The organism is Sphingopyxis lindanitolerans (assembly GCF_002993885.1).
GTDB classification, from domain to species: domain Bacteria; phylum Pseudomonadota; class Alphaproteobacteria; order Sphingomonadales; family Sphingomonadaceae; genus Sphingopyxis; species Sphingopyxis lindanitolerans.
This window is the reverse complement of the sequence record NZ_CM009578.1, coordinates 2728215-2841863: the sequence shown is the minus strand read 5'-3', so window position 1 is coordinate 2841863 and position 113649 is coordinate 2728215. Positions and strand designations below refer to the sequence as shown.

104 protein-coding genes, 1 tRNA gene and 3 pseudogenes (3 of these 108 only partly in view) are annotated in these 113649 nt (G+C 66.3%); 60 read left to right on the top strand and 48 right to left on the bottom strand.

The features are described 5' to 3' along the window. A protein-coding gene (locus CVO77_RS13680) for a hypothetical protein (protein ID WP_105999506.1) crosses the window boundary here: on the top strand, positions 1-24 show its 3' portion. It extends 2058 nt beyond the left edge of the window; 24 of the gene's 2082 nt are visible here — the last part of the coding sequence; the start codon falls outside the window, past its left edge; it ends in the stop codon at positions 22-24. Then, on the top strand, positions 1-598 hold the 3' portion of the coding sequence (locus CVO77_RS13675) for a hypothetical protein (RefSeq protein ID WP_242445944.1). The gene continues 11 nt to the left of window position 1, outside the view; 598 of the gene's 609 nt are visible here — the last part of the coding sequence; its start codon lies off the left edge, out of view; its stop codon occupies positions 596-598. The genes CVO77_RS13680 and CVO77_RS13675 overlap by 35 nt, the downstream gene beginning before the upstream one ends. Positions 599-697: 99 nt before the next feature. Then, positions 698-2191 (top strand): TadA family conjugal transfer-associated ATPase, encoded by a 1494-nt coding sequence (locus CVO77_RS13670; RefSeq protein WP_105999505.1) that lies wholly within the window; start codon positions 698-700, stop codon positions 2189-2191. Between the two features lie 177 nt (positions 2192-2368). Here CVO77_RS13670 and CVO77_RS13665 read toward each other — a convergent pair whose 3' ends face one another. Further along, positions 2369-2554, bottom strand: a complete 186-nt coding sequence (locus CVO77_RS13665; RefSeq protein ID WP_105999504.1) for a hypothetical protein — start codon at positions 2552-2554, stop codon at positions 2369-2371. Between the two features lie 72 nt (positions 2555-2626). Between CVO77_RS13665 and CVO77_RS13660 the strand changes: the two genes are divergently transcribed. Further along, the gene (locus CVO77_RS13660) at positions 2627-3427 is read left to right on the top strand and encodes a class I SAM-dependent methyltransferase (protein WP_105999503.1); all 801 of its coding nucleotides are present in this window, start codon (positions 2627-2629) and stop codon (positions 3425-3427) included. Continuing rightward, complete coding sequence (gene aat, locus CVO77_RS13655) at positions 3424-4197, top strand: leucyl/phenylalanyl-tRNA--protein transferase (RefSeq protein ID WP_106000837.1); 774 nt, start codon at positions 3424-3426, stop codon at positions 4195-4197. The genes CVO77_RS13660 and aat overlap by 4 nt, the downstream gene beginning before the upstream one ends. Before the next feature lie 44 nt (positions 4198-4241). Here aat and CVO77_RS21695 read toward each other — a convergent pair. The 4 genes and pseudogenes from CVO77_RS21695 to CVO77_RS13635 form a co-directional block, all read right to left on the bottom strand. Continuing rightward, a pseudogene (locus tag CVO77_RS21695) lies at positions 4242-4412 on the bottom strand (DUF2155 domain-containing protein); the annotation flags it as partial. Positions 4413-4648: 236 nt separating this feature from the next. Continuing rightward, on the bottom strand, positions 4649-5035 hold the full coding sequence (locus CVO77_RS13645; RefSeq protein WP_106000836.1) for an NADH:ubiquinone oxidoreductase subunit NDUFA12: 387 nt from the start codon (positions 5033-5035) through the stop codon (positions 4649-4651). Between the two features lie 72 nt (positions 5036-5107). Next, positions 5108-5569, bottom strand: coding sequence for a DUF192 domain-containing protein (locus CVO77_RS13640; RefSeq protein ID WP_105999502.1), 462 nt, complete (start codon positions 5567-5569; stop codon positions 5108-5110). Positions 5570-5605: 36 nt separating this feature from the next. Further along, positions 5606-6178 carry a regulatory protein RecX gene (locus tag CVO77_RS13635; protein ID WP_105999501.1) on the bottom strand — a complete coding sequence of 191 codons (573 nt, stop codon included), beginning with the start codon at positions 6176-6178 and terminating at the stop codon, positions 5606-5608. A gap of 180 nt (positions 6179-6358) precedes the next feature. Here CVO77_RS13635 and CVO77_RS13630 point away from each other — a divergent pair, with 180 nt between their 5' ends. The 3 genes from CVO77_RS13630 (at position 6359) to CVO77_RS13620 (ending at position 11343) form a co-directional block, all read left to right on the top strand. After that, positions 6359-8110: a fatty acyl-AMP ligase gene (locus tag CVO77_RS13630; RefSeq protein ID WP_106000835.1), complete on the top strand. Its 1752-nt coding sequence runs from the start codon at positions 6359-6361 to the stop codon at positions 8108-8110. A 113-nt stretch (positions 8111-8223) separates the two neighbouring features. Beyond that, complete coding sequence (locus CVO77_RS13625) at positions 8224-10578, top strand: putative bifunctional diguanylate cyclase/phosphodiesterase (RefSeq protein WP_105999500.1); 2355 nt, start codon at positions 8224-8226, stop codon at positions 10576-10578. Positions 10579-10782: 204 nt separating this feature from the next. Further along, complete coding sequence (locus tag CVO77_RS13620; protein ID WP_105999499.1) at positions 10783-11343, top strand: CHAP domain-containing protein; 561 nt, start codon at positions 10783-10785, stop codon at positions 11341-11343. A gap of 56 nt (positions 11344-11399) precedes the next feature. Here the strand turns inward: CVO77_RS13620 and CVO77_RS13615 are convergent, their stop codons facing one another. The 3 genes from CVO77_RS13615 to CVO77_RS13605 form a co-directional block, all read right to left on the bottom strand. Continuing rightward, positions 11400-11666, bottom strand: coding sequence for a DUF3297 family protein (locus CVO77_RS13615; RefSeq protein WP_105999498.1), 267 nt, complete (start codon positions 11664-11666; stop codon positions 11400-11402). 99 nt (positions 11667-11765) lie between these two features. After that, positions 11766-12230, bottom strand: a complete 465-nt coding sequence (locus CVO77_RS13610; RefSeq protein WP_105999497.1) for a hemerythrin domain-containing protein — start codon at positions 12228-12230, stop codon at positions 11766-11768. A gap of 209 nt (positions 12231-12439) precedes the next feature. Further along, a complete protein-coding gene (locus CVO77_RS13605) occupies positions 12440-13000 on the bottom strand; it encodes a peroxiredoxin (protein WP_105999496.1) in 561 nt (186 codons plus the stop codon). 218 nt (positions 13001-13218) lie between these two features. Between CVO77_RS13605 and CVO77_RS13600 the strand changes: the two genes are divergently transcribed. Continuing rightward, on the top strand, positions 13219-13557 hold the full coding sequence (locus tag CVO77_RS13600; RefSeq protein WP_106000834.1) for a YciI family protein: 339 nt from the start codon (positions 13219-13221) through the stop codon (positions 13555-13557). 63 nt (positions 13558-13620) lie between these two features. Here CVO77_RS13600 and CVO77_RS13595 read toward each other — a convergent pair whose 3' ends face one another. Together CVO77_RS13595 and typA are read right to left on the bottom strand one after the other, a co-directional pair. Next, positions 13621-14166 carry a pseudouridine synthase gene (locus CVO77_RS13595; protein WP_105999495.1) on the bottom strand — a complete coding sequence of 182 codons (546 nt, stop codon included), beginning with the start codon at positions 14164-14166 and terminating at the stop codon, positions 13621-13623. Positions 14167-14318: 152 nt separating this feature from the next. Then, positions 14319-16163, bottom strand: coding sequence for a translational GTPase TypA (gene typA / locus CVO77_RS13590; RefSeq protein WP_105999494.1), 1845 nt, complete (start codon positions 16161-16163; stop codon positions 14319-14321). A 251-nt stretch (positions 16164-16414) separates the two neighbouring features. On the opposite strand from typA, the gene CVO77_RS13585 reads away from it, so the two are divergent. The 3 genes from CVO77_RS13585 to CVO77_RS13575 all read left to right on the top strand — a co-directional run bounded on the left by CVO77_RS13585 (position 16415) and on the right by CVO77_RS13575 (position 19380). Continuing rightward, entirely contained in the window at positions 16415-17374 is a 960-nt protein-coding gene (locus CVO77_RS13585) for a bile acid:sodium symporter family protein (RefSeq protein WP_105999493.1), read from the top strand. A 62-nt stretch (positions 17375-17436) separates the two neighbouring features. Next, positions 17437-18648 (top strand): toxic anion resistance protein, encoded by a 1212-nt coding sequence (locus CVO77_RS13580; protein WP_105999492.1) that lies wholly within the window; start codon positions 17437-17439, stop codon positions 18646-18648. 9 nt (positions 18649-18657) lie between these two features. Then, positions 18658-19380, top strand: a complete 723-nt coding sequence (locus CVO77_RS13575; RefSeq protein WP_242445942.1) for a hypothetical protein — start codon at positions 18658-18660, stop codon at positions 19378-19380. A 40-nt stretch (positions 19381-19420) separates the two neighbouring features. Here CVO77_RS13575 and CVO77_RS13570 read toward each other — a convergent pair whose 3' ends face one another. Further along, positions 19421-20770, bottom strand: a complete 1350-nt coding sequence (locus CVO77_RS13570) for a sensor histidine kinase (RefSeq protein ID WP_158258070.1) — start codon at positions 20768-20770, stop codon at positions 19421-19423. A 14-nt stretch (positions 20771-20784) separates the two neighbouring features. After that, positions 20785-21462, bottom strand: coding sequence for a response regulator transcription factor (locus tag CVO77_RS13565; protein ID WP_105999489.1), 678 nt, complete (start codon positions 21460-21462; stop codon positions 20785-20787). 124 nt (positions 21463-21586) lie between these two features. On the opposite strand from CVO77_RS13565, the gene CVO77_RS13560 reads away from it, so the two are divergent. Genes CVO77_RS13560 through CVO77_RS13550 form a run of 3 tightly spaced genes read left to right on the top strand, consistent with a single transcriptional unit; the run spans position 21587 to position 24283 of the window. Then, on the top strand, positions 21587-22312 hold the full coding sequence (locus tag CVO77_RS13560) for an HAD family hydrolase (RefSeq protein ID WP_105999488.1): 726 nt from the start codon (positions 21587-21589) through the stop codon (positions 22310-22312). Positions 22313-22316: 4 nt separating this feature from the next. Then, positions 22317-23468 carry a hypothetical protein gene (locus tag CVO77_RS13555; RefSeq protein WP_192878826.1) on the top strand — a complete coding sequence of 384 codons (1152 nt, stop codon included), beginning with the start codon at positions 22317-22319 and terminating at the stop codon, positions 23466-23468. Beyond that, complete coding sequence (locus CVO77_RS13550; RefSeq protein WP_105999486.1) at positions 23465-24283, top strand: FkbM family methyltransferase; 819 nt, start codon at positions 23465-23467, stop codon at positions 24281-24283. The genes CVO77_RS13555 and CVO77_RS13550 overlap by 4 nt, the downstream gene beginning before the upstream one ends. Positions 24284-24310: 27 nt before the next feature. On the opposite strand, the gene CVO77_RS13545 is transcribed toward CVO77_RS13550, so the two are convergent. Continuing rightward, complete coding sequence (locus CVO77_RS13545) at positions 24311-26692, bottom strand: TonB-dependent receptor plug domain-containing protein (protein ID WP_106000833.1); 2382 nt, start codon at positions 26690-26692, stop codon at positions 24311-24313. 360 nt (positions 26693-27052) lie between these two features. Between CVO77_RS13545 and CVO77_RS13540 the strand changes: the two genes are divergently transcribed. After that, positions 27053-28519 carry an amidohydrolase family protein gene (locus CVO77_RS13540; protein WP_105999485.1) on the top strand — a complete coding sequence of 489 codons (1467 nt, stop codon included), beginning with the start codon at positions 27053-27055 and terminating at the stop codon, positions 28517-28519. Positions 28520-28541: 22 nt separating this feature from the next. Here the strand turns inward: CVO77_RS13540 and CVO77_RS13535 are convergent, their stop codons facing one another. Next, positions 28542-29237, bottom strand: a complete 696-nt coding sequence (locus tag CVO77_RS13535) for an anti-sigma factor family protein (RefSeq protein WP_105999484.1) — start codon at positions 29235-29237, stop codon at positions 28542-28544. Further along, entirely contained in the window at positions 29234-29722 is a 489-nt protein-coding gene (locus tag CVO77_RS13530; protein WP_105999483.1) for an RNA polymerase sigma factor, read from the bottom strand. The genes CVO77_RS13535 and CVO77_RS13530 overlap by 4 nt, the downstream gene beginning before the upstream one ends. A gap of 111 nt (positions 29723-29833) precedes the next feature. Between CVO77_RS13530 and CVO77_RS13525 the strand changes: the two genes are divergently transcribed. The 3 genes from CVO77_RS13525 (at position 29834) to CVO77_RS13515 (ending at position 33410) form a co-directional block, all read left to right on the top strand. After that, on the top strand, positions 29834-31102 hold the full coding sequence (locus CVO77_RS13525; protein WP_105999482.1) for a S8 family serine peptidase: 1269 nt from the start codon (positions 29834-29836) through the stop codon (positions 31100-31102). Positions 31103-31194: 92 nt separating this feature from the next. After that, on the top strand, positions 31195-32112 hold the full coding sequence (locus CVO77_RS13520) for a hypothetical protein (RefSeq protein WP_105999481.1): 918 nt from the start codon (positions 31195-31197) through the stop codon (positions 32110-32112). Between the two features lie 314 nt (positions 32113-32426). Further along, entirely contained in the window at positions 32427-33410 is a 984-nt protein-coding gene (locus tag CVO77_RS13515) for an NAD(P)H-dependent flavin oxidoreductase (protein ID WP_105999480.1), read from the top strand. 160 nt (positions 33411-33570) lie between these two features. Here the strand turns inward: CVO77_RS13515 and CVO77_RS13510 are convergent. Beyond that, positions 33571-33644, bottom strand: a tRNA-Gln gene (locus CVO77_RS13510). 185 nt (positions 33645-33829) lie between these two features. On the opposite strand from CVO77_RS13510, the gene CVO77_RS13505 reads away from it, so the two are divergent. Both CVO77_RS13505 and CVO77_RS13500 read left to right on the top strand, forming a co-directional pair. Then, entirely contained in the window at positions 33830-35122 is a 1293-nt protein-coding gene (locus CVO77_RS13505) for an FAD-dependent oxidoreductase (protein ID WP_106000832.1), read from the top strand. Beyond that, positions 35119-35535 carry a DoxX family protein gene (locus tag CVO77_RS13500; protein WP_338061521.1) on the top strand — a complete coding sequence of 139 codons (417 nt, stop codon included), beginning with the start codon at positions 35119-35121 and terminating at the stop codon, positions 35533-35535. Before CVO77_RS13505 ends, CVO77_RS13500 begins: the two co-directional genes overlap by 4 nt. Positions 35536-35541: 6 nt before the next feature. Here CVO77_RS13500 and CVO77_RS13495 read toward each other — a convergent pair whose 3' ends face one another. Next, on the bottom strand, positions 35542-36813 hold the full coding sequence (locus CVO77_RS13495) for a dipeptidase (RefSeq protein ID WP_105999479.1): 1272 nt from the start codon (positions 36811-36813) through the stop codon (positions 35542-35544). Between the two features lie 95 nt (positions 36814-36908). Between CVO77_RS13495 and CVO77_RS13490 the strand changes: the two genes are divergently transcribed. The 4 genes from CVO77_RS13490 to CVO77_RS13475 are packed head-to-tail and all read left to right on the top strand — an operon-like array spanning position 36909 to position 39973. Next, positions 36909-38084, top strand: a complete 1176-nt coding sequence (locus CVO77_RS13490; protein ID WP_105999478.1) for an acyl-CoA dehydrogenase family protein — start codon at positions 36909-36911, stop codon at positions 38082-38084. Next, on the top strand, positions 38081-39286 hold the full coding sequence (locus CVO77_RS13485) for a M20 metallopeptidase family protein (RefSeq protein ID WP_105999477.1): 1206 nt from the start codon (positions 38081-38083) through the stop codon (positions 39284-39286). Before CVO77_RS13490 ends, CVO77_RS13485 begins: the two co-directional genes overlap by 4 nt. Next, positions 39283-39528: a GlsB/YeaQ/YmgE family stress response membrane protein gene (locus tag CVO77_RS13480; protein WP_105999476.1), complete on the top strand. Its 246-nt coding sequence runs from the start codon at positions 39283-39285 to the stop codon at positions 39526-39528. The genes CVO77_RS13485 and CVO77_RS13480 overlap by 4 nt, the downstream gene beginning before the upstream one ends. 52 nt (positions 39529-39580) lie before the next feature. Further along, on the top strand, positions 39581-39973 hold the full coding sequence (locus CVO77_RS13475) for a GxxExxY protein (RefSeq protein WP_105999475.1): 393 nt from the start codon (positions 39581-39583) through the stop codon (positions 39971-39973). A 51-nt stretch (positions 39974-40024) separates the two neighbouring features. On the opposite strand, the gene nadB is transcribed toward CVO77_RS13475, so the two are convergent. Together nadB and CVO77_RS13465 are read right to left on the bottom strand one after the other, a co-directional pair. Next, complete coding sequence (gene nadB / locus CVO77_RS13470; RefSeq protein WP_105999474.1) at positions 40025-41611, bottom strand: L-aspartate oxidase; 1587 nt, start codon at positions 41609-41611, stop codon at positions 40025-40027. A gap of 99 nt (positions 41612-41710) precedes the next feature. Next, positions 41711-42634 carry an ABC transporter ATP-binding protein gene (locus CVO77_RS13465; RefSeq protein WP_106000830.1) on the bottom strand — a complete coding sequence of 308 codons (924 nt, stop codon included), beginning with the start codon at positions 42632-42634 and terminating at the stop codon, positions 41711-41713. 111 nt (positions 42635-42745) lie between these two features. Between CVO77_RS13465 and CVO77_RS13460 the strand changes: the two genes are divergently transcribed. From CVO77_RS13460 to CVO77_RS13410, 11 genes are all read left to right on the top strand, one after another. Then, the gene (locus tag CVO77_RS13460) at positions 42746-43306 is read left to right on the top strand and encodes a DUF4402 domain-containing protein (RefSeq protein WP_105999473.1); all 561 of its coding nucleotides are present in this window, start codon (positions 42746-42748) and stop codon (positions 43304-43306) included. 68 nt (positions 43307-43374) lie between these two features. Further along, positions 43375-43572, top strand: coding sequence for a zinc-finger domain-containing protein (locus tag CVO77_RS13455; protein ID WP_106000829.1), 198 nt, complete (start codon positions 43375-43377; stop codon positions 43570-43572). Between the two features lie 128 nt (positions 43573-43700). Then, a complete protein-coding gene (gene tldD / locus CVO77_RS13450; protein WP_105999472.1) occupies positions 43701-45143 on the top strand; it encodes a metalloprotease TldD in 1443 nt (480 codons plus the stop codon). 155 nt (positions 45144-45298) lie between these two features. Further along, on the top strand, positions 45299-46531 hold the full coding sequence (locus CVO77_RS13445) for a hypothetical protein (RefSeq protein WP_105999471.1): 1233 nt from the start codon (positions 45299-45301) through the stop codon (positions 46529-46531). Positions 46532-46631: 100 nt separating this feature from the next. After that, positions 46632-47048 (top strand): hypothetical protein, encoded by a 417-nt coding sequence (locus tag CVO77_RS13440; RefSeq protein WP_192878825.1) that lies wholly within the window; start codon positions 46632-46634, stop codon positions 47046-47048. A 9-nt stretch (positions 47049-47057) separates the two neighbouring features. Further along, on the top strand, positions 47058-47636 hold the full coding sequence (locus tag CVO77_RS13435) for a DUF924 family protein (protein WP_242445941.1): 579 nt from the start codon (positions 47058-47060) through the stop codon (positions 47634-47636). Positions 47637-47670: 34 nt separating this feature from the next. Continuing rightward, entirely contained in the window at positions 47671-48234 is a 564-nt protein-coding gene (locus CVO77_RS13430; RefSeq protein ID WP_105999470.1) for a pyridoxamine 5'-phosphate oxidase family protein, read from the top strand. Then, positions 48234-48446 (top strand): putative signal transducing protein, encoded by a 213-nt coding sequence (locus CVO77_RS13425; protein WP_105999469.1) that lies wholly within the window; start codon positions 48234-48236, stop codon positions 48444-48446. Before CVO77_RS13430 ends, CVO77_RS13425 begins: the two co-directional genes overlap by 1 nt. 116 nt (positions 48447-48562) lie before the next feature. After that, entirely contained in the window at positions 48563-49261 is a 699-nt protein-coding gene (locus tag CVO77_RS13420) for an endonuclease/exonuclease/phosphatase family protein (protein WP_105999468.1), read from the top strand. 254 nt (positions 49262-49515) lie between these two features. After that, the gene (locus tag CVO77_RS13415) at positions 49516-49854 is read left to right on the top strand and encodes a P-II family nitrogen regulator (protein ID WP_105999467.1); all 339 of its coding nucleotides are present in this window, start codon (positions 49516-49518) and stop codon (positions 49852-49854) included. A 17-nt stretch (positions 49855-49871) separates the two neighbouring features. Beyond that, entirely contained in the window at positions 49872-51230 is a 1359-nt protein-coding gene (locus CVO77_RS13410) for an ammonium transporter (protein ID WP_106000826.1), read from the top strand. Positions 51231-51795: 565 nt separating this feature from the next. Here CVO77_RS13410 and CVO77_RS13405 read toward each other — a convergent pair. The 4 genes from CVO77_RS13405 to CVO77_RS13385 form a co-directional block, all read right to left on the bottom strand. Next, complete coding sequence (locus CVO77_RS13405; RefSeq protein ID WP_105999466.1) at positions 51796-53382, bottom strand: GMC family oxidoreductase; 1587 nt, start codon at positions 53380-53382, stop codon at positions 51796-51798. Between the two features lie 188 nt (positions 53383-53570). Beyond that, positions 53571-54485 carry a sterol desaturase family protein gene (locus CVO77_RS13395; protein ID WP_105999464.1) on the bottom strand — a complete coding sequence of 305 codons (915 nt, stop codon included), beginning with the start codon at positions 54483-54485 and terminating at the stop codon, positions 53571-53573. Further along, positions 54478-54885 (bottom strand): hypothetical protein, encoded by a 408-nt coding sequence (locus CVO77_RS13390; RefSeq protein WP_105999463.1) that lies wholly within the window; start codon positions 54883-54885, stop codon positions 54478-54480. The genes CVO77_RS13395 and CVO77_RS13390 overlap by 8 nt, the downstream gene beginning before the upstream one ends. After that, positions 54882-55316, bottom strand: a complete 435-nt coding sequence (locus tag CVO77_RS13385) for a protein tyrosine phosphatase family protein (protein ID WP_105999462.1) — start codon at positions 55314-55316, stop codon at positions 54882-54884. The genes CVO77_RS13390 and CVO77_RS13385 overlap by 4 nt, the downstream gene beginning before the upstream one ends. A 170-nt stretch (positions 55317-55486) precedes the next feature. On the opposite strand from CVO77_RS13385, the gene CVO77_RS13380 reads away from it, so the two are divergent. Continuing rightward, positions 55487-56107 (top strand): hypothetical protein, encoded by a 621-nt coding sequence (locus tag CVO77_RS13380; RefSeq protein ID WP_146130874.1) that lies wholly within the window; start codon positions 55487-55489, stop codon positions 56105-56107. A 199-nt stretch (positions 56108-56306) separates the two neighbouring features. Here the strand turns inward: CVO77_RS13380 and recQ are convergent, their stop codons facing one another. The 3 genes from recQ to CVO77_RS13365 form a co-directional block, all read right to left on the bottom strand. Continuing rightward, positions 56307-58097, bottom strand: coding sequence for a DNA helicase RecQ (recQ, locus tag CVO77_RS13375; protein WP_106000825.1), 1791 nt, complete (start codon positions 58095-58097; stop codon positions 56307-56309). 95 nt (positions 58098-58192) lie between these two features. Continuing rightward, complete coding sequence (locus tag CVO77_RS13370) at positions 58193-59836, bottom strand: cation:proton antiporter domain-containing protein (protein ID WP_105999460.1); 1644 nt, start codon at positions 59834-59836, stop codon at positions 58193-58195. A 313-nt stretch (positions 59837-60149) separates the two neighbouring features. Beyond that, entirely contained in the window at positions 60150-61964 is a 1815-nt protein-coding gene (locus CVO77_RS13365; RefSeq protein ID WP_105999459.1) for an ABCB family ABC transporter ATP-binding protein/permease, read from the bottom strand. Positions 61965-62260: 296 nt separating this feature from the next. Between CVO77_RS13365 and CVO77_RS13360 the strand changes: the two genes are divergently transcribed. From CVO77_RS13360 to CVO77_RS13340, 5 genes are all read left to right on the top strand, one after another. Further along, a complete protein-coding gene (locus CVO77_RS13360) occupies positions 62261-63664 on the top strand; it encodes a M48 family metalloprotease (protein ID WP_106000824.1) in 1404 nt (467 codons plus the stop codon). A gap of 54 nt (positions 63665-63718) precedes the next feature. Beyond that, positions 63719-65320, top strand: a complete 1602-nt coding sequence (locus CVO77_RS13355; RefSeq protein WP_105999458.1) for a DsbA family protein — start codon at positions 63719-63721, stop codon at positions 65318-65320. A 2-nt stretch (positions 65321-65322) separates the two neighbouring features. Beyond that, complete coding sequence (locus tag CVO77_RS13350) at positions 65323-66918, top strand: tetratricopeptide repeat-containing sulfotransferase family protein (RefSeq protein ID WP_105999457.1); 1596 nt, start codon at positions 65323-65325, stop codon at positions 66916-66918. Between the two features lie 146 nt (positions 66919-67064). Further along, entirely contained in the window at positions 67065-69563 is a 2499-nt protein-coding gene (locus tag CVO77_RS13345) for a TonB-dependent receptor (RefSeq protein WP_105999456.1), read from the top strand. 58 nt (positions 69564-69621) lie between these two features. Beyond that, complete coding sequence (locus CVO77_RS13340; RefSeq protein ID WP_106000823.1) at positions 69622-70878, top strand: amino acid permease; 1257 nt, start codon at positions 69622-69624, stop codon at positions 70876-70878. Here CVO77_RS13340 and CVO77_RS13335 read toward each other — a convergent pair. The 3 genes from CVO77_RS13335 to CVO77_RS13325 form a co-directional block, all read right to left on the bottom strand. Beyond that, positions 70840-72459 (bottom strand): phytoene desaturase family protein, encoded by a 1620-nt coding sequence (locus tag CVO77_RS13335; RefSeq protein WP_105999455.1) that lies wholly within the window; start codon positions 72457-72459, stop codon positions 70840-70842. The genes CVO77_RS13340 and CVO77_RS13335 overlap by 39 nt on opposite strands. Continuing rightward, positions 72456-73673: an FAD-dependent oxidoreductase gene (locus CVO77_RS13330; RefSeq protein WP_105999454.1), complete on the bottom strand. Its 1218-nt coding sequence runs from the start codon at positions 73671-73673 to the stop codon at positions 72456-72458. Before CVO77_RS13330 ends, CVO77_RS13335 begins: the two co-directional genes overlap by 4 nt. 112 nt (positions 73674-73785) lie before the next feature. Further along, positions 73786-74964 (bottom strand): aromatic ring-hydroxylating oxygenase subunit alpha, encoded by a 1179-nt coding sequence (locus CVO77_RS13325; protein WP_106000822.1) that lies wholly within the window; start codon positions 74962-74964, stop codon positions 73786-73788. A gap of 33 nt (positions 74965-74997) precedes the next feature. On the opposite strand from CVO77_RS13325, the gene CVO77_RS13320 reads away from it, so the two are divergent. Then, positions 74998-75591: a TetR/AcrR family transcriptional regulator gene (locus CVO77_RS13320; protein WP_242445940.1), complete on the top strand. Its 594-nt coding sequence runs from the start codon at positions 74998-75000 to the stop codon at positions 75589-75591. Between the two features lie 126 nt (positions 75592-75717). Here CVO77_RS13320 and CVO77_RS13315 read toward each other — a convergent pair whose 3' ends face one another. The 5 genes from CVO77_RS13315 to tadA all read right to left on the bottom strand — a co-directional run bounded on the left by CVO77_RS13315 (position 75718) and on the right by tadA (position 80569). Next, positions 75718-77091, bottom strand: a complete 1374-nt coding sequence (locus CVO77_RS13315) for a M20/M25/M40 family metallo-hydrolase (protein WP_105999452.1) — start codon at positions 77089-77091, stop codon at positions 75718-75720. A 346-nt stretch (positions 77092-77437) separates the two neighbouring features. Next, complete coding sequence (nth, locus tag CVO77_RS13305) at positions 77438-78094, bottom strand: endonuclease III (protein ID WP_105999450.1); 657 nt, start codon at positions 78092-78094, stop codon at positions 77438-77440. Further along, the gene (locus CVO77_RS13300; RefSeq protein WP_105999449.1) at positions 78091-79269 is read right to left on the bottom strand and encodes a M48 family metallopeptidase; all 1179 of its coding nucleotides are present in this window, start codon (positions 79267-79269) and stop codon (positions 78091-78093) included. The genes nth and CVO77_RS13300 overlap by 4 nt, the downstream gene beginning before the upstream one ends. Positions 79270-79297: 28 nt before the next feature. After that, the gene (gene dapB / locus CVO77_RS13295) at positions 79298-80023 is read right to left on the bottom strand and encodes a 4-hydroxy-tetrahydrodipicolinate reductase (protein ID WP_105999448.1); all 726 of its coding nucleotides are present in this window, start codon (positions 80021-80023) and stop codon (positions 79298-79300) included. A 90-nt stretch (positions 80024-80113) separates the two neighbouring features. Beyond that, positions 80114-80569, bottom strand: a complete 456-nt coding sequence (gene tadA, locus CVO77_RS13290; protein ID WP_105999447.1) for a tRNA adenosine(34) deaminase TadA — start codon at positions 80567-80569, stop codon at positions 80114-80116. A 140-nt stretch (positions 80570-80709) separates the two neighbouring features. Between tadA and rpmB the strand changes: the two genes are divergently transcribed. Next, positions 80710-81003: a 50S ribosomal protein L28 gene (gene rpmB / locus CVO77_RS13285; protein ID WP_105999446.1), complete on the top strand. Its 294-nt coding sequence runs from the start codon at positions 80710-80712 to the stop codon at positions 81001-81003. A 37-nt stretch (positions 81004-81040) separates the two neighbouring features. Here rpmB and CVO77_RS13280 read toward each other — a convergent pair whose 3' ends face one another. Continuing rightward, entirely contained in the window at positions 81041-82027 is a 987-nt protein-coding gene (locus CVO77_RS13280) for an esterase-like activity of phytase family protein (RefSeq protein ID WP_105999445.1), read from the bottom strand. Positions 82028-82175: 148 nt separating this feature from the next. Here CVO77_RS13280 and CVO77_RS13275 point away from each other — a divergent pair, with 148 nt between their 5' ends. From CVO77_RS13275 to CVO77_RS13250, 6 genes are all read left to right on the top strand, one after another. Then, positions 82176-82589, top strand: coding sequence for a glycine zipper 2TM domain-containing protein (locus tag CVO77_RS13275; protein ID WP_105999444.1), 414 nt, complete (start codon positions 82176-82178; stop codon positions 82587-82589). 201 nt (positions 82590-82790) lie between these two features. Continuing rightward, positions 82791-83882, top strand: a complete 1092-nt coding sequence (locus CVO77_RS13270; protein ID WP_105999443.1) for a Ppx/GppA phosphatase family protein — start codon at positions 82791-82793, stop codon at positions 83880-83882. After that, a complete protein-coding gene (locus tag CVO77_RS13265; RefSeq protein WP_105999442.1) occupies positions 83879-84589 on the top strand; it encodes an RlmE family RNA methyltransferase in 711 nt (236 codons plus the stop codon). Before CVO77_RS13270 ends, CVO77_RS13265 begins: the two co-directional genes overlap by 4 nt. A 306-nt stretch (positions 84590-84895) precedes the next feature. Further along, entirely contained in the window at positions 84896-86347 is a 1452-nt protein-coding gene (locus CVO77_RS13260; RefSeq protein WP_105999441.1) for a S41 family peptidase, read from the top strand. A 352-nt stretch (positions 86348-86699) separates the two neighbouring features. After that, positions 86700-87311, top strand: coding sequence for a TetR/AcrR family transcriptional regulator (locus CVO77_RS13255; protein WP_105999440.1), 612 nt, complete (start codon positions 86700-86702; stop codon positions 87309-87311). 297 nt (positions 87312-87608) lie between these two features. After that, positions 87609-88010: a hypothetical protein gene (locus CVO77_RS13250; protein ID WP_105999439.1), complete on the top strand. Its 402-nt coding sequence runs from the start codon at positions 87609-87611 to the stop codon at positions 88008-88010. Positions 88011-88027: 17 nt separating this feature from the next. Here the strand turns inward: CVO77_RS13250 and CVO77_RS13245 are convergent, their stop codons facing one another. The 4 genes from CVO77_RS13245 to CVO77_RS13230 all read right to left on the bottom strand — a co-directional run bounded on the left by CVO77_RS13245 (position 88028) and on the right by CVO77_RS13230 (position 93950). Then, positions 88028-90490 (bottom strand): TonB-dependent receptor, encoded by a 2463-nt coding sequence (locus tag CVO77_RS13245; RefSeq protein WP_105999438.1) that lies wholly within the window; start codon positions 90488-90490, stop codon positions 88028-88030. Positions 90491-90720: 230 nt separating this feature from the next. Then, complete coding sequence (locus CVO77_RS13240) at positions 90721-92025, bottom strand: MFS transporter (protein WP_105999437.1); 1305 nt, start codon at positions 92023-92025, stop codon at positions 90721-90723. A gap of 81 nt (positions 92026-92106) precedes the next feature. Continuing rightward, positions 92107-92955 (bottom strand): TauD/TfdA dioxygenase family protein, encoded by an 849-nt coding sequence (locus CVO77_RS13235; RefSeq protein ID WP_105999436.1) that lies wholly within the window; start codon positions 92953-92955, stop codon positions 92107-92109. 17 nt (positions 92956-92972) lie between these two features. After that, the gene (locus CVO77_RS13230) at positions 92973-93950 is read right to left on the bottom strand and encodes a quinone oxidoreductase family protein (protein WP_105999435.1); all 978 of its coding nucleotides are present in this window, start codon (positions 93948-93950) and stop codon (positions 92973-92975) included. Between the two features lie 109 nt (positions 93951-94059). Here CVO77_RS13230 and CVO77_RS13225 point away from each other — a divergent pair, with 109 nt between their 5' ends. The 4 genes from CVO77_RS13225 (at position 94060) to CVO77_RS13210 (ending at position 98417) form a co-directional block, all read left to right on the top strand. Beyond that, positions 94060-95061 (top strand): AraC family transcriptional regulator, encoded by a 1002-nt coding sequence (locus CVO77_RS13225; protein ID WP_105999434.1) that lies wholly within the window; start codon positions 94060-94062, stop codon positions 95059-95061. Positions 95062-95259: 198 nt separating this feature from the next. Further along, positions 95260-96318, top strand: a complete 1059-nt coding sequence (locus CVO77_RS13220) for a beta-keto acid cleavage family enzyme (RefSeq protein ID WP_105999433.1) — start codon at positions 95260-95262, stop codon at positions 96316-96318. A 35-nt stretch (positions 96319-96353) separates the two neighbouring features. After that, positions 96354-97238, top strand: a complete 885-nt coding sequence (locus CVO77_RS13215) for a LysR family transcriptional regulator (protein WP_105999432.1) — start codon at positions 96354-96356, stop codon at positions 97236-97238. 99 nt (positions 97239-97337) lie between these two features. Continuing rightward, positions 97338-98417, top strand: coding sequence for a YeiH family protein (locus CVO77_RS13210; protein WP_192878824.1), 1080 nt, complete (start codon positions 97338-97340; stop codon positions 98415-98417). A gap of 23 nt (positions 98418-98440) precedes the next feature. Here CVO77_RS13210 and CVO77_RS13205 read toward each other — a convergent pair whose 3' ends face one another. Both CVO77_RS13205 and CVO77_RS13200 read right to left on the bottom strand, forming a co-directional pair. Further along, positions 98441-99019 (bottom strand): RBBP9/YdeN family alpha/beta hydrolase, encoded by a 579-nt coding sequence (locus tag CVO77_RS13205; protein WP_105999431.1) that lies wholly within the window; start codon positions 99017-99019, stop codon positions 98441-98443. Between the two features lie 258 nt (positions 99020-99277). Beyond that, entirely contained in the window at positions 99278-100162 is an 885-nt protein-coding gene (locus tag CVO77_RS13200) for a LysR family transcriptional regulator (RefSeq protein WP_158258069.1), read from the bottom strand. A gap of 95 nt (positions 100163-100257) precedes the next feature. Between CVO77_RS13200 and CVO77_RS13195 the strand changes: the two genes are divergently transcribed. From CVO77_RS13195 to CVO77_RS13175, 5 genes and pseudogenes are all read left to right on the top strand, one after another. Then, positions 100258-101442, top strand: coding sequence for an acyl-CoA dehydrogenase (locus CVO77_RS13195; protein ID WP_105999429.1), 1185 nt, complete (start codon positions 100258-100260; stop codon positions 101440-101442). Further along, positions 101442-102566, top strand: coding sequence for a CaiB/BaiF CoA transferase family protein (locus tag CVO77_RS13190; protein WP_105999428.1), 1125 nt, complete (start codon positions 101442-101444; stop codon positions 102564-102566). Before CVO77_RS13195 ends, CVO77_RS13190 begins: the two co-directional genes overlap by 1 nt. Before the next feature lie 332 nt (positions 102567-102898). Further along, positions 102899-104122: a site-specific integrase gene (locus tag CVO77_RS13185; RefSeq protein ID WP_105999427.1), complete on the top strand. Its 1224-nt coding sequence runs from the start codon at positions 102899-102901 to the stop codon at positions 104120-104122. 72 nt (positions 104123-104194) lie between these two features. Further along, positions 104195-104596: pseudogene (locus tag CVO77_RS21855) on the top strand (tyrosine-type recombinase/integrase); the annotation flags it as partial. Next, positions 104587-105180: pseudogene (locus CVO77_RS13175) on the top strand (IS91 family transposase); the annotation flags it as partial. The pseudogenes CVO77_RS21855 and CVO77_RS13175, both read left to right, overlap by 10 nt. A 451-nt stretch (positions 105181-105631) precedes the next feature. Here the strand turns inward: CVO77_RS13175 and CVO77_RS13170 are convergent. The 6 genes from CVO77_RS13170 to CVO77_RS13145 form a co-directional block, all read right to left on the bottom strand. Further along, positions 105632-106735, bottom strand: coding sequence for a saccharopine dehydrogenase family protein (locus CVO77_RS13170; RefSeq protein WP_105999426.1), 1104 nt, complete (start codon positions 106733-106735; stop codon positions 105632-105634). A 139-nt stretch (positions 106736-106874) separates the two neighbouring features. Beyond that, complete coding sequence (locus CVO77_RS13165) at positions 106875-107315, bottom strand: Lrp/AsnC family transcriptional regulator (RefSeq protein ID WP_105999425.1); 441 nt, start codon at positions 107313-107315, stop codon at positions 106875-106877. A 56-nt stretch (positions 107316-107371) separates the two neighbouring features. Further along, positions 107372-108892 carry an L-piperidine-6-carboxylate dehydrogenase gene (gene amaB, locus CVO77_RS13160; protein ID WP_105999424.1) on the bottom strand — a complete coding sequence of 507 codons (1521 nt, stop codon included), beginning with the start codon at positions 108890-108892 and terminating at the stop codon, positions 107372-107374. A gap of 25 nt (positions 108893-108917) precedes the next feature. After that, the gene (locus CVO77_RS13155) at positions 108918-110132 is read right to left on the bottom strand and encodes a pyridoxal phosphate-dependent aminotransferase (protein WP_105999423.1); all 1215 of its coding nucleotides are present in this window, start codon (positions 110130-110132) and stop codon (positions 108918-108920) included. After that, positions 110119-111540, bottom strand: coding sequence for an FAD-binding oxidoreductase (locus CVO77_RS13150; RefSeq protein ID WP_146130873.1), 1422 nt, complete (start codon positions 111538-111540; stop codon positions 110119-110121). Before CVO77_RS13150 ends, CVO77_RS13155 begins: the two co-directional genes overlap by 14 nt. 34 nt (positions 111541-111574) lie before the next feature. Next, the gene (locus tag CVO77_RS13145; RefSeq protein ID WP_242445939.1) at positions 111575-112630 is read right to left on the bottom strand and encodes a 2-oxoadipate dioxygenase/decarboxylase family protein; all 1056 of its coding nucleotides are present in this window, start codon (positions 112628-112630) and stop codon (positions 111575-111577) included. Between the two features lie 77 nt (positions 112631-112707). Between CVO77_RS13145 and CVO77_RS13140 the strand changes: the two genes are divergently transcribed. Then, a complete protein-coding gene (locus CVO77_RS13140; RefSeq protein ID WP_105999420.1) occupies positions 112708-113595 on the top strand; it encodes a LysR substrate-binding domain-containing protein in 888 nt (295 codons plus the stop codon). 32 nt (positions 113596-113627) lie between these two features. On the opposite strand, the gene dgcA is transcribed toward CVO77_RS13140, so the two are convergent. Beyond that, positions 113628-113649, bottom strand: the 3' end of a protein-coding gene (gene dgcA, locus CVO77_RS13135) for an N-acetyl-D-Glu racemase DgcA (RefSeq protein ID WP_105999419.1). Its footprint extends 995 nt past the window's final position; 22 of the gene's 1017 nt are visible here — the last part of the coding sequence; the start codon falls outside the window, past its right edge; it ends in the stop codon at positions 113628-113630.

Genomic DNA, 113649 nt, shown 5'->3' with positions numbered 1-113649 from the left:
ATCGGGAAAGGTGCGTCCGATTAAACAGATATTCTCCCTCCTGTTGACGCTGATGCTGGCGGTTGCGGCCGGTTTCGCTCTCTATGTCGGCCTCACCCGTTCGCCCTTGTTCGCCGGGATTTCGATCCTTTTCTATCGCGGCCTGCTCTTGTGCGCGCTCTCCGCCACGCTCGTGATGGCGGCGATGGCGCTGCGCCGGCGACGGTTCGACGTCGCCACTATCATCGCCGCGGGTTCGCTGTCGCTCAGCTTCAACATCTGCTTTCTGATCGTTCTGCCGGTGACGCTCGATCGCTCGATCAGCGTCTTCATGCTGGCCCAGATCGAGCAGCATCAGGACGAAGCGCTCGATAGCCGACGGATCACCGACATTTTCGTCCGCAAATACGTCGGCGACATGCGGCAGATGGATCGGCGGATCGCCGAGCAGACAGCGTCGGGCAACATCGCGGTGGTCGATGGCAACATTCGCGTGACCGAACAGGGCCATCGCTTCCTGGCACTTTCGCGCACCCTCGCGCGGTTGTTCGGAACCGATCCGCGCTTCGTGGGCCTGCCGTCCGTCCCACCGGCCAATACCTCCGCGCCCTCCCATTAGGACAATATCAAAGTTTCCGCCTTATTCATCGTATCCCACGGGGGGGTCGCCAGCCACGGCGGCGAGGCCCCGACAGGACAGGAAAGCAGGATAAAACGGATGAGTGCATTCGGACGCCGACCCGGCACCGCTGGCCGCCCCGCCTTTGGGGTGGCTAAGCCGATGCAGACGGGCCCTGGCATGGGCGGCTCGCAATTTCCTGCGCTCGACACACCCGCGCCCGAGGGGCCGCCACCGATCGCGTTGAACCTGACCCCCGAACAGGAAGCGATGGAGCGGCTGAACCAGCGCTCGACCGCCGACATGGCCGAGCCCGAAAAGGCGCAAGGATTCGAGGCATCGGTTCACAAGATCAAGGAACAGGTGCTGCCGCGCCTGCTCGAACGCGTCGATCCCGAGGCGGCGGCGACGCTCAGCAAGGACGAGCTGACCGAGGAATTCCGCCCGATCATCCTCGAAGTGCTTGCTGAACTGCGCATCACCCTCAATCGCCGCGAGCAATTCGCGCTCGAAAAAGTGCTCGTCGACGAATTGCTCGGCTTCGGCCCGCTCGAAGAGCTGCTCTCCGACCCCGACATCTCCGACATCATGGTCAACGGGCCGTACCAGACCTATATCGAACGCAAGGGCCAGCTGGTCATCGCGCCGATCCAGTTCCGCGACGAACAGCATCTGTTCCAGATCGCGCAGCGCATCTGCAACATGGTCGGCCGCCGCGTCGACCAGACGACGCCGCTCGCCGACGCCCGCCTCAAAGACGGCAGCCGCGTCAACGTCATCGTGCCGCCGCTGTCCTTGCGCGGCACCGCGATCTCGATCCGTAAATTCTCGGCCAAGCCGATCACGCTCGACATGCTCTGCCAATGGGGCGCGATGAGCCAGAAGATGTGCACCGCGCTCAAGATCGCGGGCGCCAGCCGCTTCAACATCGTCATCTCGGGCGGCACCGGTTCGGGCAAGACCACCATGCTCAATGCCCTGTCGAAGATGATCGACCCCGGCGAGCGCGTGCTGACGATCGAGGATGCCGCCGAGCTTCGCCTGCAACAGCCGCACTGGCTACCGCTCGAAACGCGCCCCGCGAACCTCGAGGGCAATGGCGCGATCCATATGGGCGATCTCGTCAAGAACGCGCTGCGTATGCGCCCCGACCGCATCATCATGGGCGAGGTCCGCGGATCGGAGTGTTTCGACCTGCTCGCCGCGATGAACACCGGTCACGACGGTTCGATGTGCACGCTCCACGCGAACAGCCCGCGCGAATGCCTGGGCCGTATGGAGAATATGGTCTTGATGGGCGACATCAAGATTCCGAAGGAAGCGATCTCGAAGCAGATCGCCGATTCGGTCGATCTGATCGTCCAGATCAAGCGCCTGCGCGACGGTTCACGCCGCGTCACCAACGTCACCGAAGTGATCGGCATGGAAGGCGACGTCATCGTCACCCAGGAATTGTTCAAGTTCGAATATCAGGACGAGGACAAGGACGGCAAGATTCTCGGCGAATATCGCTCGATGGGCCTGCGCCCCTATACGCTGGAAAAGGCCCGCCAGTTCGGGTTCGACCAGCCGTATCTGGAAGCCTGCCTGTAAATCCCCTCTCCCCTGAGGGAGAGGGTTGCGCAGACTTGGCGGCTTCGCTGCCTAGTCGAAGCTGGGTGAGGGTATCAACGGCGACCATGAACGCTGCGCCCGTCACCCTCATCCAACTGCGCCTAGCCGCTTTGCGGCGAGGCTTCGTATCCTTCTCCCCCAAGGGGAGAAGAAATATCAGCCCTTCAACCCGAACGCCGCGGCGAACAGGGCCACCGTCAGGCTGACGAGCGCGATGCCGCGCCACGGCATGAAACCGACCGCATCGACGTCGCGCCGGTGGCGGCGGCGATAGTCGGCATATTCGGCAGCCGCCGCAATCACGGCACTGACCGCGCTCACCGTCAGCATCGACCCTTGCATTGACGCGCATCCCTTCGCAAACAGGGGCCTCCCCCTCTCGTGATCCGCGAGAGAAGAATGAGAGGTGCCCATATGCGTCCGCTGATCCTCGTTGCAAGTGCCGTCATCGCGCTCGCCGCGCCCGCCGTCGCCGAAAGCCCGAACGACGCCCCCGTCGCCGCCGCGGTCGCCGCGCCGACGCGCACGCCCGCCAATGTCGCGCGCGACCGTTATCGCCATCCCGCCGAAACGCTGGCCTTCTTCGGCGTGAAGCCTGGCGATACGATCGTCGAGCTGTGGCCGGGCGGCGGCTGGTACACCGAAATCCTCGCGCCGCTGTCGACGTCCGGCGGCGGCACCCTCTATGCCGCGGCGCCATGGGCGAAGGGCCTGAACCGGATCAAGCAATGGCAGGGCGCGAAGCCCGATGTCTATGGCGCGATCAAGCTCGCCGAATTCCCCGCCACCGGCGCCGGGCCGACAGTGCCCGACGGCAGCGCCGACGTCGTGCTGACCTTTCGCAACATCCATAATTGGCGCTTTGGCGGCAAGGACAATGTCGCAGAGGCTTTCCGGCAGATTTATGCGATGCTGAAACCCGGCGGCGTGCTGGGCATCGAGGAGCATCGCCTGCCCGAGGATATGGATTCGGCGCTCGAGGAAAAGAGCGGTTACATGAAGCGTTCGTCGATCATCGGTTTCGCCGAGGCGGCGGGATTCGAGCTCGCGGGCGAAAGCGACATCAACGCCAATGCGAAGGACACCCACGATTATCCGGGCGGGGTCTGGACGCTGCCGCCATCGCTGGCCGAAGGCGACAAGGACCGCGCCAAATATCTGGCGATCGGCGAATCGGATCGCATGACGCTCAAATTCGTGAAGCCCGCACACTGACCAGGCATCTCGAATCGATCGATCCCGCGCTGCTGCTCAGCGCTTATGCGCAGGGGCTGTTCCCGATGGCCGACGCGGCGGACGACCCGTCGGTGCATTGGGTCGAACCGCGGCTGCGCGCGATCCTGCCGCTGGACGGCTTTCATCTGTCGAAGAGCCTGAAGAAAGTCGTCCTGTCCGACCATTTTCGCGTGACCACCGACACCGCGTTTCGCGCCATGATGGCGCTCTGCGCCGAACCCGCGGACGACCGGCCGACGACCTGGATCAACCCCGTGATCAAGACGAGCTACGAGCGCCTGTTCCAGATCGGCCACGCGCACAGCGTCGAATGCTGGCGCGGGGACGAGCTTGTCGGCGGGCTCTATGGCGTGTCGCTCGGCCGCGCCTTTTTCGGCGAATCGATGGTCAGCCGGGCGCGCGACGCGTCGAAGGTCGCGCTCGCGCATCTCGTCGCGCGGCTGAAAGCGGGCGGTTGGCGGCTGCTCGACTGCCAGTTCATCACCCCGCACCTCGCCAGCCTGGGCGCGATCGAAATCCCCCAGGCCGATTATCTGGCGCGGCTTTATTCGGTCTTGTCGGACGGAGCGGCCTTGGGCGCGGCGGGCGCAGGCGCAGGCGCGGGTGTCGGTGCAGGCGTGCCCGCGCCACCGTTCGTCGTCGTCGATTGGGGCGCGCTCGATGCCTTGGGCGCGGGGACGGGCGATTTCGGCGCCGCGCGCGCGACAGGCTCGCCGCCCGGATATGTCATCGCACAGCTTTTGACATAGACGTCGAAAATCGGGTGCTGGATGACGTTGCGCTCGGGGCGCTCCTTGAATATCCAGCCCGAAAAGACGCGATACCATTTATTGTCGCGCTGATCCTGCACGGTCAACTGGACGAAGGCGCCGGTTTCGGGCGGGTCCTCCCACGGCGCGGTCTGTTCGCAGGCGCGCAGGCGCACGATCGCGCGACCAACGCGCGCGCTCTCGCCCGGCTTCATCTCAAGCTCGCGGACGAGGCCGTTACGCTTGTTGAGCAGCCCGAGCACCGCGACGCGCTGCGCCATCGGAGTCGCACCCTCGATCCCGCCGACTTCCTGCGGCACATGCTCCGACTTGGCGAGCTGCGCCGTGGTTTCACCGGGCCGCTTGTCCTTGCCGCGATCGCACGCGGTCAGCGCGGTCGCGGCGACGAGCGCCAGCAGCGCGATGCGGGAGAAGGGAGCGCTCACGAAGCTCAGTCGGCGCCCGGACGCCACGCTTCGTAATCGCCGGTCGCCGCGGCGCGGCGTCCGCCGCGTTCGAGCGCGCCCGCGGGACGATAGGCGCCAAGGCTGCCGGTCAGGTTCGCGCTCGGTTCCTGTTCCCACGCGCGCGGCGCGGGCAGCGCGTCGCCGGGCAATCCGTCGAGCGTGCCGTGCAGCCAGCCGTGCCATTCGGGAGGAACGCGGCTCGCATCGTTCGAGCCATTATAGAGAACCCAGCGACGGCGGCTCTTCTTCGCGCGATAATAAGTGTTGCCGAGGCTGTCCTCGCCAACCTTCTCGCCCGTGCTCCAGCTGTTCAGCAACGTGCCGACGGTCGCGCCGTCCCACCAGGTGAAAATCTTGCCAAGGATGCTCATGGCGGTGGCGTTTACAGCCAAGGCGGCGCGCTGCGCAAGCGTCAAAGGACAGAAGGCGCGGCTTTCACGCCGCTATTTCGTCTCTTTCCACGTCACCTTTGCGCTCTCGTCGAGGCCGAGCTTCGTCGCGGTCCCCCCCGTCAGTTCGAGCACCGCCGCGACCTCGCCGCCGCTGACCACGGGTTCGAGCGATTCGGGGATCGCATTCTCGGCGATGCGATCGATGCTGCCGTCGGCGCGCACGAAGATCATGTCGAGCGGAATCAGCGTATTCTTCATCCAGAAGCTCGCGATCTTGGGCTTCGCGAACGGAAAGAGCATGCCGCCATCGGCGGGCAGACTGGTGCGGAACATCAGCCCCCGCTCCTGCTCGTCCGCGCTGCGCGCGACCTCGACGTTGAAGGCGTGCGCCTTGCCCGCCATTGCGATCGTCAGCGGAATCGTCACGGCGTTCTGCGCGGCGCCGCCATCGCGGCTGCACGCCGCCATCGGCAGCGCTAGCGACAGAGCCAGAGCGGTCAGAAGAATACGCATCGGCAGATCCTTATCCCGTAACGATGACGAAGGGGCCTAATCCAACCCCGCCGCATCGTCCAGCGCCGCCAGCGCGGCCTCGTCTCCGAGCGGGACGGCGAGGATACGCCGCGCGAGCGCGAGATCATGTCCCGCCCGCGCGAAGGCCGCGACCTGACGTTCGCGCACCTGCGGATCGTCGATGGTTCGCACCGCGAACGGGCCGAACCGACGCCGCCGGGCAAAGCCGATCGCCGCCGCGACCGCCTGCCCCCCTGCCTCCGCGATCGCCTCGCCGCTGTCCGCGTCCGCGATGCCGTCGACGAAAAGCTGCGCCTTCACCCGCCGCAGCCCCAGTCCGCGCCGCGTCATCGCGCCAGCGCGCATCGCGGCATATTGGCGATCATCGAGGAAACGCAGGGCCTCCATCCGGTCGGCGACAGCCTCGCACGCCGCCATCGCGTCGCGCTCGTCGGTCCATTCGGATTCGCGAATTTTTCTGGATAGATAGCGCAGCAATTTCGCCCGGCTTGTCTCGAATCGCGCCACATAGGCCAGCGCCAGCTCGTCGAGCTTCGCTGCGCCCAAAGGCTTTCTGGAACGGTCGGATGGAAAGCGGCGGCGGGGCATATGCCATGTTTATGCCACAGTCGGGCCTGATTGAGAACGACCAGAGCCGCCATATCGGGCATCAAAGCCCGGAAATGGGCCCATTTGTTCCACCTGACCGGGATCGCGCAGCGCAACATGGCTCAAAAAGATGACATGATCATTGCAGCGCGGCTCGATAGCCGGGGTTCGCAAAACTTTATGACCGAAAATTCCGTCCCCGCGGTGGAGGATCTCGTCCCCACCCCGACCCATTGCGCCCAGCCGCGCCGCTTTTCGGACTTCGCCACCGTCGGCGAAGCGCTCGATTATGCCGCCAGCGGCACGCGCGGGCTCAATTTCCACGATCCGCGCGGCAAGCTCGTCCGCCCCTATCCCTATAGCGAACTCAAGGTCGACGCGCTGGCCGCGGCCTATCGTCTCGTCGCGGCGGGCGTACGGCCGGGCGAACGCATCGCGCTGATCGCCGAGACCGGCCCCGAATTCGCCGCGCTCTTCTTCGGCACCATCCTCGCCGGTGCCTGGCCGGTGCCGCTGCCGTTGCCGACCAGCTTTGGCGGGCGCGACTCCTATGTCGGCCAGCTCGTCGTCCAGCTTTCGAGCTGCGACCCCAGGATGCTGTTCTTCCCGCCCGAAATCGCCGCGATGGCGGCCGAGGCGGCCGAACAGCGCGGCGTCGAGCCGATGGACTGGAGCCTGTTCGCGACCCGCGCGGCGCCGGTCGCCAACCTTCCCGAGCAAAAGACCGACGAGACCTGCTACCTTCAATATAGCAGCGGCTCGACGCGCTTCCCGCACGGCGTTGCGGTGACGCATGGCGCGCTGCTCAACAATCTTGCCGCGCATTCGCACGGCATGCACGTGCAGGACAGCGACCGCTGCGTGTCGTGGCTGCCCTGGTATCACGACATGGGCCTGGTCGGCTGCCTGCTCTCGCCGGTCGCCAACCAGGTATCGGTCGATTATCTCAAGACCGAGGATTTCGCCCGCCGCCCGCTCGCCTGGCTCGACCTGATCAGCCGCAACCAGGGCACGACATTGAGCTATTCGCCGACCTTCGGCTACGATATCTGCGCGCGCCGCGTGTCAAGCCAGACGCAGGTCGCCGACCGTTTCGACCTGTCGCGCTGGCGCGTCGCGGGCAATGGCGCCGACATGATCCGCCCCGACGTGATGCAGAGCTTCGTCGATGCCTTTGCCGAGGCGGGTTTCAAGGCGAGCGCTTTCCTGCCGAGCTATGGCCTTGCCGAAGCGACGCTGGCGGTCAGCATCATGCCGCCGGGCGAAGGCATTGTCGTCGAGCTGGTCGAGGAAACCGAATTGTCGGGCGTATCGAGCGACGCCGGCCGGCCAACCCGCTATCGCGCGATCGTCAACTGTGGCCGCGCGGCGCGCGACATGGTCATCGAAGTGCGCGACGAGGCGGGCAACATCCTGCCCGACCAGACCGTCGGCAAAGTATGGTGCACCGGCCCGTCGCTGATGACCGGCTATTTCCGCGACCCCGAAGCGACCGCGGCCTGCATGGCCGACGGCTGGCTCGACACCGGCGATATGGGCTATTTGTCAGACGGTTACATCTATATCGTCGGCCGCGCCAAGGACATGATCATCATCAACGGCAAGAATCACTGGCCGCAGGATATCGAATGGGCGGTCGAACAGCTTCCCGGATTCAAGTCGGGCGACATCGCCGCTTTCGCGATCACCACGCCGGGGGGCGAGGAAACCCCGGCGGTGCTCGTCCAGTGCCGGACCAGCGACGATGCCGAACGCATCGCGCTGCGCGAGACGATCCGCGACCGCGTCCGCGCGATCACCGGCATGAACTGCCTGATCGAGCTGATCCCGCCGCGCACGCTGCCGCGCACCAGCTCGGGCAAGCTCAGCCGGTCGAAGGCGCGCGCGCAATATCTGGCCGGCGAAATCCAGCCGCTGGCGATCGCCGCCTGAGCGGACGCGGGCGACGGCGGAAGGCCGATCCTGTCCCGCCCCGGAACAATATATCGCTGGCGAACAGGCGGATAGTTACGTTCGGGTAACCCCGGGGCGCTAAACGGGCTTTCGTGAAGAGCCTGTTGACCGACCATATGGATGCCGACGATGTTTCGGTGCGAACCCTGCTGGGGCTGGGGTCGCGCCGCCAGGACATCGGAAACCTCCGCCAGCTTCAGCTCGCCCCGCTCCATGGCAAGGGCAAGCTGCGCCTGTGGGCGGGGGTAGCGATGGTGCTGCTCGCCGCCTTCAGCATGGTATCGCACGTCGCCTGGGCGCTCGTCACCGGCTGGCTGACCTGCGCGCTGATCTTCTGCCTCTGGTCCTATCGATCCTTCATCGTCCGCCCGCTGGGCGAGGCGCGCGCGACGAGTCCCGCCGAATTTGCCCTGTGCAACCGCCACGCCTTTTATGCAGCGCTGCTCTGGATCGTGCCGTTCTGGCTGCAAGGGCCGGTGCCCGGCGCCGATCATGCGCTCGCGACCTGGGCGATCACGCTGCTGATGATGCTGACGCTCGCGATGATCGCGCACAGCCTGCCGTCGGTGTGCATCCTGTATATCGCGCCGGTCAGCCTGTCGGCGGCGCTCGCGCTCACGCTCGCCGGGACGCCGCAGCTCGCCGCGGTGGCGATCGCCGCCGGGCTGCTGCTCTCCGGCTTCTGCGTGCGTTTCGCCCAGAATCACGTCCGCTTTCGCCGCGCCGAGGAGACGCTGCACGAAAAGACCGAGACGGTCAGCCTGCTGCTCCGCGAGTTCGAGGAAACTTCGGCCGACTGGCTGTGGCAGACCGACAACGCCCGCCGCCTGGTCCATGTCTCGCCGCGCCTCGCTTTTGCGCTTGGCGGCACCGCCGAGGCGCTCGAGGGTGTGCCGCTGCTCCAGGCGCTGTCGGGCGATGCGTGGGAGACGGGCCAGTTCCCCAAGAATCTGCACACCATGGCCGAGCGGATGAAGCGGCGCGAGAGCTTCTCGAACCTGATCGTCCCGGTGACGATCGGCGGCAAGCCGCGCTGGTGGGAATTGTCGGCCTCGCCGCGCCTCGACGAAACCGGCAAGTTCCTGGGCTTTCGCGGCGTCGGCTCCGACGTGACCGAACAGCATGCGACCGCCGAACAGATCGCCCGGATGGCGCGTTTCGACAATCTGACCGGCCTCCCCAACCGCCTCAGCCTGCACGAGGACCTGGCCCGCGCGCTGACCCAGGCGATCGAGGCGAAGTCGCGCTGCGCGATGCTGATGATCGATCTCGATCGCTTCAAGGCGGTCAATGATACGCTTGGCCATCCGACCGGCGACAAGCTGCTCGCGCAAGTCGCCGCGCGCCTGAAAGGCCTGATGGAACGCGGCATGACCTGCGGCCGCCTGGGCGGCGACGAATTCGCGGTCGTGCTCCACAATGTCCCGGCGGCGAGCGAGGCCGAAGATCTTGCGAAGCGGATCATCGCCGCGATCAGCCGCCCCTATGTCGTCGACAATCACCAGCTCTTCGTCGGCGCCAGCATCGGCTATGCGATCGGCCCGCAGGACGGCTCGACGGTCGAAACGCTGACCCGCAACGCCGACCTTGCGCTCTACAAGTCCAAGGACAAGGGCGGCAATGTCGTCGCCGCCTATGTCGCCTCGCTCCACGCCCAGGCCGAGGAGCGGCGGGTGATGGAGCAGGAGCTGCGCGGCGCGCTCGATCGCGGCGAGTTCGAGCTTTACTATCAGCCGGTGGTCACCGCCGCCGACGGCACGCTCAACGGCTTCGAGGCGCTGATCCGCTGGCACAACAAGACGCTCGGCAACGTTTCGCCCGGCCGCTTCATCCCGCTCGCCGAAGACAGCCGCCTCATCTCGCCGATCGGCGAATGGGTGCTGCGCACCGCGTGCCACGAGGCGATGAAATGGCCGTCGAACCTCAAGGTCGCGGTCAATGTTTCGGCCGAACAGCTCACCGACCCCGCCTTTGCCTCGGTCGTCGTCTCGGCGCTCGCGCAGAGCGGGCTGACGCCGCAACGGCTCGAGATCGAGGTGACCGAAAGCGTGTTCCTGCGCGACGGCGGCGGCGCGGCGCAATTGCTCGACCAGTTGATCGGGCTCGGTATCCGCCTCAGCCTCGACGATTTCGGCACCGGCTATTCGTCGCTCGGCTATCTCAGGAAGACGCAATTTTCGACGATCAAGGTCGACCGCAGCTTCGTCGTCGGCGCGGCGAAGGGCAGCATCGAATCGATCGCGATCATCCGCGCCGTCGTCGCGCTCGCCGACAGCCTCGGCATGTCGACGACCGCGGAAGGGGCGGAAACCGAGATCGAGGTCGATACGCTCCGCTCGCTCGGCTGCAGCAACATCCAGGGCTATTATTACGGCCGCCCGATGCCCGCGAGCGACGTCATGATGCTGTTCCGTCCGCCCGAACCGGCGGCGAGCGCCGCGGCGTGATAGATGACGTCGCCCTCACGAAGGCGAGGGCGACGGGGATTCTCGACGACCCGAAGCCCTCGCGCGACGGATCGAACAGCTTAACAAAAGGTTCCCCCACTCACCGCATCATCGGCGCGATTCACCGCTAGAGAGTTGGTGACACTCCAAGGCTGCGGCAAAGACGCTGCAACGCTTGAAGACAAGCCAAAGGGGTCGCCTTCCATGCTCAACCGCCGCTTTCTGGGTGCGTTCGCCCTGTGCGCCTCGTTGCTCGCCAGTGTCCCGGCCGCCGCGCTCCAGTGCGTCCCCTTCGCCCGCGCCGAATCGGGCGTCGAGATCCGCGGCAATGCCAAGACCTGGTGGGCGCAGGCGGCGGGCGAATATGACCGCGGCCAGGAACCCCGCAAGGGCGCCGTCATGGCGTTCGCCGGCACTCGCGGCATGCCACTCGGCCATGTCGCGGTGGTCAAGAAGATCATCAGCGACCGCGAAATCCTGATCGACCATGCCAATTGGTCGCCGATCAACGGCCGCCGAGGCCAGATCGAGCGCAACGTCCGCGTCGTCGACGTCAGCGACAAGGGCGACTGGAGCCTGGTCCGCGTCTGGTACGCACCGATCGGCGACCTCGGCCTGCGCGCCAACCCGGTGCAGGGCTTCATCTATGCCGGCGACGATCACGGGGCCGGCGGCAGCCACAAGGCGTTCGAAGATCCGGTGTGGGCGCAGAACGACTGGAAGCCGGGCAACGGCCTCGACCTCGTCGCCGCGTCGCTGCGCTGAACCCACCCACGATTGATAAGCTGTTCTCCCCGCCCGCACGCGGGAGGAGAGAAGAATCAGTCTTCCGACGTCTCGCTGTCCTCGGCGCCATCCTCGAACCACGCCTCGACCTCGCCCGACAGCTTGATCGTCATCGGCTGGCCGAAACGGTCCTTCGACTTGCCCGCGGCGACGCGGATCCAGCCTTCCGAGATCGAATATTCCTCGACGTCGGTGCGGTCCTTGCCCTTGAAGCGGATGCCGATGCCGCGCTGCAGCACCTCCATGTCGAAATGGGGCGAGCGCGGGTTGGTCGACAAATGGTCGGGGGGCGTGTCGGTCATCTGCTAATCTCCGGTTCTGGCCGTCGCCGCTAGGCGAGACGCGGCGCCAAATCAAGCGCCGGTGCACCCGGCATCCGCCGACGTGACGGGCGGGCGCGGTCAGGTGGGACTGCGCGCGCGGCGCGGGAGGGTCTGTCCCGCCGCCGCGAGTCGTTCGGCGGCGGGATAAAGATCCTTATCCTCGCGTTCGATCCGCATCGCCAGCGCGCTTAGCATGTCCGCTGTTTCCGCGCGAAAATCGGACCAGCGGGCTTCGACGGCCTCGGCCGTCCAGCGCGCGTCATAGGCCGCGAAATCGGCCGCGATATGCCCCATCTCGCCCACGAACGCATTCGCCAGCCCGATGAGGTCGGGATCGCCCTTTGCCTTCAACCGCGGATAGAGCGCCCAATCCTCGCATTTGAGATGGCAGGTCAGCGTATCGCGCAACAGGCCGCGCACCGCCGCAAGCTCGGTGGCGCGCGGTGGATGCGGCGCGGCGATCATCTTCGTCAGGAAGGAGGCTAGCGTCACGAGCGCGGCATGCTCGGCGCGCAGCCGCGCGATTTCGCTTATCCTGGGCATGGCACCCCCCGAAAACACAAGAGGCCCCTGTCCTCCCCGCCTAGACGAACCGCATGAAAAGAGCGTTAACCACCGCCGTCCGACAGCATTGCCGCCGGCGCAGCGCGGCGCGATCGGATGAGCCGGCTGGCGACTCCGGCCACCCGATTCTGCCTCGGCCGGCGCCGCGATAAACCTCTGCTTTCAAATAGCCGTTCGATACGCCCCGATCAGCGGTGCCTGGCCTTCCACGCGCGAACCGCCGCCAACGTCTTTTCGATGTGCGCCTGCGGGTTGCGATCGGTGTAGCTGAGCAGGATGGTCCCGTCGGGGGCGATGACGAACGACGTCCGGTTGGAGATCATCATCTTGTTCGGCCCTGGCATGGCGGTGTCATATTTCGCCGCGACCTTCGCGCCCGGATCGGCTGCGACGGCGAATTTGTCGCGGCATTCCGACTTGGAAAATTCGGCGACGCGATCGATGTTGCCCGCGGTTACGCCCACCACACGCGCACCCAGCCGGTTGAAGTCGCCGGTTGCCTCGGCGAACAAATGGGCTTCCACCGTGCAGCCGGGAGTAAAGGCGGCGGGGAAGAAATAGAGCACGACCGGCCCTTTCTTCAGCGTCTGCTGCAAGGACAGGGTGAAGGGCTTGCCGCCCTGCGCGGCGTTCAGCGTGAAGTCGGGCGCCTTCGCGCCCTGCCGGAGCGCCGCGATGCCCTGCGCCGGAAGCACGGCCAGCGACAGGCCTAAGCCAAGCGACATTGCGATCTTCACCAGGATTTTCATCTGCGTTCCTCCACCTCGAACAAGGGAGGCGGGGCCCGGCTGGGCACCCTCCACCTCCCTGTTCGCGACACGCGGCAAAATGCGCGGCCGGGGCCTCAAGATGATGGAAAATGATGGCGGCGTCTACGTGCAGCGGACGCGGGGGATAAGGGACCCGGCGGCGCCCGGCCCGCAATCGCTCCCTTGCCGCCTTCGATTCTGCGATGCATCATCAGGACATGACCAAATATCTCATCTCCTTTCCGAACGAAGCCATGGCGCTGACCGACGAGGAACTGCCGATTGTTGACGCCGCCGCGCACGCGGTGATCGAGGACGCCAAGGCCGCCGGCGTCTATGTGTTCGGCGGGGGAATAGACGAACAGGTCGAGCCCGTGCTGGTTTCCGCCGATGGGGCGGTGTCCACGCAAATCTATCGCGGCAGCCGGCTCGATGGCGGCTTCGCGGTGCTGGACTTGCCGACCCGCGAAGAGGCGGTCGAATGGGCGAGGAAGATCGCCGCGGCCTGCCGATGTTCGCAGGAGCTTCGCGCGTTCCTGTACGACCCGGCGAGCTAGGGCCGAAAGCGATCAGATCGAATCGCTGTCGACGGAAAAATAGGGACCGTCCCTATTTCCCCCTCAGCCGAGGTCGCGCCACAACCCAGGCGCCAGATCGCCGAGCGCCCACTCGCCGACCCGCCAGCGCACCAGTCGCAGCGTCGGATGGCCGACCGCGGCGGTCATCCGGCGCACCTGGCGGTTGCGGCCTTCGGTGATCGTCAGTTCGAGCCAGCAGTCGGGGACGCTCTTGCGGTATCGCACCGGCGGGTCGCGCGGCCACAGCGGCGGCGGGTCGATGCGGCGGGCGGCGGCGGGGCGCGTCATGCCGTCGTTCAGCGCGACCCCGGCGCGTAGCCGATCGAGGCTCGCCGCGTCGGGTTCGCCCTCGACCTGCACGAGGTAGGTTTTCGGCACCTTGTGCCTGGGCGACGAAATCCGCGCCTGCAGCGCGCCATCGTCGGTCAGGAGCAGCAGGCCCTCGCTATCGCGGTCGAGCCGCCCGGCCGGATAGACGCCGGGAGCATCGATATAGGCGGACAGCGTGGCGCGCGCCTCCGGCGTGCCGCGATCGGTGAACTGCGACAGGACGCCGTAGGGTTTGTTGAACAGGATCAACCGGGACAATGCTTGGACTCCCGATCAAGCTGTTTGAGCTAAACCTTTGTGTTCCCCAGCGAAGGCGGGGGTCCATCTCCTGCCGGTGCGATTTTGCGCGGTCCGGTGATGGGTCCCCGCCTTCGCGGGGACACACGATTGATTTCGTCGCGAAAGAACGATTACGCCGCTTCCTTCTTGCGCGACGCCTTCTTGCGCTCGTGCGGGTCGAGCAGCGCCTTGCGCAGGCGGATGTTTGCCGGGGTCACCTCGACCATCTCGTCATCGTCGATATAGGCGATCGCCTGTTCGAGCGTCATGCGGCGCGGCGGGGTGAGGCGGATCGCGTCGTCCTTGCCGGTCGAGCGGAAGTTGGTGAGCTGCTTCGACTTCATCGGGTTGACCTCGAGGTCGTCGGGCTTCGCATTTTCGCCGATGATCATCCCTTCATAGAGCGCCTCGCCGGGCGAGACGAACAATATGCCGCGCTCTTCGAGCGGGCCGAGCGCATAGGCGACCGCCTCGCCCGCGCCGTTCGAGATCAGGACGCCGTTCTGGCGACCCGCGATCTGGCCCTTGTACGGGCCATATTTCTCGAACAGTCGGTTCATGATGCCGGTGCCGCGCGTGTCCGACAGGAATTCGCCATGATAGCCGATCAGACCGCGCGACGGGCCGCTGAAAGTGATGCGCGTCTTGCCGCCGCCCGACGGGCGCATGTCGGTCAGCTCGGCCTTGCGGATCTGCATCTTCTCGACGACCGTGCCGCTATGTTCGTCGTCGACGTCGATGACGACGGTTTCATAAGGTTCGGTGCGCTTGCCGGCCTCATCCTCGCCATAGAGGACGCGCGGGCGGCTGATGCCGAGTTCGAAGCCCTCGCGGCGCATCGTCTCGATCAGCACGCCGAGCTGAAGCTCGCCGCGGCCCGCGACTTCGAAACTGTCCTTGTCGGCGCTTTCGGTGATGCGGATCGCGACGTTGGTTTCGGCTTCGCGAAACAGGCGGTCGCGGATCATGCGGCTCGTCACCTTACTGCCTTCGCGGCCCGCCATCGGCGAATCATTGACGGCAAAGCGCATCGACAGCGTCGGCGGATCGATCGGCTGCGCGGCGATCGGTTCGCTGACGCTGATGTCGGCGACGGTGTTGGCGACAGTGGCGTGCGCGAGGCCCGCGATCGCGACGATGTCGCCCGCGCGCGCCTCTTCGACCGGAACCCGGTCGAGCCCGCGGAACGCCAGCAGCTTCGACGCGCGGCCGGTCTCGATCACCTTGCCGTCCATGTCGATCGCGTGGATCGGCTGGTTGACCTTGACCGTCCCCGACTGGACACGGCCGGTCAGCACGCGGCCGATGAAATTGTCACGGTCGAGCAGGGTGGCAAGGAAGGTGAAGGGGCCGTCGACGTCGAGGCCCGGCGCCGGCACATGGCTGACGATCGTTTCGAACACTGGCGTGAAGTCGCCATCGCGCGCTTCGGGGTCGGGCGAGGCAAAGCCCTGGCGGCCCGAGGCATAGAGGATCGGGAAATCAAGCTGTTCGTCGCTTGCTTCGAGGGTCAGGAACAGTTCGAACACTTCGTCGAGCACCTCGGCGGGACGTGCATCGCTGCGGTCGATCTTGTTGACGACGACGATCGGACGCAGGCCCAGCGCGAGCGCCTTGCCGGTCACGAACTTGGTCTGCGGCATCGGCCCCTCGGCGGCATCGACCAGCAGGATGACACCGTCGACCATCGACAAAATGCGCTCGACCTCGCCGCCGAAGTCGGCGTGACCCGGCGTGTCGACGATATTGATCCGCGTCGTGTCCGCGCCCTCATGGCCCTTGGGCGCCCATTCGACCGAGGTGCATTTGGCGAGAATGGTGATCCCGCGCTCCTTTTCGATGTCGCCCGAATCCATCGCGCGTTCCTCGACACGCTGATTCTCGCGGAACGTCCCCGACTGGCGGAAAAGCTGGTCGACGAGAGTGGTCTTGCCATGATCGACGTGCGCGATGATGGCGATATTGCGCAGGGACATCAAAAATACCTTATGGGAGCAGCGCGGCGCCGTGCCGCGATTTGGCCGCGCGCGTAGCGAATTTCCTACTGCGGCGCAACAAAATTGCCGATACCTTCATAACGAAATCCGCGCGACAAGTCGCACGATTTCGGCGGCCGCGATGCGCGCATGGTGCCGCGCGCATCGCTGTCGAACGATGGGATTTTGGAATCTCGGGCGTCGATCGACGGGCTTGCCAAGCGCCCCGCGCCCCGCCATCGCACCGCTCCATGCTTGCCCGTATCTTTCCCGATCGCTTCGTCCCGGTCCTGTTCGCGACGATCCTGCTCGCCAGCCTGCTGCCGGTGCGCGGCACCGCGGTGCCGGTGGCGCAGGGAGTATCGACCGCGGCGATCATCCTGCTCTTTTTCCTCAACGGCGTACGCCTGCCGCGCGACGAAGTGCTGCACGGCATCCGCAACTGGAAACTGCAAGGCGCGGGCCTCGGCTTCTGCTTCGTGGTCATGGCACTGCTCGGCCTGGCGGCGCAGGTGGCGACCGCGGCCTTCCTGCCCGCTGCGCTCGCGCTCGGCTTCCTCTTCCTCGGCATCCTGCCTTCGACCGTCCAGTCGGCGACCGCGGCAAGCAGCATGGCGGGCGGCAATGTCGCGGCGAGCGTCGTCGCGGCGGCGCTGCTCAACCTCATCGGCGTGATCGCCTCGCCGCTGCTATTCGCCGCGCTCGCGGGCAGCGCCGGCGCGATTCACGGCGCGGCGGCGCTGCGCATCGTCGCGATATTGCTGCTGCCCTTCGTCGCCGGCCAGGTCGTGCAGCGCTGGTTGCGCCCCTGGGTGCTCGCGCATCGCGGCGCGGCGACCTTCATGGATCGCACCTCGATCGCGATCGCGGTCTATGTCGCCTTTTCGGCAGCGGTCGTCGGCGGCATCTGGCACCAGCTCGACGCGGGCGAGATCGCCATCACCTTTGCCGCCGTCGCAGCCATGCTGGCCCTGGCCTTTTGCGGCGCCTGGGCGCTCGGCGGGCTGCTCCGCCTGCGCCATGCCGAGCGCATCACCCTGCTCTTTGCCGGCGCGCAAAAGAGCATCGCCGTCGGCGCGCCGCTCGCCGCGACACTCTTTCCCCCCGCGACCGCGGGCGTGGTGCTCGTGCCCATCCTCGTCTATCATATGGCGCAGCTCGTCATCTCCGCCTGGATCGCGCCGGGGCTGGCGCGCCGCGCAGAGGTGTAGTGCTTGAACAATACAGATGCGCATGCCATATAGGCGATCGCACGGGGTTGGAAGGAAGTGGAATGAGCGAAGAGACCGCGACGGCGACCGCAATCGAAGAATTGACGCTGACGCCGCCCGAACCCGTGCCCGCGGTAGCCCCCGAAAAGGCGGCCGGCCTCGTCCCCCTGTCGGGCGAGCAGAAATCGAAGCTCGAGGAGCGCGTCGACGGCTTCATCGACGACCTCGTCGCGCAGGACGAGAATTCACCCGAATTCGGCAAGCGCGTCGACCAGATCACCAATATGGGCCGCAAGGAAATGCTGGAGGCGGCGAGCCACAGCAACCGCTTCCTCGACCGCCCGATCCGCGCGATGGACCGCGACACCGACATCGGGCAGAGCCTGATCGAACTGCGCACCACCATCGAGCGGCTCGACCCGTCGGCGAACGGCAAATTGCTGTCGAAGCGCGGGTTTCTGGACAAGATCTTCGGCAGCAAGATCAACAATTATTTCGCGCAATATCGCAGCGCCCAGACGCACATCGGCGGCATCCTGACCGCCCTGTCGAACGGCAAGGACGAGCTGTTGATGGACAATGCCGCCATCGACGTCGAACGCCGCAAGATGTGGGAATCGATGGGCAAGCTTGAACAGATGATCCATATCGCCGGCACGCTCGACCAGCGGCTCGAGGCGAAAGCCACCGAACTCGACGGCAGCGACCCCGCCAAGGCCAAGATCCTGCGCGAAAATGCGCTCTTCTACGCGCGCCAGCGCACGCAGGACCTGCTCACGCAGATGGCGGTAACGGTGCAGGGCTATCTCGCGCTCGATCTGGTCAAGAAGAATAATGTCGAGCTGGTGAAGGGCGTCGATCGCGCGAGCACCACGACCGTCGGCGCGCTGAAAACCGCGATCACCGTCGCGCAGGCGATGACGAACCAGAAGCTGGTGCTCGAACAGATCACCGCGCTCAACACCACGACCGCGAACATCATCGACGGCACATCGAAGATGCTGAAGGACAATACCGCGCGCATCCACGAACAGGCGGCGTCGAGCACGATCCCGATGGAAACGCTGAGCCGCGCCTTCCAGAACATCTATGACACGATGGACGCGATCGACACCTTCAAGCTGAAGGCGCTCGATACGATGAAGACGACCGTGACCTCGCTCGAAGGCGAGGTCGCCAAGTCGAAGGGCTATATCGCGCGCGCCGAGGGCGCGAGCCAGGCGCAGGCAAGCGTCGGCGGTGCCGACAGCCCGCTTGCCGCGCTCGAAGGCTAGGCGATGACGATGAGCGAAGTCGACAAGGTCCGGCTATCGGCGGCATCGGCGATCGAACGGTCGCGCGAGCGGCGGCGCCCGATCGGAACGAAGAGCGTCGCGCTGCGCCGCCAGCATCTTTATCAAAAGCTCGCGCGCGTGCTGATCGCGGGCGGCATCGTGCTGATCGGGGCGGCGCTGTTCGGCGCGCTGATCAAGCCGCTCGGCTTCACCGGGCTGCTCGCGCTGTTCGTGCTGCTGATCGGCGTCGCGCTATTGTTCGGCAAATGGCCGCCCTTTCCCGAGCCGCGCCAGGCCGACCTGCCCAAGGCCGATCTGAAACAGCTCGCCGGCCGCACCGAAATCTGGCTCGAGGCGCAGCGCCCGGCGCTCCCCGCGCCCGCGCGCCAGCTCGTCGACGGCATCGGGGTGCAGCTCGACCTGCTCGCGCCGCAGCTCCAGACGCTCGACGCGGCGAGCCCCGCCGCCGCGAACATCCGCAAGCTCGTCGGCGAGGATCTGCCCGAACTCGTCGCGGGCTATCAGCGCATCCCCGCGGGACTCCGTAAGGAAGCCTATGCCGGACGCACCCCCGACGACACGCTCGTCGGCGGGCTCACCATGCTCGAGCGCGAAATCGGCGACGCGGCCCGCAGCCTCGCCGCGGGCGACCTCGACAAGCTCGCGACGCGCGAACGCTACCTCCAGCTCAAATATCAGGGGCTGGAGGGCGAGGACGCGCCCTCGGCTTAGGGTCCGGATGCCGAAATAACGGCGCGCGAGGACCAGCAACTCAGCAGCAAATCCGCACCCGCGTTCCGGGTCGGGCGTCCTCGATGTCCAATCGCCATTTGTGCAGCCCGACGATCGCCGACACGAGCGCGAGGCCCAGCCCGGTGCCGGGCAACCCCGCCGTATCGGGTCCGCGAAAGAAGCGCTCGGTCACCCGGTCGCGCCAGGCATCGGCGATGCCGGGGCCATTGTCGACTATCTCGATTTCGGTCCCGCTCTCCGTCCCGCGCGCCGTCACCGCGATGACGGCGCCCTCGCCGCCATATTTGACCGCATTGTCGAGCAGGTTCGAGATCGCCTGGAACAGCAGGTTCGGATCGGCATCCAGCGCCAGTCCCGGCGCGATACGGCTTTCGATCCTTTGCCCATGCGCCTCGGCATCGGGGGTATGAAGCTCGACCGCGTCGGCGAGCAGCGTCGTCAGGTCGATGCGCCGCATCCCGCTCAGATGCCGGCCGCTCTCGATACGCGCGATGCGCAGCAGCGCATCGAAGATCGCCTGCAACCGCCCGGCCTCCGCCAGCGCCTGCCCGGTGAGCCGCTGGCGCTCGTCTTCGCTCTCCGCACCGCGCAGTTCGTCAAGATCGGCATGGAGGCGCGCCAGCGGCGTCCGCAGTTCGTGCGCGACATTGTCGGATACGCGGCGCACCGATTCGACGGCTTCCTCGATCCGCCCGAGCATCAGGTTGAGCGTCGCCGAGAGTTCGTCGAAGTCGTCGCCGGTTCCGCGCAGCGGGATACGCTCGGTCAAATTTCCCGCCATCACGCGCCGCGCGGTCCGCGTCACCGCATCGATCCGCCGACCGACCGCGCGGCTCATCGCGACGCTGCCGCCGAGCGCGAGCAGGGCCGCGAAGAGAATCAGCCACACCGATCCGATCGCATAAAGCTCGTCGCGGTCGTCGATCGACTCGACATCGCGTCCGACGATCAGCCGCGCGCCGTCGCTCAGCCGCCGCTCGACGACAAGCGCTTCATAATCCTGTTCCTGTCCCGCCTGATAGACATCGGCCTCCAGCGTGGCCCAACCGGCGACCGGTGTTTCGGGCCAGCTCGGCAAATTGGCGGTCACCGTCTTTCCATCAGGCGCGATCAGCGCGTGAAAGGGGCGTTTTGGACCCGTCTTCTCCCGCACCAGCAGTGCACGAACCAGCGCATCGCGCCCACCGCCGCGGTCGATCGCCTCCAGCTCGGCCGCCTCGCCGCGCACCCCTGCCGCGGCGTCGAGCAGCGGCTGATAAACCCCGATCCAATAGGCCGCGCCGAACAGCGCCACGGTCGAGGCCAGGAAAAGTCCGACATAGATCAGCCCGAGGCGCAGGGTCAGGCTGTGCCAGAGGCCGCCGCGCATGGTGCCGCGCCCCCTCATCCACCCGCCCGCATCACATAGCCGGTGCCGCGCACCGTGTGGATCAGCGTCCGGCCGAACCCCTTGTCTACCTTTTGCCGCAGGCGGCTGACATGCTGGTCGATGATGTTGGTCTGCGGATCGAAATGATAATCCCACACATGTTCGAGCAGCATCGACCGGGTGACGACCCGGCCTTGATTGCGCGCCAGATAGGTCAGGATGCGGAATTCGCGCGCGGTCAGGTCGATCACCGTCCCTTGCCGCCGCACCTGCTGGCCGAGCAGGTCGATGTCGAGATCGCCGACGCAAAGCCGGGTCTCGGCCGACAGGGCCGGGCCGCGACGGCTCAGCACATCGATGCGCGCGAGCAGCTCGGACATGGCGAAGGGCTTGGTCAGATAATCGTCGCCGCCCGCACGCAGTCCCGCGACGCGCTCGTCGACCTCGCCGAGCGCGCTCAGGAACAGCACCGGCGTCGTGTCGCCGGTCGCCCGGATCGTCTGGACGATCGTCAGCCCATCGACCTGCGGCAGCATACGGTCGACGACGATCAGGTCATAGCTGTCGGACGCCGCGCGGAGCAGGCCGGACCGGCCATCGCCTTCGATCTCGACGAGATGCCCGGCGGCCGCCAGCCCCTTGCCGATATGCTCCGCGACGCGGGCATCATCCTCGATCACCAAGATATGCATATATCCCCCGATACCGGCTCGGCCGCCCGGCCGCCACCCGCCCCGCGAACATGTCGAAAATCAAATCCTGTTGTCATACCGGCGTCAGATAGCGCTGCCATTGCTGCCTGCGAAGGAGCAGGCGATGGCAGAGGCGAGACGCCAGACGGACTATGCGGCGGCGCGCCCAGTGCCGGCGAAGATGATGCTGTCGGTCTTCGACCTCGATCGCACGCTGACCATCCTTCCTACTTACACCCCCTTCCTGCTCTTTGCGATCTGGACCCGCGCGCCGTGGCGTTTCCTGCTCCTCCCGCTGCTGCTTCCGGTCGCGATGCTCTATGCGCTGAAGCTCGTCCCGCGCCGCGCGATGAAGCAGGCGATGCACCGCATCGCGCTCGGGCGGCGGCTGGCCGAGCGCGACGCCGCGCGGCTGGCCGACCGCTTCGCGCGTCGCCTTGTCGCGCGCGGCCTCTACACACAGGGGCTCGCGCTGATCGAAGCCGAGCGCGCGGCCGGCCGCCGGATCGTCATCGCAACCGCCGCGCCGCATCTCTATACCGCTGCCCTCGCACGACGGCTGGGGATCGCCGACGTGATCGCGACCGCCTCGACGTGGCGCGACGGCTGGCTGACCCCGACGATCGGCTCGGCGAACTGCTATGGTGGCGACAAGCGCCATCGGGTCGAGGCCTTTCTCGATGTCGCCGGCATCGCCCGCGACCGCGCGCATATCCGTTTCTATTCGGACCATGTTTCGGACCTGCCGATGCTCGCCTTCGCCGACGAGGCGGTCGCGGTCAATCCGTCGGCCAAGCTGCGCCAGGTCGCCACGGCGCGCGGCTGGCCGATTGTCGACTGGCGGCGGTGAGGCGGTGCGGATTGGGTTCCTCTTCAACCACCACGGTGCGCACCAGGTCGCGCATGCGTTGCCGGTGGCGCTGGCGCTGCTGCGCGGCGGCACCAATGCGCGGGTCAGCATTCTGGTCTCCGAGGGCTGCGAGGGCGAGGTCCGCCGACTGGCCGCGGCGGTCCCCGGCGCCGCGCCCGACATCATCCGGCTGCGCCCGCCGTCGGCGCTCGCCCGCGTCGCCAATCGCGCCAGCGGCCGCGCGCTTCCCGCCGACATCATCTCGACGCTCCGCCGCAATCTCGACCGCTTCCGCACCTTCGACGCGCTCGTCGTCCCCGAAAAGACCTCGCTGCTGCTGAAATCGCTGTTCGGCCTCAAGTCGCTGAAGCTCGTCCACACGCGGCACGGCGCGGGCGACCGCGCGATCGGCTTTGACAAGGCGAGCGGGAAATTCGACCTCGTGCTGCTGTCGGGCGAGAAGATCCGCGACCGGCTGGCGCAGGCCGATCTTCTGAAAGCGGACGGCCACGCGATCGTCGGCTATCCCAAATTCGACATCGCGGCGCCCGCCCATCCGCGCCTCTTCGCCAAGGACCGGCCGACCGTCCTCTACAACCCGCACCCCTCGCCCGCGCTGTCGTCCTGGTATCGCATGGGGCCGGCGATCCTCGACTGGTTCGCCCGGAGCGACCAGTATAATCTCATCTTCGCGCCGCATGTGATGCTGTTCAGAAAGCGGGTCACCGCGTCGCTCTCTCCCTTCGCGCTCGGCTGGAACCTCGGGCCGCGCGCCGACCATTATGAGCATGACCATATGCTGATCGACACCGGCAGCGCCGCGAGCCTCGACATGACCTACACCGACGCCGCCGACATCTATCTCGGCGACGCGAGCAGCCAGGTCTATGAATTCATCCGCCGCCCGCGCCCCTGCTTCTTCCTCAACCCGCGCGGCCTTGCATGGCAGGGCGATCCCGACTTCGCCCACTGGCGCGCCGGCACGGTTCTGGACAGCATGGACGAGTTCGACGCGGCCTTCGCCGAGCCGCCGGGCCTCACGCCCGCGATGCGCGAGCGGCAGGAGGACATCTTCCGCTACAGCTTCGACCTGCAGGAGCGCCCCTCGTCCGAGCGGGCGGCCGAGGCGATCCTCGCCTTCATGGCCCGCCAATGACCGCCGCCGCCGCTTCGCGCGTTGCCGCTTTCCTGGGCTATGGCGTCGGAAAGACGCTGGCGAAGCTGCGGGCGAACCTGCTCGCGCGGCTGCCGCTGCGCCGCGAGACGGGGGCGGTGACGTCGCGCTATGGCGTGCGGATGCGCGCCAATTGGCAAGACCGCACCTTTCGCTATTGCTATTATGCGACCTATGGCCGCGCTTTGTCGGACTATCTCGCCGCGCAGGACCGCGCCTTCGTCTTCGTCGATATCGGCGCCAACCAGGGACTCTACAGCCTGCTCGCCGCGCAGAACCCGCGGTGCGCGGCGGCGATCGCCTTCGAACCCGTCGCCGCGACCTTTGCCCTGCTGCGCGACAATATCGCGCTCAACGGCCTGGAGGCGACGGTCCGGCCGGTCCATGCCGCCGTATCGCTCCAGTCGGGAAACGCGCGTATCGCCACCGACCGCGCGCACAGCGGAACCGCCAGCCTGCGCGGCGCGGCACCCGCCGACGGCGAGGATATCCGCATCCTCGGCATATCCGGAGTCGATACGCTGATCGACGGCACGCTGAACGGCGGTAAAGGGCCGCTGATCGTCAAGATCGACGTCGAAGGCCATGAGGAAGCGGTGATCGAGGCGCTGATGGCGTCGGCGCACCTCGGCCGCATCGCCGCGATCTTCTATGAGATCGACGAACGCTGGACCGATGCGGCGGCGATCGCGCGGCGCCTGGACAGCGCGGGTTTCGATCGCCTTACCCGCTTCGGCATCGGCCGCCATTATGACGTGCTGGCCGAACGTGGCGACTGGGGCCCGGCCCGCGAATAGAACCGGACCCGTCGTTCGCGGACGCGCTTACCAGGTCAGGCCGACCCGCGCGTAGAGATAACGGCCATTGAAGCCGAAAGGCGAATAATAGGGGTAGCCGACGACGCCGGTCGAGTTGAGTGCGGCGGGTGTCGCGTCGGGATAGACGTCGAACAGATTGTTCGCACCGAGCGCGAGCTGCGCGCCCTTGGTGGGCTGATAGCGCAGTTCGAGATCGGTGATCACATGCTTGCCGGTCAATATATCACCCGATCCGTCGGCGGCGGTCCCTGGCTGGTTGACCCCGCCATAATAGGTCGTGCGCAGCGTCGCGCCGAGCAGGTCGCCCGCCCAGTCGATCGCCCCGGTGATCTTCGTGCGCGGCGTGCCCTCCTCCAGCGTCAGGATGCGGTTGCGGCCGAGCAGCGTCGGCGCCGGATCGAGCGTCGAGGTCGAGGTCGGCACCCGCGTCACGTCGATGTCGTTGAAATTCGCCGCCAGCGTGAAGTCGAGCGTGCCGAGACTTTCGGTCCGTGCCTTGTAATTGGCGACGACGTCGATGCCCTTGGTCGTCGAGCGGACGCCATTGATGAAGAAGCGCGCCGCCTGGACTTCGAGCGGATCGAGGATCGCGTTGATCGGATCGCCCACAGCGCCGGTGCCGCGGATATTTTCCGACAGCGCGATCTGGTTGCGGAGCTTGATCTGATAGGCGTCGACGGTCAGGCTGAACGCTCCGCTGTGGACCACCCCGCCGAGCGAGAAGTTGGTCGATTTCTCGGGCTCGAGCGGCAGCCCGCCAAGCGCCACCGCAACGGCGTTGGTCGGCGGATAGTGACCGGTGAGCAGGACGTCGCCGCCGACCACCACCGAGGTGATCGAGGTATAATATTGCTGTTGCAGCGACGGCGCGCGGAAACCGGTCGAGGCGGTGCCGCGCAGCGCGAACCAGTCGGTCGCATCGAAGCGCGCCGACACCTTGCCGTTGGCGGTCGAGCCGAAGTCCGAATAATCCTCGACCCGGCCCGCGACCGCGACGAGGAAGCGCGACGTCAGTTCGGCCTCGATGTCGATATAAGCGCTGATGTTGCGGCGGTGCGCATCGACCGCATTGTCCGGGGAAAAGCCGGGGAAGCCCTGCGCGCCGCTGCCGGTATAGGAATTGAGTTCGCCCGCCGCGATCTTGTAACCCTCGCGCCGCCACTCGGCGCCGAAGGCCAGGTTCAGCGAGTGGAAGATATCGAATTTGCGCGACACGTCGAGGCCGCCGATCCACTGGTCATAGGTGACCGCGCCGTCGTAAAATTCGGTCGGCGAGCTGGCGCCCAGGCTGTAGTTCGCCGAATTGAGCGTGCGAAAGGCGATGCGGTTGCGGCCATAGCTGAGGTTCAGGTCGACATTCCATTCGCCGACATCGCCGCGCAGCCCGACCGCGCTCGTCAGGTTACGCGACTTGGTGTTGATCAGCGGCAGGAAGCCGTCGGGCCAGATGCCGCCGACGCCGTTCGCGGCGGCCGTGGTGGCGAGGCGCGGAAAGGCCGCGCTCTTGCTGTCGCGGTCCTGATAGCCGACCCAGCCATAGAGCTGCAAAGCCTCGGTGACATTGACCCCGGCGTTGGCGAAGACCGTCGCCTGCTCGACTTCGGGGTCGCCGAAGCGGCTGGTGACGCGGCTCGGGGTCACGCGCGGGTCGAAATCGCCGCGGCTCGTCGGCTTGCGGTCGACATATTCGCCCGAGATGGTGAGATAGCCGTCGTTGCCGAAGCCGATACCCTGCCAGCCCGACACGGTAAGGACAGGTTCGCCGGTGACGCTGCGATGGCCGCGCGCGGTGTCGATGTCGGTGGCATAGATGCCATAGGTCGCCGACACGCCGCCGCCTTCGCGGGCTTCGCGCAGCCGCAGGTTGATGACGCCCGCGATCGCGTCCGAACCATATTGCGCCGACGCGCCGTCACGCAGCACCTCGATGCGGTCGAGCGCCACGGTGGGGATGGTGTTGAGGTCGACCGCCGCCGAGCCGCGCCCGACGCTGCCGTTGACGTTGAGCAGCGCCGAGGTGTGGGCGCGGGTGCCGTTGATCAGCACCAGCGTCTGGTCGGGCGAAAGGCCGCGCAGCGTCGCGGGGCGGATCGCATCGGTGCCGTCGACCGCCGACGACCGCTTGAAGTCGATCGACGGCGCGACGGTCGCCAGCGCTTGCCCGACCTCGGTCGACCCCTGGCGGCGCAGCGTCTCGCCGCTCAGCACATCGACCGGCGCCGGCGAGTCGAGCCGCGACCGCCCGGCCGCGCGCGTACCGGTGACGATGATATCGTCGCCATTGCCCGCGGTATCGGCCGCGTCAGGCGCATCCTGCGCCTGCGCGGGAAAGGCGGCGATCGCCGCGAGAGCGATGGCGCTGGTCGCGAGGGTGCGGAAATGGATCATCATGAGTCCTCCTGTTTGCTATATGATCGGCCCCCGGCGACCGATCGGCTCGCCCGGGGTGCGCGCGGCCAAGCGCTTCGTTCCGTCAGTAACAGAGCATCGCGGCCGTACGCGAAGAAGATTTCCTATTGAAACGGAAGAAAATCTTCATTTTCCAACGAATCGCGGGTTTTCGAATGCGCGGCGCGCAGCCGGGCGCCGAAACAATATCGGGGCCGGAAGCGGGGCCGGACCGGGCGGCCGCCAGTTCCATTCTCCACAACGCAGCGACGACCGGACCGCGGCCCTGAACATCTCGTTGAAGAATGATGCGCGATGGCCCTATCCTGCGCGGACCGTTCAACAATCGGGAATCGACGCATGAACAAACTGGTGTCCGTCCTGCTCGCGGCGCTTGCCCTGCTGCCGCTACCCGCCGGTGCGAAGGAGCGGGCCGACCTGCTGATCCGCCACGCGACCATCGTCGATGTCGCGGGCGCGCGGCTGATCCCCGATCAGGCGGTCGCGACCAGGGGCGACGCGATCGTCGCGGTCGGCGGCGATGCCGACATCGCCAAGGCATGGACCGCCGGGCGCACGATCGACGGCGGCCAGCGCTTCCTCATCCCTGGTCTGTGGGACATGCACGTCCATTTCGGCGGCGGCCCGGCGCTGGTCGAGGAGAATAAGGCGCTGCTGCCGCTCTATATCGCGCACGGCATCACGACGGTGCGCGACGCCTCGGGCGATCTGCCGGACGAGGTGCTGGCATGGCGCGGCGAGATTGCGAGCGGCAGACTGTTCGGCCCGACGCTGCTGAGTTCAGGCCCCAAGATCGAAGGCATCAAGCCGGTCTGGAAGGGCACGATCGAAACGGGGTCAAAGGCCGATGTCGATGCGGCGGTGACGAAGCTCAAGGGCCTCGGCGTCGATTTCGTCAAGATCACCGACAGCACGATGAAGCCCGACCTGTTCCTCTATGCGATCGGCAAGGTCCGCGCCGCGGGCCTGCGCGTTTCGGGCCATATCCCGCTCGCGCTCACCGTCGATCAGGCGGTCGATGCCGGGATCAGTTCGATCGAGCATATCGGCTATGCCTATAAGGCGGGGGTGAAGGGCGAAGCGGCGATCGCCGCCGACTTCGCCGCCGGGCGCATCGACCGGGCCGAGGCCTATCGCCGGCTCGACGCGGGTTTCGACCCCGATACCGCGACTGCCGCCTATCGCAAGCTCGCCGCGAAGGGCGTGTACGTCACGCCGACGCTGAACGGCAGCCGCGTCATCGCCTATCTCGACCAGGACGATCACACGTCGGACGATTATCTCGGCCTGATCGGGCCGGGCCTGCGCGCGACCTATGCGTGGCGCGTCGAGCGCGCCGCCAAGGCCGACGCCGCCGCGATCGCCGCGCGCCACGCCGAATATGAGCATGAGGCGTCGGTGCTGCCGATGCTGCAGGCCGCCGGCGTCACGATCATGGCCGGCACCGACGCGGGCTTCCTCAATTCGTTCAACTACCCCGGCATCGCGCTGCACCAGGAACTCGCGATCTTCGTCGACAAGGGGCTGACCCCCGCACAGGCCCTCGCCACGGCAACCCGCGCCGGCCCGGCCTGGTTCGGCAAGCTCGATCATTATGGCGCGGTCGAGGCGGGCAAGACGGCCGACCTCGTGCTGCTCGACCGCAATCCGCTCGCCGACATCGGCGCGACGCGCGCGATCCGCGTGGTGGTGGTGCGCGGGACCGCCTATGACCGCGCGGCGCTCGACACGATGCTCGCCGACACGCGCGCCAAGGTCGCGGCGTGGAACGCCGAGGCATCCCGATCAGCGGGAAAGGTCGAATGACGGACGGACGGACCGAGCGACGTCAGTTGGACCAGCCCCGGTCGCGCGCGGCGCGTTCCGCGGCGGCGTCGAAGGGGTCGCCCGCCAGCATCGCCGCCACGTCGGTCGCCAGCGCGCCCGAGGAGGCCTGTCGATAGTCTCTTTTGACATTCCCGCGCAGCGCGCGTTCGAGCGCCCAGCGATCCCCGTCGCGGCATCCGATGCCGGAAAGCGCGGCCCCCTCGAAGCTGCGGCAATAGCGGCCCCGCTTATCTCGAAAACTCAGGCCGATCCGCACCTCGGCATCGGCGGACTGGTTCGAGGCGAGCTGCGTGTCGAGGGCCCGGGCAAGCGGACCCGAGGCGACCAGCGTGCCGTTCGCACTGGTCACGTCGGCCGCGGGCAGCCACGGCTTCAGGCCGATCGCCAGTCCCAGCGCCAGCGACGCCGCGATCGCGCCCCAATGGATCGGTGCAAAGCGAGCGGATTTCGCGTCGCGGCGGCCAGCAAGGCTGGTATCGACCTTGCTGTCGACGAGCAACATCCGGAGCCTGTCGGGAACCGCTTCTTGCAGGGCCGGCGCGAAATGCGCCGTCAGTTCTGCCTTCAGCGCGCGGTGCCGCGCGATCTCTGCCGCCAGCGCCGGATCGCTCTCGGCCTCGCGCTCGATCCGGCGCGCGGTCAGATCGTCGAGTTCGCCATCGACAAAGGCGGCGATGGTGGCGAGGTCGAAGCTCATGCCGCCTCTCCCAGCAAATGCATCAGCGTCTCCCGGCCGCGCGCCAGACGTGAGGTGACGGTGCCGATCGGCACCTCCAGAATCTCGGCCGCCTCGCGATAGGCATAGCCTTCGACCAGAACGAGCATCACCACCTCGCGCTGCTCGTCGGGAAGCCGGGCCATCGCGCCATCGACATCGCCGCGCAGCGCTCCCGCCTCGACCTCGGCGGCGCCGTCGCCCGCGACCTGCGTCGCGGCCTCGTCGATCGGCGTGTGAATGCCGCGCCGACCGGCCGCGCGGCGCTCGTCGATCCAGAGATTGCGGGTGATGCGGTACATCCAACTGTCCAGTCTCGTTCCATCTTGCCATTGTTCGCGCGATTTCAGGGCGCGTTCGATCGCCGCCTGGCACAGGTCGTCGGCGTCGCTGGCGCCCTGCGCCAGCCCGCGCGCGAAACGGCGCAGACGGGGCAGCAGCTCGACCAGTTCCTCTTCAAAGCGCATTGTCGCCTTTTCGATTGTCCGAGGAAGAAACGACAGCCTTCTATCGTTTCTTCCGCAACATGCTAAATTTTTCCGGGACGGCGCCCGCGGGCGATCCTTGCGAGAGGTGCGATGAGACTCTGGACTGCCCTGCTGACGACGCTTTGCCTCCTGCTCGCCGGGATCGGGCCACGCGCGGACGCGCAGCTTGCCTTGCCGCAAGTCCAGATCCCCGACGCCGCGCGCAGTTTGCCGCAATGGCCCGACCTGAATACCGAACCCTTGATTTCGGCGGTGGACAGACTGCCGCAGATTCGGCTCGACCGGATCACCGCGCTGTTGCGCGGCCATCGCGAAAGCATCGAACTCGACGAACGCGGTGAGCCCGCGGTGCGCGGCATCCTCGTCGCGAGCGGGATCGACGCGGCGATGATCGCGCGCGCGGGCGAGGCAGGCTTTGCCCTGCTCGACCGCGAATATATCGCGGGGCTCGACCTCGATATCGCGCGCTTTCACGTCCCGAAGGGGCGCAGCCTGACGCGCGCGCGCAAGCAACTGGCAAAGCTTCTCCCCGACGCCGGGATCGATGTCGACAATCTCTATTTCGCCAGCGGCCCGGGCGGGGCATTGCCGCAGGCCGCACTCGCGACGGCCACGGGCGGCGGCGCGGCAAAGCTCGGCCTGATCGACGGCGGCGTCGCCGCGCATCCATCGATCGCGGGGCGCGTGGAGCAGCGCGGCTTTGCGACGGGGGCGCCGTCGGCGAGCCGCCACGGGACGGCCATCGCCTCGCTGCTCGTCGGGAACGGACCGGTGCGGGGTGCCGCGCCCGGACGACGCCTGCTCGCCGCCGATGTCTATGGCACCGACCCTGCGGGCGGCAATGCGAGTGCGATCGCCCGCGCGCTGGGCTGGCTGGTGGAGAGCGGCGTCGCGGTGACGACGATCAGCCTCGTCGGCCCCGACAACAGGCTGCTTGCGGCTGCGGTGACGCGAGCGCGACAGCGCGGGATGCTGATCGTCGCGGCGGTCGGCAACGACGGCCCCGCCGCGCCGCCCGCCTATCCGGCATCCTATCCCGGTGTATTCGCGGTGACGGGGGTCGATGCGAAAGGCCGCGCGCTTCCCGAGGCGGGGCGTGCGCTCCACATCGACTTCGCGGCGCCTGGGGACGCGGTGCTGGCGGCAACCGGCGTGAATTCCGCCGACCGGCTGCGCGGCACCTCTTTCGCGGCGCCGCTCGTCGCGGGCCGGCTTGCGCTTCACTATCCCGCGCCCTCGATCGAAGCCATCGGCCCCGCCGTCGCCGCCCTCGTCATGGAGGCGCTCGATCTCGGCAAAAAGGGTCGCGACAAAGTCTATGGTCACGGCCTGATCTGCGGCGCGTGCGGCGGGCGCTGACGCCGGTCGAATTTTTTCGGAAGAAAATCGAACGCCCCGTCGTTCTCTCCCCAGGCCCACCCCCTCGGGGCCGCAACCTCAGGAGCAGGACGATGACACATCGCATTTTCATTTCGGCCCTCGCGCTCGCCGCATCGGCCATGGCCTTTTCGGCGCCCGCCGCGGCGCAGTTGCTCGGTGGCGGCGGCGGTCTTGCCGGCGGTCTCGGCGGCACGTTGGGCGGCACGCTCGGCAACCCGACCGGTCCGATCGGCGGCACCCTCGGCAGCACGGGCGACCTGACCGGCTCGGGCCACGGCGAGGCGAATGTCGATCGCCGCTCGGGCCGGGTGCACGGCAAGGGCAGCGCGAACGGCAAGGGCTCGGCGAATGGCAATGGCGACCTGCTCGGCGACGCCGTCGGCGGAAACGCCAACGGCTCGGGCGGCGCTTCGGGCAACGGCAGCCTCGACGCGCAGGCGGTCGGCACCGACGTCGTCGATCAGACCGCGCGCGGTGCGGTCGGCGCCGTGCAGGGCTCTGCCTCGACCGCCACCGGCACTGCGCGCGGTGCGGTCGGAAATCTCGGCGATCAGGCGGGCAGCGCGGCCTCGGGTCTCTCGGGCACCACGCATGGCGCCGGTTCGGCCACCGGCAGCTTCCAGGGCGCCCTCGGCCAGCTCGCCGCCGCCGGCAGCGGCGCGGCAAGCGGCAGCGGCATGTTCGCGGTCGCACCCGGCATGGCGGTTACCGACGCACGCGGCAAGGTGATCGGCCATGTGCAGAATCTGCGCCAGACCGGCCGCGGCGTCGTCCAAGCCGTCACGGTCGAAGTCGGAAACCGCGTCGCGACGCTTCCCGCCGCCAGCTTCGCGGGGTCGGGCGACGTGCTCGTCACCGGGATGACCAAGGGGCAGCTCAAGGATGCGGCCGCGCAGCAGGATGAGGCAAGCCGGCCGGCAACCGGACCCACATCGCAGACGACGCAGCGAAGCGGCCGCATCGAACGCAACGATAACCGCAACGACTAAGGCCAGGATCCAACCAGCAAGACAATCCAGGGCGGTTTACGACCGCCCTGGATTGCTGCGTCCGACGCGCAGCGACGATTTCAACGAAGCAATCGCCGTTCCAAAAGACGGAGGGCGCGGGCGTGTAGGAGGTCCATCCGACCAAGCGGTTTTTCAACTCGGCTTGGACGAACGGGGTCGGGCAACGGGCTGCCCCGCGATCACCCGTTGCGCGAACAGGCGCGAATCGATGGAGGCGCCCCGAAAAATCCGCGCCGAAATGCCAAGGCTCGCTATAGGGACAGGAGCGTTGCCCGCAATCGAGGAAAAAGACCATGGCTTTCAAGACACGTATCACCGAGATGTTCGATATCGAGACCCCGATCGTCATGGGCGGGATGACCGGCGTGGGCTATGGCGAACTCGTTGCCGCGGTCGCCAATGCGGGCGCGCTGGGTTTCATCACCGCGCACATGTATCCCACCGGCCAGGCGCTGTTCGACGAGATCGAGGCAACGCGAAAGCTTACCGACAAGCCCTTCGGCGTCAATCTGACGCTGCTGCCGTCGATCAATCCCATCCCCTATGACGATTATCGCGAAGCGATCATCGCGAGCGGGATCAAGATCGTCGAGACCGCGGGCCGCGCCCCGACCGACCATCTGCCGCGCTTCAAGGAAGAGGGGGTCAAGGTCATCCACAAATGCACCTCGGTCCGTCACTCGGTGTCGGCGGTGCGAAAGGGCGTCGACGTGATCAGCATCGACGGCTTCGAATGCGCCGGACATCCGGGCGAGGACGATGTCGGGCTCGTCGTGCTGCTGCCCGCGACGGTCGACGCGCTCCCCGACACGCCGATCATCGCCTCGGGCGGGATGGCCGACGGGCGCAGCCTGGTCGCCGCGCTCGCGCTCGGCGCCGACGCGGTCAACATGGGCACGCGCTTTTGCGCGACGGTCGAGGCAAGGATACACGCCAATGTGAAGCAGCGCATCGTCGAGGCGAACGAACTCGACACCGTGCTCGTCGGCCGGTCGCTGCGCAACACCGCGCGCGTCGCGAGGAACGCGGTGTCGGTCGAGGTCGCCGAAATTCAGCGCGATCCGACCAAGACCTTCGACGACGTCAAGCATTTGATGGCGGGCGTGCGCGGGCGCGAGAATGTGCTGGCGGGCGGCGATGTCGATGGCGGCATCTGGACCAGCGGCCAAAGCCAGGCGCTGATCCACGATATTCCGACCTGTACCGACCTTGTCGCCAACATCATGCGCCAGGCGGCATCCGCCCGCGAGCGCCTGGCCGCCTGCGGCCGCGAATAGGATAGCCGCCCCGCTCCGCCCCGGATCGAAGCTGAAGGTCCGTATATTTCCTTCGGAAGCATCCCGAACCCGCGAGCGGGTGCCCTCTGGACCGGGATGCGGCAGCAGGGAGCATGCCACCCACAAAAGGTCGTAAATCCCGAAATTTATTGGAAAGCCATGGATGCCCCGCGAGGATTCGAACCTCGATAGACGGAATCAGAATCCGTAGTCTTACCATTAGACGACGGGGCAGGAGCGGGGGCCAATAAGCGGCGGATTAGCGCGGGTCAAGGGGGTCTGACTGTGACGCTGTGACGACTCGGGGGAAAGGTGCCGAAAAAACAGCCCGCTTGCTCTGGCGCATTTCGCCGCTAGCATCGCGCCATGATAAAAGGGGCCGCGTCCCGGCGCAGGCGCCCGTTCATGGAGGTGGACTGATGCGTCATGTCGCGATCGTCGGGTCGGGTCCGGCGGGATATTATACCGCCGAAGCGCTGCAAAAGGCGGACGATATCGCGATCGACGTTATCGACCGGCTCCCCGTCCCCTATGGCCTGATCCGCACCGGCGTTGCCCCCGACCACCAGTCGATCAAGGCGGTGTCGCGCCGGTACGAGGGCGTCGCACTGACCGACAATGTCCGCTTCGTCGGCCATGTCTCGGTCGGCGGCGACGTCAGCATCGACGAACTCACCGGCCTTTACGACGCGGTCATCCTCGCAACCGGCGCGCCGCACGACCGGCCGCTCACCATCCCCGGCGCCGACCTGCCGGGGGTGATCGGCAGCGCCGCCTTCGTCGGCTGGTACAACGGCCACCCCGATTTCGCGGGCCTCGACCCGCTGCTCGACGCACCGGGCGTGGTGGTGATCGGCAACGGCAATGTCGCGCTCGACGTCGCGCGCATCCTCGCCAAGGCCCCGGCCGAATTCGCGGGCAGCGACATCGTCGCCCATGCCCGCGATGCGCTGGCGGCAAGCGCGGTGCGCGAGGTCCACATCCTCGGTCGCCGCGGCCCGCACCAGATCGCGATGACGCCCAAGGAGCTTGGCGAACTCGGCCATCTCGAGCGCGCCGCTCCCCGCGTCGATCCCGCCGACCTGCCGCCCGAAGGCGACGATGCGATGCTCGAACCCGGCATGCGCAAGTCGGTGACGCACCTCCGCGGTTTCGCGGCCAACCCCGTCGCCAAACCGGTGACGATCGATTTCGATTTCTTCGCCATGCCCGTCGCGATCGAGGGGGATGGCCGCGTCCAGCGGGTCATCGTCGAACGCACGACGCTCGACGCAGACCTGCGCAGCCACGGCACCGGCGAGACCTATGCGATCGAGGCGGGGCTGGTCGTGAGCTGCATCGGCTATCAGACTCCGCCGATCCCCGGCGTGCCTTATGAACATGGCCGCGGCCGCTTCGCGAGCGACGAGGGGCGCATCCTGCCCGGCCTTTATGCCGTCGGCTGGGCGCGGCGCGGGCCGTCGGGGACGATCGGCACCAACAAGCCCGATGGCGCGCGAATCGCCGAAATGGTGCTCGACGACATCGGCCGCGGCGCCGCCAGGATGGGGCGATCGGGACTCGACGCGCTGCTCGCGAGCCGCGGCGTCGCGCCGGTCACCTTTCGCGACTGGCGCCGGATCGAGGCGGCCGAGGTCGCCGCGGCGATCGATGGCAATCCGCGCGAGAAATTCACCAGCATCGAGGCGATGCTCGCCGCGATCGGGCGGTGAAAACGCGCGCCGCCGGGTTTGGGCGCACCGCGCTGCGCTGGCTGCTCACGCTCGCTTATGGCTATGCGGGCTATCGCCACCTCACGACCCCGGCGCCGTTCCTCGCGATCACCCCGTCGTGGGTGCCGCAGCCCGCTTTCGTCGTCGCCGCGACCGGAGTCGCCGAACTGGCGGGCGCGCTCGGGCTGATGATCCCGCGCCTGCGCCAGGCCGCGGGATGGGGCCTCGCGCTCTACGCGCTGTGCGTCTGGCCCGCCAATTTCCACCACGCCTTCGCGCATGTGGCGATCGGCGGCGAAACGCTGGGCTGGTGGTATCACGGCCCGCGCCTCGCCGCGCAGCCGCTGATCATCTGGTGGGCGCTGTGGGCCAGCGGCGCAGTGGATTGGCCGTTTGCGAGAAAACCGGGATAGGGCGGATTACTCCGCCACCGGCGTTTCGACCGGCGGCTGGCCCTTCTGGCTCGCGGCATAGGCCTCGACCGCTTTCAGCACCCGCAGCATGTTGCCGCTGGCGATCTTTTCGAGATCGGCCTGCGAATAGCCGCGTTTCGCCAGTTCGGTGAAGAGCGCGGGATAGCCCGACACATCCTCCATGCCGACGGGCGCCGAATCCATCCCGTCATAATCGCCGCCGAGCCCGACATGATCGACGCCGATCATCGTGCGGATATGGTCGATATGGTCGGCCACCTTCGCGACAGTCGTCGTCGGCACCGGATGGCCCGCGTCCCACGCCTTGAGCCCCGCGTCGGCCGCGGCGGGATCGCCCGGATACATCGCCTTCAGCCGCGCCTGCTCGGCGGTGCGCGCGAGGCCCTGGGCGCGGACGTCGGCGTCGAGGAAGCTCGGCAGCAGCACGACCATGATGATCCCGCCGTTCGCCTTGACGAGCGGCAGCACGCTGTCGGGGACGTTGCGCGGGTGCGGATTGATCGCGCGCACGCCCGAATGGCTGAACATCACCGGCGCCTTCGACGCGGCGAGCGCATCCTTCATCGTCGCCTCGCTCGTATGGCTCAAATCGACGATCATCCCGATCCGGTTCATCTCGCGCACCACCTGAAGCCCGAAATCGGTGAGCCCATCATGCGCCGGCGCGTCGGTCGCGCTGTCGGCCCAGGCGATGTTCCGGCTGTGCGTCAGCGTCATGTAGCGCGCGCCGAGGTCGTACATCTGGCGCAGCACGGCGAGCGATCCGCCGATCGAATGGCCGCCCTCCATACCGATCATCCCGGCGATCTTCCCTGCCTTCATCGCCTTTTCAAGCTCGGCGCTGTTCGTCGCGAGCGCCAGATCGTTCGGATAGCGCGCCACGAGCCGCTTGGTCACATCGATCTGCTCGAGCGTCTGCTGCACCGTCTTTGCCTCGTCGGGATCGGCGGGGACGAAGACCGACCAGAATTGCGCGCCGACATGGCCCTTGCGCAGCCGCTGAATGTCGGTGTGCATCGCGATCGTCGGCGGGGTCGCATCGGGCCGCGCGGTGTCGGTCGTGTCGCGGAAATCGAAATCGTTGATCATGTTATGCACGCGCTCGCGCAGCGCCCACGGCACGTCATTGTGCCCGTCGAACACCGGCGCCTTTTTCAGCGCGGCTGCGGCGACGGCCTCGGGCGATTGCTGCGCGGCAGCAGGGACGGAGATGAGGGCGAAAGCGGCCAGGCCGGCGAGCAGGATCGATTTTGTCATGGCGTGCGACCTTAAGCGACAGAACGCGGAAATCGAGCGCAAATTTCCAGCGTAGTCCGCTTGACGTTCACGTCACCCCGGCCCAGCATCGCGGCATGACCGCTTTCGACGACTGGCGCGCGCGTTCGCCTTATTATGACGACACTCACGAAGCGCTCGCGCAAAGCGTCCGCCGCTTCGTCGCGCGCGAGGTCGCGCCCCACATCGACCGCTGGGAAGCCGAGGGCGAACTGCCGAGGAGCCTGCACAAGAAGGCCGCCGAGGCCGGCATCCTCGGGCTGCGCTATCCCGAGCAATATGGCGGGCACAGCGCCGGCTTCGACAATTTCCACAGCCTCGTCGTGACCGAGGAACTCGCCGCGGTCGGTGCGGGCGGGCTCGGCGCCTCGCTGATGACGCACGGTATCGGCCTGCCGCCGATCCTTGCCCTGGGCTCCGACGAACTCAAACAGCGCGTCGCGCCGCCGGTGCTGGCGGGCGAGAAGATCATCGCGCTCGGCATCACCGAGGCGGGCGGCGGCAGCGACGTCGCCAATCTGAAAACTACCGCCGTGAAGGATGGCGATTCCTACCTCGTCAACGGTGGCAAGATGTTCATCACCAGCGGCATGCGCGCCGACTGGCTGACTTGCGCCGTGCGCACCGGCGAGGCGGGCGCGGCGGGCATCTCGCTGCTGCTGATCGCGATGGACGCGCCGGGCGTCGAGCGCACCCGGCTCGACAAGATGGGCTGGCGATGCAGCGACACCGCCGCAATTCACTTCGGCGACGTCCGCGTCCCCGCCGCAAACCTGATCGGCCCCGAAAACGGCGGCTTCATCGGCATCATGCGCAACTTCAACAGCGAGCGGCTCGGCATGGCGATGGGCTGCTGCGCCTATGCCCGCGTCGCGATGGCCGAAGCGGCCGAATGGGCGCAGAACCGCGAAACCTTCGGCAAGCCGCTTGTCGGCCACCAGTCGATCCGCATCAAGCTCGCCGACATGGAGCGCCAGATCGAGGCGACGCAGGCCTGGGTCGACCTCGCCGCGTGGCAGGTTAAGGAAAACAAGGCACGCCCCGCCGATTTCGCGATGCTCAAGGTCCAGGCGACCCGTATGCTCGAATCCGTGGCCCGCGAAGCGGCGCAAATCCTTGGCGGCGCGTCCTATATCACCGGCAGCAAGGTCGAACGCATCTACCGCGAAGTCCGCGTCAACGCGATCGGCGGGGGCAGCGAGGAAATCATGCTCGACCTGGCGGGGCGGCAATTGTTCGGAGGACGAAAATGAACGAAATCGCACGAAGCTGGCCCGCCGAGGCCGAAACGCTGCTCGACGACCTCGTCGACCTGCGCCGCGCGATCCACCGCGAACCCGAATTGGGCCTGCAAAACCCCAAGACACTCGCGAAGATCAAGGAGGCGCTCGCGGGGCTGCCGCTCGAATTTCGCGAAGGGCCATCGACCACCGGCCTGATCGCGATCCTGCGCGGGCCCGCGAACGGGCGCACCGTGTTGCTGCGCGGTGACATGGACGCGCTGCCGCTGGTCGAGGATACCGGGCTCGCCTTCACCTCCGAAACCAGCGGCGCGATGCACGCCTGCGGCCACGACACCCATGTCGCGATGCTCGTCGGCGCGGCGAAGCTGCTCTGTGCGGCGCGCGACCGGCTGGCGGGGACCGTGCTGTTCATGTTCCAGCCGGGCGAGGAAGGCCACCACGGCGCGCGCTTCATGCTCGACGACGGACTGATCGACCCGCTCCCCGACGCCGCCTTCGCGCTCCACATCATGCCCAATGCGCCGCACGGGGTCTTTGCGGGGCGCGCTGGGCCGCTGCTCGCCTCGTCCGACGTGCTGTCGATCATCGTCAAGGGCGCGGGCGGCCACGCCTCGATGCCGCAGGATTCGATCGACCCGATCCCGGTCGCCTGCGAAATCGTCTCCGCGATCCAGACGATGGTGACGCGCCGCATCTCGGTGTTCGACCCCGCGGTCGTCACCATCGCAAAGATCGCGGCGGGGACGACGAACAATATCATTCCCGAGACCGCCGAAATGCTCGGCACGATCCGCACCCTGTCGCCTGAACGCCGCGCGATGGTCGCGCGCGAGCTCAAGCGCCTCGCCCCCGCGATCGCCGAAGCGCATGGCTGCACCGCCGAGGTGACGGTCGAGGAAGGCTTTCCGGTCACGATCTGCGACGCGCGCGCGGTCGCCTTTGGCCAGACGGTCGTCGAAGCGACCTTCGGCGAGGAAGCGTGGCTGACGATGGGCAACCCCGTGATGGGCGCCGAGGATTTCTCCTACGTCCTCGAAAAAGTCCCCGGCGCGATGTTCTGGCTCGGCGCAAGCGAGCAAGGCAGCGACTGGCGCGCCTGCTGCGGCCTCCACTCGAACCATATGGTGCTCGACGAAAAGGTCATGGCAAGGGGCGCGGCGCTGCACGCGGCGCTGGCCGAAAAATTCCTGGAAGGAGGGTTCGACGCATGATCAACATTCTCAGCGCCATCATCTCGGGCCTGATCATCGGCGCGCTCGCGCGATTCTTCTATCCCGGCGCCGTCGACATGGGATGGATCGCGACGATCCTGCTTGGCGTCGGCGGGTCGTTGCTCGCGGGTCTCGTCACCTCGCGCGGGCAGCGCGAGTTCCACGGTGCGGGCTGCCTCGCCTCGGTGATCGGCGCGATCGTTCTGATTCTGGTCGGCAGGTTGCTGGGTATCGGGGGATAAGGAAGAAAGAAATTATCTCACACAAAGACACAAAGGCACGAAGAAGGATCCGATGCGTTCGGAAACGGAGAAACTGGCGACCATTGCTGTTGACTGCGGCTTCCAACTGCACCGCGATTTGGGGCCAGGGCTGCTCGAATCTGTTTATGAGGCCATCCTGACGGATCAATTGACCCGAAGGGGGCTGTTCGTCGAACGTCAGCGTCCGATTCCAATACATTATGATGGGATTGAGCTCGCCGAAGGGTTCCGCGCGGATTTGCTGTTGAATGGGAAGCTGCTGATCGAGCTCAAATCTGTCGAACGGCTTTCGCCGCTCCATAGTAAACAGGTGCTGACCTATCTTCGCCTACTTGATTTGCCGCTCGGCCTGCTGATGAATTTCGGCGGCGCCACGTTCAAGGAAGGCGTGTGCCGTATCGCCAACGGCAATTTATTACGCTGATCTTCTTCGTGCCTTTGTGTCTTTGTATCTTTGTGTGAGATAATTTCTTCTTTACGGCACCAGCACCGTATCGACCGCTTGCGGCAGTAACCCCGAATAATCGAGCGTATAGTGAAGCCCGCGGCTTTCCTTGCGGTGGAGCGCGCTCTTCACGATCAGGTCGGCGCATTGCAGCAGGTTGCGCAACTCGATCAGGTCGGTGGTCACGCGGAAATGGCCGTAATAATCCTCGACCTCGTGCACCAGCATGTTGATCCGATGCTGCGCGCGCTCCAGCCGCTTGGTGGTGCGGACGATGCCGACATAGTTCCACATGAAGCGGCGAATCTCGGTCCAGTTCTGCTTGATCACCACCTCTTCGTCGGAGTCGGTGACGCGGCTTTCGTCCCACGGGCGGATCGCGGGCGGTGCGCCCAGTTCGTCCCAATGCGCGATGACATGCTTCGCCGCCGCCTCGCCGAAGACAAAACATTCGAGCAGGCTGTTCGACGCGAGGCGGTTCGCGCCGTGCAGCCCGCTTTCGGTCACCTCGCCCGCCGCATAAAGGCCGGGGAGGTCGGTGCGCCCGTCGAGATCAATCAGCACCCCGCCGCAGGTATAATGCTGCGCGGGGACCACCGGGATCGGCCCCTTCGTCATATCGATGCCGAGCGTCAGCAGTTTTTCGTGGATGTTGGGGAAATGCCCGGCGACGAAATCGGGATCCTGGTCGCTGATGTCGAGGTGGACATAGTCGAGCCCCGAACGCTTGATCTGGTCGTCGTTGGCGCGCGCGACGATATCACGCGGCGCCAGCTCGGCGCGCGGGTCGTAATCGGGCATGTAGCGGTGCCCGGTGACCGGATGCTTCAATATGCCTCCCTCGCCGCGCACCGCCTCGGTGATCAGGAAATTCTTGACCTCCAGATTATAGAGGCAGGTCGGGTGGAACTGCATCATCTCCATGTTCGAGACGCGGCAGCCCGCGCGCCACGCCATCGCGATGCCGTCGCCGGTCGCCCCGCGCGGCGCGGTCGAAAATTGATAGACACGCCCCGCCCCGCCGCTCGCGAGGATCGTCGCGCGGCCGACATGCGCGTGGACCTCGCCGCTTCTCTCATCGAGCGCATAGACGCCCCAGACGCGCCCCGAGCCCGAATAGCGCGCTTCATGCCGGCCGGTGATGAGGTCGATGCACGTCTGGCCCGGCAGCAGGGTGATGTTCGGATGCGCCTCGGCGGTCTTGAGCAGCGCCGCCTGCACCGCCCAGCCGGTCGCATCGTCGACATGGACGATGCGGCGGTGCGAATGGCCGCCCTCGCGCGTCAGATGGAGCGCGCCTTTCTCCTTGTTGAAGGACACCCCCATTTCGATCAGCCGCTCGATCGCGTGCGGGGCGTTCTCGATCACGAATTCGACCGTCTCGCGCCGGTTGAGCCCCGCGCCCGCGACCATCGTGTCCTCGATATGATTTTCGAACGTGTCGCCCGCATCGAGCACCGCCGCGATCCCGCCCTGCGCCCACGCAGTCGATCCGCCGGTGAGCTCGCCTTTTGCGAGGACGAGCACGCGGCAATGATCGGCGAGCGCGATGGCGGCGGTGAGGCCGGCGGCGCCAGAGCCGACGATGATGACGTCGTGGGAGAGGTTTTCAGCCATTAGATTTCCGTTCGTGTCGAGCGAAGTCGAGACACCCCGCGACCTTGCACCACGCCGATGGGCATCTCGACTTCGCTCGACACGAACGGAGAAGAGAGGCTATCCATTCGCCGCCCGCGTCAAATTGAGGAACACATCCTCCAGATCGGCCTCGCGGGTCGAGACGTCGACGATGCCGTGCCCCATTGCGTTCACCGCCGCGAGCACTTCGCCCGCGTTCATCCGGTCCTTGTTGTAGCTGATCGCGAGTCCGCGCGTCCCGTCGCGCTCGACCTTCTCGAACGCCGGGTGCGACGGCAGCACGGTGACATCGGCGTCGAGCGTCACGACGACGATCTTCTCGCGCGCCATGTCGACCAGCTCGCGCGTCGGCTTGTTCGCGATCAGCCGGCCATGGTTGATGATCGCGATCCGGTCGCACAATTCCTCGGCCTCTTCGAGATAATGCGTCGTCAGCACCACGGTGACGCCGCGATCGTTGAGCGACTGCACATATTCCCAAAGCTGCTGGCGAAGCTCGATATCGACCCCCGCCGTGGGCTCGTCGAGGACGATGATCGGCGGCGAATGGACCATCGCCTTGGCGACGAGCAGGCGACGCTTCATCCCCCCCGACAACGTGCGCGCATAGGCGTCCCGCTTGTCCGACAGGTGAACCGCCGCGAGCAGCGCGTCGGAGATGCGCCTGTCTTTCGGCACGCCATAGAGACCCGCCTGATTCTCCAGCGTCTCATAGGGGGTGAAGAAAGGATCGAAGACGATTTCCTGCGGCACGATGCCGATCGAATATTTGGCGTTGCGCGGGTCGGCATCGATGTCGAAACCCCAGATGCTCGCCGATCCGCTCGTCTTGTTGACGAGACCCGCGAGGATGTTGATCAGCGTCGACTTGCCCGCGCCATTGGGACCGAGCAGCCCGAAGATCTGCCCGCGCGGCACGTCGAAGCTGACCTTGTCGAGCGCCTGCTTGCCCCCGGCATAAAGCTTGGAAACAGCGTCGATGCGGATGGCGGCTTCACTCATGGCCGCCTCCATAGCCGCGCGCCCGCCCGCGCGAAAGCCCTCTGTCCGCGACGATTTTAGCGGAGCGCCGCGTTAACGCTAAATTGGAAGGTCGCCGCTATCACGGCCGATGTGAGGACCAGTCCTATCTTTCGCGCGCTGCGCGCGCAGCGCGGTTTCGCTGTTGTTGCGCTTTTGATCGCGCCCATCGCCGCATCGCCGGCGCTCGCGCAAGACAGCACAGCGGGCCAGGCCGACGTCATCGTGCTGCGGCCGCTTTCCTTCTTCAAGGTCAGCGACCTCGATTTCGGCAGCATCATCGCGTCGGGAAGCGCGGGGACGGTGCGGATCGGTCCCGACGGAACGCGCAGCCGCACCGGCGGCGCGACGCTGGCCGGCAATGACGGCGAGCCTGCGCGCTTCGCCGGGCTCGGTACACCGAATCGCCAGGTCAACATCTCGCTCGGCGCGAACAGCATCTGGATCACCGGCCCCGGCAAGCGGATGCGCGTGCGCGATTTCGAGATCGGCTCGACCCCGACCGCGACCCTTTCGACCACCCCGATACGCTTCACCATCGCCAGCGCGCTCGGCAATTACAACTTCCCCGTCGGCGCGACGCTCGAGGTCGGCGCGAATCAGGCCCCGGGCGATTATGCCGGCAGTTTCACGATCACGCTCAACTATCTGTAACGCGCTTCGTCGCCGCGGACATCGGAGACCGATTGCGGGCGGGCATCGCGCTTGCTAAAGGCGCGTCGATGACCCAGCCCGCACCCGAAACGATCCGCACACCCAAGACCCGCATCGCCTGCGACGGCACCGGCGACGGCCTCGCCGATGCGGCGCTCGGCCATCCGCGCGTGTGGCTCGAAATCGATCCCGATGAGGGCTTTGCCGACTGCGGCTATTGCGACCGGCGTTTCATCCTCGTCGGCGGGATCGTCGACAAGGGTTAGTCGACAAGGGTTAAGCGCATCATCACCATCGCGGCGACCGGCACGCCGACCGCCCCGCGATGGCGAGCGAAGCGAGGCCATGACGAACTAGCCTTTGCGCGGCGCGGCTGCATGCTTATATCGTGGGCATGACCAGTCCGACCGATCCCCGCCGCTTCCTCTATCGCGCCGACGCGCTCGACCCCGATCTCGCGCAGGCGCTCGCGCGCGAAGCGCTCGCCAAGGCCGACGACGGCGAGCTTTACCTGCAATATCGCGCGACCGAGAGCTTCGGCTTCGACGACGGGCGATTGAAGACGGCCGATTATTCGACCGACGCGGGCTTTGGCCTGCGCGCCGTGTCGGGCGAGATGACGGGCTTTGCCCATGCCAGCGACATCAGCGCGGGCGCGATCCGCCGCGCCGCCGAGACGCTTGCCCTGCTCGACCCCGCGAAGCAGGCGCCCGCCGGCCCACCGCCGCGCACCAATCGTCACCTCTATGACGAAGCAAATCCGCTCGACCTCATCCCCTTCGCGAAGAAGGTCGCGCTGTGCCAGCAGGTCGATGCCGCGGCGCGCGCACGCGATCCGCGCGTCGTCCAGGTATCGGTCGCGCTCGCGGGCAGCTGGTCGGTGGTCGAGATCGTCCGCGCCGACGGCTTCCTCGCCACCGATATCCGCCCGCTCGTCCGTCTCAACGTCTCGATCGTCGTCGAAGAGAATGGACGGCGCGAGAGCGGCTATTTCGGCCTCGGCGGCCGTTACATGTACGACCATCTGTTCGAGGAGGCGCAGTGGAACCGCGCGATCGACGAGGCGCTGAACCAGGCGCTCGTCAATTTGCGCGCGGTCGATGCCCCGGCGGGCGAGTTCACCGTGCTGCTCGGCCCCGGCTGGCCCGGCGTGCTGCTGCACGAGGCGGTCGGCCACGGGCTCGAGGGTGATTTCAACCGCAAGGGCACCAGCGCCTTTTCGGGCCGCATCGGCGAGCGCGTCGCCGCCGCCGGCGTCACCGTGATCGACGATGGCGCACTGGAAAGCCCCGTCGGCGGCGGCCGCCGCGGCTCGCTGTCGATCGACGATGAAGGCACGCCGACGCAGGAAAACATCCTGATCGAGGACGGCATATTGAAAGCCTATATGCAGGACCGCCTCAACGCCCGGCTGATGGGCGTCGAGCCGACCGGCAACGGCCGCCGCGAAAGCTTTGCCCACGCGCCGATGCCGCGGATGACCAACACGTTCATGCGCGGCGGCAACGACGATCCCGCCGAATTGCTGAGCCGCGTCAAGACCGGCATCTTCGCGAAAAGCTTCGGCGGCGGCCAGGTCGATATCGTGTCGGGCAAGTTCGTCTTCAGTTGCACCGAGGCCTACAAGATCGAGAACGGCAAACTCGGCGATTCGATCAAGGGCGCGACCTTGATCGGCGACGGGCCGAGCGTGCTCACCAAGGTGACCGGCATCGGGGACGACATGGCGATCGACGAAGGGATCGGCATCTGCGGCAAGGGCGGCCAGAGCGTCCCCGCCGGGGTCGGCCAGCCGACCCTGCTGGTCAGCGGGCTGACGGTGGGCGGCACGGCGTAAGCACGCCTTCTCCCCTGATGGGAGGAGAAGGTTCGGTGGGTGTGACACCCATCACTTGGCGCGGCGCTGTTCCACGCCTATGGACCATTCAAACAGAATAAGAATTGGGTCGCATTGTCATCCGCGAGGGACGTTCTCGCAACAGGGAGGATAGCATGCGTTCGAGTCTGCGTTTCGTTTCCGTCGCCTCTATTGCCGCGATGCTCGCCGCCGTTCCCGGATCGGCGCAGCAAAAGGCCAGCGGGCCCACCGAACGATATGAGATGGACGTCGCGACCGCGTCGGGATTTGCCGCGCTGGGCGCGGGCGGGCGCGTTGGCGTGGGCAGCGCACTGGGCATGATGTTCGGTGGTGGTCCCGACGGCAAGGTCGCGCGCACGCTCGAGCTGCGAATCGGGTCGAACCAGGGACCGACGGCGCCGCCGGTGCGCGCCGATCATTATTTCGAACCCCAGGCAAAGCTCGGCAAATCGCTGCCACTGCTCGGCCCCGAACCCGGCAAGTCGACGCCGAGCGACAGCAGCGACAGCATGGCCGACGGATCGTTCGAACGGCCCAAGGGGCGGATGCTGCTGTTCTGGGGCTGCGGCGCCAAGGCCGGCCCGGGGCAGCCGGTCGTCATCGACTTTTCGAAACTCGCGGCCGGACAGATGCCGCCGAACCTGTTCACCTCATCCATCCCCCGCATCCGCGAGGTCATGGCCAGCAACAGCCGCTCCTATGCCGCTTGGCCGAACAGCAAATCGTCGAAACAGCCATCGACGGCCTCGTCGCTGATCGGCGCGCACCGCATCGCGGGCAATGTCGGGCCAGAGATCAATTTCACCCTCGCCCAGGACTATATGCCCGCGCTCAACGCCTCGACATCGCAACAGGCCGATGGATCGCTGATGATCCGCTGGAACCAGCTTGCTCCCGCGACCGGCTATGTCGCCTGGGCCTTCGGTGGTATGGATCGCGGCGCGCAAGGCGGCGACGTCGTCTGGTGGACGAGCAGCAACGCGCGCGAATTCGGCGGCGGGCTGTGGGACTGGCTGCCCCCGTCGGTCGTCGCGAACCTCATCACCCGGAAGATCGTCATGCCGCCATCGCAGACGAGTTGCCAGATCCCGGCCGAGGTCAAGAAGGCGTCGGGCGAGATGATGATCGGCAATTTGAACGCCTTTGGACCCGAGGCGAATTTCGCCTATCCGCCCAAGCCCGCGGGCAAGGCGGCGTGGAACATCGACTGGACCGCGAAGGTGCGGTTCCGATCGCACACGATGCTGATGATCGGCGACGGTTTCGGCGGCCAAAGCGGGTCGAGCGGCGGCAACGAAAGCAGCCCGGCGCCCGAGAAAAAGAAGAAATGCAAGGGGCCGTTCGGCATTTCGCTGCCGACCTGCTGACGCGGCAAGCCGTGCCGGGGGCGCGGCGAGTCATCCCCGGTTAACGCACGGCGGCGTAGGGTGGCGACGGGTAGGGTATGTTGAAGACAGGAGTCGAACCATGCGTACGCTGATCCCCGCCATCCTCGCCGCCGCCGCGATGGTCGCCGCGCCCGCGGCCTTCGCCCCCGCCGCCTTTGCCAAGGACAAGCGCACGCCCGAACAGCAGCTCGAAAAGCTGCTCGAAGGCCGCGTTGCCGGCGCACCGCAGGATTGCATCAACCTCGCCGCGACCAACAGCAGCCAGGTGATCGACAAAACCGCGATCGTCTATCGCGTCGGCGATACCCTGTGGGTCAACCGCCCGCGCGGCGGCGCCGACCAGCTCGGCGACGACGATATTCTCGTCACCAAGACGACATCGTCGCGATTGTGCAGCATCGACACCGTCGAACTGCACGACCGCACGAGCCATATGTACAGCGGCTTCGTCTCGCTCGGCGAGTTCGTACCCTATCGCCGCGCCAAGGCCCGGTAATCGCCGCGCGTGCCGTTTGACGACGACAAAGAGCCCGCCGCCCCGCCCCCCGACTGGGCCGCGCGGCTCCTCGCCTTCTGGTTCGACGGCCACGGCATGGACGACTGGTACGGCGGCGGACCCGATTTCGACGCGGCGGTGCGCGCGCTGGCGGGCGATTGGCGCGAAGCGCTGCGCGCGCGGCCGGTCGAGGCCTTCCTGACTGATCCCGACACCGCGCTTGCCGCGGCGATCCTGTTCGACCAGGTCCCGCGCAATATCCATCGCCGCCGGGCCGAGGCCTTCGCGACCGACGCGCTTGCCCGCGCGGTCGCGCGCGGCATCGTCGCGAAAGGCTGGGATCAAGACTGGCCCGACGAACGGCGGCAATTCGCCTATCTGCCCTTCGAGCATAGCGAGGATATCGCCGATCAGCGCGAATCGCTGCGCCTGATGAACCAGCTCACCGACCCGGCCTTTCCCGAATATGCGAAGAAGCATTTCGACATGATCGACCGCTTTGGCCGCTTTCCGCACCGCAATGCGGCGCTGGGGCGCGCCAACCGGCCGGGCGAGGAAGCGGCGATAGAAGAGGGCGGCAATTGGTGATAGGGCGCGGGCCTTCGCTGCGCGGACAGGACATATGGCCGAATTCACCGACACGCTGACCGACAAGCATATCGCCTTCATCGAGCGGCAGCCGCTCTTCTTCACCGCCACTGCGGCGGCGGAAGGCCGCATCAACCTGTCGCCCAAGGGCTATGCCGACAGTTTCCGCATATTGTCGCCCAGCCAGGTCGCCTGGCTCGATCTCGGCGGCTCGGGGAACGAGACACATGCGCACCTCGCCGCCGACGGGCGGATCACACTCATGTTCTGCGCCTTCGACCGCACCGCCTGGATATTGCGCATCTATGGCCGTGGCCGCCCCGTGCTGCCGCGGGATGCCGGGTGGGACGAACTCGCCGCCCATTTCACGCTGCTCCCCGGCACGCGCCAGATTTTCGTGATCGATGTGACAAGCGTCCAGACGAGCTGTGGCTGGGGCGTGCCGCTGATGGAATGGAGTCAGGAGCGCGAGACGCTGCAGAAATATCACCGCCAGGCCGATCCCGAACTGTGGGTCGAAAAATTTCGGACCCGCGCGACAAGCATCGATGGTCTGCCGACGCGCCCTACCGATCGCTATATCGCGGGCGACGTCTGATGGCGCTCGTCGAACTCATCCGCCTGCCGAACGGGGTCGAGGCTGAATTGCTGCGCGGGCGGCTCGAATGCGCGGGCGTCCATGCGGTCTGTTTCGACGCGGGCATGAACATTGCCGAGAGCGTCGGGCTGATGATCCCGGTGCGCGTGATGGTGCTCGACGAGGAGATCGAGGAAGCGCGGGCGTTGATGGTGGAATTCGGCGTAGGGTAAACTCATGGCCGTCATTGCGAGCGGAGCGAAGCAATGACGATGGAGCGGCGGGCAACTCGATCGCTCTCCATTCGTCATGATGATGAACCATGAAAGACAACGGTCCGTCCCCATCCATGATCAAGGTCGCCAGCTATAATATGCGCAAGGGCATCGGGCTCGACCGGCGCCGCGATCCGGGCCGGGTGCTGGCGGTGCTTCGCGAGCTCGACGCCGACGTCATCGCGCTGCAGGAAGCCGACCGCCGGTTCGGCGCCCGCACCAGCGCGATTCCGCCATATATGTTCGAAGAGCATAGCGACTATGTGCCGGTCGATCTGCTCGACGGCCGCCCCTATGCGATCGGCTGGCACGGCAATGCGCTGCTCGTCCGCAAGGGGATCGAGGTCGAGGAGAGCCACGCGCTGCACCTGCCGACGCTCGAACCGCGCGGTGCGGTCGCGGCGACGCTGCGCATCGGCGACGATCGATTACGGGTGGTCGGCATGCATCTCGACATTTCGGGCCTGCGCCGCCGCCAGCAGGCGCGCGCGATCCTCCACCATGTCGGCGCGGGCGAAGCGCTGCCGACGATCCTGATGGGCGACTGCAACGAATGGCGCGCGTCGGGCGGCTGCCTTGCCGATTTCGGCGAGCATCACCGGCTCGTCGATACCGGGCACAGCTTCCACAGCCGCCGCCCGGTCGCCAAGCTCGACCGCATCTTTGCCTCGCCCGACCTCGAAGCGGTCGAGGCCGGGGTCCATCAGAGCGCGCTCGCGGCGCGCGCATCGGACCATCTGCCGATCTGGGCGCGGTTCAGGGCGCTGACTTAATATTCGCCGCCCCCGCGCAGGCGGGGGCCGCTATCGGAATAGCACAGAACTGCCAGCGGCCCCCGCCTGCGCGGGGGCGACGAGCACCTCCTGCCCAAAATTTAGGCAAACCCCTGTCCCACCTGCCTGCCGCGTGAACGATCCGGCGCCTGACTGGTGCCAATATCCTCATAAAATGTCGCCTTATGCCCCGTCCACGTAATTTGGCACGGCTGTTGCACCGCAACATGATGCCACAAGCAGAAGGGGGCATCATGAAGCTGATCCTGGCTATCATCAAACCGTTCAAGCTCGACGAAGTGCGCGAAGCACTGACCGGGCTCGGCATCGCCGGCATGACCGTGACCGAGGTCAAGGGGTTCGGTCGCCAAAAGGGGCAGACCGAAATCTATCGCGGCGCCGAATATGCCACCAACATGGTCCCGAAGGTGAAGATCGAACTCGTCTGCGACGACGCGCTCGCACCCAGGGTCGTCGAAACGCTCCAGCAAAGCGCCGGCACCGGATCGATCGGCGACGGCAAGATTTTCGTCCTCGACGTCGGTCAGGCGGTGCGCATCCGCACCGGCGAGACCGACGAGGCGGCGCTCTGACAATGAAGGGGGAAGCAATGAAATTCGCCAATAAGATTGCGGCTGCCGCCGGGGCCACCGCCCTCGCGCTGTTCGCGGCGCTGCCCGCCTGGGCGCAGGACGCGGCCGCCACGCCCGCACCCGTGGTCGACAAGGGCGACACCGCCTGGATGATGACCTCGACCATACTCGTCCTCGCGATGATCCTGCCGGGCCTCGCGCTTTTCTATGGCGGCCTCACCCGCACCAAGAACATGCTCTCGACGATGACGCAGATCGGCGCGCTGGCCTGCCTCGCGATGATCATCTGGGTCGTCTACGGCTATGGCCTCGCCTTCGGGCCAGAGGGCAATGCCGTCATCGCCTGGGGCAAATTCTTCCTTGCCGGGGTAACGCCCGACAGCCTTGCCGACACCTTTTCGGACGGCTTCAAGCTGCCCGAATATGTGTTCATCAGCTTCCAGATGACCTTCGCCGCGATCACCCTCGCGCTGGTTCTCGGCGCCACGGTCGAGCGGATGAAATTCTCGGCCGCGCTCATCTTCGGCGTGATCTGGCTGACGATCGTCTATTTCCCGATCGCGCATATGGTGTGGGCGGCGGGCGGCTTCCTGTTCGAGGGCGGCATGTTCGGCACCTCGCTGCCGGCGGCGCTCGATTTCGCGGGCGGCACGGTGGTGCATATCAACGCGGGCGTCTCGGCGCTCGTCGCGTCACTGATCCTCGGCAAGCGCATCGGCTATCAAAAGGAAATCATGGCACCGCACTCGCTGACCTTGACGATGGTCGGCACCGGCCTGCTCTGGGTGGGCTGGTTCGGCTTCAACGCCGGTTCGGCGCTCGAGGCCAATGGGTCGGCGGCGCTCGCGATGATCAACACCTTCGTCGCCACCGCCTCGGCCGCGCTGTTCTGGATGCTCGCCGAAACGGTCGCAGGGCACAAGCCGTCGGCGCTCGGCTTTTGTTCGGGCATCATCGCCGGGCTCGTCGCGGTGACTCCGGCGGCGGGCAATTCGGGGCCGTTCGGCGCCATCGTCCTCGGCGCGGTCGCCTCGGTGATCTGCTTCTATGCGGTGACCGTCCTCAAGCCCAAGCTCGGCTATGACGACGCACTCGACGCCTTTGGCATCCACGGCATCGGCGGCATCGTCGGCGCAATCGGCACCGGCATCGTCTATGCGCCCAGCCTCGGCGGCCCCGGCGGCGACGATTTCGCCATCGGCCCGCAGGTCGCGACGCAGATCATCGCGGTGCTGGTCGCGATCGTCTGGGCGACCGTCGGCACCCTCATCGCGACCTCCATCGCCAAGGCGGTCACCGGGCTGCGCGTCAGCGAAGAGGTCGAACGCGAAGGCCTCGACCTCGGCGAACATGGCGAGCGCGCCTATAATATCTGACGAGACAGGATACCCGCCGCCGCACTCTCCTCTTTCAAAAGGGCGGCGGGATCCTACCGAGGTTCCTCCTGCGAACCACTGGCCGGGACGCTCAGGCTCCCGGCCATTTTTGTGCGCAACATCGGCGCGGTTCCGCGCTTCGCCGCGCTTTTCCAAGCCTCCAGAATGACTGCACAAAATTTCAGCTTGGGTGCCGCAAATTTAGTCTTTGCAACATGACATTAATATGGCATTCAGTCTGTCATGAGTTTCAGGAGGGGAGAGCCTGAAAGGCTGGGCCGGGATGCAAATCCCGGCCCTCTTTTTTTGCCCGCAGCGCGCGGCCCCGCAAATTCGTGGCTATTCCGCCAATCAGGCCGGATGAATCACCGATCGCCGCAGTCGAATCCGCAGGCCGTTCCCCAACGATTCGGGAACGAATCCCAGTCGCCTTCCCATCGTCATGCTGAACTTGTTTCAGCATCCATCGCCTGCGCTCGCGTCCAGCGCCGCGCCGACGGAAAGGCCGGGCCAAAGCAGACAGGTTCGCAACAGCATGATCGCCTCCGCAGAGGCGAGCGCCGAATCACCCCAGCGCCGCCTGCACGAAATCGGCGGCGCGTTCGCCGATCATGATGCTCGGCGCATTGGTATTGCCCGACACCAGCCGCGGCATGATGCTCGCGTCGGCGACCCACAAACCCTCGACCCCGTTCAGCCGCAACGTCGGATCGACCACCGCGTCGGCATCGCTGCCCATCCGGCATGTCCCGACGGGGTGATAGACCGTGTCCGCGCGGCTGCGGATCAGCGCGTCGAGCGCCGCATCATCGCCCAAGTCCACCGGGTGCCGGTCGACGCCGGCATAGTCCGACAAAGGCGGCGCGGCGACGATGCGGTGCATCATCCGCACTCCGGCGCGCAAGCTCGCCATGTCGCGCTCGTCGGTCAGGAAGCCGGGGTCGATCAGCGGCGCCGCCGCTGCATCGCCCGACGCCAGCGTCACGCTGCCCCGGCTTTCGGGGCGCAACACACAGGCGTGGCACGAAAAGCCGTGTCCCTTGACCTTGGTCCGCCCATGATCCTCGAGCATCGCGGGGACGAAATGATATTGCACGTCGGGCGCGGGCAGGTCAGGGCGCGATTTCCAGAAGCCTCCCGCCTCGGCGAAACAGGTCGTCATGATCCCGGTGCGCCGCGTGCGATGCTCGAAAATCGCCTTCACCATCCGCCACGTGCCGCCCAGGCTGTCGCCGAACGGGTCGGCCGAGCGCGTCTCCCAGCTCGTCACATAGTCGATATGGTCCTGCAAATTGGCGCCGACGCCTTCGCGGTCGGCGACCACATCCAGACCCTTGTCCTTCAGGTGCGCGGCCGGACCGATCCCCGACAACATCAATATCTGCGGGCTGTTGAACGCCCCCGCCGACAGGATCACGCCGCCGCGCGCGCGCAGCGTCTCGCGCTTCGGCCCGCGCCGGATCACGACGCCGGTCGCGCGGCCATCCTCGACCAATATCTTTTCGACCAGCGCGCCGGTGCGCACCGTGAAATTGGCTTTCCCGCGCAGCGGCTCGACATAGGCGCGCGCCGCCGACCAGCGTTCGCCCGCCTTCTGCGTCACCTGATAGAGGCCGAACCCCTCGTTGTCGGGGCGGTTGAAATCGGCGGTGCGCGGCAATTGCAGCGCCGCCGCGCTCTCGACGAAGCGCCGGCTCGTCACATTGGGCCAGCGCTGATCCATGACGTTGAGCGGCCCGTCGGCGCCGTGAAAATCGTCGCCGCCACGCTCATTGCCCTCGCTGCGCTTGAAGAAGGGCAGCACGTCGGCATAGCTCCACCCCGTCGCGCCGAGCGAGGCCCATTGGTCGTAGTCGAACTGGTGCCCGCGGATATAGACCATCGCATTGATCGCGCTCGACCCGCCCAGCCCGCGCCCGCGTGGCTGATAGCCGATGCGGCCGTTCAGCCCCTTCTGCGGCACCGTCTCGTAGCGATAGTTGGACGCATCGGGGATGAAGGGCATGAAGCCCGGCGTCTTGACGCGGATCGTGTCGTTGGTCCCGCCCGCCTCGACGAGGCATATCGTCCGCGTTCCGTCCCCGGCGAGCCGTCCCGCCGCCGCGCTCCCCGCGCTGCCGCCGCCGATGACGATGATGTCGAACTGATCCATTCTCGCAACTCTCCCTCGCCACCCGATCGGTGGTCAATTGCGACTTACATGAATGTCATTAGGCGGGGAGGCAAGGGCAAAGCCAACCTCACTTCCTCCGTTCGTGTCGAGCGAAGTCGAGACACCCATCGGTCGCGCATGCCTTCACGGTGTCTCGACTTCGCTCGACACGAACGGGATTAAGGGGGCTATTCCGCTGGCTCCTCGACCGCCCGCCCCGCGACCCAGCGTTCCTTGATCATCGCGCTCGTCTGTCGGCTGCCGTCGTGGCTCCAGCCGGGCTCGCGCCACATATAGGAGAGCTTGTGCCGCCACGGCGCGGTCCACACATCCTTCGCGATCCCGACCCATTCATGCACCGCAGCCCAGAGGATGTTGAAGCTGCCGAGTTGCTTGACGATGCCATAGCGCACCGGATCGTCGTCGCGTTCGGCGACGAAGCTGCCGAACATCTTGTCCCAGATGATGAAGACCCCGGCGTAGTTGGCGTCGAGGTAGCGCGGATTGACGCCGTGGTGGACACGGTGGTGCGACGGCGTATTCATCACCGCCTCGAACCATTTCGGCATCCGCCCGATCGCCTCGGTATGGATCCAGAACTGGTAGATGAGGTTGAGCCCGGCGCAGAAAAAGGCCATCGCGGGCGGAAAGCCGATCAGGAACAAGGGCAGACGAAACAGGAAGCTCAGGCTGAAAAAGCCCGTCCAGGTCTGCCGCAGCGCGGTCGACAGATTATAATGCTGCGAACTGTGGTGGATGACATGACTCGCCCAGAACCAGCGCACGCGGTGCGCGCTGCGGTGGAAGGCATAATAGGCCAGGTCGTCGAGGAAGAAGCAGAGGACCCACGCCCACCACCAGTGACGAAAATCGATGCCGATGTCGAACAGGCGGAACTGATAGACCCACACCGCCATGCCGATCACCGCCGCGCCGACCGCTGCCCCCGCGACCTGGCTGATCGTCCCGAGCATCAGCGAGGTCAGCGTATCGCGCGCTTCGTAGCGACTCGTGTCGCGGCGGCGCGCGATGATCATCTCGGCGATCAGCAGCAGGATGAAGCCCGGAACGGCGTAGACGACGGGATCGGGGAGCTTATCCACAGTCGAGATCTCGCATCCGGCTCGCCCACATTCCCGCTTCCTTCCCCAATTGCAGCGTCACCGAACCGAAGGTCTTTTCCGGCGTCGTCAACGTCAGGAAATCCTTGTCGAGCCGCCCGACCGTCGCCGCATCGACCGGCCGCGCCGCGAAATGATTGCCGTGCGCGCGCACCAGCAGCATCCGCCCCTCGGCATTGCGGACGATCGCCGCGAAACCCGCGCGGTCGCGCGCGACTTCGGTGCCGCCGAACCCCGCCTCGGCCTCTTCCGCGAGGCGGATCGCGTGCCCGGCATCCTGAATGCGCGGGTCGGCGCCAAGCCCGATCCGCTTGACCAGCCAAGCGACGAACAGGACCGCGACGAGCGATACGCCGAGCTGGATCAACGCCGCCTGGTTCATTTTTCCCCCGCGAGCGCGTCCAGCATCGGCCTGAGCCCGGTCAGGTCATACCCCGCCTTCGCCGCCGCCGCGACGATGCCGTCGACATCCTCGCCCGCCCGCGCGCGTGCCAGCGCCCAGAGGTGCGTCGAGCGCGTTCCCGACCGGCAATAGGCGAGGATCGGTCCCGTCGCCGCGGCCAGCAGCTTGTCGAGCGCGTCGATCTGCGCGTGGCTGAACCCCGCTTGGCCGATCGGGATCGCGGCATAGGCCAGCCCTTCGGCCGCGCAGGCGCCCGCGATATGATCGCCCTGCGGCGCCGCGGGCGCCTCGCCATCGGGGCGGTTGTTGACGATCAGCGCAAAGCCCTGCGCCTTGGCGTCGGCGATATCCTCGATGCCGATTTGCGGGGCGACGCTGAACTGGGCGGACAGGGGTCGAAAATCACTCATAACCGCGATCTAATCTCACAGCCCGCTTGCTGACAAGCGTGAAGGTGTGCGGTTGCGATCATGTCGAGTAAACGCGAAGGCAGCATGGCGGCTTTGGGGTGGGGAGCGGACGTTTTGATTGACTGTCGATCGGCTGCATTGCAGTCCTTCCTTCAGAGTGGGAGTGATCGATGCAGCTTGGATATTTTGCGATTCTTTGGGCTATGGTGATGCAGCCAGTACCCCCAAAAGTCGTACCCATGAGCAAGGTGCATTTGCCGCGTGCTTCCGTATCTCCGGACGAGTACCCGGCTCTATTGACCTGCACGCTCGAAAAGCGATCGGGTGACATCGAGGCCATCTTGGTCGCACGTCAGAAGCTGGACTTGAAGGTCGGCGGCGGATCGACAATCCTAGGCGCAACACTTGCTCAATATGAAGAACTTGAGGTCGAGACGAGCGACGGACGGCGTGTCAGGCAGCCGCGATTATTGGGCGAAATTATAACAAGCTGTCACGAATTTAAGGACGGGCATCCCCTCGGGTTTGACATAGAAATGCTTGTCCGTGATTGGAAGAAGGCCATGTCTTTCGGATACTACGGCCAGTTGCTCGACGAACATCAATTCGCAAAATGTCTCGTCACATTCCGACCGACCCTCGTCACTCAATATATGAGAGCGGCCAATAAATCGGAAGCATCCGGTATTTATGCCGGCTTCTTCGAGCAGCCCATTTGCAAAACGGAACAGACGGTCAACCTTAAAGAAGGACAGGTGCGGTCTGCATTGAAAGAACTGACGAGCAACTAGGTTGCAACGGTTGCATAACGACGGTCCGCTATCGGTCGAAACCCGGCATTCCATGAGATTCGCGCAGAGACCGCAGAGATGAAGTTCTTTCCCCTTTGCGATCTCTGCGGCCTCTGCGCGAATCTATTCCAAGACCACCTCGCGGCCATGACAGCAATCGGTCGATAGCCGACGATCCCGCGCAACGCGCGGTTAACACTCAATACTGCCGGATCACGTCCAGAAACGCATCGCCCCATGCTTCGAGTTTCTTGGCCCCGACGCCGGGAATCGTCCCCAGGTCCGCGCGCGTCGCCGGGCGCTCGCTCGCCATCGCGCGCAGCGCAGCGTCGTGGAAGATCACATAGGGCGGCACCTGAGCCTCCGCGGCCAGTTCGCGGCGCATCGCGCGGAGCGCGTCGAACAGCGGATCGCCGACCGGGTTCGCCGCTGCGCCGTCGCCGCGCCGCGCCGCGCGCCCACCGTCGCGCTGGGTCCGGCGGACCGGCGGCTCGGCGATCAGCACCGGCGTCTCGCCCTTCATCATCGCGCGCGCCGCCGGGCCGAACATCAGCCCGCCATGCTCGGTCGTTTCCAGCGCCTCGCGCGCGACGAGTGTGCGGACGAGCGGTTTGATCAGCCGCGCCTCCTCGCCCTCGACGATCCCGAACACCGACAATTTGTCGTGCCCGCGCTGGGCGATGCGCTCGTCGCGCTTGCCGGTCAGCACCGCCTCGACATGCCCGGCGCCAAAGCTTTGCCCGGTGCGATAGACCGCCGAGAGCAGTTTCTGCGCAAGCACCGTCGCGTCGAGCTGCTTCGGCGGGTCGAGGCAGGTGTCGCAATTGCCGCAGCGCTCGGGCGGATTTTCGCCGAAATGCCGCAGCAGCAGCGCGCGGCGACACTCGACCGTCTCGACCAGTGCCCCCAGCGCATTGAGCCGCGCCCGCTCGCCCGCCATGCGCGCCTCGGGCAGTTCGCCGAGCCGCATCCGCGCCCGCGCGAAATCGTCGGCGCCCCACAGCATCAGCGCCTCGGCGGGGTCGCCGTCGCGCCCCGCGCGTCCCGTTTCCTGATAATAGCTCTCGATCGATTTGGGCAGCCCCGCGTGCGCGACGAAGCGCACGTCGGGCTTGTCGATCCCCATGCCGAACGCGACCGTCGCGGTGACGATCCCGTCCTCCGACGCGACAAAATCATGCTGGACGCGCGCGCGCCGTTCGGGGTCGAGCCCGGCGTGATAGGCGGCGACCGGCCGCCCCGTCGCCGCCGCGAGCTTTGCCGCCATGCGCTCGGTCCCGTCGCGGGTCGGGCAATAGACGATCCCCGGCCCCGGATTGGCGACGATGAAGTCGGTGAGCTGCTTTGCCGGGCTCACCCGCGGCGCCACGCGATAGCGGATGTTGGGCCGGTCGAAGCCCGCGAGCACCAGCCCTTCGGCCGGGATGCCGAGCTGGACGAGGATATCCTCGCGCGTGTGCCGGTCGGCGGTCGCGGTCAGCGCGAGCCGCGGCACCGCCGGATAGGCGTCGAGCAGGGGTCTGAGCAGCCGATAGTCGGGGCGGAAATCATGCCCCCATTCGGACACGCAATGCGCCTCGTCGATCGCGAACAGCGCCGGAGTGCGCGCTTCCATCAGCGCGCGAAATCCCTCGCCCGTCGCGCGCTCGGGCGCGATGTAGAGGAGGTCGAGTTGGCCGTCGCGATACGCCTGCCGCGTTTCGGCGAAGTCGGCATCGACGCTGGTCAGCGACGCCGCGCTTATCCCCGCCGCGCGCGCGCCGCGCAACTGGTCGTGCATCAGCGCGATCAGCGGCGACACGACGACGACGCAGCCGTCGAGCGCCACGGCGGGAAGCTGATAGGTCAGCGACTTGCCCGCCCCCGTCGGCATCACCGCGAGCGTCCGCTCGCCCGCCATCACGCGGTCGACCACCTCGGCCTGGCGGCCGCGGAAAGCGTCGAAACCGAAGGTGGATTTAAGGAGCGGAAGGAGTGCGTCGGCAGACATCGTGGGTGGGCGATAGGGCGGATGGCGATGCGGGGGAAGCCCCACGCCTCCAATTTCGTCATGGCGAGAAGCGAAGCGACGAAGCAACGACGGCGTCAAATTCCCGCCAGCAACGCCCGTTCGGCCATTCGCGTCGCCGTCTCGCGCTCGGCCATCACGACATGGTCAGCGCCGCGCCGCACCAAATCGGCAACCTCCGCGTCCGAATGGGCGCGGGCGACGATCACCAGCTTGGGGTTGATCGCGCGCGCGCGCCGTACGATCGCACCCGCTTCGACGCCTTCGGGGATTGCGACGAGCAGCGTCCGCGCGCTGTCGAGCCCCGCCTGGTACAGCACGCTTTCCTTCGTCGCGTCGCCGACGATCACCGTCGCGCCTGCCGCTTCGGCGGCGGCGGCCATGTCCTTCTGATCCTCGATCACCACCAGCCGCTCGCCGCGCCCGCAGATCAGATTGCCGATATGACTGCCGACGCGGCCGTATCCGATCAACACCACCCCCGCGCCCGCCGACACCGGCTTTCCGCTGTCTTCGGCCTCTATCGCCGTTTCGGGAGCCGCGTCGGCGCGGAGCCTTTTCACCACCAGCGTAAAGAGAATAGGGTTGAGCAGGATCGACAGGATCGACCCCGCCAGGATCAGGTCGCGTGCCTCGGGCGGCATCACCTTCAGCCCGACGCCGAGTCCCGCGAGGATGAACGAAAATTCGCCGATTTGCGCCAGGCTGACGGCGATCGTCATCGCAGTGTGGTTCGGATGGCCGAAGGCGCGGACGATCGCATAGGCGGCGAATGACTTGCCGACGACGATGATCGCCACCGTCGCGATCAGCGGCAGCGGCTGTTCGACCAGCACTTTCGGATCGAACAACATCCCCACCGAGACGAAGAACAGCACCGCGAAGGCGTCACGCAGCGGCAGCGTTTCCTCCGCCGCGCGGCGGCTCAATGGCGTTTCGCCAAGGATCATCCCGGCAAAGAAGGCGCCGAGCGCCAAGCTCACGTCGAACACGACGGCCGCGCCGAACGCGACCCCCAGCGCGATCGCGAGCACCGCGAGGCGGAACAGTTCGCGCGAGCCCGAATGCGCGACCCAGTGCAGCACCGCGGGCAATATCCGCCGCGCGACGACAAGCATGAAGGCGACGAAACCAACGACCTTGACCAGCACGATCGCCGCCGATTGGAGCAGCCCGGCGCTCGTCCCCTCGTCACCGCGCGCGCCGAACATCGCGGGCAGCAACACGAGCGCGAGCACCATCGCCAGATCCTCAACGATCAGCCAGCCGACCGCGATGCGCCCCTTTTCGGACTCGACCATGTCCTGCGCCTGGAGCGCGCGCAGCAGCACCACCGTGCTCGCGACCGACAGCGCGAGGCCGAAAATCAGGCTGCCCGCGAAAGGCCAGCCGAGCCACAACCCCAGCATGACGCCGAGCGCGGTCGCCACCGCGATCTGCACCATCGCCCCCGGCACCGCGATTTTGCGCACCGACAGCAGATCCTTGAGCGAGAAATGCAGGCCGACCCCGAACATCAGCAGGATCACGCCGATCTCCGCAAGCTGGAGCGCAAGGCCCGTGTCGGCGACGATTCCCGGCGTGAACGGCCCGACCAGCACCCCCGCAAGCAGATAGCCCGCGATCGGCGAAATGCGCAGCCGATGCGCGAGCGCCCCCATCAGGAAAGCAACGCCAAGGCCGGCGACCACGGTGCCGATCAGGGTGGTGTCATGTAGCATAGGGCAGCGTAAAGGGCGCGGGCGCACACGGTCAAGCAACTCAAGTGATTTTGTTGCGATTGGGGTTCGCCGAGGATGCGAATGACAGTTTTTGGGTGGGAAGCGGCCGTGGATCTCCTAGGGGAAACCCAATAGACCGCATCCCCGAGCGAAGACGAGGGGCTCGTTCGAGCGGAGCGAGAACCGCGCGCCTCCGCTGCCTCGACTTCGCTCGGCAGAGCCCCTCGTCTTCGCTCGGGGATGCGGCTTCTATGACGGCTCGCCACGCTGATTGCGGCAACAATCGGTCGAAAGCTGCCATCGGCCCCTCCCCCTAAACCGTCCCCTCTTCCTTCTCCGCCTGCTGGCGCGCCCACATGTCGGCGTAGAGGCCGCGCATCTCCAGCAGTTGATCGTGCGTCCCCGTTTCGACGACGCGGCCGCGCTCGAGCACGATGATCCGGTCGGCGCCCGTCACCGTCGACAGGCGGTGCGCGATCACCAGCGTCGTGCGGCGTGCGGCGATGCGTTCGAGCGTGTCCTGGATCGCCGCCTCGGTGCGGCTGTCGAGCGCGCTCGTCGCTTCGTCGAGGATCAGGATCGGCGGGTTTTTCAGCAAGGTGCGCGCGATCGCGACGCGCTGTTTCTCGCCCCCCGACAGCTTCAGCCCGCGCTCGCCGACCTCGGTCTCATAGCCTTGCGGCAGGATCGCGATGAAACCGTCGATCGCCGCGCCCGTGGCCGCGGCGGCAATCTCTTCGATGCTGGCATCGGCGCGGCCATAGGCGATGTTGTAGCCGATCGAATCGTTGAACAGCACCGTGTCCTGCGGGACGATGCCAATCTCGGCGCGCAGGCTCTTCTGGGTCACCGCCTTGATGTCCTGCCCGTCGATCAGGATCCGCCCGCCCTGCGGATCGTAGAAGCGATAGAGCAGCCGCGCGATCGTCGACTTGCCCGCCCCCGACGGCCCGACGATCGCCAGCGTCTCGCCGGCGCCGACCGCGAAGCTGACGCCGTTCAGGATCGTGCGGTCGGAGTCGTAGCCGAAGACGATATTTTCGAACGTCACCGCGCCGCCCGCCACGGCCAGCATCGGCGCGCCGTCGGCGTCCTTGATTTCGGGCGGGGTGTCGATCAGGCGAAACATCGCTTCCATATCGATCAGCCCCTGGCGGATCGTGCGATAGACCATGCCGAGCAGGTCGAGCGGGCGAAAAAGCTGCGCGAGCAGGGTGTTGACCAGCACGACGTCGCCGACCGCGAACTGCCCCTTCGACCAGCCCCACACCGTATAGGCCATCGCTGCCGCCATCGCCGCGTTGGTGATGAAGCTTTGCCCGACATTCAGCCAGGCGAGGCTGTTCTCGCTCTTCACCGCGGCGCGGGCATATTGGTCGGCGACATCGCGATAGCGCGCCGCCTCGCGCTCCTCGGCACCGAAATATTTGACCGTTTCGTAATTGAGCAGGCTGTCGACGCTGCGCCCGACGGTCAGCGTGTCAAGGTCGTTCATCCGCGTGCGCAGCGCGGTGCGCCAGTCGGTCACCCGCCGCGTGAAGCCGATATAGACGACCACCATCGCCGCGGTCGCGCCCGCGAGGCCAAAGCTGAACTTGGTCCAGAAGATCGCGATCACCGCGATCAGCTCGATCAGGGTCGGCGCGATGTTGAAGAGCAGGAAATAGAGCATCGTGTCGATGCTCTTGGTCCCGCGCTCGATCACCTTGGTCACCTCGCCCGTCCGCCGCGCGAGATGGAAGCGCAAGGACAGCGCATGGAGGTGGGTGAAGGTCGCAATCGCCAATTCGCGCGTCGCATCCTGCCCGACTCGTTCGAACACGACGTTGCGCAGATTGTCGAACAGCACCCCGGCGAAGCGCGCGCCGGCGTAAGCGACGACCAGCCCGATCGCGAGCGCCACGCCCGCTTGCATCCCCGGCGCCATGCGATCGATCGCGGCACCATAGAGAAAGCCCATCGATAGCTGCACGCCCTTTGACGCCAGCACGATCAGCGCGGCGAGGATGATCCGCACCTTGTGCCCGCCCTGCCCCGCGGGCCACAGATAGGGCAGGAACCGCCGCAGCGTCGCCAGGACGGGCGGTTCGCGGCTTCTGTCGGCGGAGGTGGCGGTATCGGGCGGCATGCGCGGCCCATGTAGGACGCCCGCGCAGGAACGCCAAGCTGATCTCACCCAAGAGCCGTTCTGGCCTGGATAGGCGTATCCGCTTGAGCCCCTCCCCGAAAGGAGAGCGGTGATTCGGCCCGACACGGACCGACTCCAGCGTGAAGACCGACGCGCGGGTGGCCGGGCCTCTGTTGTCCGGGGCGCGACAACCGATCGATTATCGCCATCCCTAGCTTGCGCCCGCGGACCTTGCGCCCCAATAAGCCTCTATGGCTTCAGTCGAGGTTCAGGCGCGCGGCGCAAGACAGGTGATGATGACCGCCCTTCCCCCGCACAGCGCGTTCCGGGCATCGGGATGGCGCGCGCTTTTCCACCTGCTGCTGACGATCGCCGCGATGGTCGCCGTCGCGGCGCGGCCCGCGATGGCGCAGTCGATCCTGCGTGATGCCGAAACCGAAGCGCTGTTTCAGGACATGATGGACCCGCTGCTCGTCGCGGCTGGATTGCGTCCCGGACAGGTGCAAGTCCATCTGCTGGGCGACCGCAGCATCAACGCCTTCGTCGCGGGCAGCCAGGACATCTATGTCTTCAGCGGGCTGATCGAAACCGCCGACAGCGCCGAAGAGGTGCAGGGCGTCCTCGCGCATGAACTCGGCCACATCATGGGCGGCCACGCGATTCGCGCGAGCGAGGGCGCAAAGACCGCGACCGGCATCTCGCTGCTCAGCCTGCTGCTCGGCGCGGCAGCGATCGCGGCGGGCGGCGGCGAGGCCGGCATGGGCATCATGATGGCAGGCCAGCAGGCGGCGCTCGGCAAATATCTGGCGTTCACTCGCGTCCAGGAAGCGACCGCCGATGCCGCCGGCGCGCAATATCTGTCGAAAGCCGGGATCAGCGGCCGCGGCAGCCTGGCCTTTTTCAAGAAGCTCCAGAATCTCGAATTCCGCTATGGCATCAAGCAGGATGACGAACAGGCCTATGGCCGCACCCACCCGATGTCGGGCGACCGTATCCAGGCGCTGCGCGAGGTCTATGTCGTCGATCCCGCCTGGAGCAAGCCCGCCGACCCGGCGATCGAAGCCCGCTTCCAGCGCGTCAAGGCCAAGCTTTCGGGCTATATCGCCGACCCCGACCGGACGCTGCGCAAATATCCCGAAACCGACACCAGCATCCCGGCGCGCTATGCCCGTGCTTATGCCTGGCACAAGAGCGCCTATCCCGACAAAGCGCTCGGCGAGGTCGAAGGGTTGCTCAAAACCAATCCGCACGATCCCTATTTCCTCGAACTCGAAGGCCAGGTGCTGCTCGAGTCGGGACGGCCCAAGGATGCGATCCCGCCGCTGCGCGAGGCGGTGACCAATTCGCATTCGCAGCCGCTGATCGCCGCGACGCTCGGCCACGCGCTGATCGCGACCGAGGATCCCGCCAATTTCGCCGAGGCGGAGAAGGTGCTGAAGACCGCGGTCGCGCTCGACAATCAGAATCCCTTTGCCTGGTATCAACTCGGCATCGTCTATGCGAACAAGGGCGATCAGGCGCGCGCCGCACTCGCCTCAGCCGAACGCTATAATCTGGAGGGTGGACAGTCGGGGCTTGCGCTGCGTAATGCCGAAACCGCGATGCAGGGCCTGCCCGAAGGGTCGCCCGACTGGATTCGCGCACAGGATATTGCGCTGGTGTCGCGGGCCGAGGTGGAACGCGAGCGGAAACGGCGCTAGACTCAACACTCGATATGGGGACGCATCGCGAACCGTGATGCTCAAGGGCGACAAGTGACCGAAAAGAACGACGATTATTACCAGCCGTGGCTACGCGATCCGGCACCGACCCCCGGCGGCGCTGCCGCGCGCAGCCCCGCCGACGAAGGCGGACTTGCCAAACCGAAGGACGAACCGCCGGTCGGGATCGACCTCGCGCGCTACACGGCGGCCGAAAAGCCCCAGCCGCCGCGGGTGAAGCCCGACGCCGTCAAGGCGGGCGCCGCGAAGCTGTGGGACCGGATTCGGGACGGCGCCGAAAGCTTCGCCGACTGGACGATTAGCGTCGGCGAACGCGCCGATATCCCGGCGCGGGTCGAGGCGATGGAAATCCCCCGCCGTTCGCGCGCACTCGCGGCCAAAAGCGGGGCGCTGACCGCCGGGGCCGCGCGCGCGGTCGGTCGCGGGTCGGCGAAAGCGGGCCGCGCCGCGGCGAAAGCGAGCGGCGACGCATGGGACAAGATGGCGCTCGGCGACAAGGTCGCAAGGCTGTCGAGCGAGGCCGGGCGTAGCATCGGGGACGTCGCGGGCAAGACCAGGGCCGGGATCGGCCAGGCCGCCAAGGCGGGCACCGAGAGCCTGCGCGAGCAGATCGGCGAGGCCGCGACCAAATTGCGCCCCGCTCCGCGCGCGAACGCCGGGCCGCCGCCATCGGGCCTCGAACAATTGCTCGCGCGCGAAGAGGAAGCGGCAGCCGAGCGCGTCGCCGATGCCGCTCCCGACCTGCCGCTGTTCGCGGGCGAGGCGATTGCCGCCGCAACGCCGCCGCCGCCCGCAAGGCCGGCCAAGGCGAAAGCCGCCGCCGCGATGCCGCCGCCATCGATCTCGGGACCCGAACCCGATGACCGCATGCCGCATCGCCCGACCCCGCGCGCCGCAGCGCCGGCGAGTGCCCTGCCCGCGCCGCTGTGGGCGATCGCGCTCGGCGCGCTGCTATTGCTCGGCGCGGTTTTCTGGCTCGGCGGCCGTTTTGGCGGCGGGATGAGCAAGAGCGAGGTCGAGACCATCGTCGCCGACTATATCCGCGCCCACCCCGAGATCATTCCCGAAGCCTTCGAGGCACAGCGCAGCAAGGAAATGGCGAAGGCGGTCGACGCGGTGCGCCCGGCGCTCGAAAAGCCTTATGCCGGCGCGTGGGCGGGCAACGCCGACGGCGACGTGACGCTGGTGGTTTTCACCGACTATGCCTGCGGTTTCTGCCGCGCGAGCGTCCCCGACATCGATCGGCTGATCCGCGAGGACAAGCGCCTGAAGGTCGTGTTCCGCGAATTGCCGATCATCTCCCCGCAGAGCCGCGACGCCGCCATCATGGCGCTCGCCGCCGCGCGGCAGGGCAAATATGACGCCTTTCATCACGCGATGTTCGCGGCCTCGTCGCTCGACCCGTCGGCGATCGCCGCGGCGGCGCAGAAGGCCGGGGTCATCACCGACGGCAGCGCCGATGCGACCGCGAACGAGGCCCTGTTCCAGCGCGAGATCGATTCGAACCTCGCGCTCGCGACCCAGCTTCAACTGAATGCGACCCCGACCTGGATCATCGGCAGCCAGCTCTTCCAGGGCCAGGTCGGCTATGACGCGCTCAAGCAGGCGATCGCCAAGGCGCGGGCCAAGAGCTGAGGATGGCGGCGGACCCGGCGCAACGGTCGATCGATCGGGGAATCCGCAACCCGGACTTGATGGCGGCGGCGCTCGCACTGGCCGAGGGACGGCTTCACGACGCCGAGCCCGTGCTGAAGGCGCATCTGAAGCGCGATCCGTTCGACGTTGCGGCGATCCGCATGCTCGCCGAACTGGCGGCGCGGATCGAACGCTATCGCGATGCCGAGGCGCTGCTGCGCCGGGCGCTCGAACTCGCGCCCAGCTTTCTCGCCGCGCGATCGAACCTCGCCACCATCCTGCATCGCCAGGGGCGATCGGCCGAAGCGATCGTCGAGCTCGACACGCTGCAACAGGCCGATCCGGGCAATCCGGGCAACGCCAATCTGAAAGCCGCCGCGCTCGGCCGCGTCGGCGAGTTCGACGAAGCGCTCCTCCTTTATGAGCAGGTGCTGCAAGGCTTTGGCAAACAGCCGAAGATATGGATGTCCTATGGTCATATGCTCAAGACGGTCGGGCGCCAGGCCGACGCCGTCGCCGCCTATCGCCAGGCGCTGGCGCTGAACCCCGCGCTCGGCGAAGTGTGGTGGAGCCTCGCCAATCTGAAGACGCTGCGCTTTGACGATACCGATCTGTCGGCGATGGACGGGGCGCTGAACCGCGGCGACATCACCGCCGAAGATCGCTTTCACCTGCATTTTGCGCTCGGCAAGGCGCACGAGCAGCGGCAGCAGGCCGAGCGCGCCTTTGCCCATTATGACCAGGGCAACCGATTGCGGCGCGCACAGCTCGACTATGACGCGGACCAGACGCGCGCCGCGGTCGATCATGCCAAAGCGCTCTACACGGCGGGCTTTTTCAGTGCGCGCCGCGATCATGGCGCCGACGCCCCAGACCCGATCTTCATCATCGGCATGCCGCGCGCGGGCTCGACACTGATCGAGCAGATCCTGTCGAGCCATTCGATGATCGAGGGCACGATGGAACTGCCCGACATCCCCAAGCTCCATGCGAAGGCGCGCGGCATGGGCGGCGTCGACGGCCTGTCGGCCGATCAGGCCCGCGACCTTGGCGAACATTATCTGCGCGACACGCAGGTGCAGCGCAAAAGCGACAAGCCCTTCTTTATCGACAAGCTGCCGAACAACTGGCTGCATGTCGGCTTCATCAAGCTGATCCTGCCGGGCGCGAAGATCATCGACGCGCGCCGCCACCCGATGGATTGCTGTTTTTCCAATTTCAAACAGCATTTCGCGCGCGGACAGGCGTTCAGCTACGACCTTTCCGACATGGGGCATTATTATGCCGACTATGTCGATCTGATGGCGCATTTCGACCGGGTGACGCCGGGCCATGTCCACCGCGTCTTCCACGAACGGGTGATCGCGGATCTGGAGAGCGAGGTACGCGCGATGCTGGTGTGGCTCGGCCTGCCGTTCGAGCGCGCCTGCCTCGATTTCCACGCCAATGACCGCGCGGTGCGGACCGCGAGTTCGGAGCAGGTGCGGCGGCCGGTCAACCGCGACGGTGTGGACCAATGGCGCGCGATGGAGCCGTGGCTCGGGCCGCTCGTCGAGGCGCTGGGGCCGGTGCTGGCCGACTATCCGGCGCCTAGCTGAGCCCTGTTGCAATTTTGTCATAGTGATCGCGAATCGGTCGTCGGGACCGGCCGATTTCACATGCCCGATTGACGATCGCGCGAAAGATGCGACACCTCTCCCTCGCGCCGCACAGACGGCGACAAAAAGGGCAAGAGGAGCTGTTTATGCGGGTCCATGATTCACGCCGTGCGCTGCTGCTGATTTCACTGTCCTCGACGATCCTGTCATCGGGAGCGGCGTTGGCCCAGCAGGCCCCAAAGACCGATTATGACGACGAGATCGTCGTCACCGCGCAGAAGCGCGAGGAAAATCTTCAGGATGTTCCGATCAGCATCCAGGCGTTGGGAACCAAGAAACTCGACCAACTGAACGTTGCGAATTTCCAGGACTTTTCCAAGCTCCTGCCCAGCGTTTCCTTCCAGTCGAGCCAGCCGGGCGTCACCACCGTCTATATGCGCGGCGTCGCGAGCGGCGGCGACGGCAACCATTCGGGCTCGCTGCCCAGCGTCGGCGTCTATCTCGACGAACAGCCGGTCACGACGATCGGCGGGACGCTCGACGTCCATATCTATGACATTGCGCGCATCGAATCGCTCGCGGGGCCGCAGGGCACGCTTTATGGCGCCTCGTCGCAGGCGGGCACGATCCGCATCATCACCAACAAGCCCGACCCGTCGGGCTTCGAGGGCCGGGTCGATGGCGAGATCAACAGCATCAAGCATGGCGGCATGGGCGGCCGGCTGGAGGGCATGCTCAACGCGCCGATCAGCGAGATGGCGGCGGTGCGCTTTGTCGGCTGGTATCAGAAAGACGCCGGTTATATCGACAATGTGCCGGGAACGCGGACCTTTTGCGGCACGCCCACGCGTGACGGAAATGGCGACATCGATGGCTGCATCAAGGACGGCGTCTCGGTCACCAACGCCGCCTTCGTCGAAAAGAATTTCAACGACGCCGAAATCTATGGCGGCCGCGCCGCGCTGAAGGTCGATCTCGACGATAATTGGACGATCACCCCGACCCTGCTGTTCCAGAAGCAGAAGAGCCACGGCACTTTCGCGCAGGATCCGCTGGTCGGCGATTTGCAGACCCAGCGCTTCTACCCCGACATGCGCAGCGACAAATTCATCCAGGCGGCGCTGACCATCGAAGGCAAGATCGGCAATTTCGACATCACTTACGCGGGCGCCTATCTCGACCGCAAGGCGTATCAGATCAACGATTATACCGATTATGCCGAGGCTTATGACACGCTTTATGAAGCGCAGGGCGGCCTTGCCAATTATTTCTATATTCAGGACAATGCCGGCAACACCATCGACCCGCGGCAATATATCATCGGCACCGACCATTTCCGCAAGATGAGCCAGGAACTGCGCATCGCGTCGCCGCAGGACGAACGCTTTCGGGTCGTCGCCGGGCTGTTCTACCAGCGCCAGAGCAACCATATTCATCAGGATTATCTGATCCCCGGCCTGGCCGACAATCTGTCGGTCAACGGCCATCCGGGCACCCTGTGGCTCACCGAGCAAAAGCGCGTCGATCGCGACTATGCCGCGTTCGGCGAAGCGAGTTTCGACATCACGCCGACGATCACACTGACCGGCGGCGGCCGCTATTATAAATATGACAACAGCCTGATCGGCTTCTTCGGCTTTGGCCGCGACCCGAACGGCCCGCCCTATAATGCCGCGGGCAGTTCGCGGACCGGGGTCGCGGGATGTTACACCACGACCGGCGAGATATTGCGCGACAATCCGGGCGGCACGTTGTTGCCGGCAACGGTGGAGGGCGGTCCCTGCACCAACCTCGCCGATTTCGTGGGCGGCAAGCTGGTGCCCAAGCGCACCAAGGACAGCGGCTTCACCCACCGCCTGAACCTGACGTGGAAGCCGAGCGAGGACATTCTTGCCTATGCGACCTGGTCGCGCGGTTTCCGTCCCGGCGGGATCAACCGGCGCGGGACGATTCCGCCCTATGCCGCCGATTTCCTCACCAATTATGAATTGGGGCTGAAGACCACGCTGGCCGACGGCAGGGTCCGGCTGAACGCCGCCATCTATCTGCAGGACTGGAAGCGCTTCCAATTCTCCTTCCTGGGCGAGAACAGCTTTACCGAGATTCACAATGGCCCGAACGCCCGGATCAAGGGGATCGAAGCCGATATCAATATCCGGCCGGTCGAGGGACTGACGATCGCCGCCGCAGCCTCCTATACCGACGCCAAGACGCGCAACAATCTGTGCGAGATTGACGATCCGACCTATCAATGCACCGATCCGGGCAATTCGATCGCTGCCGAAAAAGGCACGCGGTTGCCGGTGACGCCGAAATTCAACGGCAATGCGACGCTGCGCTATCAATTCCCGGTCGGACCGGGCGAGATGCACTTTCAATCGGTGATCGCGCACCGCGGTTCGGCCACCCCCGACATCCGCGTCCCCACGGCGGACGCGCTGGGGCGGATACGCGGATCGACGACGGTCGATTTCGCGCTTGGCTTTGACTGGAGCAACTATAGTTTCGAGCTGTTCCTGCAAAATGCCTTTGACGAGCGCGCCGAACTCTCGCGCTTCTCCAACTGCGGGCAATGCGACGGGCGGGTGCAGATATTGGTGAACCAGCCCCAGACGATCGGAGCGCGGCTGGGCGCCAAGTTCTGATCGGGTGACGGCGACGCGCACCGACGCCGGAGGGCCGGGCCAGAAACTCGGCCTTGCGATGGGCATCGCGCTCGTCATGGGCAATATGATCGGGTCGGGGGTGTTCCTGCTCCCGGCGAGCCTCGCGCCCTTTGGCTGGAGCGGCGTCGCGGGCTGGGCGATCACCATCGCGGGCGCGCTCGCGCTCGCCTTCGTCATCGCGCGGCTGACCGTCGCCTTTCCGGCGGCGAGCGGACCGACGGGCTTTGTCGAACTGGCCTTTGGGCGCGTCCCCAGCTTCATGATCGGCTGGGCCTATTGGGTATCGGTGTGGACCGCAAACGTCACGCTGGCGGTGGCGAGCGTGTCCTTCCTCAGCCTTTTCATGCCCGCGCTGCGCGACCATATGGCGATCTCGACCATCGCGCTGATCTGGCTGGTCACCGCGATCAACTGGCGCGGCGCGCGTGCGGCGGGGCGCTTCCAGGTCGCCACGCTGCTGATCAAGCTGATCCCGCTGCTGACCGTCGTCATCCTGATCCCGATCGCCTTCGGGCGCGGCGAGCCGGTGACGATCACCCCCTTCCCCACCGAGGGCCTGTCGTTCACCGCGGTCAGCGGTTCGGCGATCCTGACCCTGTGGGCGCTGCTCGGCTTTGAATCGGCGAGCGTCGCCGCCGACAAGGTGAAGAACCCGACGGTCACCATCCCGCGCGCGACGATCGTCGGCACACTGGCGACGGGCATCCTCTATCTGATCGTCTGCTCGGCGATCGCGCTGATGCTGCCCGCCGCCGCGGTCGCGACATCGGAGGCGCCCTTCTCGCTGTTCGTCGAAACCTATTGGGGTCATGGTCCCGCGGTGTGGATCGCCGCCTTTGCCGCGGTCAGCGCGCTCGGCGCGCTCAACGGCTGGACGCTGATCCAGGCCGAACAGCCGGCGCGGCTCGCCGAACAGGGTTTGCTGCCCGCCTGGTTCGCCCGGACGAACCGCCACGGGACGCCCGCCGCCGCCTTGCTGTTGTCGAGCATGATCGCGACCGCCTGCGTCCTTCTCAACAGCAGCAAGTCGACAAGCGAGATGTTCACCTTCATGGCGGTGCTGTCGACCTCGGTGACCTTGTGGCTCTACCTCGCCTGCGCCGCCGCCGCGCTGCGGCTGCACGTCGCGATGGCGGTCGCGATGATCGGGCTTGCCTATGCGGTCTGGACCCTGTGGGGCGCAGGAATCGGGGTCAGCGCGATGAGCCTGATCCTGATGGTCGCGGGGTTGCCGCTTTATGCCTGGACGCGGATGTCAGCGCCAGCGCGGCGCGAAAAGGCCCCGATCGCGTAGGATCACCTGCGCGGCATTATGCCCCGGCGCGCCGGTAACGCCGCCGCCGGGATGCGTCCCCGCGCCGCACATATAGAGGCCCTTGACCGGTCCGCGATAGCCGCCGTTGCCGAGGACGGGGCGCGCCGCCCAGAGCTGGTCGAGGCTCATATTGCCGTGCATGATATCGCCGCCGACGAGGCCGAACTTGCGTTCAAGCCCCTTGGGCGACAGGCGCGTTTGCGCGATGATGCTGGCACGGAAGCCCGGCGCATGCTTTTCGACGGTGTCGATGATGCAGTCGGCGGCGGCGCCTTCTTCATCGTCCCAGTCGCGGCCGCCCGGCAGTTCGGGCGCGAATTGCTGGCAAAAGAGGCTGGCGACATGGCTCCCCGGCGGAGCGAGGCTGTCGTCGACGGTCGAGGGGATCAGCATCTCGACGATCGGCGCCTTCGACCAGCCATGCTGCTTCGCATCGAGGAACGCGCGGTCCATATAGTCGAGCGTCGGCGCGAGGATGATCCCCGACTGGTGATGCTCGCCGGGCCCATCCTTTTCATTATGCGGGAGGCAGGTGAATTTGGGGAGTTCCGACAGCGCGACGTTCATGCGGAAAGTCCCGCTGCCCGCCTTGAAGCCCTTGATGCGGCGTGCGAAGTCCGCCGGCAGATCGCTGGCGTCCATCATCCGTTCGTAGAGCAATTTCGGGCCGACATTGGCGATCACGCGCGCGGCGGCGATTTCTTCACCACCGACGAGTTTCACGCCCACGGCCTTGCCGCCATCGACCAGCACCTTTTCGACCGGGCTTTCGAGGCTGATCTCGACGCCAAGGTCGCGGCAGACCTTCGCCATGATCTCGGTGATCTTGCCCATGCCGCCGACGCTGTGGCCCCACGCGCCCTTCTTGCCATTCACTTCGCCAAAGACATGGTGGAGGAGGACATAGGCGCTGCCCGGCGTGTCGGGGCTGGCATAATTGCCGACGACGGCGTCGAAGCCGAAGGCGGCTTTGACCGCCTCGCTCTCGAACCAGCTATCGAGCATCGTGCGCGCCGATTTGGTGAACAGGTCGAGCACGTCGCGCTGCTGTTCGAGGCTGAGGCCAGCGAAGCGCCGCCCCTGCCGCGCGCCGTCGATCAGCGTGCGCAGGCCCTCGCCGACATTCGGCGGCACGCGCAGCGCGAGGTCGCGGAGCAGTTCGGCGACATTTTCGAGCGCGTCATAATAGGCGGGCAGCACCTCGGCATCGCGCGCCGAGAATTTGCGGAATTCGGCCTGGGTGCGTTCGAGCCCGCCGCCGAGTTTCAGGTAACCGCCATCTTCCTGCGGCAGGAAATTGCTGATCGGCCGCTCGATGACGCGATAGCCGTGATCGGCGAGTTTCATGTCGGCGATGACCTTGGGCTGGAGCAGGCTGACCGTGTAGCTCGCCACCGAATTCCTGAACCCCGGCGCGAATTCCTCGGTCACCGCGGCGCCGCCGACGACGTCGCGCGCCTCAAGGATGCGCACCTTCAGCCCCGCCTTCGCGAGATAGAAGGCGCAGACGAGGCCGTTGTGGCCGGCGCCGACGATCAGCGCGTCATAGGCTTTGGTCATGAAAAATCTTTCGCAAGCGGGGATTGGACATGCTGGCGGCCGAAGCCGAGGCCGAGGATGCGGCCGGGAATGCGGCGGAGCAGCGGGATGCGGTCGAGCAGGCGGACGGCGAGCGGCACGCGGGTGATCTCGCCGCGCAGCATCGGTTCGATGACGCGCTGATGCGCGAAGCGCTGAAGCGCCTGCATCCGCGTCGTCGGTTTCCACCGGCGGTCCTGCACCTTGGCCAGCAGCGGGTCGGGGTTGGCGCCGGCGGCGAGCGGCGCGGCGAGGATGTTCGCGGCGGCGACCGCGTCCTGGACCGCGAGGTTGATCCCGACCCCGCCGATCGGCGACATCGCGTGCGCCGCGTCGCCGATCGCGAGCAGGCCCGGCCGCGACCAGCGCGTCAGGCGGTCGAGTGCCACCGAAAGCAATTTGACGTCGTCAAAGCTCCGGATCGCGTCGATGCCGGCGGCGAGCCCCGGAACCAGCGTCGCCACATTGTCGCGGAAGGCGGCGATCCCGCGCGCTTCGATCGCCGGGAAGCCACCCTTTTCGATCACCTGCGCGCATTGCCAATAGTCGCCGCGCGGGATCGCGACGACCATCCCCTCCCGATCAATCGTGCCGAGCGCAACCTCCGACGTCGCCCTGTCGGCGGGAACGGGGATGCGGAACCACAGCACGTCCATCGGCGCGCCGAGATCGTCGAGCGGCAGGTCGGCGGCGCCGCGCAGCACCGAGCGGCGCCCGTCGGCGGCAATGACGAGCCGCGCGGGCAATGTTTCGCCGCTCGCCAGCGTCACCCCGCTGACGCGGCTCGCGGCGTCGAAGGTCAGCCCGGTCGCCTCGGTCGACATGCGAAGGTCGAAGGTCGGATATGTCCGGCCCTGCCCGGCGATGAAATCGAGCAGATCCCATTGCGGCATCATCGCGACGAAGGGCGCCGCGACGGGCAGATGCTTCATCGTCGCGATCGTATAGCGGCCGCCGAGCAGGTTGAGCGTCATCGTGTCGAGCCTGGCGTGCGGTTCTTTCAGAAGCGCATCGAGCAGCCCGATCTCGTGGAACAGTTCGAGTGTCGAGGGGTGGACGGTGTCGCCGCGAAAATCGCGCAGGAAATCGGCGTGCTTTTCGAGGATGGTGACGGGCACCCCGGCGCGCGCGAAGAGCAGCCCGGCGACCATGCCCGCGGGGCCGCCGCCGACGATGATGACTGGTGGATCGCTCATTCTCCCCTCCTGCTTGCGGGAGGGGCCGGGGGAGGGCCTGTCCCGAATATTGCGAACATTGCAAAGGGTCAACAGGCCCTCCCCTAACCCCTCCCGCAAGCGGGAGGGGGACTTACCGGCTCCATCCCGGCGGCGGCGCCCGCTCCAGCCGCGCCTCCGGGATGATCGCGCGCATCCGCGAGCAGAAATGCTTGAGGCACACTTCCTTGTCGCTGAGCGGCCCCATGGTGAAGCTTTTCGACTGCATCCCCTGCTGGACGCGGGCGATCAGCGCCGTGTCCTCGACATTGACCTGGCGGTTGATGCGCCAGTTCAAATAGCGCGCGGCCGTCATCTCGCGGCGCGTATCGGGCAGCACATAGGAAATCTCGCGGATCAGGCAGCTCGTCGGCCCGGTCGGCAGCCATTGCATGAAATCGACCTGGTCGGGATAGATGTCGAAGGCGATATTGGGCCACAGCTTGAAATAGAGCCAGTGGCGCTGGCGGTCCTCGGGAAGATGCGGCACCGGCGGCAACAGCCGCTGATACAGACGTTCGGACCAGTTCGCCGACGGCCGGTCGATCAAATCGCCCCACATGCGATCGACATTGTCCTTCGCCTCGACCCCATAGCTTTTGCCGAACAGACGGGTGAGGCCGGGGTGCGCGACCGGGATGTGGAGGCCGTCCGAATAATTGTCGCCGACATTCTTCCAGTTCACCGTCCGCGGGCGCAGCGTCACGCGGCCGAGCGCGCCAAGCTCCTCGAGGCGATAGGGGGCGATCTGCGCTTCATAGGGTGCCATCATCGCCGCGACCGACGGGCCGCCGTCGTCGTCGAGCCGGACGAACCAGAAGCCGCGCCATTGTTCGAGGTCGACGGGGACGAGCCCCGCCTTGTCCTTGTCGAGCGTCGGGTAGCTCGCCGAATCGGGGACGCCGGTCAGGCGGCCGTCGAGTTCGTAGGTCCAGGCGTGATAGGGGCAGACAAGCTTTTTCGCGCAGCCCGCCGCGCCGTCGACGAGGCGCGAGCCGCGGTGGCGGCAGACGTTGGTGAAGGCGCGGACGATGCGGTCGGCGCCGCGCACGACGAGGACGCTTTCGCCGCAGGTGTCGATGCTGTGCCAGTCGCCCGCGGTCGCAATGTCGCTGTCGTGGCAAACGATCTGCCAGCTCGGGCGGAAGACGCGCTCCATTTCGGCCGCGTGGAAGTCGGGATCGCTGTAGGTCCAGGCGGGGAGCGACCAGCCGTCCAGAGACTGTGCGGGTGGATGGTCGATGGTGTCGAAAGTGTCGCGCAGCGTTGCCATGAGTCGATCCTTGCTATACATATGTATAACAATATGACCGCCGTTCGCCAAGCCTTTACGCGCGAAAGCGCCGATGCCCGCCGCGCCGACCTGATCGACGCGACCGCGGCATGCCTGGCCGAACATGGATTGGCGGGAACGAATGTTCGCGCCATCTGCGCGAAGGCGGGGGTATCGCCGGGGCTGCTGCGCCATTATTTCGCGGGAATCGGCGATCTGGTCGCGGCCACTTACGCGGCGACGAGCGACAGGATGGACACGATTTTCGCGGCCGCGGTCGCGGGAGCGGGCGACGATCCGCGCGCCCGGCTCCACGCCTATCTGACCGCGAGCTTTCGGTCGCCGGTGACCGATCCCGAACTGCTCGGCGCCTGGACCGCCTTTTGGGCGCTGGCGCGCAGCGACGCGCGGATGGCGGAGATTCACGCGGCAAGCTACGCGAGCTATCGCGCGCGGCTGGGCGAGTTGCTGGCCGCGTGCGGCGCCGCCGATGCCGGGCGGCTCGCGGTCCTGCTGACCGCGCTGGTCGATGGGCTGTGGCTCGAACTGTCGCTCGATTCGACAAGTTTCGGCGCCGAGGCGGCGGTCGAGATGGTCGAGCGCGCGGTGGCGGCGCTGCTTTCCTAAGCTGTGCCCCTGCGAAGGCAGGGCCCCATCTCCCGTCGTTTCGTTCTCCACAAACGATTGTTTGCGCCGAAACCTATGGTGATGGGTCCCTGCCTTCGCAGGGGCACAGCTGCTATTGCTACGTCCTTATTTCGACAGGTCGCGCAGCACGCTGTCCCATTGTTCGAGCGCGCCGGGGATCGCGGCGACCGGCGAGCGTTCGTTGAGGCCGTGGGCGAAGCTGTCGCTGGCCTTGCTGAACAGGCCCGCGACGCCATAGCTCGGCACGCCGACAGCGCGGAAATGCAGGCTGTCGGTCGCCCCCGCGCTCATCGACGGGATGATCGGCAGGCCGGGGAAGCGCGCATGCACCGCCTTGGTGACGGCCGCCACCACATCGGGACGCAGCGGCGAGGCGTCGCTGGCGGTCGCGTCGGGATCGGGGTTCACCTTGACCGCCGGGTCGGCGATCAGTTTTTCCAGCTCGGCGCGCACCGCCTCGATGCTGACGCCGGGGAAGATGCGGCAGTTGATGTTCGCGGTCGCGCGCTGCGGCAGGGCGTTTTCGGCGTGGCCGCCCTTGACCAGAGTCGGCACGCAGGTGGTGCCGATCTGCCCGACATATTCGGGGTCGGCGCGGATCGTCGCGATCGCCTTGGCATCCGATGGATCGGCGGCGAAAGCCTTGAGCGCCGCGCCGATGTCGCCGCCGACCTGTTCAGCGACGATCGGCATCCCGACCCTGGTCAGTTCGTTCTGCTGCGGCGCGAAGCGATAGGCGCCGACCTTGGCCAGCGCGTTCGCGAGCTGGACGATCGCGTTGGTGCCCGTCGGGCGCGAGCTGTGGCCGCCGGGGTTGGTGACTTCGAGGACATAGTCGGCATAGGTTTTTTCGCCCGCCTGCAACCCGTAATATTTCGCCTTGCCATCCTCGCCGATCAGCCCGCCGCCGCCGTCGCCGTTCAAGGCGAATTCGGCGCCCTTATATTTCGCCGCGAGCGCGCGCGTCGTCGTCATCGACGTTTCCTCGTCGCCCGAAAGCAGAAGGATGATCGAGCGCTTCGGCTTGAAGCCGTCTTTCTTGAGCTGGGCCATCGTCGCGACCATCATCGCGACGTCGAACTTGTTATCCTCCGACCCGCGGCCGAAAATATAGCCATTTTCCTCGACCGGCACGAAGGGATCGCGGGTCCAGTCCTTGGGATCGGCCGCGACGACATCCATATGGCCGAGCAGCAGGATCGGCTTGGCCTTGGTCGTGCCCTGCAAGGTCGCGGCAAAGGTCGCGGTTTCGCCGATCGGGGTGATTTCGATATCGGCGTCGCCATAGCCCGCCGCCTTGAGCACCCCCGCATAATAGGCCGCCAGTTCGGGCACCTTGCCGCGCCCCTCGACCGTCGGGATCGCGACGCTGTCGATCAATATCTTCTTCGCCGTCGCGGTGTCGGCGGGCTTGGCGTGGACGGGCGCGGCGGCCAGCATGGCGGCGGCGAGAGCGAGCGGGGCGGTGAGGTTTCGCATGGCTGCGGACTATGGCGCGCGGATCGCGGAGCGCAAGGGCGGTTTGGAGAATGATTTTGCACAGCGGGCCAAAGGCCATAGGCCGTGCTGCTCTGGGTTCTCTGCGTGCATTTTTGATGTTGGATTGGCGAGGGCGGTTTTCGAGCGGAAGCCGACCGCTCTTCTCCCCTCCCGCAGGCGGGAGGGGTTGGGGGTGGGCAGCAACGTCGCAATGGCCCACCCCGCTGCGACTAACGAACAAAGTTCGTAAGTCTCGCTGCCCCTCCCGCAGGCGGGAAGGGAAATCTGCGCCATATTTCAATAGCCGCTCCCTACCCCCTGGCCGGCGCCCTTCACCGGGCGACGATCACGCCGCCTTCTTCGCTTTCGGCGCCGGGGTCTTGGGCTTGTAGCGGCAGAGGTCGGCGACCGGGCAGCGCCAGCATTCGGGGGTGCGCGCCTTGCAGATGTAGCGGCCGTGGAGGATCAGCCAGTGGTGCGCGCCGACGCGGAAGGGCTGCGGCGTTTCCTTGTCGAGCCTTTTTTCGACGCTAAGCACCGTCTTGCCCGGCGCGAGGCCGGTGCGGTTGCCGACGCGAAAGATATGCGTGTCGACCGCAAAGGTTTCCGCCCCGAAGGCGCAGTTCATCACGACATTGGCGGTCTTGCGTCCGACCCCCGGAAGCTCGACGAGCGTGTCGCGGTCGGCGGGCACCTCACCGCCGAAATCACGCACGAGGATTTCGGAGAGCGCGATGACATTCTTGGCCTTGGCGTTGAACAGGCCGATCGTCTTGATATGCTGTTTCAGCCCGTCCTCGCCGAGGTCGACCATGTGCTGCGGGGTCTCGACCGCCTGAAACAGCAGCCGCGTCGCCTTGTTCACCCCGACGTCGGTCGCCTGCGCCGACAGCACGACCGCGACGAGCAACTGGTAGGTGTTGCCGAATTGCAGCTCGGTCTCGGGGCTTGGATTCAGTTCGGCGAGGCGGCGGTAGAATTCGAAGATATCGGCTTTCTTCATGGGGCCGCGGGCGCCTTCGTCGGCGGATGCGCCGCCTTCCAGTCCATCGCCACGCGCACGCGGCGTTCGACCGAGGGATGGTCGTAGAAGATGATTTCCTCGACCGCGCCCGGCCGCGGGCTGCGATATTCGGCGGTCTTGACCAGCGCGGTCGCGAGCGCGTCGGGCCGGTTCTCGGTCTTGAGCGAATAGAGATCGGCCTCGCTCTCGTCGATGCGGATCAGCGTGTTGGTGAGCGGCAGGGTGACGAGGCCGAAGAGCGAGAGGAAGAAGAGGAGGACCGGAAAGCCGCGCGGGTCACCGATCGCCGCGTCGCTGCCGAACCAGCGCGCGAGGCGCGGGAACAGCCGGTCGGCGGCGAAGAACAGCAGGATCGCGAGCCCCGCGAAGACGAAGACCATGCGCCAGATATGGCCGAGCACATAATGGCCGATCTCGTGCCCCGTCACCGCGCGCACTTCGTCGAGCGACGCCTTGCCCATCGCGACGTCGGAGATCGCGATCCGCGCCGAATGGCCGATCCCCGAAACATTGGCGGTGAAATTATTCGACTGGCGCGACCCGTCGTACAGGAAGATGCGGTCGGCGGGGATGTCGGCCTTTGCCGCCATTTCGACGAGCGCATCGCGCACCGGCCCGGCGGGAACGGGTTTATAATCGTTGAACAAGGGCTCGATGACGATCGGCGAGACGAGCAGAAAGGCCGAGATCGCGAAGGCCGCGAGCCCGCCCGACCAGATCCACCAGCGTTTCCCGGTGCGGCGGATCAGCGCATAGACGCCGAGGAAGAAGAGTCCGCCGAGCAGCGCGGTGATCGTCGTCGAAATCGCGAGCTGGCCGAGCCAGTCGCCGAGCGGCTGGCTGGTGCGGCCATAGGCGGTTTCGCGGCCCCAGCCGGTGTAGATGTCCCACGGCAGGCTGACGATCGCGGCGAGCAGGAAGAAAGCGGCGCAAAGCAGCCAGGTGCGCAGCGCCCAGCCGCGCTTCGCGAGCCGCGCGTCGAGCCGGTCGAGGATGCGAAGGCGAACGAAGAGCAGAGTGACGAGCGCCGAGACGACGAGCCCCCACAGGAGCAGCCATTCGTTGCCGGTCGTATAAGCCTCGGCCTTGGCGAGCGCCGCCGGCCCGAGGCTGTCGATCATGGTCCGTGTCGCGGCCGCCGGATCGAATGTCATATGTCCCTCCCCCAATCTTCGCCCGGCTTTAGAGCCCGAGCACCTGCGGCATCGTGTAGCGCCCCGGCTTCTGCCGGACCAGCCACAACGCCGCCTTGACCGCGCCGCGCGCGAAGATCATGCGGTTTTCGGCGCGGTGACCGAGGGTGATCATCTCCTCCGGCCCCGCGAAGATCACGTCATGATCGCCCGCGACGGTGCCGCCGCGCAGGCTGGCGAAGCCGATCTTGCCATGGCCGCGCGCTCCGGTGACGCCGTCGCGGCCGCGTTCGGAGCATTTCGCGAGATCGATCCTCCGGCCTTCGGCGGCCGCCTGTCCCAGCAGGAGCGCGGTGCCGCTTGGCGCGTCGACCTTGTTGCGGTGGTGCATCTCGACGATCTCGATATCCCAGTCGGCATCGAGCCGCGAGGCCGCCTCGCGCACCAGATGCGCGAGCAGGGTGACGCCGAGCGAGGTGTTGCCGGTCTGGAGCACCGCAATATCCTTTGCGGCATCGTCGATCAGATAATGGTGGCGATCCTCGAGCCCGGTGGTGCCGACGACGATCGCGGTCCTGGCCGCGACGCAGGCATCGAGCGTCGCCTCGAGCGCGGCGGGGGAGGAGAAATCGACGAGCACGTCGGCGGCCGCGGCGAGCTTGGCGACATTGCCGCCCTTGTCGACGCCGCAACTGCGCTGCCCCGCCTCGGAGATCGCGGCGGCGAGCGCGACGCCCATCCGCCCTTCGCTACCGATAATGCCGATGCTAGTCATGATTCATGTCCCCTATCCAGCCCTTCCCTTAGCCCTTCGGGTCGCGCGAAGTCGAGATGCGCCTGGTTCGCTTCGCGGGGGCGACGGCGTTCAGCGCCGCGCGGCGAAGAAATCCCGGAGCAGCACCGCCGCCTCGCCCGCGCCGATTCCGTCGTAGATTTCGGGGCGGTGGTGGACCGTCGGCTGCGCGAAGAGATGCGGGCCGTGGGCGACCGCGCCGCCCTTTGGATCGTCGGCGCCATAATAGAGCCGCGCGATTCGCGCATGGGCGATCGCGCCGGCGCACATCGCGCAGGGTTCGAGCGTCACATAAAGATCGCAGCCATCGAGGCGCTCATTGCCGATCTTTGCCGCGGCGGCGCGAATCGCGACGATTTCGGCGTGCGCGGTCGGGTCGTGCGATTCGCGCGGACGATTATGTCCTTCGGCGATGATCTGCCCATCCTTGACGATCACCGCGCCGACGGGCACTTCGCCCCATTCGGCCGCAATGCGGGCGAGGTCGAGCGCACGGCGCATCGGTTCGGGGAGCGGGAATTGAGCCATAGGAGCGGCCTAATCGCTTGACGAATCTCCGGCAAGCCGATAAGCGCGCGCCTTTCCCGGCTCACTCCGGTCTCGTCCTTCCCCGTTTTGCGGGAAGCGCCCGGACGCCGAACCGAAATTTTTGTACGAGGAAGAAGATCATGTCGCGCATTTGCGAACTGACCGGCAAGGGTCGTCAGGTTGGCCACAATGTCAGCCACGCCAACAACAAGACCAAGCGCACCTTCCTGCCCAATCTGCAGAATGTGACGTTGCTGTCGGACGCGCTCGGCAAGGGCGTCAAGCTGCGCGTGTCGACCCACGGCCTGCGCACGGTCGAGCATAATGGCGGCCTCGACAATTGGCTGCTCAAGGCCGGCGACGACCAGCTGTCGGCTTCGGCGCGCAAGGTGAAGAAGGAAGTCGCGAAGAAGCTGGCCGAAAAGGCCGCTTAACGCTCCTTCCTATCGCCGATGCAATCAGGCCGCCGGATTACCGCGCGGCCTTTTTGCTGTCCGGCAGGCCGACAAGCTCGAACTCGACGAGCAGGCTGCGCTGCCAATTGTTGAAATTATCGTCCGAGACGAGCCACAGGAAAGTGCGCCCGCCGCGCCGCTCGACCGCCGCGCCTTCATAATTGTCGGCGAGCAGCGCGGGAACGCGGCCGATCGTCCGCGACGTCAGGGTGGCGCCCGGCCGGATGTCGGCGGGATCGACGATGCCGAGGATCGTCGTGAAGATCGGATCGAGCCCGAGCCGGCGGTGGACGAGCAGGATGCGCCCGTCGGGCAGCGGCGCGGCGTCGCTGACCAGCCCCTTGCCTTGCGAATCATAGAAGAAGCGGATCGCCTTCGTGCCGGGCTCGGCAGGATCGCCGGTAAAGAGCAGCGCCTCGCGGCCGCGCGGATCATCGTCGGCGTCTTCGGAGAAGAGGACCGTGCGCCCGCCCGCGAGGCGGACCATCGCCTCGGGCCCGCGATTGGCCGGCCAGGGCGGCCGCGGCAGGCGCGCGCGCGATTCGATGCGCCGCAAGGCCGGGTCGAGCCGCCAGACCTGGTTGAGGCCCTCGAGCGCCACCCAGCTTTTGCCGCTCGCGGGGTCGAACGCCATCGATTCGACGTCGCGCCGCGACTTGCGCTGTGACGGACCGTCGGCGACCGGCAGCATCGCGATGCGCGCATCGCTGACCGCGCCGCCCGGACCGAGCGTCAACCGCGCGCCATAACCATTGTCGCCGACGAGCTGGAAGCGATCGGGGCCGATGACCGCAAGCGCCGAAAATCCGCCGAAGGCGTCGTTCGGGCTGACGAGGTGCCAGCCGCGCACGAAACGCAGCATGCCCGCCTCCCCCACCGGGTAGCGGAGCGGACGCGCGGCGACCTGTTGCGAGGTGAGATCGATCGACGGCAAGCGCTGCTGCGTTCCGGGCACCGGGCCGAGCGCGACGAAGATCAGGGCGGCGGAAAGGAGGCGGCGCATCGGCGCGGCGATAGGGCGTGCGGCCCGAGCCGACAAGATGAACCGCAGCCGACAGCGATGTTCAGGCTTCACTCAAAGCGAATCGGGCAGAAGGGCATCATCGATCCACAGCCCCAAAGGGTCTGACGACGAAAGAAGGAGAACGACGATGAAAAAGATGGTGACCCTCTCGATCGCCGCCCTGATGTCCACCGCGACGCTGGGCCTTGCGACGCCCGCCGCGGCGCAGAACGGCTATTACGACCGCGACGGCTATTCGAGCTATGACGCACGCTACAATCGCGACAACCGCCGCTATGACCGTCGCGACAATCGCAGCTATCGCAGCAACGACCGCCGCGATTATCGCAATTACGACCGCCGCGACTATCGCAACAGTCGCAACTATCGCCAGTGCGACAATGGCACCGGCGGGACGATCATCGGCGCGATCGCAGGCGGCCTGGCCGGTCACGAGATCGCCGGTCGCGGCGACCGCACCGTCGGCACGATCATCGGCGGCGCCGTCGGCGCCATCGCCGGCCGCGCCATCGACAAGGGCAATGACGGCTGTCGCCGTTAAAGGGGAATGACGGCTGCCGTTAAAGGCAGACCCGACCCCCAATAAAAGACTCTCCCCCTTTCGCCCCGTCCGGCCTGCGCCGGGCGGGGCTTTGCCGTCGGTGGGCGGGGTTGCCATCACCGCCGCCGAGGCCTAGGTTCGCGGGCAAGTGCACGTCCGCAGATTGGCGGCCGCGTGAGTTAGAGACAGGTCAACATAGCCATGCGGCAAATGGCAATGCCTTCAGGGCGATCGCCGCGGCCCGGACCGCCCGCGAACCGAAGACAAAATGGGGAGACGCCGCCCCGACCCGTGCCGGTCGTCCGGCCCCGCAGCTATGCCGCCATCGACCTTGGCACCAACAATTGCCGGTTGCTGATCGCGCGTCCGCACGAGGGCGAGCTGGTCGTGATCGACGCTTTTTCGCGAATCGTCCGGCTGGGCGAAGGGCTGCATGCCACCGGACGGATCAGCGACGCGGCGATGGACCGCACCGTCGCCGCGCTCGCCATCTGCGCCGACAAGCTGCGCCGCCGCCACGTCGCCCTGTCGCGCGCGGTCGCGACCGAGGCGTGCCGCCGCGCGGCGAACGGTGGCGAACTCGCGGCGCGCGTCCGCCATGAGACGGGCATCGTCCTCGACATCATCTCGTCCGCCGAAGAGGCGCGACTCGCCGCACTCGGCTGCCACACGCTGATGGAGCCGGGCGAGGGCCCGGCGCTGATCTTTGACATCGGCGGCGGATCGACCGAGTTGATGCATGTCGACGTGTCCGACCATGATGTGAAGATCCACGATTGGATCAGCGTGCCATGGGGGGTCGTGTCGCTGACCGAACATGCCGCGCCGGACGAGGACAGCCTGGCCGCGCGGCAGGCAAGCTATGCCCGGATGCGCGAAGTGACCCGCAGCGCCTTCGCCGCCTTTGCCGACCGCGCCGAACGCTTCGCCGACCAGCCGCTGCGCCTGCTCGGCACCAGCGGCACGGTGACGACGCTCGCCAGCGTCTTTCTCGACCTGCCGCGCTATGATCGGCGCGCGGTCGATGGAATCGCGGTTCCCGCCGCCGCGATGCGCGACATCAGCCGCCGCCTCGCCGAAGCGAGCCTCGACGCCCGCGCCGAGATCGCCTGCATCGGGCGCGAACGCGCCGACCTGGTGGTCGCGGGCTGCGCGATCCTGGAGAGCATCATCGACCTGTGGCCCGCCGCGCGCGTCGGCGTCGCCGACCGCGGCATCCGCGAGGGCATATTGCGCACGCTGGCGATGCAGGGCCGCGACATCCCGGTTACCCGGCGCGAGCATCGCAAATGAGCGGCGGCAAGGACGGCAAGAGCGGCGGGGGGCGCGGCGGCCTGCACGTGCGGGTCAAGACCGCGCGCAAGCGCACCGCCTCGTCGACGCGCTGGCTCCAGCGCCAGCTCAACGACCCCTATGTCCGCCAGGCGCAGGCCGAGGGCTATCGCTCGCGCGCCGCCTATAAGCTGATCGAGATCGACGAGAAATTCGGTCTGCTCAAGAAGGCGCGCGCGGTCGTCGATCTGGGGATCACGCCGGGCGGCTGGTCGCAGGTCGTGCGCAAGACCAATCCCCGCGCGCGCGTCGCGGGAATCGACCTGCTCGCCTGCGAGCCGATCGAAGGGGTCGCGATCCTCGAGATGGATTTCATGGACGACGCCGCCCCCGACGCGCTGATCGAGGCGCTCGGCAGCGCCCCCGACCTCGTCCTTTCGGACATGGCGGCGAACACCGTCGGCCATCCGCAGACCGACCATCTGCGCACCATCGGGCTGGCCGAGACCGCGGCCGATTTCGCGGTGCAGACGCTGCAACCCGGCGGCGCCTTCGTCGCGAAGGTCTTCGCCGGCGGCGCCGACCGCGAACTGCTGACCATCCTCAAGCGCAATTTCACCACCGTGAAACACGCCAAGCCGCCCGCGAGCCGCAAGGGGTCGCCCGAACTTTATGTGATCGCGCAAGGGTTCAAGGGACGGAGCGGGGGAGCGGACGACGCAGGCTGAAGAGCGGGCGGTGGGGGACGGTATTTGGGCCGGGGGCGAACCTGTCCGATCCTCCCCGGCACGGGGAGGGGGACCATGCGCAGCATGGTGGAGGGGCACAGTCGGCTTGCCCGGCCGTTGACATCATGTGCGCGACCCAGCGCTGGAAATTCGACCAAGCGCGGCGCAAACCTCCTGTGCCCCTCCACCACCCTTCGGGTGGTCCCCCTCCCCCGGTGGGGGAGGATCGTTCTCGGCCGCTTCCGCATTTCCAATTCCGGCCGGCGCGGCTATGATCGGGGCCTGTCGATTATCGGGGGAAATCACATGCGTAGGGGGATTGCATCGCTGGCCGTCCTGTCGTTTCTGCTCGCTTCGTGCGGCGGCGGCGGATCGAGTAGCGGCGGCGGCGGGCCGGTCACCGTCACCCCGACACCCACGCCGGCCCCCACCGCAAGCTGCGGCCTGTCGGCGCGCCAGACCTTCGCCAAGGCGGTGATCGACGAATGGTATCTGTTCCCGAGCGACGTCGCGAGCGGGGTCAATCCGGCGAGCTTCGCCGACGTCCAGACCTATATCGACGCGCTCGTCGCGCCGGCGCGGGCGCTGAACAAGGATCGCTATTTCACCTATGTCACCTCGATCGCCGAGGAAGAGGCCTTCTTCACCAGCGGGTCGAGCGCGGGCTTTGGCGTCCGGCTGGCCTATGACCCGACGATCCAGCGCGTGATCATCGCCGAGGCGTATGAAAATGCGCCGGCGCTCGCGGCGGGGATCGACCGCGGCACCCAGATCGTCGGCATCGGCACCAATGCGTCGAACATCCGCGCCATTTCCACCATCGTCGCCAGCGAAGGCACGCAGGGCATCACCAACGCGCTGGGGCCGAGCGACCCCGGCGTGACCCGCGTGCTGCGCATCGTCGATCCCGGCGGCGGCACGCGCGACGTCAGCGTCACCAAGGCCGATTACGACCTCGACCCGATCTCCGACCGCTATGGCGCGAAAGTGATCAGCGACGGCGGGCACGCTTACGGCTATGTGAACCTGCGCAGTTTCATCAGTTCGGCCGACCCGCAGCTTCGCGCCGCCTTCCTGAATTTCCGCAACCAGGGGGTGACCGACGTCATCATCGACCTGCGCTATAATGGCGGCGGGCTCGTCTCGACCGCCGAATTGTTCGGCGATCTTCTCGGCCGCAACCGGGCGGCGAGCGACCTGTTCTCGCAGACCAATTTCCGGTCGTCGAAATCGGCGAACAATACGCGCCACACCTTCACGACTCAGCCCGAGGCGATCGCGCCGACGCGCATCGCCTTCATCGGCACCGGGTCGACCGCCTCGGCAAGCGAACTGGTGATCAACGGGATGCTGCCCTATCTTGGCACCAACATGACGCTGGTCGGGAGCAACACCTATGGCAAGCCCGTCGGGCAGATCGCGCTCGACAAGAGCGAGTGCGACGAACGGATGCGCGTGATTGCCTTCGCCACCGGCAATGCGGCAAGCTCAGGCGATTATTTCAACGGCCTGGCGTCGAAGATTTCGAACAGTTGCGCCGCGGGCGACGACCTGTCGCTCCCGCTCGGCGACCCGCGCGAGGCGTCGGTGCGCACGGCGATCGATTTCCTCGCGGGGGGAAGCTGCACGACGCGCATCGCCGACGCTTCGGCCGGCGCCGCCGCGCAGAGCCGCAGCCTCCGCGTCGTCGCCGAGCCCGAGATGCTGGTGCCCGAAACCCCGCGCGCGGCGCAGCGCGAACTGCCGGGGCTGTTCTGACGCGATCGCGATGGCGGGCGGCGGCCTGTCGGTTTGGGGTGGGGGCGTTGTCTTTCCGATCCTCCCCGGCACGGGGAGGGGGACCATGCGAAGCATGGTGGAGGGGCACAGTCGGCTTGCCTTGCCGTCGGCATCATATGCGCGACCCAGCGTTGGAAATGCGCGGCTCTTTCGGCCGAGCGCGGCGCAAACCTCCCGTGCCCTTCCACCGCCCTTCGGGTGGTCCCCCTCCCCCCGTGGGGGAGGATCGCTTTTGGCGGCTCTCGCTCGAAAACTGCCATTCCCGGCAAGACGGGACCGACCCCGTCACGCCCCTAGACATTCCGGCACGACATATTATATACCGTCCGTTATGGAAATCGACACCGCCACTCCGGTCAAGGGACGCCCCCGCGAATTCTGTGTCGACAAGGCGTTGACCGAGGCCCTCCGCATCTTCTGGACGAAGGGGTATGACGGCGCGTCGATGACCGACCTGACCGAGGCGATGGGGATCACCAAGCCCAGCCTCTATGCCGCCTTCGGCAACAAGGAAGCCCTGTTTCACAAGGCGCTCGACCTCTATGAGACCGAGAAGCTCGAATATACGCGCGCCGCGCTCGACCAGCCGACCGCGCGCCAGGTCGCCGAATATTATCTCCACGGCGCGCTGATGACCCACGCCGGCACCACCGACCCCAAGGGGTGCATGGGAATATTGAGTTCGCTCGCCTGCAGCCCCGAAGCCGAGTCGATCCGCGCCGACATCATCGGCCGCCGCGCCTCGTCGCAGCGCGCGCTGGTCGACCGCTTCGAGCGCGCGAAGGCCGAGGGCGACCTGCCCGCGCATGTCGATGCGCAGGGGCTGACCAGCCTGCTCTATGCGCTGCTCCAGGGCATTTCGGTCCAGGCCGGCGCGGGCGCGACGCGCGACGAACTCGAGCGATTGGTCGACACCGGGCTGGCGCTCTGGCCGAGCCGGTAAAATTTAATGTAACGATCGGTATGAAACGCCTTGACAAGATGAACGGCAGATTTATATACCACATGGTATAGATGGTCGGGGCGACGGAGCCGCCGGAAGCGAAGTCGAAAAGCCCGCGTTTCTCGCCCATCGATACCGGCCTGCCCCCCAGGCCAGCCCAGACATGTTGCGCTGAATTTCGCGCCGCCGTTCGCTGAGCGACGGAGCGGTCTTCCGCACACGATCTCCCCTCGCCGGGCGCAAGCGTCCGGGGCCTGTGCCCCCTTGCGCCCGGCAAAAATCCACGGAGGACCGACCATGGCCTATCTTGCCCTGACCGACGGAGCCGCCGCCGCTATCGCGCCGGCCGCACCCCGAACCCTCTCCCCCGCAGCGCCGAAAGCCGATAGTCCCGCCGGCTTTTCGGCGCTCGAATGGTCGGTCGTGATGCTTGCCCGTCACGACCGGCCTGCGAGCCTGCGCGAGCCCGGCCGCGTCGCGACATGGCTCGGCCGGATCTTCGGCGGCGCGGTGGGACGCCGCCTTGCCGACCCGCGGCTCGAGGCGCTGCGCCGGATGGCGGTGCTGACCTGGCACCACAGCTATTCGGTGCCGAAGGCCGAGCTGAAGGCCTTCTTTGCTGCCGGCTATTCGGCCGATCATTATGAACTGCTGGGCAAGCGGGTCGCCGAAGTCCACGTCGCCCGCCTCTTTCGATAAGAGCGCGGGGACGGCGATCAGAACCGGACCGTCGCCGATACGCCGTAGGTCCGGGGATCGCCTTCGGCCCGGCGGACCGCGGTGCTGCCTGGGAAGACGCCGTTGTTGAGCCCGAGCGGGCCGCCAAGCGGCTGGTAGACGGCAGCGTAGCTGTAGCTGGTTCCGGTAAGATTGCTCCCGAAGATCGAGGCCGACCAGCGGTCGTCGGGGCCGTTCACGGTGAAGCGGGCGCCGAGCAGGACATAGCCGTCCTGGACCAATTGCGGATTATTGTCGGTGGTGGTGCCGATGCTCTGGTCCGAAATCAGCGCCAAATTGGTGTTGAACGCCCAGTTCAGCCCGCCCGAACCGATATCGCCCGAGATATCGACGCCGAAATTGCCCGACCATTTCGGCGAGAAGGTCGCCGGCGTGCCCTTCAGATCCTGCGTCTGGCCCCGGTCGGGAAGCCCCAGACACACCGCGGGAATGACGCCCGCGCCATTTTTCGCGCAGCCCGGCAGACCGGCCCCGAAAGGGAAGTTGGTGAATTGCGAGTCGAGATAGGCCAGCGAACCATAGAGTTTGAACCAGTGCGTCGGGGCAATGCTGGTGTCGAATTCGAAGCCCTGCTGGCGCAGATTGCCGGCATTGCGGATGATGAAGCCGACGCCATCATAGCCCTTGTCCTGATAGCCCGAGATATCCATGCGATAGAAAGTCAGGTTGGTCGTCAGCACCCGGTCGAGCCAGCGCGCCTTGATCCCGAGCTCGTAGTTCTTCACCGTTTCCTGATCGAACAGGCGCTTGGTGGAGACGAGATCGCCGTTCGCATCGACGACCGACAGCGAAGCCGGGCCGCCGCTGGAGCTGTAGCCGCCCGATTTATAGCCCGTCGAGTAATTGGCGAACAGCATGACATCGTCGGCCGGTTGATAGTTCAGGCTGATCCGATAGGTGAAGCGGCTTTCCTTGATATCGGGGAAGGTCAGCACCTCTGGCGCGCGCAGCACGCGGGTGAACGGGCTCGAGGCTTCGTCGAACGTGCCGCTCTTCTTGTCCTGGGTCCAGCGGCCGCCGAGCGTGAGCGACAAGGGGTCGGCGAGGTGGAAGGTCGCCTGGCCATAGGCCGCGAGGCTCTTGACCGTCTGCGTCACCCGCAGGTCCGCGGCGGCGACACCGCCGGTCGCCGCGCGATAGGTTTCGCAGTCGGCGCGCGAGACCGGAGGCGCCGCCGCGGCGGAAACCAGCGTCGTGCAATATTGCGCGCTCATGTTGAACGCCTCGCCAAGGGTGAAATCTTCCTTGAAATAATAAAGACCGCCGACGACGTCGAGCAGCCCGCCGAGCCATTCGCCCTGGGGCGAGATGAATTGCAGCTCGTGGCTCTGGCTGTCCGAAGTATAGGCGCCGACCCGCGAGACGACCGGGCGCGGGGTGAACAAAATATCGCCGTCGAGCTGGCGGCTGCGCCATTCGCGGTAGCTGTTGACCAGGCGCAGCGTCGATCCGCCGGCCAGCTCGTACGACAGGCTGCTGTTGACGCCCCAATTCTTGTCGTCGAAGTCGGCGGTGATGAAGGTGTTGGCGGTGCGATCGCCGAACACCGTATCGGGAAGCAGGCCCGCGGCAGCCAGCGAGGCGAGCGCCGCGGGTGAGACGCTGCGCGGGTCGAGGTCGTTGTTGTTCTGGCCGTCGCCCTTCATCCGCGAATAATCGGCGCGCACGATCCATTCGAGCGGGCCCGATTCATATTTGGCGGTGCCGCGAAAGGCATAATCGTCGCTGCCGCCGAAGGTGCGGCCGTCGAGCTTGTTGAACCAATAGCCGTCGAACCACTGCCCCACGCCGGCAAAGCGCAGCGACAGATTGCCGCTGACCGGCAGGTTGAGGTGGCCCCATAATTTCTTGCGCGCCGCGGTGCCATATTCGCCGCCGACCTCGCCCGAGAAATCGCCGGTCGGCAGCGCCGAATGCAGCGACAGCGCGCCGACGCTGGCGTTGCGGCCGAACAGGGTGCCCTGCGGGCCGCGCAGCACCTCGACCGCCGAAACGTCGAGGAAATTGCCGAGCACCGAGCCGGCGCGCGGGATATAGATATCGTCCTGGAACACCGCGACGCTGGGCTCGATCAGCGAATTGCCCGCGGCGCCGACGCCGCGGATGTTGACGTGGACCGCCGCGATCGACGAGGAGCGCGCCGCCTGGAAATTGGTGGCGACGCGGCCGAGATCCTGGACGTTGACGACATTGGCGGTTTCGAGCGTATCGCCCGAAAAGGCCGCGATCGAAATCGCCACTTTCTGAACGCTCTCCTCGCGCTTTTGCGCGGTGACGACGATATCGCCCGAATCGGAGGCGGGCGCTTCGGCGGCGCCATCCGCCGCGGCCGGTGCATCGGGGGCGGCGGCGGCGTCCTGCGCGAACGCCGGTGTCGCGGCGCAGATCGCGAGGGCGATCGCGGACCCGCCGGCGTAATGACGGAATTGTTCGATATACATAATAATTCCTCCCCATCTGTAATTTGTCGAAAGACTAATGGAATCGAGGCGCACAGAATCCATAATCGGTGCCACATTTTTGATAATTGGTGTCACGTCGATCATGGCATGACCGCCGCCATATGGGCGGCGCACGCGCGCGCGGTGGCGCAGCGAAAGCCGGGCTTCGCAGCCAATCCCGATTCCGAAATATGACGCCGCGCTTCAGCCCGGGCGCCGGAGCTGGACGATCAGGCGGGCGAGCCGTCGGCCATTTTCGCGAGGTCGGCCAGATAGGTTCTCCGCGCCAGGGTAAAGACCAGCGCGGCCAGGATACCGACCAGCGGGACCAGGCTGAAGGCGCCGAGCAACCCGACGCGGTCGGCGAGCCAGCCGGTGGAAATGGGCCCCGGCGCGAAGCCGAGCAGGTTGTTGGCGAGCGTCAGCGTCGCGAAGGCGGTGCCGTGGATCGCCAGCGGGGTCAGGTTGGCGACCATGGCGCCGACCGGTCCTGCCGATCCCTGGAGAAGGAACATGGCGATGGCGAGTATCGCGAGTTGCACGGCGCCCGGCGGGCATTGCATGGCGACGAACAGCGCCGTCGCCGAACTGAGGCAACAGGCGATCGCGAGCACGATCTTGCGGTCGGGGCGATGGCGCGCGAGCCGGTCGCTCGTCATGCCGCACAGGATCATGCCGGCGCCGCAGATCAGGAACAGGACGGCCGCCGTATGTCCGGCCCGGTCCACCGGCATTCCATAATAGCGCCCGAAGAACGTCGGCAACCAGGCCGCCAGCGATCCCGCGCAGAATAGCTGGAGGCCGCTGCCGATATAGGCGAGGATGATGGTGCGGCTGGCGAACAGGCTGCCCAGCGGCGGACGCGGCGGGCTCGGCAAATCGTCGGCGACCGCCCTGTTGCTGTCGTCGAGCGCGGCGATCCGCTTTTCGCGCACCACCAGCGGAAAGACCAGCGCCAGCAACAGCCCGGCGAGCCCGATGACCAGGAACGCCGCCCGCCAGCCGTGGCTGGCGGCGATCTGCCCGCCCAGCGCCACGCCCAGCACCTGCCCCGCCAATCCGCCGGCCATGAAGGCCGCCGACAGCGTCGCGCGCATGTTCCGGGGAAAGACGCTGATGACCAGCGCGATGCCGACGCTGCCATAAGCCGCCTCGCCGACCCCGACGAGCAGGCGCGCGCCGAGCATCTGTTCATAGCTCTGGGCGACGGCGCAGAGCAGGGTCGCCACGCTCCACAGCACCGCCATCACCGTCAGGCTCTTCACCCGTCCCCAGCGGTCGGCGAGCATCGAGACCGGGAAGGTGAGCAGCCCGACCATGATCGCGACAATGCCCGACAACAGCCCGAGCTGACCGTCGCTCAGGCTCCACTGCGCCTTCAACAAAGGGAAAACGGCGTTGAGCACCTGCCGCGCCATATAGTCGGAAATCAGCAAGCCAAAAGCCAGCGCGAACACGATCCAGCTATAGGCGAAAGCGCGCGAGGGACCCCCGAGGGGGACGGCACCGGCGCGGGCTTGAACGATGGTCGCCATAGTCTCTCTCCAATGTTCCGGCGCCTGGGTTTTCCCATGGCGGGCTTGTCCATAATCAGCCGATGCGCCCGGCCCGCGCGCTCAATAAGGCTTGTCGCCCTTGATTCCGGCGCGCTCCATCTGGCGAACGCAGGGAGGATAATCCATCACGGCATAATGCTGGGTGCACCGATTGTCCCAGATCGCGATGCTGTTGGGCTGCCAGCGCCAGCGCACCTGATATTCGGGGATCGCCGCGCGGCCGGTCAGATAGTTCAGCAGGTGCGCGGCGCCCGGAATATGGTCCTGACCGTAACGGACATTGGCGGCGGTGTGATAGTCGGTGATGTGCGTCGTGAAGGAGTTGACGAACAGGATTTTTTCGCCGGTTTCGGGGTGGGTGCGCACCACCGGATGCTCGGCATCGGGAAATTGCGCTTTCAGGGCGTGGCGCTTGTCCTCGGGCATCCGCCCGCCGAAGGTCCATTCGATCGAGTGCCGCGCCTTCAGCGTGGCGATGACCTCCTTCACATGGTCGGGCAGGTCCGCATACGCCTTTGCCATGTTCACCCAGATCGTGTCGCCGCCGACCGGCGGGCAGGCGACGCAGCGCAGCACCGCGCCCAGCGGCGGCTTTTCGCGCCAGGTGGCGTCGCAATGCCAGCTATTCTCGAAAAAGTCGGGGGGCGAGTTCACATCCTTGTAGACGCGGACAAGCCCCGGATGTTCGGGGTCGCTGCCGAGGACCGGATGCCCCTCAAGCTCCCCGAAACGCTCGGCAAAGGCGACATGGTCGCGGCGCGAAATATCCTGATCGCGCAGGAACAATACCTTGTGGGCGAGCAGTTCGGCGCGGATCGCGGCGAACAGATCGTCGTTGGTCACCGCCTCGGCCAGGGTCACGCCGGTCAATTCGGCGCCGATGGTGTTGGTCAGTTTTTCGATGCGCATGGCCCGTCCTTTCGCGTTCAAACCGTGAAGACCGAAGACCCGATGGTCTTGCCCGCTTCGAGGTCGCGGTGCGCCTGGACACAGTCCGCGAGCGCGTAACGCTGGCCGATATCGACCTGGATCCGCCCGGCGGCGAGATGGCCGAACCACAGGCCCGACAGTTCGGCGCGTTCGGCGGGATCGGCGTAATAATCGGCATAGGCCGGGCGGGTGAAATAGATCGAACCCTGCCGGACCATCTGGAAGGCGCTGATCGGCGGAATCGGCCCCGAGGCGGTGCCGCAGCCGACGAGCACGCCGCGCCGCCTGAGCGACTGGAGCGAGCCTTCGAACGTGTCCTTGCCGACGCTGTCGAACACCGTGCCGACGCCCTCGCCATTCGTCAGTTCCTTGACCCGCGTCGGCACGTCCTCGCTGCGATAGAGGATGATTTCATCGCAGCCATAGGCGCGTGCCTTGGCGGCCTTTTCCTCGGTCGAAACCGTGCCGATGACGCGCAGGCCCATCAGCTTCGCGAGTTGCACCGCGAGCAGGCCGACCCCGCCGGCGGCGGCGTGGAGCAGGATGGTGTCACCCGATTTCAGCCACGGATTGGTGCGCGCCAGCCAATAGGTCGCCGACAGCCCGCGCATCGTCGATGCGGCGGCCTGTTCGAACGACACCGCGTCGGGCAGCTTGAACAGCGAGGCCGCGGGCATGACACGCTCCGTGCTATAGGCGCCGAGCGGGCTGCCATTATAGCTGACGCGGTCGCCGACGGCCCAGTCGGTGACGCCTTCGCCGACGGCCTCGATCGTCCCCGCCGCCTCGACGCCCATGCCGTTTGGCAGCGGCACCGGATAATAGCCCGACCGGAAATAGGTGTCGGCGAAGTTGCAGCCGACCGCGCCGTGGCGCACGCGCACGTCGCCGGGGCCCGGATCGCCGACCGCGACATCCTCTATCTTCAGGACTTCGGGTCCGCCGGTTTCGTAGAAGCGCACAGCCTGTGCCATTGCCTGATCTCCCAATCTTGTGTCCCCCGCCTACCGGCTTCGGCGCTTGCATTTCCCACATTCGGTGCCATTATTTTGCCAATCGGTGCCACGAGGACGAGGCTGGACAATGACCGAACTGGTGCGCGCGGCGGTCCTGACCGGCTATGTCCTGACCATGGAGTCGCTGGGGGCCAACCCCCTGCCCCTGCTCCGCGAAGTCGGCCTGTCGGAGACATTGCTGGCGAACCCCGAACAGACGATTTCGCGCCGCGCGGCGACGCAGTTGATAGAGCGCGCGGTCGAAGTCACCGGCTGCACGACCTTTGGTTTGCGCATGGCCGAAAGCCGGGGGCTGGCCAATCTGGGCGCCACCAGCCTGCTGATTGCCCATGCGGCCAATTTGCGCGACGCGCTGGCGGCGCTGAACCGCTATCGCGACCGGATCAATTCCAAGCTGGTGATCCAGATGATCGACATCGGCGACGGTGTCCTTATCCGTCAGGATTTCGCGGCGGGCGAAACGGAAAAATCGCGCCAGTCCTATGATCTGGCGCTTGGTGTGCTGATGCGGCTGTGTACCGAAGTGCTGGGGGAGAGCTGGCGTCCGAAGCTGGTCTGTTTCACGCACGAACCGCCGCCGACCGCCGAGCTGCCCCTCTATCGCCGCCTGTTCCGTTGCAGCGCCGAATTCGATTCGGAGTTCAATGGCCTGGTGCTCGATCCCGCCGACATCGACCGCCCCAGCCGCCGCGCCGACACCGCGCTGGCCGACCATGCGCGCAAGCTGATCGAGTCGGCGGTGAGCCCGCAGCGGCAGAGCCTGATCCAGCAGGTCGAACAGTCGATCCTGCTGTTGATGCCTTCGGGTCACGCCACGATCCAGACCTGCTGTTCGCTGCTGGGGATGAGCGTGCGCACGCTGCAACGCACGCTCGACGCCGAAGGAACGAGCTTCAGCGAAATGGTCCATCTGGCGCGGACGCAACTGTCCGGCCAATATCTCGCCAATCCCCACAACCGGATCACCGATGTCGCCGAAATGCTCGGCTATGGGTCGATCAGCGCGTTCAGCCGCTGGCATGTCCAGACGTTCGGCGTGACGCCCAAGGAACGGCGCAAGGCGCACTGATCCGGGCCGCCGGTCGCTGCCGATGCGGCGGCCCGCCCCTTGCCGCGGGCGTCGCCCTGGCATCGATTGACAAAATAATGGCGCCTAATGTGGAAAACGCGCGCGCGCACGCCGGTAAGCAAGGGCCAGCGAAATGGGAGAGTCGAGCGCATCGCCGCCCCCGTTTTCGACGCGACCGCTTCTTATCGGAGAGACATTATGAACTTCCTCGACGGCCATCTTTATCCCGAGAACCAGCAGCCGCTGATTATCACCGCCGCGCCCTATGCGCCGGGCTGGATTCCCTCGGACTTCCCCGAAGATATTCCGGTCACGATGGACGAGCAGATCCAGAAAGCGGTCGACTGCTATGACGCCGGCGCCACCGTGCTGCACCTCCATGTGCGCGAAGCCGACGGCAAGGGCAGCAAGCGGCTGTCGATGTTCAACGAGCTGATCGCCGGGGTGCGCGAGGCGGTGCCCGAGATGGTGATCCAGGTCGGCGGCTCGATCAGCTTCGCGCCCGAAGACGACGGCGCGGCGGCGAAGTGGCTCGACGACGATACGCGGCACATGCTCGCCGAACTCGACCCCAAGCCCGACCAGGTGACCGTCACCGTCAACACGACGCAGATGAACGTGACCGAACATGCCGGCATCGACGATTTCAAGGGCGTTTCGCGCGGCGACCCGAAACTTTACGACACCTATAAGGACATGATCGTCCCCTCGAACCCGAGCTGGGCCGAGGAGCATGTCCGGCGGCTGTCGGCCGCCGGAATCCAGAGCGCCTTCCAATGCTACAACATCAACAGCTTCGAGACGATCGAGCGGATGATCCGCCGCGGCGTCTACAAGGGGCCGCTGGCGCTGAACTGGGTCGCGATCAGCGGCGGCATGGACCAGGCGAACATCTATAACCTCGCCCATTTCCTGCGCGCGCTGCCCGACGGCGCGGTGCTGACGGTCGAAAGCTCGGTGCTGAACGTGCTGCCCATCAACATGATCGGCATCGCGCTGGGCCTGCACGTGCGCTGCGGTATCGAGGACGTGCTGTGGAACCAGACGCGCACCGGCAAGGCAAGCTCGGTCGAGCAGATCAAGCAGCTCGTGCGGATCTCGGGCGAATTCGGCCGCCCGATCGCGACCGCCCAGCAGGCGCGCGAAATCTTGCAGATCGGGGTCTTCTACGATACCGCGGACGAGACGCTGCACGCCAATGGCTTCGCGCCCAATCGCAACGGCGGCAACCAGGGTTTCCTCCGCAAGCCGGTCTGATACCAAGGTGCGACCGCTGACATGGGGCCGATCGCATGACGCTGGAACAACTTCGTATCTTCGTCGGCGTCGCCGAACGCGAGCATATGACGCGCGCGGCGGAGGCGCTCAACATCACCCAATCGGCGGTCAGCGCGGCGATCAAGACGCTCGAGGAGCGGCATGAAGTCCCGCTGTTCCACCGCATCGGGCGGCGGATCGAGCTGACCGATGCGGGGCGCGCTTTCCTGGTCGAGGCGCGCGCCGTGCTCGGCCGCGCCGCCAGCGCCGAACGCACGCTGGCCGAGTTCGGCGGGCTGGAGCGCGGGACGCTGACGCTCGTCGCCAGCCAGACGATCGCGGGCTATTGGCTGCCGCCCTTCCTCGCGCGGTTTCGTCGCCGCTATCCCGGCATCAAGGTCACGCTGTCGATCGGCAACAGCGAGCAAGCGGCGGATCAGGTGCGCGAGGGCAGCGCCGAACTCGGCTTCGTCGAGGGGCTGATCGACGACCCCGCGCTCGCCCGCTGGACCGTCGGCCACGACGATCTGGCGCTGGTCGGCGCCGAGGCCCGAAGGGGGGCGGTCGATGGCGATTGGCTGCGTTCGGTCCCCTGGGTGCTGCGCGAGGAAGGATCGGGAACCCGTTCGACCTTCGCGGCGGCGCTTGCCCCGCTTGGGCTGACTCTCGCCGACCTCGACGTCGTCCTGACCCTGCCGTCCAACGAAGCGGTGCGCTCGGCGGTGGATGCCGGAGCGGGTCATACCGTCCTCTCGACGCTGGTCGTCGAACCCTTGGTGCGCGCGGGAAGGCTCCACCGCATCGCGTTCGCGCTCGAGCCGCGCCCCTTTTACGGCCTGCGCCACAAGGAACGTTATCGCGGCAAGGCAGGCGATGCCCTGCTCGACCTGATCGGGCAATCAACAAGCGCAGGCGATTGAAACCAGCATAAACTTGCGTTGGAGGGCGGCAGCGAAGCGGCCGATACCAAGCCATCGAGGGCGACCCGATGGCCGCCCATCCTTCAGAAAGCAGCCGTCATGGCGACCATTCCCCTTCGCGCGGCCGCCATGCGCGGTTCCCTTACGGCTGCGGTCGAGCGGACCTTGCCCGGGCTGGCGCTGTGCCTTGGCGTGACCGGCGCCGCCTTCGCACTGGCGCGCGTCGAGCAAAGAGTGTTCGGCAGCATCTGGATCGAGGCGCTGGTGCTGGCGATCCTGATCGGCACCGCGATCCGCACCGCCTGGACGCCGCCCGCCCGCTGGCTTTCGGGGATCGATTTCAGCGCCAAATATCTGCTCGAAATCGCCGTCGTCCTGCTCGGCGCATCGGTCAGCGCGGCGACGATCCTCGCCGCGGGTCCGGCGCTGCTGATCGGCATTGCCGGGGTCGTCTTCGTCGCGATCGGCACGAGCTTCACGATCGGGCGGCTGCTCGGCCTGCCCAAGCGGATGGCGATGCTGGTCGCGTGCGGCAATTCGATCTGCGGCAATTCGGCGATCGCGGCGGTCGCCCCGGTGATCGACGCCGATAGCGACGATGTCGCCGCCGCGATCGCCTTCACCGCCGTGCTCGGCGTCGGGGTCGTGCTGGGGTTGCCGCTGCTCGGCCTGGGGCTGGGTCTGAGCGGCCTTCAATATGGCGCGTTTGCCGGGCTCACCGTCTATGCGGTGCCGCAGGTCATCGCCGCCGCCGCGCCGATGGGTACGACCGCGATCCAGATGGGCACGCTGGTCAAGCTGGTGCGCGTGCTGATGCTCGGCCCGGTCTGCGTGATCCTTTCGATCCTCGCGCCGCGTCTGGGCGAGGATGGCGCAGAATCGGCGGCGTCCGCTTGCTCCAAGCGTCCGCCGATCCATCATCTCGTGCCGTGGTTCATCCTTGGATTCCTCGCGATGGTCGCCGCGCGTTCGTTCGGGCTGATCCCGCCCACGGCGCTGGCGCCGGTGGCCAGCGCCGCGACGCTGCTGACGGTGGTGTCGATGGCGGCGCTCGGCCTGGGCGTCGATGTCCGCACCGTCGCCAAGGCCGGCGGCCGGGTGACCGCCGCGGTGGTCCTGTCGCTGTTGCTGCTCGGCGCGATCAGCCTGACGCTGATCATGATGCTGCCGCTGGGATGATCGCCTTGGATTGATCGAGCGGATCAGCCCCCCGCGGCGTTCTGGTCCAGCCTGTGCAGCAGCGCCGTCACTTCGGGCCAGGGGCCATAGCCCGCCGCCGGATTGAGATGGCCGACATCGCCCGCGTCGTGCAGCGCCGCGCCCCAGGCGTCGGCGAAACCGGCAACGCGCTCGAAGGCGCATAGCGGATCGTTGCGGCTCGCGACGACGAGCGTCGGGAACGGCAGCGTCCGGCGCGGGATCGGCATCCAGCCGCCGACCTTGAGATCGGCCATTTCGGGATAGCCGGCGGGCAGCGGGTTTTCGATATCGGCGGGTGTGACGAGCAGCCCGGCGCGGATGCGGCGCGTCGGGGCGAGCGCCCAGTGGACCGTGGTCAGGCACCCGGCGCTGTGCGCGACGAGGATGACCTCACCGGGGATCGCCTTCAGCGCCGCGTCGAGCGCGCCCACCCGCGCCGCGCGGCTCAGCCGGTCGGCGTCGAGCGGTTCGACGGTCGCGGAACCGGGGATCGCGCGCGCCTGGTGGGTTTGCCAATGATCCTCGACATGGTCGCGCAGGCCGGGAACGAAGAGGATGGTGGGATTTGCGTCGCGCCGCATGTTCGTCGCTCCCGCTTCAGGCCGTGTAGCGGATCGGCGGGCGGGCGGGGCGGTCGTCAAGAAACTGCATGCGGCTTCTCCCTGGCAAAATGAGCAAAAAAGGCGGTCGCCGGGATGCCGACGCGGTCCGCCTGCCATCCCCGCCTGTTCGGTCCAGCCTAGACGCCGAGTCCTATGTCTTTTCCACATTTCACGACATTTTTTGCGCAATAGGCGCCAAAATCGAGATCAAGGCACTCGAAAGACGGCCTATCCCAGCTATTGCGCGAATTCATCGAGGAGGATGTCGGCAAGCCCCGGCGCGACCCCGGCGCGGCGGACGAGCATCAGTTCGAAATCGGCTTCGAAGTCGGCGATCGGCACAAAGGCGAGGCCGTCGAGCCCAAGCTTTTGCAGCGACGCCGGCGCCAGTATCAGCCCGAGCCCGGCGGCGGCGAGGCTGGCCGCGCTGATATAATCGGGAGTCTCGATCGTGCGGACCGGAAGAAAGTCGCCCTTTTTCGCCAGCGCGCGCACATGTTCGATGAGCCCGACGCTTTCCTGAAACTGCGGGACGATGAAGGTCCGGGCGGCCAGATCGGCCACGGTGACGCTGCCCCGGCGGGCGAAGCGCTCGCCCGATCCGAGCGCCAGGATGACGCCTTCCCTGTGGATCCGATGCGCTTCAGTCCCCGCCGGGTAGCTTGGGCGCGGGCGGGTCAGCGCGATGTCCAGCCGTCCATCGGCCAAGGCGGCGAGCTGGTCGGGGGTTTCCATCAGGACGAGCCGCACCTCGACCCCCGGACGCGCTGCGGCGAGGCGGCGCGCGATCCGCGTGACGAGCCCCGTCATCGCCGCCGAAAAAACATAGCCGATGCGCAGCGGCCCCGCCTCGCCGCGCGCGAGGCCCTTCCCCACCCGCGCCGCGCCCTCCAGCCGCGCCAGCGCTTCGCGCGCCTCTTCGAGGAAAAGCGCGCCGACGCGGGTCAGTGCGATCGCGCGCCGGTTCGACCGGTCGACCAGCGCGGCGCCGAGTTCATCCTCCAGCCGGCGCAGCCGCTTGCTGACGACCGACTGGACCACGCCCAGCCGGTCGGCGGCCTGCACGAAGCTGCGCGTCTCGGCGACCGCGATGAAACAGGACAGTTGCTCGGCATCGATCATTATCAATTCCGATATGAGATTGATTATGACGATTTCTGACATTGTTCGGAATTACAATCAAGCCGAGGCCAGCCCTTATTCAAAGGAGAGACGAGGTGGCGGCGATGAGCAGATTTGATTGGGACGATGCGTTCCGGCTTGAAGAGGAACTCAGCGAGGAGGAACGGCAGATTCGCGACGCCGCGCGCGCCTTTGCGCAGGATCGCCTGCAACCGCGCATCATCGAGGCGTTCGAAAAGGAGCAGACCGACCCCGAAATCTTCGCCGAGATGGGCCGGCAAGGCTTGCTCGGCGCCACCATATCCGAAGAATTTGGCGGCGCGGGCGCCTCCTATGTTTCCTATGGGCTGATCGCGCGCGAGATCGAGCGGGTCGATTCGGGTTACCGCTCGATGATGAGCGTCCAGTCGAGCCTCGTCATCTACCCGATCCATGCTTATGGTTCGGAAGAGCAGAAGCGCCGCTATCTGCCCGGGCTGACCGCAGGCACGCTGATCGGCTGTTTCGGCCTCACCGAGCCCGACGCGGGGTCCGACCCCGGCGGGATGCGGACCACCGCGGTGAAAGTCGCGGGCGGTTACCGGCTGAACGGCAACAAGACCTGGATCTCCAACGCCCCGATCGCCGACGTGTTCGTGGTCTGGGCGAAGTCCGAAGCGCATGGCGGCAGGGTCCGCGGCTTCATCCTCGAAAAGGGCATGAAGGGGCTGTCGGCGCCGAAGATCGAAAACAAGCTCTCGCTCCGCGCCTCGATCACCGGGATGATCAACCTCGATGATGTGGTCGTTCCCGAAGACGCGCTGCTTCCCCATGTCGAGGGGCTCAAGGGGCCGTTCGGATGCCTCAACCGCGCGCGCTACGGCATTTCGTGGGGCGCGCTCGGCGCCGCCGAATATTGCTACGCCGCGGCGCGGCAATATGGGCTCGATCGCCACCAATTCGGCCGCCCGCTCGCCGCGACGCAATTGTTCCAGAAAAAGCTCGCCGACATGGCGACCGAGATCACCCTCGGGCTTCAGGCCTCGCTGCGCGTCGGGCGTCTGATGGACACCGACAATTTCGCGCCCGAGATGATCTCGATCGTCAAGCGCAACAATGTCGGCAAGGCGCTCGACATCGCGCGGGTGGCGCGCGACATGCACGGCGGCAACGGCATTTCGGGCGAGTTTCAGGTCATCCGGCATATGCTGAATCTGGAAACGGTGAACACTTATGAAGGGACGCACGACGTCCATGCGCTGATCATCGGCCGCGCGATCACCGGGCTGGCCGCCTTCTGATGCCCACCCTGCCCCCGCTCCATGGCCTGCGCGTCGTCGAACTCGCGCGGATTCTTGCCGGTCCGTGGGCGGGGCAGGTGCTCGCCGACCTCGGCGCCAGCGTCGTCAAGGTCGAGGGGCCGGCGGGGGACGATACGCGCAAATGGGGGCCGCCCTTTATCGAACGCGGCGACGGGTCGGCGGACGCGGCCTATTTCCATGCCGCCAATCGCGGCAAGCAATCGGTCGTCATCGATTTCTCGACCGGAGAGGGACAGGCGGCGGTGCGCGACCTTGTTCGCGACGCCGATGTTGTCATCGAGAATTTCAAGCTCGGCGGGCTCGCCCGCTACGGGCTCGATTATGCCTCGCTCGCCGCGATCAACCCACGGCTCGTCTATTGCTCGATCACCGGCTTTGGGCAGGATGGCCCCTATGCGCCGCGCCCCGGTTACGACTTCATCGTCCAGGGGATGAGCGGCATCATGGACCTGACCGGCGACCCTGCCGGATCGCCGCAAAAGATCGGCGTCGCCTATGCCGATATCATGACCGGCCTTTATTCGGTGATCGCGATCCAGGCCGCGCTGGCCGAGCGCGAACGCAGCGGCGTCGGCCAGCATATCGACATGGCGCTGCTCGACGTGATGGTCGGGACGCTGGCCAATCAGGCGATGAATTTCCTCGCGTCGGGAACCGCCCCGCGCCGGCTGGGCAACGCCCATCCGAACATCGCCCCCTATGAAGCCTATCCGACCGCCGACAGCTGGATCATCCTCGCCGTGGGCAATGACGAACAATATCGGCGCTGCTGCCGCATCCTCGCGATCGACCCCGGCGCGGCCTTTGCGACCAACGCCCAGCGCGTGAAGGGCCGCGAGGCGCTGAGCCGCCGTATCAGCGAAGCCACGCGCCGCTGGAATCGCGACGCCCTGCTCGCCGCGCTCGCCGCCGAGGGGGTTCCCGCGGGCCCGATCAACAGCGTTGCCGAAGCCTTTGACGACGTGCAGGTCCGGCATCGCGGCCTGCGGATCGACGTCGATGACGGATGCGGGGGAAAGGTGCCGGGCGTTCGCCTGCCGATCCGCTTCTCCCGCTCACCGCTCGCTGCCGCGATGTCCTCCCCGCCGCTCGGCCGGATGTGACCGGGCAAGCCCATTCCGGGTGAACACCCACCATCGCACAGCAGCGCCAAACAGCATTTTATCGGAGGAGAGATCGTTTCGGTTTCGACATCGGTGCGATATCGATGGAGCGGGCGAAGGGATTCGAACCCTCGACCCCAACCTTGGCAATAGATAGTGCGGCCTACGACATTCTAGCCCACGCTATCCACTTCTACTATTTTCGTTATATTTGTTGATTTTAGCCTACGCGTGACTATCCTCTCTTTTTCCGGAATGCGATTTCGGCTGGAGACTTTTTGGAGACATAGGCGATTTGATAGAATTGTCTCCTGTGTGCGGAGAGAGGGAACATGCCAACGGCGAAACTGACCAAGCGAACGGTCGAGACGCTGGAGCCTCCAGCGGAGAAGCAGGTCATCCTGTGGGACAGCGAGATCAGGGGCTTCGGCGTGCGGGTGATGCCTTCTGGGCTCAAAACCTTCGTCGTCCAGTATCGCAATAGCGAAGGAACCAAACGCCGGATCAATCTCGGACGCTTCGGTATCATGACAATCGAGCAGGCGCGCGATCTCGCGAAGGTCCGACTTGGCTCGGTTGCCGCTGGTGAGGATCCTGCCTTGGCTCGTCCGAGCGGGTCGACAGTCAATGAAGTGTGCGACTGGTATTTGAAAGAGGCGGAGGCGGGTCGTCTTCTCGGGCGCAGAAGGAAGCCTGTCGCTTCATCGACGCTGGCCCTGGATCGCAGCCGGATCGAGCGGCACGTAAAGCCGCTTATCGGAAATCGATCCGTCGAGAAATTGTCGATCGCAGATCTGGAGCGCTTTCAGGCCGACATCAAGGACGGAAAGACAGCCAAAGACCGCAACGGCCGTGGCGGCATCACGAGCGGGGGCGCTGGCGTCGCTGGCCGAACCGTCGGGATGCTCCACACGATCTTCGAACAGGCCATTCGATGGAAGGTGATCGAGGCGAACCCCGCGCGCGGCGTGCGCAAGATATCGATGGACGGGAAACGCGATCGGCGCCTGTCGGTCGATGAGCTCAAACGCTTCGGCAAAGCGCTGAACCAGCATGAAGCGGAGAGCCCGGTGGCTGTCGCAGCAATCCGGCTCATCCTGCTCACAGGGTTCCGGCGCATGGAAGCCCTTGGCCTGCAATGGGCATGGGTCGACGACGTAACGGGAAGCGTTCGTTTCCCCGATACAAAAACCGGTCCGCAGGTCCGCCCCATCGGCGCCGCCGCACTGGCCCATATCCAGTCTCAACCGAAACGCGACAACTGCGACTATGTCTTCCCGAGCGAGTATTCCGATGGCCATCTTGTCGGCCTGCCCCGTATACTGCAGCGCGTTTGTATCGCCGCGGGCATCGCAGGGGTCACACTCCACACGCTACGTCACACCTTTGCGAGCATCGCCGGCGAGCTCGGTTTCTCCGAGCTGACAATTTGCGTGCTCCTAGGGCACGCTCCTCGCGGCATCACGCAGCGGTATGTTCATATCGACAATGCGACCAAGCTCGCCGCCAACGAAGTGTCCAGGGCCATTGCGGAAGATTACATCGGGACTCACTGATCCGACCGCCTTTGGCGGTGGGTTCAACGGATCGTCGCAACACTTCATTCTTTGAGGAGAAGGAGTGTGGTGATGAAGCAGCGTCAGCGGATTTATTACTCGGCGGCCCAGCGATCGGAGATCTGGGACCGGTGGCAGCGCGGGGAGTCGATGCGTTCGATCGGGCGGCGGTTTGATCGGCAGTCGTCGTCGATTTTCTCGGTGCTGTCGCCATCGGGCGGCATTCGTCCGTCGGAGCGCAAGCGGTCGGAACGATCCCTCAGCCTGCTCGATGCGACACGCTCCCTCAAGCATCAGGCCGCCCTGTCGGTCGCCTATGGCTCGGGCTTGCGCGTCGCCGAGGTGCCAGCGCTCAAGATCAGCGACGTCGATAGCAAGCGCATGCTGTTGCGGATCGAGCGCGGCAAAGGCGGGCGATACCGCAACGCCATGCTGCCCGAAGGCCTGCTCCTGCTGCTGCGCGACTGGTGGCGCGCCGCGCGCTGCAGGATGACGGCAAGCTCGCTTTCTTTGGCAGCCTCACGCATCTTGCCGAACGACGCGCTTTCCTGCGGCACCTCTCGCCGGTCCGCAAAAAGCGCTGGGTCGTTTATGCCAAGGCGCCGTTTGCTGATCCCGAGGCCGTGCTCGCCTATCTGTCCCCCTACACCCACCGCGTTGCGATATCGCACAGCCGCCTCGTCCGCTTCGACGAGGCCGGGGTCACCTTCCGTTACAAGGATTATCGCCAGAGCGGCGCCAACCGCCAGCAAGTCATGACCCTCGCCGCTGACGAGTTCCTCCGCCGCTTCCTGCTCCACGCCCTGCCCCGCGGGTTCCACCGCGTCCGCCACTACGGCTTGCTCGCCAGCGCAAGGCGCAAGGCTCACCTTGAACACGCGCGCCGGCTGCTCGACGTCGCGCCTCCACCCGACGATGAGCCCGCCGACGATGCAGAGCCCAGCCCGCTGTGCCCGTGCTGCGGCGGCACCATGGTCATCATCGAGGTTTTCGAGCGCCGCTATCAACCTCGCGCGCCGCCACCGCCATCACTCGCACCCGGGATACCGGCGCCGTGACCCGGCACGGCCTCGCGCAGACACGACCCAGGGCAGACCCGCGCCTGGAAGCGGACACGCTCGCGCCGGTGCTGCCCAAAAGCAGACGCCGGAACTGCAAAATCGGTCCGCCTGCTTTTCGGCGTCCGCTTTTGCGATCTAAATCCAGACGGTCCGCTATCGCGCACGTCGGCTTTTGCGCAGCAACTAGCTACCACACGATCTGCGCAAAACTGCTTTCCCCATAGCTCAGCCTATGATCCCCGCGGTTCGGGCATCGAAGACTTTCTGACGCCTAAACGGCCTGAAACTCTCAACGCGTTCAGACGGTCGGCTTTTGGATATCGGCGGTGAGAAGCGGACGCCGATCGCGGACGCCCGCACGACAGTCCGTCATTCTCAACGGCATCGCGCCTTCCGCCGTATGCTCGCGCTTTGGCGCCTTGAGCGAAGCCATCGGCGCCTTTGCGTCTTAGCCCGTCTGGACCTTTACCGCCTCGACGAGCGAATAGGCGCGGCCGAAGCGGTTGGCGAGGAACCGATCGAGCTCGATATCTTCCTGACGAACGAAGCCACGCTGCGAAATCGTTCCGTCGGAAAGGAGGTCGAGCACCGCGCAGATGCCGGCGGCCGTGGTGATCTGGATTCCGGTCCCTTCGACGCCGCAGATCACGCCGCTATAGATTTTTCTCGCATAGCTTTCCTGCAGGAATCGGCCATTTTTTCGGCCACTGACCGTCACGAACACGAGCACGACATCCTGCGTGGTCGCGGGCAGCGAGAATTCGAGCACATCCTTGAGAAGCAAACGGCGCTGGCCCAGTTTCAGGTCCTGAATGAGCAGCTTCATGACGTCGCGGTGGCCGGGATAGCGGATCGTCTTATAGTTGAGCGTGTCGACCCGTCCCTTCAGCGTTTCGCACAGGGTGCCCAGCCCGCCGCTGGTATTGAATGCCTCATATTGGACGCCGTCGAGCGCGAAATGTTCGAGTTCCTCGAGCGGCGACGTCTCGCGAAGCTCGCCCTTGACGATCGCCTCGCACGGCTCGTCATATTCGTTGATCACGCCGTCGGTCGACCACGTCAGATTATAGCCGAGCGCGTTCGAAGGATATTTGGGAAGCGCGCCGACGCGCATGCGTATCGCATCGAGCTCGTCGAAATGTTTCGCAACGTCATGCGCGACGATCGAGATGAACCCAGGCGCGAGGCCGCACTGCGGAATGAAGGCCTGGGCCGCGCCGTCGGCAAGCTCTTTCACCAGCCGGGTCGTCGCAACATCTTCGGTCAGGTCGAGATAATGGACCCCAGCCGTGCCCGCGGCGATCGCGACGTGGCGCGTCACATCATAGGGAACCGCCGACACCGCGGCGAACGTCCCGGCCATTGCGGCGGCCAGTGCGGCTTCGTCGGTCACGTCGATTCGAAGGGTTCGGACCGCCTCGCGCGGTGGAAGCTTGGCGAGTTGCGCGTCAGAATGGTCGATAACGACGACTTCGTAATCGCCGGTGCCGGCCAGAAGCGCGGCAATCATCTCCCCGATTTTGCCGGCGCCGACGACGAGAATTTTTTTCATGTGCACCTCTCCTGTCGGGACAGGTTCTGCCGCGATCAGGCGCCTCGACAAAAGAGCCCAAATTGGTCTCAAACCGACGAATATCGTTCGAAATGCGCCGCTTCGTGAACAGACTGTTCAAATCGGGCCGGCGCTGCGATCAGCGCTGGATTTTGGTGTCCAGCAGAATCGACGAGGTCGTATTTTCGACCCCCTCGATCGCCCCCACGCGATCGATGAGCGCGTTGAGTTCGACAAGGCTCTGCGCCTCGATGATACCGATCAAATCGAAGACGCCGTTAATCGCATGAAGCGCCACCAGCTCGGGAAGCTGCGAAAGCCGTGCTTCGACCGCGCGGCCATGCCGCGGCATCAGTTTGATCATGACATGTGCGCGCACGGCGCCCTTGTCATGCTCGTCTCCCAGTTGCACGGTGTAACCCCGGATGATCCGCGAGCGTTCGAGCCGCGCCAGCCGGGCATAGGTATTGCCCCGGGAAATACCGAGAGCATGCGCCAGGCTGGTCGTCGGCAGCCGCGCGTTCGACCGCAGCAGTCCCAGCAGCTTCCGGTCGATGTCATCGATCGCGTCGCGCGTCATCGGGCGCCGCCTGTCCAGACGCCCTGCATTGCGACCTGGCTATTCCTTCCGTCCATTCAGACCTCGAATTGCACACCCTGCGCAAGCGGCAGGTCACTGCTGTAGTTTATGGTATTTGTGGCGCGCCGCATGTAGGCTCGCCAGCTGTCGCTTCCGCTTTCGCGGCCGCCTCCCGTCTCTTTTTCCCCGCCGAATGCGCCGCCGATCTCGGCCCCCGACGGGCCGATGTTGACGTTGGCGATTCCGCAATCCGAACCCGCCGCCGACAGGAATTTTTCGGCTTCGCGAAGATCGGTGGTGAAGATCGACGACGACAGCCCCTGCGGCACGGCGTTGTGTGTGTCGATGACATCATCGAGCGACGTGTAGCGCATGACATACAGGATCGGGGCAAAGGTCTCATCCATCACGATCGCTTCCTGTCTGACCATTTCGACGATCGCGGGCCGCACGTAAAAGGCGTCGGGATGCGGACCATCGACCCGCTCACCGCCATTAACACGGCCGGATACGGCGCGCGCCTGACCCAACGCATATTGCATCGCCTTGAACGATGGCGCATCGATCAGCGGGCCGACGAGCGTTGCGGGGTCAAGGGGGTCGCCGACCTTCACCGCGCCAAAAATGCGGATCAGGTCGGGAATAAGCGCATCATAGATGCTGTCATGCACGAAGAGGCGGCGCAGCGAGGTGCAGCGCTGCCCAGCCGTCCCGACCGCCGCAAAAGCAATGGCCTGCCGGGCAAGCGCAAGGTCCGCCGAGGGCGTGACGATCATCGCGTTGTTGCCGCCCAGCTCCAGCAACGATCGTCCGAAGCGCGCCGCGACGCGCGGCCCGATCTCGCGGCCCATGCGCGTCGAACCGGTGGCCGAGACCATCCGCACGCGCGGGTCGTCGACCAATAGCTCCCCCGCTTCGCGCCCGCCCTGCACCAGCAGCGACAGCCCGCCCGGCGCGTCGTCGAAACGGTCGAGCACACGCTCGAGAAGGGCGTGCGCGACGAAGGCGGTGATCGGGGTCTTTTCCGACGGCTTCCAGATGATCGCATTGCCGCAGACGAGCGCGATACAGGCATTCCACGCCCAGACGGCGACGGGAAAGTTGAACGCCGAAATAATCGCCGTGACGCCGAGCGGGTGCCAGCTTTCCATCATCCGGTGGCCGGGGCGCTCGGTCGCCATTGTCAGGCCGTAAAGCTGGCGCGAAAGCCCGACCGCGAAATCGCAGATGTCGATCATCTCCTGAACCTCGCCGAGCCCTTCGGAGTGGATCTTGCCGGTTTCCAGCGTCACCAGCGCGCCGAGCGAAGCCTTGTTCTGGCGGAGCGCCTCGCCGAACAGCCGCACCAGCTCGCCGCGCCGCGGCGACGGCACATCGCGCCATTTGCGGAAGTCGGCATCGGCGGCTGCGATTTTCCGGCGGACGCCGTCGGGGTCATCCTGCCTCACCCTGCCGATGATCGCATTGTCGATCGGTGATGCCGACACCAGGTCGCCGCTCGACAGAGCCTCATCTCCGAACCCCATCTGCCGAAGCAGCGTCAGGGCCTTTTCACTCGAGGTCGAAGAAACAGTCATTGTGCATCCATTCCATTTGCGAGGATCATCGGGCGAGGGCGCGGACGGCCGCCGTTATCCGATCGACCGCATGGCGGAGTGCGTCGTCCGCCGCGGCGAAGGACAGGCGGACATGCCCCGGCGCGCCGAAGCTGCTGCCGGGGACGAGGGCGACGCCCGCCGATTCGAGGAAATAGTCCGCGAGACCCCGGTCGTTCTCGATGCCGCGTCCGGTCATCGTCGCCAGCAGCTCACTCACGCCGGCAAATAGGTAAAAGGCGCCCGCGGGCGCGATCAGGTCGATGCCGGGGAGCGCCGACAGGCCGTCGCAGACGATCGCTCGCCGCCGTTCGAAGGCGCTGCGAAACTGGTCGATGACATCCTGACAGCCGTCGAGCGCGGCGACCGCTGCGGCCTGCGCGATCGAACAGGGGTGCGAGGTCGTCTGGGCGCTGACCACCGCCATCGCGTCGATCAGCGGCTTTGGCCCGACCCCATATCCGATGCGCCACCCCGTCATCGCAAAAGCTTTGGACACGCCACTGATCCACAAGGTCCGGTCGCTCAGCGCCGTCGATGCGTCGAGGATCGAATGATAGGTATGTCCGGGGTAGATCAGCCGCTCATAGATCGCATCCTCCATCACCCGCACATGCGGATGGCGTTCGAGGATATGCGCAAGCGCCCGCAGCCGATCGAGCGTGTAGCAGGCGCCGGTCGGGTTCGAGGGCGAGTTGAGCATCAGCCACCGGGTGCGCGGGGTAACGGCGGCTTCGAGCTGGTCGGGGGTCATCAGGAAGCCATTCGCCATCGCGCAGGGCACAATGACGGGGGTGCCCCCGGCAAAGCGCACCATATCGACATAATTCGACCAGAAGGGCGCAGGGATGATCACCTCGTCGCCGGCTTCGACCGTCGCGAGCAGGGCGTTTGCGATAATCTGCTTGGCCCCGACGCCGACGATGATTTCGCCCGGCGCCGCCGTGCGGCGATTGTCCCGGGCAAGCTTGCGCGCGATCGCCGCGCGGAGCGCCGGGGTGCCGGCGGTCGCGGTATAGTGGGTCGCGCCGCTGGCCATCGCCGACGCGGCGGCGTCGCGAATATGATGCGGCGTATCGAAATCGGGTTCGCCGATGCTGAGATCGACGATCCGTCGTCCCTCGCCTGCAAGCTGCGCCGCGCGCTGCTTGATCTGGACGATATCGGAAAGCGCCAGCCCGTCCATTCGCCGCGCCAGCGACCGCGATTCACAAGCGGACATTGCCCATCAGCCCCTTTTCATCGAACATCGATTGGAGCCGCCCCGACAGCGCGCGCGCCGGCTCCGGCTTGTAGCGGTCATAATATTCCTGGTTGTGCGGCCCGACGCCATGCTCGGCGCTGTAGGTTCCGCCGAACCCGAAAACGACAAGGTCGTAAATCGCCCCGCGCAGCGCCTCGATCACCGGCCTGCGTTCGGCCTCGGGCGGCAGGTCGCAGGTCGGCCAGACCAGATTGAAATGATCGCCGCCGTCGCCGCAATGCCCGAAATCGCAGACCTGGATCTGGGGAAAATCGCTGGCCAGCATCGCCAGCGCCGCCGACCGAAAGGCCGGAAGCTTGGACCGCTGCACCGCAATGTCAAAGGCGATCACCTGTCCCGACCGTGCGATGCCGTCGCTGATCGAATGGCGGATGGCCCAGAAATCCGCGGGCCGGCCGACGAGCACATCCTCGATATCGGGCGACGCGCCGACCAGCGCGGAGCCGATCGCTTCGGCCAGCGCCGCGTCGAGATCGGGCAGGATCGCCTCGGGCATGCTCGTCCCCAGCTCGACGAGGAGGACATAGTCGGGAATCCGCCCGCCGAACGGATCGCGAAGCGAGGGATGATGATCGAAAGCGGCGCGCATCGCGTTGCGCGACATGCCCTCGCAGGCCGTCAGGCCGTCGCCAAGCGCGGTTTCGAGCAGCGCGATGATCCGCGGCACCGCCTCTTGCCCGCGCGGCACGACGAGCGCGGCCGTGGTCCGTTGCGGCAGGTGGTGCAATTCGATCCGGGCACGGGTGACGATGCCGAACGCCCCGCCCGTTCCGACAAAAATCTGTTTCCAGTCGAACCCGCTGTTGTCCTTGCGCAGCCCCGCGAGGTCGGTGACGATCGTCGCATCGGCGTCGGCAAGGACGACTTCAAGGCCAAGGAGATTGCGCCGGACATCGCCGTAGCGAAGCATCCGCGCGCCCCCGGTGTTGGTCGCGACCATTCCGCCGATGGTGGGATCGGCCCCCAAATCGATCGGAAAGCATAGCTGGTGAGATGCCGCCGCCGCGTTCACCGCGCTGAGCCGCGTGCCGGCCAGAACGGTCGCAGCGCGGTCCAGAACATCCAGCTCCTCGATACCCGTCATGCGGGTGAGGTTGATCAGCAGCTGATCGCCGCTGTCGTCGGGGGTGCTGGCGCCGACCAATCCGCTGTTCGCACCTTGCACGAGAAAGCCTATGTCGTTTCGGCAGCAATAGGTGACGATAGCGCGAAGCTCGGCGATCGAAGCCGGGCGCACGACGCTCGCCGCGCAGCCCGCGCCATAGCGATAGCCTTGCTCATAGGGCGGCGCATCCTCGGGCGCGACCAAGGCCCGGTGGTCGAGCAGGCCGGCGAGATCGGCCATCATGGCGCTGCGCGCGCTCATGCTGCGCACCGCGGGGGCCGGACCGACGGCGAGGTCATAAACCCGCCCGCTCGGCACCCGCGGTCATCTTGAAGATGGCCTGGGCGTTGCCGGTATCGAAACTGAGGTCGAGGGCGTTGCTGCCGGGAAGCCGATCGCGCTCGATGAACTCGAAAAACGATCCCGGCACCGAGCGCGCGATGATGTGACCGCCCTCCCGGAACTGGCGGCGAACCAGGTCGGCCTTATAGGCGGTCTGCCGAATGCGCCCCGACCGCGATATCTCGATGTCATCCTTCATCGCTCGCCCCGCCGCGCGCTGTTTTTCCGCCACCGACGCGATGTCGGCGACACGGTCCGTCGCATGGTTGAAGGCGTTGCCCTCGGTCGAAATCCACGCCATCTCGGCCGATTCGGCGAGGAGGGTCCGGTAATCTTCGATGCTCGGCGCCGCGTGCCGGCGAGAGAAGCATTGCACGAGCCTGCCCAGCAGCATCGCGGCACGGTCGACCTCCAGTTCACGCCGCTCGCCAAGCTCGCGCAGGGCTTCGATGCTCGCGCGGTCGAGCGGATCGATCGATGTCGCCGTCACCCGGGCGGCGGCTGCCTTAAAGTCTGGCGAAAAGCGCTCGACATGCAGCTCGCTGACGAAAAATTGTGGAATATCCTCGGGAAAGTCTTCGTGACGATAGGAACGGCCGGTCATGCCCAGTCGGTCGAGCGGATAGGTTTCGGCCTGAATATAGCCGAGCGGCAGCAGCACCCGCGTGATCGCGGCTTCGCCGGCGGGAAGCGATCCCATGGCGTTTAGGTCGACCGTGCGAAGCGCACCATGATCGAGCGCCAGACGTCCGCCCGATGCGACAATCTCGTCGAAATAGGCCTTCGCCGTCGGGACGCGTTCCATCAGGTCGTAAAGCAGCCAGAGATTGAGCGCCTGGGACAGGACCGCACGGCTGCTCATATCGCCCTTTTCCGCAACGAGGGCTGGCGCGATCTCGACCGCGCCAAGCAACAGACCGAGCGCATCCGCCGGAAGATGCTTTTCGAGCAGGCGGACGAGCGTAGCATTGGGTTCGATGATCATCGGTTCAACCTCGAAAATTCTCACTTTCCTCATATTGCTTGCTGGATTTCCTCCTTTCAAACGCTATAAACGGGAAACTTCATTCACTTTTGGAATGACAAATGCCCAGGCTCATCCCTTCGCTCAACGGGCTGGAATCGTTCGAGGCTACGGCGCGCCTCGGCAGCGTCACGCGCGCCGCCGACGAACTCAACTTGACGCAGAGCGCGGTCAGCCGCCACATTATCGTCCTCGAAAAACGCCTCGGCATCGCGCTGTTCGTGCGCCGGGCGAAACGGCTCGAGCTGAGCGAAGCGGGCGCCGCCTATCTGATGGAAGTGCGCAACAGCCTCGCCAGTCTTCAGACCGCGACCGCATCGTTGATCGCGAGCCGCGGGCGAACGGGCAGCCTCAGCATCGCGGCGCTCCCGACCTTTGGCGCGAACTGGCTGGTGCCCCGGCTTCCCCGTTTCCGGGCACAACATCCCGGCATTTCGCTTCAACTGGTCGGGCGGCCCGAGCCGTTCGATTTTGCATTCGATCGTGTCGATTGCGCGATCCATTTCGGAACCGCGGACTGGCCGGGCGCGGTGTCGGAATTCCTGTGCACCGAGACGCTGGCACTGGTCGCCCCGCCGGCCGTCGCCGCGCGCATCGACAGCCCCGAAGCCCTGCTTGGCGAGACCCTTCTCCATGTCTCCTCGCGCCCCTTCGCCTGGCGTGACTGGACCAAATTTGCGGGCTTTTCCGACCTGCCGATCAAGCCGCAGATCACCGTCGACAGCTTTGCGATGGCGCTGGCTGCGGTTCGGTCCGAACTGGCGATCGCGGTGCTTCCGACCTTTTTGGTCGAACCCGACCTTCAGGCCGGCACGCTCGTGCTGCTCATGAATGACGGCGCGCCGAGCAATTCGAACTATTATTTCGTTCGCCCCAAGGATCGGGGCATTCCCTATTCGGTCCGGGAATTCGGCGAATGGCTGCAGCGCGAGGTCAACCGAGGCCCTTAGCCGTCGTAGCCGCGCCGCATGATCGCCGAGGCTCAGCCCCACAGCGCGGATTGC

Bases quoted from the DNA above. Each gene is read 5' to 3' on its own strand.
- CVO77_RS13670 (WP_105999505.1), top strand. From the start codon at position 698: ATGAGTGCATTCGGACGCCGACCCGGCACCGCTGGCCGCCCCGCCTTT.
- CVO77_RS13480 (WP_105999476.1), top strand. From the start codon at position 39,283: ATGATCAACATTCTCAGCGCCATCATCTCGGGCCTGATCATCGGCGCG.
- CVO77_RS13540 (WP_105999485.1), top strand. From the start codon at position 27,053: ATGAACAAACTGGTGTCCGTCCTGCTCGCGGCGCTTGCCCTGCTGCCG.
- CVO77_RS13585 (WP_105999493.1), top strand. From the start codon at position 16,415: ATGCTTGCCCGTATCTTTCCCGATCGCTTCGTCCCGGTCCTGTTCGCG.
- CVO77_RS13200 (WP_158258069.1), bottom strand. From the start codon at position 100,162: ATGATCGATGCCGAGCAACTGTCCTGTTTCATCGCGGTCGCCGAGACG.
- CVO77_RS13185 (WP_105999427.1), top strand. From the start codon at position 102,899: ATGCCAACGGCGAAACTGACCAAGCGAACGGTCGAGACGCTGGAGCCT.
- CVO77_RS13475 (WP_105999475.1), top strand. From the start codon at position 39,581: ATGCGTTCGGAAACGGAGAAACTGGCGACCATTGCTGTTGACTGCGGC.
- CVO77_RS13190 (WP_105999428.1), top strand. From the start codon at position 101,442: ATGCCCACCCTGCCCCCGCTCCATGGCCTGCGCGTCGTCGAACTCGCG.
- CVO77_RS13600 (WP_106000834.1), top strand. From the start codon at position 13,219: ATGACCAAATATCTCATCTCCTTTCCGAACGAAGCCATGGCGCTGACC.
- CVO77_RS13445 (WP_105999471.1), top strand. From the start codon at position 45,299: ATGCGTTCGAGTCTGCGTTTCGTTTCCGTCGCCTCTATTGCCGCGATG.
- CVO77_RS13345 (WP_105999456.1), top strand. From the start codon at position 67,065: ATGCGGGTCCATGATTCACGCCGTGCGCTGCTGCTGATTTCACTGTCC.
- CVO77_RS13635 (WP_105999501.1), bottom strand. From the start codon at position 6,178: ATGCCCCGCCGCCGCTTTCCATCCGACCGTTCCAGAAAGCCTTTGGGC.
- CVO77_RS13250 (WP_105999439.1), top strand. From the start codon at position 87,609: ATGGCCTATCTTGCCCTGACCGACGGAGCCGCCGCCGCTATCGCGCCG.
- CVO77_RS13575 (WP_242445942.1), top strand. From the start codon at position 18,658: ATGAGCGAAGTCGACAAGGTCCGGCTATCGGCGGCATCGGCGATCGAA.
- CVO77_RS13335 (WP_105999455.1), bottom strand. From the start codon at position 72,459: ATGACCAAAGCCTATGACGCGCTGATCGTCGGCGCCGGCCACAACGGC.
- CVO77_RS13525 (WP_105999482.1), top strand. From the start codon at position 29,834: ATGAGACTCTGGACTGCCCTGCTGACGACGCTTTGCCTCCTGCTCGCC.
- CVO77_RS13240 (WP_105999437.1), bottom strand. From the start codon at position 92,025: ATGGCGACCATCGTTCAAGCCCGCGCCGGTGCCGTCCCCCTCGGGGGT.
- CVO77_RS13515 (WP_105999480.1), top strand. From the start codon at position 32,427: ATGGCTTTCAAGACACGTATCACCGAGATGTTCGATATCGAGACCCCG.
- CVO77_RS13415 (WP_105999467.1), top strand. From the start codon at position 49,516: ATGAAGCTGATCCTGGCTATCATCAAACCGTTCAAGCTCGACGAAGTG.
- CVO77_RS13325 (WP_106000822.1), bottom strand. From the start codon at position 74,964: ATGGCAACGCTGCGCGACACTTTCGACACCATCGACCATCCACCCGCA.
- CVO77_RS13615 (WP_105999498.1), bottom strand. From the start codon at position 11,666: ATGACCGACACGCCCCCCGACCATTTGTCGACCAACCCGCGCTCGCCC.
- typA (WP_105999494.1), bottom strand. From the start codon at position 16,163: ATGTCCCTGCGCAATATCGCCATCATCGCGCACGTCGATCATGGCAAG.
- CVO77_RS13245 (WP_105999438.1), bottom strand. From the start codon at position 90,490: ATGTATATCGAACAATTCCGTCATTACGCCGGCGGGTCCGCGATCGCC.
- CVO77_RS13605 (WP_105999496.1), bottom strand. From the start codon at position 13,000: ATGAAAATCCTGGTGAAGATCGCAATGTCGCTTGGCTTAGGCCTGTCG.
- CVO77_RS13465 (WP_106000830.1), bottom strand. From the start codon at position 42,634: ATGAGTGAAGCCGCCATCCGCATCGACGCTGTTTCCAAGCTTTATGCC.
- CVO77_RS13300 (WP_105999449.1), bottom strand. From the start codon at position 79,269: ATGACATTCGATCCGGCGGCCGCGACACGGACCATGATCGACAGCCTC.
- nadB (WP_105999474.1), bottom strand. From the start codon at position 41,611: ATGGCTGAAAACCTCTCCCACGACGTCATCATCGTCGGCTCTGGCGCC.
- CVO77_RS13255 (WP_105999440.1), top strand. From the start codon at position 86,700: ATGGAAATCGACACCGCCACTCCGGTCAAGGGACGCCCCCGCGAATTC.
- CVO77_RS13215 (WP_105999432.1), top strand. From the start codon at position 96,354: ATGACGCTGGAACAACTTCGTATCTTCGTCGGCGTCGCCGAACGCGAG.
- CVO77_RS13225 (WP_105999434.1), top strand. From the start codon at position 94,060: ATGACCGAACTGGTGCGCGCGGCGGTCCTGACCGGCTATGTCCTGACC.
- CVO77_RS13665 (WP_105999504.1), bottom strand. From the start codon at position 2,554: ATGCAAGGGTCGATGCTGACGGTGAGCGCGGTCAGTGCCGTGATTGCG.
- CVO77_RS13340 (WP_106000823.1), top strand. From the start codon at position 69,622: ATGGGCATCGCGCTCGTCATGGGCAATATGATCGGGTCGGGGGTGTTC.
- CVO77_RS13315 (WP_105999452.1), bottom strand. From the start codon at position 77,091: ATGCGAAACCTCACCGCCCCGCTCGCTCTCGCCGCCGCCATGCTGGCC.
- dapB (WP_105999448.1), bottom strand. From the start codon at position 80,023: ATGACTAGCATCGGCATTATCGGTAGCGAAGGGCGGATGGGCGTCGCG.
- tldD (WP_105999472.1), top strand. From the start codon at position 43,701: ATGACCAGTCCGACCGATCCCCGCCGCTTCCTCTATCGCGCCGACGCG.
- CVO77_RS13495 (WP_105999479.1), bottom strand. From the start codon at position 36,813: ATGACAAAATCGATCCTGCTCGCCGGCCTGGCCGCTTTCGCCCTCATC.
- CVO77_RS13370 (WP_105999460.1), bottom strand. From the start codon at position 59,836: ATGCTACATGACACCACCCTGATCGGCACCGTGGTCGCCGGCCTTGGC.
- CVO77_RS13165 (WP_105999425.1), bottom strand. From the start codon at position 107,315: ATGACGCGCGACGCGATCGATGACATCGACCGGAAGCTGCTGGGACTG.
- CVO77_RS13360 (WP_106000824.1), top strand. From the start codon at position 62,261: ATGACCGCCCTTCCCCCGCACAGCGCGTTCCGGGCATCGGGATGGCGC.
- CVO77_RS13170 (WP_105999426.1), bottom strand. From the start codon at position 106,735: ATGAAAAAAATTCTCGTCGTCGGCGCCGGCAAAATCGGGGAGATGATT.
- CVO77_RS13220 (WP_105999433.1), top strand. From the start codon at position 95,260: ATGAACTTCCTCGACGGCCATCTTTATCCCGAGAACCAGCAGCCGCTG.
- CVO77_RS13365 (WP_105999459.1), bottom strand. From the start codon at position 61,964: ATGCCGCCCGATACCGCCACCTCCGCCGACAGAAGCCGCGAACCGCCC.
- CVO77_RS13660 (WP_105999503.1), top strand. From the start codon at position 2,627: ATGCGTCCGCTGATCCTCGTTGCAAGTGCCGTCATCGCGCTCGCCGCG.
- CVO77_RS13455 (WP_106000829.1), top strand. From the start codon at position 43,375: ATGACCCAGCCCGCACCCGAAACGATCCGCACACCCAAGACCCGCATC.
- CVO77_RS13270 (WP_105999443.1), top strand. From the start codon at position 82,791: ATGCGGCAAATGGCAATGCCTTCAGGGCGATCGCCGCGGCCCGGACCG.
- CVO77_RS13560 (WP_105999488.1), top strand. From the start codon at position 21,587: ATGGCAGAGGCGAGACGCCAGACGGACTATGCGGCGGCGCGCCCAGTG.
- CVO77_RS13410 (WP_106000826.1), top strand. From the start codon at position 49,872: ATGAAATTCGCCAATAAGATTGCGGCTGCCGCCGGGGCCACCGCCCTC.
- rpmB (WP_105999446.1), top strand. From the start codon at position 80,710: ATGTCGCGCATTTGCGAACTGACCGGCAAGGGTCGTCAGGTTGGCCAC.
- CVO77_RS13210 (WP_192878824.1), top strand. From the start codon at position 97,338: ATGGCGACCATTCCCCTTCGCGCGGCCGCCATGCGCGGTTCCCTTACG.
- CVO77_RS13610 (WP_105999497.1), bottom strand. From the start codon at position 12,230: ATGCCCAGGATAAGCGAAATCGCGCGGCTGCGCGCCGAGCATGCCGCG.
- CVO77_RS13565 (WP_105999489.1), bottom strand. From the start codon at position 21,462: ATGCATATCTTGGTGATCGAGGATGATGCCCGCGTCGCGGAGCATATC.
- CVO77_RS13265 (WP_105999442.1), top strand. From the start codon at position 83,879: ATGAGCGGCGGCAAGGACGGCAAGAGCGGCGGGGGGCGCGGCGGCCTG.
- CVO77_RS13280 (WP_105999445.1), bottom strand. From the start codon at position 82,027: ATGCGCCGCCTCCTTTCCGCCGCCCTGATCTTCGTCGCGCTCGGCCCG.
- CVO77_RS13430 (WP_105999470.1), top strand. From the start codon at position 47,671: ATGGCCGAATTCACCGACACGCTGACCGACAAGCATATCGCCTTCATC.
- CVO77_RS13645 (WP_106000836.1), bottom strand. From the start codon at position 5,035: ATGAGCATCCTTGGCAAGATTTTCACCTGGTGGGACGGCGCGACCGTC.
- recQ (WP_106000825.1), bottom strand. From the start codon at position 58,097: ATGTCTGCCGACGCACTCCTTCCGCTCCTTAAATCCACCTTCGGTTTC.
- CVO77_RS13520 (WP_105999481.1), top strand. From the start codon at position 31,195: ATGACACATCGCATTTTCATTTCGGCCCTCGCGCTCGCCGCATCGGCC.
- CVO77_RS13425 (WP_105999469.1), top strand. From the start codon at position 48,234: ATGGCGCTCGTCGAACTCATCCGCCTGCCGAACGGGGTCGAGGCTGAA.
- CVO77_RS13485 (WP_105999477.1), top strand. From the start codon at position 38,081: ATGAACGAAATCGCACGAAGCTGGCCCGCCGAGGCCGAAACGCTGCTC.
- CVO77_RS13385 (WP_105999462.1), bottom strand. From the start codon at position 55,316: ATGAGTGATTTTCGACCCCTGTCCGCCCAGTTCAGCGTCGCCCCGCAA.
- CVO77_RS13640 (WP_105999502.1), bottom strand. From the start codon at position 5,569: ATGCGTATTCTTCTGACCGCTCTGGCTCTGTCGCTAGCGCTGCCGATG.
- CVO77_RS13150 (WP_146130873.1), bottom strand. From the start codon at position 111,540: ATGAGCGCGCGCAGCGCCATGATGGCCGATCTCGCCGGCCTGCTCGAC.
- CVO77_RS13405 (WP_105999466.1), bottom strand. From the start codon at position 53,382: ATGGATCAGTTCGACATCATCGTCATCGGCGGCGGCAGCGCGGGGAGC.
- CVO77_RS13380 (WP_146130874.1), top strand. From the start codon at position 55,487: ATGCAGCTTGGATATTTTGCGATTCTTTGGGCTATGGTGATGCAGCCA.
- CVO77_RS13530 (WP_105999483.1), bottom strand. From the start codon at position 29,722: ATGCGCTTTGAAGAGGAACTGGTCGAGCTGCTGCCCCGTCTGCGCCGT.
- CVO77_RS13205 (WP_105999431.1), bottom strand. From the start codon at position 99,019: ATGCGGCGCGACGCAAATCCCACCATCCTCTTCGTTCCCGGCCTGCGC.
- CVO77_RS13630 (WP_106000835.1), top strand. From the start codon at position 6,359: ATGACCGAAAATTCCGTCCCCGCGGTGGAGGATCTCGTCCCCACCCCG.
- CVO77_RS13620 (WP_105999499.1), top strand. From the start codon at position 10,783: ATGCTCAACCGCCGCTTTCTGGGTGCGTTCGCCCTGTGCGCCTCGTTG.
- tadA (WP_105999447.1), bottom strand. From the start codon at position 80,569: ATGGCTCAATTCCCGCTCCCCGAACCGATGCGCCGTGCGCTCGACCTC.
- CVO77_RS13140 (WP_105999420.1), top strand. From the start codon at position 112,708: ATGCCCAGGCTCATCCCTTCGCTCAACGGGCTGGAATCGTTCGAGGCT.
- CVO77_RS13440 (WP_192878825.1), top strand. From the start codon at position 46,632: ATGCGTACGCTGATCCCCGCCATCCTCGCCGCCGCCGCGATGGTCGCC.
- CVO77_RS13545 (WP_106000833.1), bottom strand. From the start codon at position 26,692: ATGATCCATTTCCGCACCCTCGCGACCAGCGCCATCGCTCTCGCGGCG.
- CVO77_RS13260 (WP_105999441.1), top strand. From the start codon at position 84,896: ATGCGTAGGGGGATTGCATCGCTGGCCGTCCTGTCGTTTCTGCTCGCT.
- CVO77_RS13550 (WP_105999486.1), top strand. From the start codon at position 23,465: ATGACCGCCGCCGCCGCTTCGCGCGTTGCCGCTTTCCTGGGCTATGGC.
- CVO77_RS13420 (WP_105999468.1), top strand. From the start codon at position 48,563: ATGATCAAGGTCGCCAGCTATAATATGCGCAAGGGCATCGGGCTCGAC.
- CVO77_RS13330 (WP_105999454.1), bottom strand. From the start codon at position 73,673: ATGAGCGATCCACCAGTCATCATCGTCGGCGGCGGCCCCGCGGGCATG.
- CVO77_RS13490 (WP_105999478.1), top strand. From the start codon at position 36,909: ATGACCGCTTTCGACGACTGGCGCGCGCGTTCGCCTTATTATGACGAC.
- amaB (WP_105999424.1), bottom strand. From the start codon at position 108,892: ATGACTGTTTCTTCGACCTCGAGTGAAAAGGCCCTGACGCTGCTTCGG.
- CVO77_RS13580 (WP_105999492.1), top strand. From the start codon at position 17,437: ATGAGCGAAGAGACCGCGACGGCGACCGCAATCGAAGAATTGACGCTG.
- CVO77_RS13235 (WP_105999436.1), bottom strand. From the start codon at position 92,955: ATGCGCATCGAAAAACTGACCAACACCATCGGCGCCGAATTGACCGGC.
- CVO77_RS13230 (WP_105999435.1), bottom strand. From the start codon at position 93,950: ATGGCACAGGCTGTGCGCTTCTACGAAACCGGCGGACCCGAAGTCCTG.
- CVO77_RS13505 (WP_106000832.1), top strand. From the start codon at position 33,830: ATGCGTCATGTCGCGATCGTCGGGTCGGGTCCGGCGGGATATTATACC.
- CVO77_RS13320 (WP_242445940.1), top strand. From the start codon at position 74,998: ATGACCGCCGTTCGCCAAGCCTTTACGCGCGAAAGCGCCGATGCCCGC.
- nth (WP_105999450.1), bottom strand. From the start codon at position 78,094: ATGAAGAAAGCCGATATCTTCGAATTCTACCGCCGCCTCGCCGAACTG.
- CVO77_RS13275 (WP_105999444.1), top strand. From the start codon at position 82,176: ATGAAAAAGATGGTGACCCTCTCGATCGCCGCCCTGATGTCCACCGCG.
- CVO77_RS13350 (WP_105999457.1), top strand. From the start codon at position 65,323: ATGGCGGCGGACCCGGCGCAACGGTCGATCGATCGGGGAATCCGCAAC.
- CVO77_RS13535 (WP_105999484.1), bottom strand. From the start codon at position 29,237: ATGAGCTTCGACCTCGCCACCATCGCCGCCTTTGTCGATGGCGAACTC.
- CVO77_RS13390 (WP_105999463.1), bottom strand. From the start codon at position 54,885: ATGAACCAGGCGGCGTTGATCCAGCTCGGCGTATCGCTCGTCGCGGTC.
- CVO77_RS13570 (WP_158258070.1), bottom strand. From the start codon at position 20,770: ATGCGCGGCGGCCTCTGGCACAGCCTGACCCTGCGCCTCGGGCTGATC.
- CVO77_RS13155 (WP_105999423.1), bottom strand. From the start codon at position 110,132: ATGTCCGCTTGTGAATCGCGGTCGCTGGCGCGGCGAATGGACGGGCTG.